This window comes from Paraburkholderia metrosideri (assembly GCF_904848625.1).
Lineage (GTDB): Bacteria > Pseudomonadota > Gammaproteobacteria > Burkholderiales > Burkholderiaceae > Paraburkholderia > Paraburkholderia metrosideri.
This window is the reverse complement of sequence record NZ_CAJHCP010000004.1, coordinates 230,687-346,029: the sequence shown is the minus strand read 5'-3', so window position 1 is coordinate 346,029 and position 115,343 is coordinate 230,687. Positions and strand designations below refer to the sequence as shown.

Annotated in this window: 98 protein-coding genes and 3 pseudogenes (2 of these 101 running past the window's edge); 65 read left to right on the top strand and 36 right to left on the bottom strand. The window is 61.1% G+C overall.

From position 1 onward, the window contains the following. The 11 genes from LMG28727_RS10170 to LMG28727_RS10120 form a co-directional block, all read left to right on the top strand. Positions 1–904: the 3' portion of a 6-hydroxynicotinate reductase gene (locus tag LMG28727_RS10170; RefSeq protein ID WP_201642170.1), read on the top strand. The gene continues 734 nt to the left of window position 1, outside the view; only the last 904 of its 1,638 coding nucleotides appear in the window; its start codon lies beyond the left edge, outside the window; the stop codon is at positions 902–904. A gap of 58 nt (positions 905–962) precedes the next feature. Beyond that, positions 963–1,904, top strand: coding sequence for a UPF0280 family protein (locus LMG28727_RS10165; RefSeq protein WP_201642169.1), 942 nt, complete (start codon positions 963–965; stop codon positions 1,902–1,904). Beyond that, positions 1,880–2,470 (top strand): amino acid synthesis family protein, encoded by a 591-nt coding sequence (locus LMG28727_RS10160; RefSeq protein WP_201642168.1) that lies wholly within the window; start codon positions 1,880–1,882, stop codon positions 2,468–2,470. The genes LMG28727_RS10165 and LMG28727_RS10160 overlap by 25 nt, the downstream gene beginning before the upstream one ends. A gap of 57 nt (positions 2,471–2,527) precedes the next feature. Next, positions 2,528–3,112, top strand: coding sequence for an amino acid synthesis family protein (locus tag LMG28727_RS10155; RefSeq protein ID WP_201642167.1), 585 nt, complete (start codon positions 2,528–2,530; stop codon positions 3,110–3,112). A 155-nt stretch (positions 3,113–3,267) separates the two neighbouring features. Next, positions 3,268–5,229 carry an ABC transporter permease gene (locus LMG28727_RS10150; protein ID WP_201642166.1) on the top strand — a complete coding sequence of 654 codons (1,962 nt, stop codon included), beginning with the start codon at positions 3,268–3,270 and terminating at the stop codon, positions 5,227–5,229. Beyond that, positions 5,226–6,035, top strand: coding sequence for an ABC transporter ATP-binding protein (locus LMG28727_RS10145; protein WP_201642165.1), 810 nt, complete (start codon positions 5,226–5,228; stop codon positions 6,033–6,035). The genes LMG28727_RS10150 and LMG28727_RS10145 overlap by 4 nt, the downstream gene beginning before the upstream one ends. Continuing rightward, positions 6,032–6,745, top strand: a complete 714-nt coding sequence (locus tag LMG28727_RS10140) for an ABC transporter ATP-binding protein (RefSeq protein WP_201642164.1) — start codon at positions 6,032–6,034, stop codon at positions 6,743–6,745. The genes LMG28727_RS10145 and LMG28727_RS10140 overlap by 4 nt, the downstream gene beginning before the upstream one ends. 76 nt (positions 6,746–6,821) lie before the next feature. Then, on the top strand, positions 6,822–8,021 hold the full coding sequence (locus LMG28727_RS10135; protein WP_201642163.1) for an amidohydrolase family protein: 1,200 nt from the start codon (positions 6,822–6,824) through the stop codon (positions 8,019–8,021). 31 nt (positions 8,022–8,052) lie between these two features. After that, complete coding sequence (locus LMG28727_RS10130) at positions 8,053–8,586, top strand: (2Fe-2S)-binding protein (protein WP_201642162.1); 534 nt, start codon at positions 8,053–8,055, stop codon at positions 8,584–8,586. After that, a complete protein-coding gene (locus LMG28727_RS10125; protein ID WP_201642161.1) occupies positions 8,583–12,191 on the top strand; it encodes a molybdopterin cofactor-binding domain-containing protein in 3,609 nt (1,202 codons plus the stop codon). Before LMG28727_RS10130 ends, LMG28727_RS10125 begins: the two co-directional genes overlap by 4 nt. Positions 12,192–12,298: 107 nt before the next feature. Beyond that, a complete protein-coding gene (locus LMG28727_RS10120) occupies positions 12,299–13,507 on the top strand; it encodes an ABC transporter substrate-binding protein (RefSeq protein WP_201642160.1) in 1,209 nt (402 codons plus the stop codon). A gap of 158 nt (positions 13,508–13,665) precedes the next feature. Here the strand turns inward: LMG28727_RS10120 and LMG28727_RS10115 are convergent, their stop codons facing one another. Beyond that, positions 13,666–13,917 carry a hypothetical protein gene (locus LMG28727_RS10115; protein WP_201642159.1) on the bottom strand — a complete coding sequence of 84 codons (252 nt, stop codon included), beginning with the start codon at positions 13,915–13,917 and terminating at the stop codon, positions 13,666–13,668. Positions 13,918–14,240: 323 nt separating this feature from the next. Between LMG28727_RS10115 and LMG28727_RS10110 the strand changes: the two genes are divergently transcribed. Then, complete coding sequence (locus LMG28727_RS10110; RefSeq protein ID WP_201642158.1) at positions 14,241–14,765, top strand: DUF6496 domain-containing protein; 525 nt, start codon at positions 14,241–14,243, stop codon at positions 14,763–14,765. Between the two features lie 144 nt (positions 14,766–14,909). Here LMG28727_RS10110 and LMG28727_RS10105 read toward each other — a convergent pair whose 3' ends face one another. Then, complete coding sequence (locus LMG28727_RS10105) at positions 14,910–16,238, bottom strand: aspartate aminotransferase family protein (protein ID WP_201642157.1); 1,329 nt, start codon at positions 16,236–16,238, stop codon at positions 14,910–14,912. A 182-nt stretch (positions 16,239–16,420) separates the two neighbouring features. Between LMG28727_RS10105 and LMG28727_RS10100 the strand changes: the two genes are divergently transcribed. Next, positions 16,421–17,836, top strand: a complete 1,416-nt coding sequence (locus LMG28727_RS10100; protein ID WP_201642156.1) for an aminotransferase-like domain-containing protein — start codon at positions 16,421–16,423, stop codon at positions 17,834–17,836. A 23-nt stretch (positions 17,837–17,859) separates the two neighbouring features. On the opposite strand, the gene LMG28727_RS10095 is transcribed toward LMG28727_RS10100, so the two are convergent. The 5 genes and pseudogenes from LMG28727_RS10095 to LMG28727_RS34915 all read right to left on the bottom strand — a co-directional run. Then, positions 17,860–18,483, bottom strand: coding sequence for a LysE family translocator (locus LMG28727_RS10095; RefSeq protein WP_201642155.1), 624 nt, complete (start codon positions 18,481–18,483; stop codon positions 17,860–17,862). A 503-nt stretch (positions 18,484–18,986) separates the two neighbouring features. Further along, entirely contained in the window at positions 18,987–19,295 is a 309-nt protein-coding gene (locus LMG28727_RS10090) for a hypothetical protein (RefSeq protein ID WP_201642154.1), read from the bottom strand. Between the two features lie 156 nt (positions 19,296–19,451). Further along, a complete protein-coding gene (locus tag LMG28727_RS10085) occupies positions 19,452–21,893 on the bottom strand; it encodes a hypothetical protein (RefSeq protein WP_201642153.1) in 2,442 nt (813 codons plus the stop codon). 5 nt (positions 21,894–21,898) lie between these two features. After that, on the bottom strand, positions 21,899–22,735 hold the full coding sequence (locus tag LMG28727_RS10080) for a hypothetical protein (RefSeq protein ID WP_201642152.1): 837 nt from the start codon (positions 22,733–22,735) through the stop codon (positions 21,899–21,901). 1,124 nt (positions 22,736–23,859) lie between these two features. Continuing rightward, positions 23,860–24,077 (bottom strand): annotated as a pseudogene (locus tag LMG28727_RS34915) (transposase domain-containing protein); the annotation flags it as partial. A 144-nt stretch (positions 24,078–24,221) separates the two neighbouring features. On the opposite strand from LMG28727_RS34915, the pseudogene LMG28727_RS10070 reads away from it, so the two are divergent. From LMG28727_RS10070 to LMG28727_RS10060, 3 genes and pseudogenes are all read left to right on the top strand, one after another. Then, a pseudogene (locus LMG28727_RS10070) lies at positions 24,222–24,383 on the top strand (IS5/IS1182 family transposase); the annotation flags it as partial. 153 nt (positions 24,384–24,536) lie between these two features. Beyond that, on the top strand, positions 24,537–25,778 hold the full coding sequence (locus tag LMG28727_RS10065) for an MFS transporter (RefSeq protein WP_201642150.1): 1,242 nt from the start codon (positions 24,537–24,539) through the stop codon (positions 25,776–25,778). A 340-nt stretch (positions 25,779–26,118) separates the two neighbouring features. Beyond that, entirely contained in the window at positions 26,119–26,589 is a 471-nt protein-coding gene (locus tag LMG28727_RS10060) for a ribonuclease (protein ID WP_201642149.1), read from the top strand. Between the two features lie 50 nt (positions 26,590–26,639). Here the strand turns inward: LMG28727_RS10060 and LMG28727_RS10055 are convergent, their stop codons facing one another. Further along, a complete protein-coding gene (locus LMG28727_RS10055) occupies positions 26,640–28,475 on the bottom strand; it encodes an ABC transporter ATP-binding protein (protein ID WP_201642148.1) in 1,836 nt (611 codons plus the stop codon). 268 nt (positions 28,476–28,743) lie between these two features. On the opposite strand from LMG28727_RS10055, the gene LMG28727_RS10050 reads away from it, so the two are divergent. Next, entirely contained in the window at positions 28,744–29,052 is a 309-nt protein-coding gene (locus LMG28727_RS10050) for a hypothetical protein (protein ID WP_201642147.1), read from the top strand. Positions 29,053–29,121: 69 nt separating this feature from the next. Here the strand turns inward: LMG28727_RS10050 and LMG28727_RS10045 are convergent, their stop codons facing one another. Then, positions 29,122–30,552, bottom strand: coding sequence for an ATP-binding protein (locus LMG28727_RS10045; RefSeq protein ID WP_201642146.1), 1,431 nt, complete (start codon positions 30,550–30,552; stop codon positions 29,122–29,124). A 13-nt stretch (positions 30,553–30,565) separates the two neighbouring features. Beyond that, positions 30,566–31,279, bottom strand: coding sequence for a response regulator (locus LMG28727_RS10040; RefSeq protein ID WP_201642145.1), 714 nt, complete (start codon positions 31,277–31,279; stop codon positions 30,566–30,568). 188 nt (positions 31,280–31,467) lie between these two features. On the opposite strand from LMG28727_RS10040, the gene LMG28727_RS10035 reads away from it, so the two are divergent. The 7 genes from LMG28727_RS10035 (at position 31,468) to LMG28727_RS10005 (ending at position 38,448) form a co-directional block, all read left to right on the top strand. Further along, on the top strand, positions 31,468–32,697 hold the full coding sequence (locus LMG28727_RS10035) for an ABC transporter substrate-binding protein (protein WP_201642144.1): 1,230 nt from the start codon (positions 31,468–31,470) through the stop codon (positions 32,695–32,697). 11 nt (positions 32,698–32,708) lie between these two features. Then, entirely contained in the window at positions 32,709–33,782 is a 1,074-nt protein-coding gene (locus LMG28727_RS10030) for a FecCD family ABC transporter permease (RefSeq protein WP_201642143.1), read from the top strand. After that, the gene (locus LMG28727_RS10025; RefSeq protein ID WP_201642142.1) at positions 33,779–34,615 is read left to right on the top strand and encodes an ABC transporter ATP-binding protein; all 837 of its coding nucleotides are present in this window, start codon (positions 33,779–33,781) and stop codon (positions 34,613–34,615) included. Before LMG28727_RS10030 ends, LMG28727_RS10025 begins: the two co-directional genes overlap by 4 nt. Before the next feature lie 125 nt (positions 34,616–34,740). Then, the gene (locus tag LMG28727_RS10020) at positions 34,741–35,895 is read left to right on the top strand and encodes a porin (protein ID WP_201642141.1); all 1,155 of its coding nucleotides are present in this window, start codon (positions 34,741–34,743) and stop codon (positions 35,893–35,895) included. Between the two features lie 212 nt (positions 35,896–36,107). Then, complete coding sequence (locus LMG28727_RS10015; RefSeq protein ID WP_201642140.1) at positions 36,108–36,386, top strand: hypothetical protein; 279 nt, start codon at positions 36,108–36,110, stop codon at positions 36,384–36,386. Continuing rightward, complete coding sequence (locus LMG28727_RS10010) at positions 36,383–36,697, top strand: hypothetical protein (RefSeq protein WP_236591692.1); 315 nt, start codon at positions 36,383–36,385, stop codon at positions 36,695–36,697. The genes LMG28727_RS10015 and LMG28727_RS10010 overlap by 4 nt, the downstream gene beginning before the upstream one ends. Positions 36,698–36,744: 47 nt before the next feature. Then, on the top strand, positions 36,745–38,448 hold the full coding sequence (locus LMG28727_RS10005) for a PepSY-associated TM helix domain-containing protein (protein ID WP_236591691.1): 1,704 nt from the start codon (positions 36,745–36,747) through the stop codon (positions 38,446–38,448). Positions 38,449–38,695: 247 nt separating this feature from the next. Here the strand turns inward: LMG28727_RS10005 and LMG28727_RS10000 are convergent, their stop codons facing one another. Beyond that, complete coding sequence (locus LMG28727_RS10000; RefSeq protein WP_201642139.1) at positions 38,696–40,906, bottom strand: TonB-dependent receptor; 2,211 nt, start codon at positions 40,904–40,906, stop codon at positions 38,696–38,698. Positions 40,907–41,246: 340 nt separating this feature from the next. Here LMG28727_RS10000 and LMG28727_RS09995 point away from each other — a divergent pair, with 340 nt between their 5' ends. The 4 genes from LMG28727_RS09995 (at position 41,247) to LMG28727_RS09980 (ending at position 44,693) form a co-directional block, all read left to right on the top strand. Next, a complete protein-coding gene (locus LMG28727_RS09995; protein ID WP_201642389.1) occupies positions 41,247–41,678 on the top strand; it encodes a response regulator in 432 nt (143 codons plus the stop codon). A gap of 534 nt (positions 41,679–42,212) precedes the next feature. Beyond that, on the top strand, positions 42,213–43,247 hold the full coding sequence (locus LMG28727_RS09990) for a MerR family transcriptional regulator (protein WP_201642138.1): 1,035 nt from the start codon (positions 42,213–42,215) through the stop codon (positions 43,245–43,247). Positions 43,248–43,285: 38 nt separating this feature from the next. Beyond that, positions 43,286–43,909, top strand: a complete 624-nt coding sequence (locus tag LMG28727_RS09985; protein ID WP_201642137.1) for an RNA polymerase sigma factor — start codon at positions 43,286–43,288, stop codon at positions 43,907–43,909. 106 nt (positions 43,910–44,015) lie between these two features. Further along, positions 44,016–44,693, top strand: a complete 678-nt coding sequence (locus LMG28727_RS09980; protein WP_201642136.1) for a dihydrofolate reductase family protein — start codon at positions 44,016–44,018, stop codon at positions 44,691–44,693. 68 nt (positions 44,694–44,761) lie between these two features. Here LMG28727_RS09980 and LMG28727_RS09975 read toward each other — a convergent pair whose 3' ends face one another. Then, a complete protein-coding gene (locus tag LMG28727_RS09975) occupies positions 44,762–45,529 on the bottom strand; it encodes a DUF4410 domain-containing protein (RefSeq protein ID WP_201642135.1) in 768 nt (255 codons plus the stop codon). A 737-nt stretch (positions 45,530–46,266) separates the two neighbouring features. Next, positions 46,267–46,857 carry a nuclear transport factor 2 family protein gene (locus LMG28727_RS09970; protein WP_236591690.1) on the bottom strand — a complete coding sequence of 197 codons (591 nt, stop codon included), beginning with the start codon at positions 46,855–46,857 and terminating at the stop codon, positions 46,267–46,269. A 142-nt stretch (positions 46,858–46,999) separates the two neighbouring features. Between LMG28727_RS09970 and LMG28727_RS09965 the strand changes: the two genes are divergently transcribed. Continuing rightward, a complete protein-coding gene (locus LMG28727_RS09965; protein ID WP_201642134.1) occupies positions 47,000–47,950 on the top strand; it encodes a LysR substrate-binding domain-containing protein in 951 nt (316 codons plus the stop codon). Here the strand turns inward: LMG28727_RS09965 and LMG28727_RS09960 are convergent. Beyond that, on the bottom strand, positions 47,944–48,396 hold the full coding sequence (locus LMG28727_RS09960; RefSeq protein ID WP_201642133.1) for a hypothetical protein: 453 nt from the start codon (positions 48,394–48,396) through the stop codon (positions 47,944–47,946). The two genes, LMG28727_RS09965 and LMG28727_RS09960, sit on opposite strands and share 7 nt — an antisense overlap. A 351-nt stretch (positions 48,397–48,747) precedes the next feature. On the opposite strand from LMG28727_RS09960, the gene LMG28727_RS09955 reads away from it, so the two are divergent. Then, positions 48,748–49,173: a phasin family protein gene (locus LMG28727_RS09955; protein WP_201642132.1), complete on the top strand. Its 426-nt coding sequence runs from the start codon at positions 48,748–48,750 to the stop codon at positions 49,171–49,173. Positions 49,174–49,252: 79 nt separating this feature from the next. On the opposite strand, the gene LMG28727_RS09950 is transcribed toward LMG28727_RS09955, so the two are convergent. Then, on the bottom strand, positions 49,253–49,570 hold the full coding sequence (locus LMG28727_RS09950) for a hypothetical protein (protein WP_201642131.1): 318 nt from the start codon (positions 49,568–49,570) through the stop codon (positions 49,253–49,255). A gap of 199 nt (positions 49,571–49,769) precedes the next feature. Here LMG28727_RS09950 and LMG28727_RS09945 point away from each other — a divergent pair, with 199 nt between their 5' ends. Together LMG28727_RS09945 and LMG28727_RS09940 are read left to right on the top strand one after the other, a co-directional pair. Beyond that, positions 49,770–50,219 (top strand): DUF2844 domain-containing protein, encoded by a 450-nt coding sequence (locus LMG28727_RS09945; protein WP_201642387.1) that lies wholly within the window; start codon positions 49,770–49,772, stop codon positions 50,217–50,219. A gap of 11 nt (positions 50,220–50,230) precedes the next feature. After that, entirely contained in the window at positions 50,231–51,529 is a 1,299-nt protein-coding gene (locus LMG28727_RS09940) for a DUF3443 domain-containing protein (protein ID WP_201642130.1), read from the top strand. Positions 51,530–51,970: 441 nt separating this feature from the next. On the opposite strand, the pseudogene LMG28727_RS09935 reads toward LMG28727_RS09940, so the two are convergent. Next, positions 51,971–53,035: pseudogene (locus LMG28727_RS09935) on the bottom strand (zinc-binding metallopeptidase family protein); the annotation flags it as partial. A 399-nt stretch (positions 53,036–53,434) separates the two neighbouring features. On the opposite strand from LMG28727_RS09935, the gene LMG28727_RS09930 reads away from it, so the two are divergent. From LMG28727_RS09930 to LMG28727_RS09920, 3 genes are read left to right on the top strand one after another with little or no spacing between them, the layout of a single operon-like run. Next, positions 53,435–56,920 (top strand): transglutaminase family protein, encoded by a 3,486-nt coding sequence (locus tag LMG28727_RS09930; RefSeq protein ID WP_201642128.1) that lies wholly within the window; start codon positions 53,435–53,437, stop codon positions 56,918–56,920. A 29-nt stretch (positions 56,921–56,949) separates the two neighbouring features. Continuing rightward, a complete protein-coding gene (locus LMG28727_RS09925) occupies positions 56,950–59,652 on the top strand; it encodes a circularly permuted type 2 ATP-grasp protein (RefSeq protein WP_201642127.1) in 2,703 nt (900 codons plus the stop codon). Further along, the gene (locus LMG28727_RS09920) at positions 59,649–60,539 is read left to right on the top strand and encodes a transglutaminase family protein (RefSeq protein ID WP_201642126.1); all 891 of its coding nucleotides are present in this window, start codon (positions 59,649–59,651) and stop codon (positions 60,537–60,539) included. Before LMG28727_RS09925 ends, LMG28727_RS09920 begins: the two co-directional genes overlap by 4 nt. 74 nt (positions 60,540–60,613) lie before the next feature. On the opposite strand, the gene LMG28727_RS09915 is transcribed toward LMG28727_RS09920, so the two are convergent. After that, a complete protein-coding gene (locus LMG28727_RS09915; RefSeq protein ID WP_201642125.1) occupies positions 60,614–62,239 on the bottom strand; it encodes a DUF2957 domain-containing protein in 1,626 nt (541 codons plus the stop codon). Between the two features lie 651 nt (positions 62,240–62,890). On the opposite strand from LMG28727_RS09915, the gene LMG28727_RS09910 reads away from it, so the two are divergent. From LMG28727_RS09910 to LMG28727_RS09885, 6 genes are all read left to right on the top strand, one after another. Then, complete coding sequence (locus LMG28727_RS09910; RefSeq protein WP_201642124.1) at positions 62,891–63,313, top strand: MarR family winged helix-turn-helix transcriptional regulator; 423 nt, start codon at positions 62,891–62,893, stop codon at positions 63,311–63,313. An 81-nt stretch (positions 63,314–63,394) separates the two neighbouring features. Further along, positions 63,395–63,817, top strand: a complete 423-nt coding sequence (locus LMG28727_RS09905; RefSeq protein ID WP_201642123.1) for a MarR family winged helix-turn-helix transcriptional regulator — start codon at positions 63,395–63,397, stop codon at positions 63,815–63,817. A 90-nt stretch (positions 63,818–63,907) separates the two neighbouring features. Then, the gene (locus LMG28727_RS09900; protein WP_201642122.1) at positions 63,908–65,017 is read left to right on the top strand and encodes an HlyD family secretion protein; all 1,110 of its coding nucleotides are present in this window, start codon (positions 63,908–63,910) and stop codon (positions 65,015–65,017) included. 7 nt (positions 65,018–65,024) lie between these two features. After that, positions 65,025–66,596: a DHA2 family efflux MFS transporter permease subunit gene (locus LMG28727_RS09895; protein ID WP_201642121.1), complete on the top strand. Its 1,572-nt coding sequence runs from the start codon at positions 65,025–65,027 to the stop codon at positions 66,594–66,596. A 10-nt stretch (positions 66,597–66,606) separates the two neighbouring features. After that, positions 66,607–68,052 carry an efflux transporter outer membrane subunit gene (locus LMG28727_RS09890; RefSeq protein ID WP_201642120.1) on the top strand — a complete coding sequence of 482 codons (1,446 nt, stop codon included), beginning with the start codon at positions 66,607–66,609 and terminating at the stop codon, positions 68,050–68,052. A gap of 94 nt (positions 68,053–68,146) precedes the next feature. Then, positions 68,147–68,554, top strand: coding sequence for a VOC family protein (locus LMG28727_RS09885; RefSeq protein WP_201642119.1), 408 nt, complete (start codon positions 68,147–68,149; stop codon positions 68,552–68,554). A gap of 196 nt (positions 68,555–68,750) precedes the next feature. On the opposite strand, the gene LMG28727_RS09880 is transcribed toward LMG28727_RS09885, so the two are convergent. Further along, positions 68,751–68,942, bottom strand: a complete 192-nt coding sequence (locus LMG28727_RS09880) for a hypothetical protein (protein ID WP_201642412.1) — start codon at positions 68,940–68,942, stop codon at positions 68,751–68,753. 369 nt (positions 68,943–69,311) lie between these two features. Here LMG28727_RS09880 and LMG28727_RS09875 point away from each other — a divergent pair, with 369 nt between their 5' ends. Then, positions 69,312–69,776: a response regulator gene (locus LMG28727_RS09875; RefSeq protein ID WP_201642118.1), complete on the top strand. Its 465-nt coding sequence runs from the start codon at positions 69,312–69,314 to the stop codon at positions 69,774–69,776. 54 nt (positions 69,777–69,830) lie between these two features. Here the strand turns inward: LMG28727_RS09875 and LMG28727_RS09870 are convergent, their stop codons facing one another. Next, positions 69,831–70,856, bottom strand: coding sequence for an aldo/keto reductase (locus LMG28727_RS09870; RefSeq protein ID WP_201642386.1), 1,026 nt, complete (start codon positions 70,854–70,856; stop codon positions 69,831–69,833). Positions 70,857–71,036: 180 nt separating this feature from the next. Then, positions 71,037–71,933, bottom strand: coding sequence for a LysR family transcriptional regulator (locus LMG28727_RS09865; RefSeq protein ID WP_201642117.1), 897 nt, complete (start codon positions 71,931–71,933; stop codon positions 71,037–71,039). Positions 71,934–72,138: 205 nt separating this feature from the next. Between LMG28727_RS09865 and LMG28727_RS09860 the strand changes: the two genes are divergently transcribed. The 13 genes from LMG28727_RS09860 to LMG28727_RS09800 all read left to right on the top strand — a co-directional run bounded on the left by LMG28727_RS09860 (position 72,139) and on the right by LMG28727_RS09800 (position 87,272). Further along, a complete protein-coding gene (locus LMG28727_RS09860) occupies positions 72,139–72,930 on the top strand; it encodes a carboxymuconolactone decarboxylase family protein (protein WP_201642116.1) in 792 nt (263 codons plus the stop codon). A 227-nt stretch (positions 72,931–73,157) separates the two neighbouring features. Beyond that, the gene (locus LMG28727_RS09855) at positions 73,158–74,435 is read left to right on the top strand and encodes a NupC/NupG family nucleoside CNT transporter (protein WP_201642115.1); all 1,278 of its coding nucleotides are present in this window, start codon (positions 73,158–73,160) and stop codon (positions 74,433–74,435) included. 15 nt (positions 74,436–74,450) lie between these two features. Continuing rightward, positions 74,451–74,840, top strand: coding sequence for a cytidine deaminase (locus tag LMG28727_RS09850; protein ID WP_201642114.1), 390 nt, complete (start codon positions 74,451–74,453; stop codon positions 74,838–74,840). Continuing rightward, positions 74,837–75,808: a nucleoside hydrolase gene (locus LMG28727_RS09845; RefSeq protein ID WP_201642113.1), complete on the top strand. Its 972-nt coding sequence runs from the start codon at positions 74,837–74,839 to the stop codon at positions 75,806–75,808. The genes LMG28727_RS09850 and LMG28727_RS09845 overlap by 4 nt, the downstream gene beginning before the upstream one ends. A gap of 282 nt (positions 75,809–76,090) precedes the next feature. Then, positions 76,091–77,026 (top strand): 2-dehydropantoate 2-reductase, encoded by a 936-nt coding sequence (gene panE / locus LMG28727_RS09840; protein WP_201642112.1) that lies wholly within the window; start codon positions 76,091–76,093, stop codon positions 77,024–77,026. Positions 77,027–77,109: 83 nt separating this feature from the next. Next, positions 77,110–77,409 (top strand): hypothetical protein, encoded by a 300-nt coding sequence (locus LMG28727_RS09835; protein WP_201642111.1) that lies wholly within the window; start codon positions 77,110–77,112, stop codon positions 77,407–77,409. A 780-nt stretch (positions 77,410–78,189) separates the two neighbouring features. Next, a complete protein-coding gene (locus LMG28727_RS09830; protein ID WP_201642110.1) occupies positions 78,190–79,731 on the top strand; it encodes a peptide MFS transporter in 1,542 nt (513 codons plus the stop codon). Positions 79,732–79,995: 264 nt separating this feature from the next. Next, positions 79,996–81,474: a MocR-like pyridoxine biosynthesis transcription factor PdxR gene (gene pdxR, locus LMG28727_RS09825; RefSeq protein WP_201642109.1), complete on the top strand. Its 1,479-nt coding sequence runs from the start codon at positions 79,996–79,998 to the stop codon at positions 81,472–81,474. Positions 81,475–81,977: 503 nt separating this feature from the next. Further along, positions 81,978–82,430, top strand: coding sequence for an HU family DNA-binding protein (locus LMG28727_RS09820; RefSeq protein ID WP_201642108.1), 453 nt, complete (start codon positions 81,978–81,980; stop codon positions 82,428–82,430). Positions 82,431–82,809: 379 nt separating this feature from the next. Then, on the top strand, positions 82,810–84,219 hold the full coding sequence (locus LMG28727_RS09815) for a circularly permuted type 2 ATP-grasp protein (RefSeq protein WP_201642107.1): 1,410 nt from the start codon (positions 82,810–82,812) through the stop codon (positions 84,217–84,219). Positions 84,220–84,398: 179 nt separating this feature from the next. Then, complete coding sequence (locus LMG28727_RS09810; RefSeq protein ID WP_201642106.1) at positions 84,399–85,349, top strand: alpha-E domain-containing protein; 951 nt, start codon at positions 84,399–84,401, stop codon at positions 85,347–85,349. 12 nt (positions 85,350–85,361) lie between these two features. After that, positions 85,362–86,189 (top strand): transglutaminase family protein, encoded by an 828-nt coding sequence (locus LMG28727_RS09805; protein ID WP_201642105.1) that lies wholly within the window; start codon positions 85,362–85,364, stop codon positions 86,187–86,189. A 210-nt stretch (positions 86,190–86,399) separates the two neighbouring features. Beyond that, the gene (locus LMG28727_RS09800) at positions 86,400–87,272 is read left to right on the top strand and encodes a proteasome-type protease (RefSeq protein WP_201642104.1); all 873 of its coding nucleotides are present in this window, start codon (positions 86,400–86,402) and stop codon (positions 87,270–87,272) included. Between the two features lie 212 nt (positions 87,273–87,484). On the opposite strand, the gene LMG28727_RS09795 is transcribed toward LMG28727_RS09800, so the two are convergent. After that, entirely contained in the window at positions 87,485–88,660 is a 1,176-nt protein-coding gene (locus LMG28727_RS09795; protein ID WP_201642103.1) for a porin, read from the bottom strand. 408 nt (positions 88,661–89,068) lie between these two features. Then, entirely contained in the window at positions 89,069–90,442 is a 1,374-nt protein-coding gene (locus tag LMG28727_RS09790; RefSeq protein ID WP_201642102.1) for a YihY/virulence factor BrkB family protein, read from the bottom strand. A 265-nt stretch (positions 90,443–90,707) separates the two neighbouring features. Between LMG28727_RS09790 and LMG28727_RS09785 the strand changes: the two genes are divergently transcribed. Then, complete coding sequence (locus LMG28727_RS09785; protein ID WP_201642101.1) at positions 90,708–91,247, top strand: YbaK/EbsC family protein; 540 nt, start codon at positions 90,708–90,710, stop codon at positions 91,245–91,247. 212 nt (positions 91,248–91,459) lie between these two features. On the opposite strand, the gene LMG28727_RS09780 is transcribed toward LMG28727_RS09785, so the two are convergent. From LMG28727_RS09780 to LMG28727_RS09765, 4 genes are all read right to left on the bottom strand, one after another. Beyond that, complete coding sequence (locus LMG28727_RS09780) at positions 91,460–92,947, bottom strand: SulP family inorganic anion transporter (RefSeq protein WP_201642100.1); 1,488 nt, start codon at positions 92,945–92,947, stop codon at positions 91,460–91,462. Between the two features lie 304 nt (positions 92,948–93,251). Beyond that, the gene (locus tag LMG28727_RS09775) at positions 93,252–93,842 is read right to left on the bottom strand and encodes a BPSL1445 family SYLF domain-containing lipoprotein (RefSeq protein ID WP_201642099.1); all 591 of its coding nucleotides are present in this window, start codon (positions 93,840–93,842) and stop codon (positions 93,252–93,254) included. Further along, the gene (locus LMG28727_RS09770; RefSeq protein WP_201642098.1) at positions 93,818–94,027 is read right to left on the bottom strand and encodes a hypothetical protein; all 210 of its coding nucleotides are present in this window, start codon (positions 94,025–94,027) and stop codon (positions 93,818–93,820) included. The genes LMG28727_RS09775 and LMG28727_RS09770 overlap by 25 nt, the downstream gene beginning before the upstream one ends. Before the next feature lie 97 nt (positions 94,028–94,124). Continuing rightward, positions 94,125–95,519, bottom strand: a complete 1,395-nt coding sequence (locus LMG28727_RS09765; protein ID WP_201642097.1) for an FAD-binding oxidoreductase — start codon at positions 95,517–95,519, stop codon at positions 94,125–94,127. Positions 95,520–95,708: 189 nt separating this feature from the next. Between LMG28727_RS09765 and LMG28727_RS09760 the strand changes: the two genes are divergently transcribed. Then, a complete protein-coding gene (locus LMG28727_RS09760) occupies positions 95,709–95,918 on the top strand; it encodes a hypothetical protein (RefSeq protein WP_201642096.1) in 210 nt (69 codons plus the stop codon). A 13-nt stretch (positions 95,919–95,931) separates the two neighbouring features. Here the strand turns inward: LMG28727_RS09760 and LMG28727_RS09755 are convergent, their stop codons facing one another. The 5 genes from LMG28727_RS09755 to LMG28727_RS09735 all read right to left on the bottom strand — a co-directional run bounded on the left by LMG28727_RS09755 (position 95,932) and on the right by LMG28727_RS09735 (position 103,320). Further along, positions 95,932–96,693 carry a 3-oxoacyl-ACP reductase gene (locus LMG28727_RS09755; RefSeq protein WP_201642095.1) on the bottom strand — a complete coding sequence of 254 codons (762 nt, stop codon included), beginning with the start codon at positions 96,691–96,693 and terminating at the stop codon, positions 95,932–95,934. A 1,034-nt stretch (positions 96,694–97,727) separates the two neighbouring features. After that, positions 97,728–98,882 carry a hypothetical protein gene (locus tag LMG28727_RS09750; protein ID WP_201642094.1) on the bottom strand — a complete coding sequence of 385 codons (1,155 nt, stop codon included), beginning with the start codon at positions 98,880–98,882 and terminating at the stop codon, positions 97,728–97,730. A gap of 12 nt (positions 98,883–98,894) precedes the next feature. Continuing rightward, on the bottom strand, positions 98,895–99,851 hold the full coding sequence (locus LMG28727_RS34520; protein WP_201642093.1) for a hypothetical protein: 957 nt from the start codon (positions 99,849–99,851) through the stop codon (positions 98,895–98,897). Between the two features lie 158 nt (positions 99,852–100,009). Continuing rightward, positions 100,010–100,669 (bottom strand): ligase-associated DNA damage response endonuclease PdeM, encoded by a 660-nt coding sequence (gene pdeM / locus LMG28727_RS09740; RefSeq protein WP_201642092.1) that lies wholly within the window; start codon positions 100,667–100,669, stop codon positions 100,010–100,012. Beyond that, positions 100,666–103,320 carry a ligase-associated DNA damage response DEXH box helicase gene (locus LMG28727_RS09735; protein ID WP_201642091.1) on the bottom strand — a complete coding sequence of 885 codons (2,655 nt, stop codon included), beginning with the start codon at positions 103,318–103,320 and terminating at the stop codon, positions 100,666–100,668. Before LMG28727_RS09735 ends, pdeM begins: the two co-directional genes overlap by 4 nt. 218 nt (positions 103,321–103,538) lie before the next feature. Between LMG28727_RS09735 and LMG28727_RS09730 the strand changes: the two genes are divergently transcribed. The 4 genes from LMG28727_RS09730 (at position 103,539) to LMG28727_RS09715 (ending at position 106,818) form a co-directional block, all read left to right on the top strand. Then, positions 103,539–104,396 (top strand): carbon-nitrogen hydrolase family protein, encoded by an 858-nt coding sequence (locus tag LMG28727_RS09730; protein WP_201642090.1) that lies wholly within the window; start codon positions 103,539–103,541, stop codon positions 104,394–104,396. A 180-nt stretch (positions 104,397–104,576) separates the two neighbouring features. Further along, positions 104,577–104,930: an FKBP-type peptidyl-prolyl cis-trans isomerase gene (locus tag LMG28727_RS09725; protein ID WP_236591716.1), complete on the top strand. Its 354-nt coding sequence runs from the start codon at positions 104,577–104,579 to the stop codon at positions 104,928–104,930. Between the two features lie 114 nt (positions 104,931–105,044). Beyond that, positions 105,045–105,506 carry a DUF488 domain-containing protein gene (locus LMG28727_RS09720; protein WP_201642088.1) on the top strand — a complete coding sequence of 154 codons (462 nt, stop codon included), beginning with the start codon at positions 105,045–105,047 and terminating at the stop codon, positions 105,504–105,506. Positions 105,507–105,744: 238 nt separating this feature from the next. Further along, the gene (locus LMG28727_RS09715; protein WP_201642385.1) at positions 105,745–106,818 is read left to right on the top strand and encodes a DUF6765 family protein; all 1,074 of its coding nucleotides are present in this window, start codon (positions 105,745–105,747) and stop codon (positions 106,816–106,818) included. 81 nt (positions 106,819–106,899) lie between these two features. Here LMG28727_RS09715 and LMG28727_RS34110 read toward each other — a convergent pair whose 3' ends face one another. Then, positions 106,900–107,139, bottom strand: a complete 240-nt coding sequence (locus tag LMG28727_RS34110; RefSeq protein WP_407945837.1) for a hypothetical protein — start codon at positions 107,137–107,139, stop codon at positions 106,900–106,902. Between the two features lie 573 nt (positions 107,140–107,712). Between LMG28727_RS34110 and LMG28727_RS09705 the strand changes: the two genes are divergently transcribed. The 4 genes from LMG28727_RS09705 (at position 107,713) to cls (ending at position 111,000) form a co-directional block, all read left to right on the top strand. Next, entirely contained in the window at positions 107,713–108,051 is a 339-nt protein-coding gene (locus LMG28727_RS09705; RefSeq protein ID WP_201642086.1) for a hypothetical protein, read from the top strand. A 176-nt stretch (positions 108,052–108,227) separates the two neighbouring features. Then, the gene (locus LMG28727_RS09700) at positions 108,228–109,082 is read left to right on the top strand and encodes an H-NS family nucleoid-associated regulatory protein (protein ID WP_201642085.1); all 855 of its coding nucleotides are present in this window, start codon (positions 108,228–108,230) and stop codon (positions 109,080–109,082) included. Between the two features lie 22 nt (positions 109,083–109,104). After that, entirely contained in the window at positions 109,105–109,590 is a 486-nt protein-coding gene (locus LMG28727_RS09695) for a hypothetical protein (protein ID WP_201642084.1), read from the top strand. A gap of 147 nt (positions 109,591–109,737) precedes the next feature. Further along, on the top strand, positions 109,738–111,000 hold the full coding sequence (gene cls / locus LMG28727_RS09690) for a cardiolipin synthase (RefSeq protein ID WP_201642083.1): 1,263 nt from the start codon (positions 109,738–109,740) through the stop codon (positions 110,998–111,000). 79 nt (positions 111,001–111,079) lie between these two features. Here cls and LMG28727_RS09685 read toward each other — a convergent pair whose 3' ends face one another. The 4 genes in view from LMG28727_RS09685 to LMG28727_RS09670 are tightly spaced (at most 7 nt apart) and all read right to left on the bottom strand, a layout consistent with a single transcriptional unit that may run on beyond the window. Further along, positions 111,080–112,036 carry a hypothetical protein gene (locus LMG28727_RS09685; RefSeq protein WP_201642082.1) on the bottom strand — a complete coding sequence of 319 codons (957 nt, stop codon included), beginning with the start codon at positions 112,034–112,036 and terminating at the stop codon, positions 111,080–111,082. Continuing rightward, positions 112,030–112,827, bottom strand: a complete 798-nt coding sequence (locus LMG28727_RS09680) for a MetQ/NlpA family lipoprotein (protein WP_201642081.1) — start codon at positions 112,825–112,827, stop codon at positions 112,030–112,032. Before LMG28727_RS09680 ends, LMG28727_RS09685 begins: the two co-directional genes overlap by 7 nt. Further along, the gene (locus LMG28727_RS09675) at positions 112,824–113,906 is read right to left on the bottom strand and encodes a formylglycine-generating enzyme family protein (RefSeq protein ID WP_201642080.1); all 1,083 of its coding nucleotides are present in this window, start codon (positions 113,904–113,906) and stop codon (positions 112,824–112,826) included. Before LMG28727_RS09675 ends, LMG28727_RS09680 begins: the two co-directional genes overlap by 4 nt. A gap of 7 nt (positions 113,907–113,913) precedes the next feature. Next, a protein-coding gene (locus tag LMG28727_RS09670; protein ID WP_201642079.1) for an arylsulfatase crosses the window boundary here: on the bottom strand, positions 113,914–115,343 show its 3' portion. 517 nt of this gene lie beyond the right edge of the window; the window shows 1,430 of its 1,947 coding nt (coding positions 518–1,947); its start codon lies beyond the right edge, outside the window — the gene reads right to left on this strand; its stop codon occupies positions 113,914–113,916.

Genomic DNA, 115,343 nt, shown 5'->3' with positions numbered 1-115,343 from the left:
CGCGAGTCTCGTGATTCGCGCTGGCGCCGCGCCGGTTGTCGACGGCGTGGAGGAGCAGCGTATGCGTGTGGGCTGCGGCTCCGCGACGATCGGCATCTTCGCGAAGCAATGGTTCGGTCATGCGGACGAAGTGGTCGTGGTCGACGATCACATTACCGGCGTGCTCACCGAACACCAGGCCGGACGATGCCTTGGTATGACACGCTCGGGTCTGAAGATTCGCGGACGCAAATCGACACCGGGCCGTTATTTCCAGGTGGCAAACCCAGGCACAGGTTGGGGCGGCACCGACATTCAGGACCCGCTCGCCATTGTCGAAGGCTTCGATCCTGGCATCGCAAAACCCGGCATGCGTTTGCTGATGGTATCGACTACCGGCGAGCATGCGCAATGGTATGAGCTCGATCAGGATCTGGTGCCACGGATTGCCGACATGCCTGACGCGGTGCGCCGAACGGTCGAACGGATTGGCGAGAACTGTGAGCCGTCGCTAGCTACCGTGCTATTCCTCGGCGGCGCCGGTGGCAGTTTGCGGGCAGGCGCCACGGAAAACCCCGTGCTGCTCACGCGCGCGATCAAGCAGAAACGGGTCAACGTGACGTGCGGCGGTGCGCCGGCCTACGTGTGGCCGGGCGGCGGCATTACGGTGATGGTCGATGTATCGCGTATGCCCGACCATTCTTTCGGCACGGTGCCGACACCCGCGATCGTCGCACCGATCGAATTCACCATGACGTATGACGCGTATCGCGATCTCGGTGGTCATCTCGATGCAGTGCGTTCGCTCGAAAGTGTGCTCGCGAATGGGCCGGAACATTGGGAAGGCGCACCGCTGGCGCGCCGCACGTTGGCGAGTAACCCGGACAACCCATGGCCACCCTCGATGCCGCCGATGCTCGGCTAATCGCGCGAGAAGCCGCCAACGCGACGAACCACTCCACGCACTTACGAACACAAACGCAATGAACCCCACCCGCACCCGACTCGATGCAAGCCGCTGGCACTGGCAGCACGGGCCGATCGATCTGATCCTCAGCGCGGACGGCGACCCTGCCGCGTTGAAGACAGCGTATGACGCGTGCTGGGTGCGTTTTATCGAAGTGCTGCCCGAGTTGGTCGGCGAGTTGAAGGTATTGCGGCGGCCCGTGCAAGCTGAAGCCCGGTTGAACGACAACCCGTTGAACGGCCCGATTGCACGCCGCATGTGGTCCGCCTGTCATCCTCACGGCGCGCGTTATATCACGCCGATGGCAGCGGTCGCAGGCAGCGTCGCCGATGAACTGATCGCGGCTTTCAATCGTGAAGGCATCGAGCGCGCGTACATCAACAACGGCGGCGACATTGCGCTCTATCTGACGCAAGGTCAGCGATACCGCGTCGGCGTGTTCGCCGACCTCGCGCAGTACGCCGGCAAACGCGTTGCCGATGGCGATCATTCGCTCGACGCCAACTTCACGCTCGACGCCGCCGCACCCGTTCGCGGCATCGCGACCAGCGGCTGGCGCGGCCGCAGTTTCAGCCTGGGGATTGCCGACAGCGTGACGGTGCTCGCCTGTACCGCTGCCAGCGCCGACGCCGCCGCGACGATAATCGCCAATGCGGTGGACCTCGATCACCCAGGTATCGTGCGCCGCCCGGCATCGTCGTTGAAAGACGATAGCGATCTCGGCGACATGCTCGTCACGGTTGACGTCCCATCCTTACCGCAACCGCTAGTCGATTTCGCACTGACGCGCGGTGCGCAGACCGCGCAGCGTCTGCAGCAAATTGGCTTGATAGAATGCGCCGCGTTGTTCCTGCAAGGACGGGTTCGCGTCGTCGGCATCGATCATTCTGGCGCGTTGCTGACGCATCGCGCCAATCTAACAACGGAGGCAACGTGTTCGAAATACGCCGCGTGCTGACGCACGTCGAAGATATCTTTCACGAGTTCGGTCCCGCACCCGCAGAGCCGCTAAGACGCGGTGCGATCGCCGCGGTGATGACAAACCCGTTCGCGGGCCGCTACGAAGCGAAAATCGAGCACGCGATGGAAGCCCTCAAGCCGATCGGCTTCGATATGGCGCAGCGGCTGCTGGCGGCGATGGCCGTGCCGCATGCATCGATTGAAAGTTACGGCAAGGGCGCGATTATCGGCTCGCGCGGCGAACTCGAACACGGCGCGTTGTGGCATGTGCCAGGCGGCTATGCAATGCGAGAACTGCTGGAAAAGAACGGCGTGCCGACCAACGCGATCGTGCCGTCGACCAAGAAGGTCGGCGCACCGTCCACCGCGCTGGATGTGCCGCTCACGCATGTCAACGCAAGCTACGTACGCAGTCATTTCGATGCAATCGAAGTGCGCGTGCCCGGCGCACCCGCGGCGGATGAACTCGTGTACATCCTCGTGATGAGCACAGGACAGCGAGTGCACGCACGCGTCGGCGGTCTCGCGAAAGAGGCGATTGTCGGCAACGATGGTTTGCGCTGACGCGTGAGCCTGGAACTCGAGACAGAGCATCGAAAGCATCGAAACCCGGAGAATGACATGGCAATCAAGCTTCGCAAGCTGATCGTGCAGGTGGATGAGACGCGCATTGAAATGGGCCAGACCATCGATCCGCCCACTCGTCGCGCAGTCGCGATTGCGGTGATCGATAATCCGTATGCGGGACGCTATGAAGCGAAACTCGACGCGCTGATCGCAGCCGGTGAAGAGTTAGGCGCGCTGCTCGGCAACCGGTGTGTCGAAGCGTTGGGTATCAAGCCGGGCGATGCGCAAAGCTATGGCAAGGCCGCGATCGTCGGCGAGGCGGGCGAGCTGGAGCATGCCGCCGCGATCCTGCATCCGAAGCTTGGTGCGCCGTTGCGGGTCGCGGTCGAAAAGGGCGCGGCGCTGGTGCCGTCGGCGAAAAAAATGGGTACGCTCGGCACCGCGATCGACGTGCCGCTCGGCCACAAAGATGCCGCCTTCGTGCGCAGTCACTTCGATGCAATCGAAGCGCGCGTGGCGGACGCGCCGCGTGCCAATGAAATCGTCGTGGCGGTCGCTGTGACCGCTTCGGGCCGGCCATTGCCGCGTATCGGCGGCTTGCAGGTGAGCGAGATCAAGGGCGAAGACGGTTTGCGCTGAGCGGCGCGGCGGCTCGATTTGCCGGCTGTGACTGGAATGTGCTGGTGTGCCGTTCACGCGTGCGTGCATGTCGCCGCACGCGCTGCAATATCTGCTGATCGTGTCAGTTGCGCTACGCCGCGCATTCGCGATCGAGCAACCTGCCGAGGGGCGTGATGCTTTCGAATTTGCTGGTACAGCTGGTCAATGGACTCGCCGACGCGTCGACGCTGTTTCTCGTCGCCGCCGGTTTGTCGCTGATCTTTGGCGTGACGCGCATCGTCAACTTTGCGCACGGCTCGTTCTACATGTTCGGCATCTATGTCGCGTACAGCATCGCCAGCCGGTTTGGACACACGGTGGGCGGCTTCTGGCTATCGGTGCTGGCGGCCGCGCTAGTCGTTGCCGTACTGGGTGCGCTGGTTGAGATGATCGTACTGCGGCGTATCTACCAGGCACCTGAGTTGTTTCACCTGTTAGCCACATTCGCGCTGGTACTGATCTTTCGCGACGCCGCGTTGTGGCTGTGGGGCCCGGACGATCTGTTCGGCCCGCGCGCACCGCATCTGGCGGGCGCAGTCGATTTTCTCGGTCATCCTTTGCCGACCTACGACATTACGTTAATCGTGATCGGGCCGGTGGTATTGCTGCTGCTCTGGTATGCGTTGACCCGTACCCGGTGGGGCACGCTGGTGCGTGCCGCGACTCAGGATCGCGAGATGCTCGGCGCGCTTGGTATCAATCAGGCGTGGCTGTTTACCGGCGTGTTTTTCGTCGGCGCATTTCTCGCGGGTCTCGGCGGGGCTTTGCAGGGGCCGCGTATGTCTGCGAATCTGTCGCTCGATCTGGAAACGATCGGCAACGCGTTCGTCGTGGTCGTGGTCGGCGGCATGGGGTCGATTCCGGGCGCGTTCGTCGCCGCGCTGATCATCGCGGAGATCAAGGCGCTGTGCATCGGCATCGGACATGTGACGATATTCGGCGTGGACCTGTCGCTGAGCCGCTTTACGCTGGTCGCTGAATTCGTCGTGATGGCGGTGGTGCTCGTCGTACGGCCCTGGGGGTTGCTTGGCCGCGCCAGCGCCGCAGTGCGCGGCATGGCCGCGCCGGAAACGCCGTTACGTCCCGCTGGAAAGCGCGTGAAGTGGCTGGCCGCGATCGTGTTGCTGGTTCTGGTGCTCGCGCCGCTCGCCGCCGGCGCGTTCCCGTATATGCCCGTACTGCTGGTCGAAATATTAATTGCCGTGCTGTTCGCAACGAGCCTGCATTTCATCATGGGACCGGGCGGCATGCATTCGTTCGGCCATGCCGCTTACTTCGGACTGGGCGCATACGGCGCAGCGCTCTTCCTCAAAGTATTGAATCTGCCGATGGAAGCCGCGTTGCTGCTCGGCCCGCTATTGGCGGTAGGCGGTGCGCTCGTGTTCGGCTGGTTCTGCGTGCGGCTTTCCGGCGTCTACCTCGCGATGCTGACGCTCGCGTTCGCGCAGATCGTCTGGTCGGTGGTGTTCCAGTGGGACGATGTGACGGGAGGCAGTAACGGTTTGCTCGGCTTATGGCCGTCGAACTGGTTGTCTTCGCCGGTGGCGTTCTATTACCTCACGCTGGTTTGCGCCGTGATCGGCGTGTGGCTGCTGCGCAAAATGTTGTTCTCGCCGCTGGGTTATGCGATGCGGGCGTCGCGCGATTCCGTGCTGCGCGCCGAAGCGATCGGTATCGATGTGAAGCGCGTGCAGTGGGCGGCCTTCGTGATTGCATCGCTATTTTGCGGGCTCGCCGGATCGTTATACGCGTTCTCCAAGGGCACGATTTCGCCGGAGGTGATCAGCGTGAGCCGTTCCGTCGACGGCCTCGTGATGGTATTGCTCGGCGGCTTGCAGACACTAAGCGGGCCGATTGTGGGCGCCGCCGTGTTCACCTGGTTGCAGGACACCGTCGCGCGGCAAACCGACTATTGGCAAGCGCTACTGGGCCTGGCGATTCTGCTGCTGGTGATTGCGTTTCCGCAAGGAATCGTCGGCTTTATCCGTGAGCATCTTGGTGACCGGGGCGACCGGGGCGACGACAGTGCCGATCAGCGCGACAGGAACGCAGCGACGCCGTCGCAACGCGCGGCCGCGATCAAGGAGGGGCTATGAGCTTGCTGCGCGTTTCCTCATTGTCCAAATCCTTTGGCGGCCTGAAAGCGGTAGACAACGTTTCTTTCGATCTCGAAGCCGGTCAGTTACTGGCACTGCTCGGTCCAAACGGCGCGGGCAAGTCCACCTGTTTTAACATGGTCAACGGGCAGTTGCCGCCGTCATCCGGCTCGATCCGGCTGAACGATCACGAACTGGTCGGCATGCGTCCGCGCGACATCTGGCGACTCGGCGTGGGACGCACTTTCCAGATTGCTGCAACCTTCAATTCGATGACCGTGCTTGAAAACGTGCAGATGGCGCTGGTGTCGCGCGAACGCAAAACCTTCGGACTATGGAAGCCCGCAGGCGCGCGCTATGCCGATGAAGCGATCGCGCTGCTCGAACAGGTCGGCATGGCGGCCGACGCGAATCGCGCTTGCGGTGTGCTTGCCTATGGCGACGTGAAGCGTGTCGAACTGGCGATTGCACTGGCCAATCGTCCGAAACTGCTGCTCATGGACGAACCCACGGCCGGCATGGCGCCGAAGGAACGCAACGAGTTGATGGCGCTCACCAAACGCCTCGTCACCGAACACAAGATCGGCGTGTTGTTTACCGAGCACAGCATGGACGTGGTATTCGCGTACGCCGATCGCATGATCGTGCTGGCGCGCGGCAAGCTGATCGCCGAAGGTGACGCCGAAACGATCCGCAACGACCCACGCGTGCAGGAAGTGTATTTCGGCACCGGCAAGACCTTTCAGCCGCGTGCGCCGTTGCATGACGCGGCGGGCGGTCATCAAGGACAAGGAGCGCTGCAATGAGCGAGCCGATGCTGAAGGTCTCCGGCCTCAACGCGTTTTATGGCCGCGCGCATATCCTGTTCGACGTCGGCCTCGAGGTCGGGCGTGGCGAGGTGGTTGCACTGATGGGCCGCAACGGCGCGGGCAAATCGACGACGATGAAAGCGGTGATGGGACTGCTGCCGCGCCGTCAGGGCGACGTCACTTTTCGCGGCCAGAACATCACCGCGTTGCCGCCCTACAAAATCTCCCGGATGGGCATGGGCTTCGTGCCCGAAGATCGCCGCGTATTCGCGGATCTGACCGTGATGGAAAACCTCGACACCGGCCGTCAGCCGCCGCGTGAAGGCGCGCCTCAGTGGACGCCGGAAAAGCTGTTCCGGCTCTTTCCGAATCTCGGTGAAATGCCCGCGCGTCCAGGCGGTCAGATGAGTGGCGGCGAGCAGCAGATGCTGACCGTCTCACGCACGTTGATGGGCAATCCGTATCTCGTGTTGCTCGACGAACCCTCTGAAGGCGTCGCGCCTGTGATCGTCGAACAGATGGCCAACATGATTCTCGAACTCAAGCGCGAAGGGCTATCGATTCTGTTATCCGAACAGAACCTGCACTTCGCGGAACTGGTCAGCGACCGCGCGTATGTGCTCGAAAAAGGGCAGATCCGCTTTAGCGGCACGATCGGCGAACTCGCACAGAACGAAACAGTCAGGCGCGCTTATCTGAGCGTGTGATTCCGTTGGCGCGCTGTGCGTGCATCTTTCACGCATGCACAGCGTAGCCGGGCAGTCGTTGCGAAAGGAGAGGCAGATGGCAGCAGAGACGTTGACGGGTTTGTCGGGCAAGGTCGCTATCACGAACATCGGGCTGCTGTTATCGGGCGATATCGACCAGCCGATTCTCGACGCCGATACGCTGGTGATCGACGATGGCGTAATCGTCGCGGTCGGCAAAGAGAAGGATTGCGATCTCGAAGGCGCGCGCACCACGGTCGATTGCAAAGGCACAGCGGTGGCGCCTGGCCTGATCGACTCGCATGTGCATCCGGTGTTCGGCGACTGGACCCCGCGCCAGAATCAGATGGGGTGGATCGAATCGAATCTGAACGGCGGCGTGACGACGATGATCTCCGCCGGCGAAGTGCATCTGCCTGGTCGCCCGAAAGACATACTCGGCGTGAAGGCGCTGGCGATTACCGCGCAACGTTCGTTCGAAGGAATGCGCGGCGCGGGCGTCGGCGGGGGTGTCAAGGTGATGGCGGGGGCGCCGGTCATCGAAAAGGGCATGGTCGAAGAGGACTTCAAGGAGCTGTCCGAAGCGGGCGTGAAGCTGCTCGGCGAGGTCGGACTCGGTAGCGTGAAGGGCGGCGAAGAAGCCGCGCAGATGGTCGCGTGGGCACGCAAGTACGGTATTCAAAGCACGATTCACACGGGCGGCCCGTCGATTCCCGGCTCGGGGCTGATCGACCGGGATGTGGTACTGGCTGCGGACGCCGACGTGATCGGCCATATCAACGGCGGACATACGTCGTTGTCGTATCGTCATGTATGCGACTTGTGCGAGCAATCGAGCCGTGCGCTGGAGATAGTCCACAACGGCAATGAACGGATCGCATTGCTGACCGCGCGTCATGCGATCGAATTGAAGTGTCCGCACCGGATCATTCTCGGCACTGACAGCCCAGCGGGTTCCGGCGTGCAACCACTCGGCATTTTGCGCATGATCGCGCTGATTTCCAGTCTCGCTGACGTGCCGGCTGAAATCGCGTTTTGCTTCGCAACCGGCAACACCGCGCGTCAACGCAACTTGCGTCAGGGGCTGATCGAAACCGGCCGTCCCGCCGACCTCGTGTTCATGGACCGTGCGCAACACACGGCGGCGGACACATTGCTCGAAAGCGTGCAGCTTGGCGATATTCCAGGCGTAGGCATGGTGATGATCGATGGCTTGATTCGCTGCCGACGCAGCCGCAACACGCCCCCGGCCACCGAAGTACCGGTGGTGCTGTGAGCGCGCGGCGTCACGCACGGTGTTCGCTGCGATGACACGCGCGCAGCCACTGGTGCTGAACGTGAATGGCGCGACCCATCTCGTCGACGCCGCCGCAGACACACCGTTGCTGTACCTGCTGCGCAACGACCTCGCACTGAACGGACCGAAATTCGGTTGCGGTTTGGGCGAGTGCGGCGCCTGCACGGTGCTGCTCGACGGTGTGCCGACGCGGGCCTGTGTCACGACCGCGAAGGTCGCATTGGGCCGCGAGATTACGACACTGGAAGGACTCGGCACACGGAACGCGTTACATCCGGTGCAGCGGGCGTTTATCGAAGAACAGGCGGCGCAATGCGGTTACTGTCTGAACGGCATGATCATGACGGCCAAAGCGTTGCTCGATCGCGATCCCCAGCCGAGCGTCGCAACGATCCAGCGGGAGTTGTCGCGCAATCTGTGCCGCTGCGGCACCCATGTCGAGATCATTCGGGCCGTGCAGCGCGCCGCCGAATTGCTGGCCGCGCAAGCGGCCATGCCGGCGGTATCGGCGGCGCCGATCGCGGCTGACGGAGTGCGCAGATGACCGGCCCGGACTTCAGCGTCGATCGACGCGCCCCACCGCCATCGCGCAAGCAGCTGTATGACGCGCAAAGCGTGCTGATTGTTACGCGGCCCCCGCAAGGTCCGGTGAAGGCCGCGATCGGTCAGCCGGGTTCGCGTTCGTCGTTCACACCCACTGAGGCGGATCTGTTCCTCGTGGTGCGCGACGACGGCAGCGTGGTTGCATTCAACGGTCACGTCGATCTGGGAACCGGTATCGGCACGGCGCTCGCGCAAATCGTTGCAGAAGAACTGGATGTGCGTCTGGCGCGAGTATCGATCGTGCTCGGCCATACTGGCGAAGCGCCAAATCAGGGGCCGACGATTGCCAGCGCGACGATTCAGATTTCCGCCGTGCCGTTGCGGCAGGCGGCCGCACAGGCGCGTCAATATTTGCTGACGGAAGCCGCCGCACGTTTGGGGGTGAGCGCAGAGCAACTGGATGTGCTGGACGGCAAGGTTTTTCTGCGTGACGGCGATCCCGCGAAGGGCATTCCCTATGGCGAGCTGGTAAGCGGACGGCGCGTGGAATTAAAACTCTCCGCTGATGCGCCTTTGAAATCTCCCGACACTTACAAGGTCGTGGGCAAAAGCTCGCCGCGCGTCGATATCCCCGCTAAAGCAACCGGCGAACTCGTTTTCGTGCATGACGTGCGCGTCCCCGGCATGTTGCATGGCCGCGTGGTGAGACCGCCGTATGCGGGCGTGGCGCAGGGCGACTTCATGGGCAATAGCCTGCTGCATGTCGACGAAAACTCGGTGAGCGGGTTGCCCGGCATCGTCAAGGTCGTGGTGATCCGCGATTTTGTCGGGATTGTTGCTGAGCGGGAGGAAGTCGCGCAGCAGGCCGTGAAGCGGCTCGACGTGCAGTGGAAAGCGGTTGAAGGTTTGCCGTCGCTGGAAACGAGCGAAGAAGTGGAGGCGGCGTTGCGCGCGAATCCTGCTACACGTCGTGATCTTTTGATCGACGGCGACGTGGATGCGACACTCGCGCAAGATCCCGCCCGCACTTTGGAACGCACCTACGTGTGGCCGTTTCAGATGCATGCGTCGATTGGACCGTCTTGTGCAGTGGCCGATTATCGTGAAGGCGTATTGAAGGTCTGGTCGGGCACGCAGAACCCGCATTCACTGCGCGCGGATCTCGCGTTGCTGATGACGATGGACGAAGCGCAGATCGACATCGTGCGAATGGATGCTGCGGGCTGCTACGGCCGCAATTGCGCGGACGATGTCGCCGCCGACGCCGCGTTGCTGTCTCGCGCAACCGGCGCGCCCGTGCGTGTGCAACTCTCGCGCGAAGACGAACACTCGTGGGAGCCGAAGGGCGCAGCGCAACTGATGGACGTGCGTGGCGCGTTAAGTGCCGAAGGCGAACTGGCGGCGTACGATTTCGCGACGCGTTATCCATCGAACGATGCGCCTACGTTGGCGCTGCTGTTGACCGGCACGATTGCCGCGCAGCCGCAGGTGTTCGAAATGGGCGATCGCACGGCGGTGCCGCCGTACGACTATCGCAGCATGCGCGTGGTGTGCGACGACACGCCGCCGATCGTGCGGGCCGCGTGGCTACGAGGGGTGTCCGCGTTGCCCAATACGTTCGCCCATGAGTCGTTTATCGACGAACTCGCGGCCGAAGCGGGCGTCGATCCGGTCGAATTCCGGCTCAAGCATCTGACCGATCCGCGTGCGATCGATCTGGTGAAAGCCGTCGCTGAAAAGGCTGCTTGGGAGCCGCGCGATCCATCGGCGATACGGGTTCAGGAAGGCGATATCGCGCGTGGCAGAGGCATCGCTTACGCGCGCTATGTGCATAGCAAATTCCCCGGCTTCGGCGCGGCCTGGTCCGCCTGGATCGCCGACGTCGAAGTCAATCGCAAAAGCGGCGAACTCGCGGTGACGCGCGTGGTGGTCGGCCAGGACACCGGCACGATGATCAACCCCGACGGCGTGCGTCATCAGATCCACGGCAACGTGATACAGGCGACCAGCCGCGCGTTGAAAGAACGCGTGACGTTCGGCGAACACGCAGTGACGAGCCAGGAGTGGGGCGCGTATCCGATTCTGACGTTCCGCGAAGTGCCCGTGATCGAAGTGGTGATGATGCCGCGTCACGGCGAGCCGCCGATGGGCGCAGGCGAATCCGCATCGCTGCCGGGCGCAGCGGCGATTGCCAACGCGCTTTACGACGCGACAGGCGTGCGGTTTCGCCGACCGCCGTTCACGCCCGAAACGATCCGCGCCGCGCTTGCCGACGCGCAGGCCGAAGACGCGGCGGCGCGCAGAAAGCAGCGCTGGCGTCTCGGCTTGCTGGGCGCATTCGCCGCGGGCGCCGCGGGCTGGCTCGGTGCGTTGTCGCTTGCACCCCACGCTATCGCGCCCATCGCACCGCCGCTTGCCAGCGCGTTTGCGCCCGAGCTGGTCGCACGTGGCAAGGTGCTCGCATCGCTGGGAAATTGCGCGGTTTGCCACACCGCGCACAACGGTGTGCCGAATGCAGGTGGCAAGCCGCTCGCTACACCATTCGGCACGGTCTATAGCACCAACATCACGCCGGACGGCCAGACGGGAATCGGCAACTGGTCATTAGACGCGTTTATCCGCGCGATGCGGCAGGGGATTAGCCGCGACGGCCACCGGCTGTATCCGGCGTTCCCGTACACATCGTTCAGGAACACGTCGGACGACGACCTCAAAGCACTCTACGCGTACCTGATGTCGCAAACGCCGGTGCGCTCGCGGCCACCGGAAACGAAACTCGCGTTCCCGTTCAGCGTGCGTCCGCTGATGGCTGCATGGAACGGCCTTTTCCTTCGACGCAATACGTTCACTGCGGATGCCACGCAAAGCGCGCAATGGAATCGCGGCGCGTACCTCGTGAACGGCCTCGGCCATTGCAGCGCGTGCCACACGCCGCGCAACGCCTTCGGCGCTGAAAAAACCGGGGCGGCTTTCATGAGCGGCGGCGTGGCGGACGGCTGGGAAGCGCCCGCGTTATCCACGCTGTCGAACGCACCCGTCCCGTGGAGCGAAGACGAACTGTTCGGCTATCTGCGCCACGGTCACGCACCGCTGCACGGCGTCGCGGCTGGGCCGATGGCACCTGTCGTCGGCGATCTGGCGGCACTCCCCGACAGCGATATTCGCGCGATGGCGACCTATCTGGCGTCGCTCAATCCGTTGGAACCGAATGCCGATCCGCAGGCGGTCGCGCGCCAATACGAACAGGCCAGCGCGCTCACCGGCGCGCCGGCGACGCTCGGCGCGCGTCTCTTTGACGGCGCATGCGCCGCCTGTCATCACACCGGCAGCGGTCCGCAACTGTTCGGCGCGCATCCTTCGCTTGCGCTTAACACGAATCTGCACAGCGCGACACCCGATAATCTGATTCGTGTGATTCTCGACGGCATCGGCTCGCCTGCGCGGCCCGAACTGGGTACGATGCCGGCTTATCGCGACAGTTTCAACGACGCCCAGGTGGCCGAACTCGTGTCCTGGCTGCGCCAGCAGTTTGCTGGCGGCAAGCCCGCGTGGCAGGACGTCACGCAGAGCGTCGCCCGAATCCGCGCGACGTCGCCAGCCGATTGAAGCGCCAGCCGTTTTTTCGCCTGATATAAGAGGCAAATAAAGGGCAAAAACGAGCGAAACAACAACCAACCAGCTTTCACGCAATCCTTCTGATAACGGAGAAACGCATGACCACGCGCGCAGGATGGATCTCTCGCCTTACGGTGTCGACGCTGTGCTCGTTTGCCGCCTTGAGCGCGAGCGCACAGCAGACCATCAAGATCGGTGAGATCAATAGCTATAAGGCGCAACCCGCCTTTCTCGGGCCTTACAAGAACGGCTGGAATCTTGCGCTCGAACAGGTCAACGCGGCCGGTGGCGTGCTCGGCAAGCAACTCGAAGTCGTGTCGCGCGACGACAACGGCAACCCCGGCGACACGATTCGCGCCGCGCAGGAATTGATCGCCGGCGAGCAGGTGCAAATGCTGTTCGGCGGATTTCTGTCGAACACGGGTCTCGCGTTGAGCGACTTCGCGAAGCAGAAGAAGATTTTCTTCCTCGCCGCCGAGCCGCTGACCGACAAGATTGTCTGGGCCGATGGCAACAAATACACGTACCGTCTGCGTCCTTCCACCTATATGCAGGTCGCGATGCTGGTGCCGGAAGCGGCCAAGCTGCACAAGAAGCGTTGGGCGCTGGTGTATCCGAACTACGAGTACGGGCAATCGGCGGTCGCGACGTTCAAGAAGCTGCTGACGGCGGCGCAACCTGACGTGCAGTTCGTCGTCGAGCAGGCGACGCCGCTCGGTAAGGTCGACGCGGGTGCGGTGACCCAGGCCATCGCCGATGCGAAGCCGGACGCGATTTTCAACGTGCTGTTCGGCGCGGACCTCGGCAAGTTCGTGCGTGAAGGCAATACGCGCGGCCTGTTCAAAGACACCAGCGTGGTCTCGCTGCTAACGGGCGAGCCGGACTATCTCGATCCGCTGGGCGCTGAAGCGCCGACTGGCTGGATCGTCACAGGCTACCCGTGGTATTCGATCGATACAGCGGCGAACAAGAAGTTCGTCGACGCGTATCAGGCGAAGTATCACGACTACCCGCGCCTCGGTTCGGTGGTCGGCTATTCGGCGCTGATGTCGATTGCGGACGGCATCAAAAAGGCGGGTTCCACCGATTCCGACAAGCTCGCCGCCGCGTTCAAGGGCTTGAATGTGGAGACGCCGTTCGGTCCGATCGTGTATCGCCCGCAGGACAATCAGTCGACGATGGGCGCGTACGTCGGTGTGACGGCAGTGAAGGACGGCAAGGGCGTGATGACGTCGTATCGGTACATTGATGGCGCGAGCGTTCAGCCATCGGATGCCGAAGTCAGGAAGCTGCGGCCAGCGGACTAACCTGGGGTTATCGCCGGCTGAAACGGCGATGCTTCGTGTCTGATCAACGCCTGCGCGCAGTCGATGGCGCAGGCGGATTCAACAGGGGCAAGCGAGCGTCTTTGCCCCACACCGGCTATTCCTGCTATTCCTGCGATGCCTGCCCATGACGCGCAACGCTACTCCTCCGCGTCGTGCTCCATCACAAAGCGCTTCAGATAAGCCAGCACGGCAGCCTCGACAGCGCGATGATCGGCGGTGCTTTTGGACCCCGCATTCTCTTCGTCGCCGAACAACGTGGACGGTGCGTTGTGCACGTCCACTTCCTGGCCTTCGCGAAACACGCGAATTTCGTGAACGTCTTCGGCGTATTCGGCGATCCAGTGCACGCCTTCAATGTGCGCACCTGCACGAACGGTCGGTATCTTCATGGACGTCTCCCGACGGGCTGGACCACGGCGCCAACCCTTGCTGACACCATACGCCGTCCGGGTAATGGGCGCGAGTGGCAGGCGGTGATTTGGCCGAATCGCGTCGTGGTTTCAATCGGTCGACGAATTTATCGCGAATGTTGGTGGATTATTTTGAATTGATGGCGATTCAAGCGGGTTCAGCTGGATTCACGCTGGTCGTCCGTTCGAACCCGGATTCCCAGTATGCATCACGGTCGCGCGCGACATGGACCGGCGCGTGCAAGTCTCGCGGCACAGCCGTTGCTGCATGACACAGGCCACAGCCAAACTGGAGGACTGTCATGCCCGAGCAAAAAACCCTCAAACGTGCCCACGCCGACAAGCGTGCCGGTAAGGCACCGAGCACCCAGGCAGGTGAATTCGTCAAGGAACAGGTCGATAAGGTGCGCGCCGGCAAGCACGGCGTCAGGTCGGCAAAACAGGCGATTGCGATTGGCCTGTCTGAAGCACGCCGCGCGGGCGTTGCCGTGAAATCCCCGAAGAAGGGGGCGACGAGCGAAGCGACCCGCAAGAAGGCGGACAAGGATAACGCCGCTGGACAGCACAAGAGCACGGCCAGAAAGAGCGCGAGCACGGAGTCGACAGCCAAGCGCTCACGCGCGGCGACCAATGCGTTAAAGCGTGAGAGCACGGCGGGCGTTTCCCCGTCGGCGCTGTCGAAGCAGACCAAGGCTGCGGCGGCGAAACGCCCGGCGGCCAGCCGGTCAGCGGCGGCGAAAAAAGCGGCAGCGACGAAGGGTGCTGCGGGACGTTCGGCGGCTGCGAAGAAGGCGGCGCATACGCGGGCTTCGCGTGCGCATCACTAGGTCTGATTGACGCTCGTACGCGGCTTTTTTACGTTCCGTTCACCAGAGAGCCTGCGGGTCTGCCGGCAAGCGGATTCGATGGTTGGAAAACGCCGCGTGTCTGTCGCGGGGAAGGGCCGACGGCTCTTCCCCGCGTCGCATGGGTTACTGCACCGTCGCCAGCACGTCCCCCACCGTTTTGAAGATGTGCGCGATCTGCTCTTCATTGATGATGAGCGGCGGCGAGAACGCCAGAATATCGCCAGTAAATCGCACCAGCACGCCTGCCTCGAAGCATTTGACGAACGCCTCATAAGCCCGTGCGCCCGGTGCGCCGTCGCGCGACTCGAGTTCCACGCCCGCGATCATCCCAAGGTTGCGCACGTCCTTCACGTGCTTCGCGCTGCGCAGCGAATGCGCGGCGGCTTCGAACGTCGGCGCAAGCGTGGCGGCACGCTCGAACAGACCTTCGCGACGATACAGATCCAGCGTCGCCACCGCTGCAGCAGCGGCCGCCGGGTGCGCCGAATACGTATAACCGTGGAACAGCTCGATCGCGCCAGGTGCGCCGCCGTTGACGATGGTGTCGTGAATCGTACGGCTCGCCGCGACCGCGCCCATTGGAATCGACGCGTTGTTGATCGCCTTCGCCAGCGTGATCAGGTCCGGCGTCACGCCGAAGTATTCGCTCGCCGTCGCTTTGCCGACGCGGCCAAAACCCGTAATCACTTCGTCGAAAATCAGCAGGATGCCGTGCTTCGTGCAGATCTCGCGCAGCTTCTGCAGATAACCTTGCGGCGGAATCAGCACACCCGTCGAGCCGGCCACCGGCTCGACGATAACCGCAGCAATCGTCGAGGCATCGTGCAGCGTGACAATGCGTTCGAGATCCTCGGCCAGATGCGCGCCCCACGCCGGCTGGCCCTTCGAGAACGCGTTGTGTTCGAGGTTATGCGTATGCGGCAGATGATCGACCGCCGGCAGCAACGCGCCGGAAAACGTCTTGCGATTCGGTGCGATCCCGCCTACCGAGATACCGCCGAAGCCCACGCCGTGATATCCGCGTTCACGGCCGATCAGGCGCGTGCGCTGCCCCTCGCCGCGCGAACGGTGGTAAGCGAGTGCAATTTTCAGCGCGGTATCGACCGATTCAGAACCCGAGTTCGTGAAGAAGATGCGGTCGAGACCCTCCGGCATCAGCTCGGCGACTTTCGTGGCCGCTTCGAACGCGAGCGGGTGGCCCATCTGGAAGGTCGGCGCGAAGTCGAGCGTCGACAGCTGCTGGGTGATCGCGGCGACGATCTCGTCGCGGCCATGGCCCGCGTTCACGCACCATAGACCCGCACAGCCGTCGAGCACTTCGCGCCCGTCCGTGCTGCGGTAGTACATCCCCTTGGCCGATTCCAGCAGACGCGGCGCCGCCTTGAACTGGCGGTTGGCGGTGAAGGGCATCCAGAATGAGGACAGGTCGTCGATAACGGGGCGCGAAGTCATGGGTATCTCCGGGAAATGGCGCCCCTAGGGAGGTCTGCGGGGCATGGTGAAACTGTAGCGTTCGCGGTTTAATGGCGGCATAAACAGTTGACGTAGTGTGGCGCTAACTGTATTGGTGGATTGCCGTGAACTGTGTCGCTCGATGCGGCTTGCGGCTTTCGCTTCTGACTTCGTGCTAACTCATGATCGAACTGGAACTTGAGCGCGACCGGCGTTCGGCCCCGACGCTTGTCGAGCAGGTCGTGCAAGGCTTTGCGAGCGCCATTGACGCGCAATCGTTGCGCGCGGGCGCGTTGTTGCCGTCGGTGCGGCAACTGGCGCAGAGCCATGAACTGAGCACCTTCACGGTGACCGAGGCGTACAACCGTCTGGTGTCGATGGGTCTCGTGATCGCGCGGCGCGGCTCCGGTTATCGCGTGGCGGCGCGCCCGCAGTCCCTGCGCCCCGTTGCCGCCCATTGGCAGCCGCCGAGCCTCACCGCGACCTGGTTGTTATCCGATGTGTTCGCCGATCATTCGGTGCCGATCAAGGCCGGCGGCGGCTGGCTGCCGAACGAGTGGGTCAACGAGACCGGTTTGCAGCACGCGTTGCGCGCCACCAGCCGGGTGCCGGCGGCGCGGCTTGGCGATTACGGGCATCCGTATGGGTTCGCCCCGCTGCGCGAACGGATCGCCGAACAGCTCGACCGGCGCGGCTTGCCGGTCGACGTCTCGAATGTGCTGCTGACCCAAGGCGCAACCCAGGGGCTCGATCTGATCGTGCGTACCTTGCTGCGCGCGGGCGACGCGGTGATCGTCGAAGATCCCGGTTACTGCAATCTGCTGCAGATTCTCAAGCTCGCCGGACTGGTGGTGCATGGCGTGCCGCGCACGCCGTCGGGTGTCGATACGGAGGTGCTGGAAGCGCTGGTCGCGCAGCACAAGCCGAAGGCGATCTTCGTCAACACGACGCTGCAAAATCCGACGGGGGCGACGTTTGGCATGTCCGCTGCATTCCGTCTGCTGCAAATCGCGGAACGCCAGCGCATGTGGGTGATTGAAGACGACGTGAGCCGCGAACTCGCGCCGTCCGGTGCACCGCTCTTTGCGGCGATGGAAGGCTTGCAGCGCGTGCTGTATGTCGGCGGATTCTCGAAGACGGTGACCCCGGGGTTGCGCTGTGGCTACGTGGTCGCCGAACAGGCGGTGCTGCGCGAATTGGCACGCACGAAGATGGCGGTGGGTTTGACGTCGTCGGAGGCGATCGAGCGGATCGTCGACAAGGTGTTGCTGGAAGGGCGCTATGCGCGTCACGTGGAAGCAGTGAACGAGCGGCTCAAACTGGCGCATGCGACGGTCGAGGAACGGCTCGATTCGCTGGGCCTCGAGGTCTTTCACCGGCCGCGCGCGGGTCTGTTTTTGTGGGTGCGTTTGCCGATCGAGGCGGAGCGGGCCGGCGAAGTCGCGACGGCCGCACTCGCGCATGGCATCTGGCTCGCGCCGGGCTCTTACTTCCGTCCTGACGATGCCCCTAGCGCGTGGTTTCGTTTCAACGCCCCCTATTCGACCGACGACGCGTTGTGGCGCTTTATCGAACGAGTCGGGCAGGGGACGCTATAAATGCGCGAGGGCCGCGCTCGCAATCAGCCGCCGTGGCCCAGCAGTTTCAATGCGATCGGATAGAGCGAAAGCACCAGCAGCAGTGCCATCAGGATATTGAAAATGCGCAGCCGCTTCGGGTCCGACAGCACTTCGCGCATCGCCGTGCCGAAACCCGCCCACAGGCAGATGCACGGAAAGCCGATCACGTAGAACACCAGCGCCATCGCGACGGCGTTCATGCTGTAGCTCTCACTGAGGTGGATGGTCGTGGCGGCGGTCAGCACCATCATCCATGCCTTCGGATTCACCCACTGGAACGCGATGGCCTCATAAAATTTCATCGGCCGGCGCTCGCCCTTTTTTACCTTCAACTCTCCCGACGTGCCGATCTTCCACGCGAGATACAGCAGATAGGCGACGCTCGCGACTTCCAGCACGGTGTACAGCACAGGGAAATGGACAAACGCTTCGCCGAGGCCGATTCCCACCGACAGCATCAACAGCACAACCCCGACGCTGATTCCGGACAGATGCGGCAGCGTGCGGCGAAAGCCGAAGTTGACGCCGGAGGCCAGCAACATCGTATTGTTCGGGCCGGGCGTGACCGAGGTGACGAGCGCGAACAGGATGCCGGCGGGCAGCGCGCTGAGACTGAGGTAAGACATGAGGGCTCCGGGGGGCGGCGATAGAACGGTAGAGTCATTCTAGCGACATGGCCCGGTACAGTACCTGTACGGTTTGGAGGATGGTGTCCGGTACGGAAATACTGTGGCGGATGGAGAGACTCTCGCACAGCCGCACTAGTGAAACGGCCGTGAGAGTGAGACTCGGGATACTTACAAGGCGATTTCTGCCCTTATCGCGGCAGACCGTTCGACAGAACAAACTCTAGAAATTTGCTGTGAGCAGAGTTCTGGGGCACGAACGTGGGATGAACCAACGATTGGGACGACGCCTTTCTGTCCGGAGGACGGCTGCCATCATGTCTGGCAGGAGACCTTTCCCTGGCGAAAGCCGCTGTTTGATCTGCGTGGCTAAAGCAGGGCGTTTCGCTACATAGATCGCTATTCAATCGGACCTGTCTGGCCGTTTCGCATTGGCTACGAGTGTTTTGGTCTCGCAGAAAAGGCGCAAAATTATTTTGGCAGCGACGCGGCTGGTTCGCAGCTCAGCCAGGCCCCATGGCAGACAACGAATTCCTGAAACAAGCGTCGAACGTCGTGAAACCTTGCTTCGCGCATCCGCGCATCAGTTCTTCCTGACTTGCTTCCACCCGATTACGCTGCCACTTGCCCCACGTCGAACCAGTAACTGTGGCCACTAGTCCTTCCTCTCGTGACACAGGGATGTAAATCGCGGCCGCCGCCAATATCACAGCGCACGCCAGATACACGATGCGGCGATTGCGGCGCCTCACCAATTTCACTTCCAGTGGCCATTTCGAGCCCTTTGTCACTTCAAACTGCGCGTTTGCCATTTTCGAAATCTTGGGTGGTTGGAGCGCTTGATTGTTCCACCCAACAATTAGTGGAGAATTAATCAGTTGGCACGGCCTCCTTGTCAAGGCAGTTGAACAACACCCCGTAGTCGTGCAACCGCTCTGAAAACTCACGCCGCTGTTTCGGGATTTCGGTCACTGAGTCGTGAACTCGGTCATGATCCCGGTTACCTGGTCGAGCGCCTCGCGAAGGCTACCCTGCACGGCAAAATCGGATGTTATGGCAAGCCGCCTGGTGTATTCGCGCACCAGATCCTTCAGACTCAGACACGGCTTTCCCCAAACATACGACACGAATGGAACCGTGCTCAGCGCGGCATGGAACTCCAGTTTGATGACGCCAGCGAGGCCCTCGTCCACGTACAGTTCGAATGTGAAGTTAGTCCGGTTGGACTTCAGCACGAGACTATGGTCGGCATGTTTGAATTCCGCTTTGCACGGTTCGATGAGGCTCTCCACAAATTCGAATATTTGGCTCTCAGTCGGAATAGCGGAGTCGTCGCGCAGCTTGTACTTGACACAGTGGAGCGCTGCGGAGAGATAGGGAACGGGCTCGGGCTTATACTTTTCCAAGGACGCGTTTCGTCCTTTCAAAAAATTATAGTGACAATTTGCGGCATGCCCGCCCGTGTAGACAAGCGAAATATATCGTTCTTCGCGTGGTGAATTGATGAGGCCATCGAGTTTCTCGAACATGGATTCCACGAGCTCGAGCGGCGAAACCTTGTTCTTGATACCGACTTGAGTCACAAGTTTGGTGGAGCGGTCTTTCTGTGTGTCGATCAGCTTCCTACTGAGATCCTGAAGACGCCACAAACAGCAGAAGAACCTGTCAATGTCGGGCGTCCACGTCTTGTTCGCCGCGAGCTTGATTGCCCCTTGGGCATCGGCTCCCAGCGAGTCCCAGATAGTTGAATTTTGGAAGACGAGCTTATCGGTTTGCTGGTTCATCGCGTCAACGAAATCACTTTTGACACGGGCGCCCAACTCCGGGTCGACATCGCAGCCAAATGATTCCCAAATCTGGTTGAAGCGGACCCGCGCGATCTTCTGGACATCGGAGTTGTCCGTCTGCAGACCCATTCGCGTGGAGTAGTGGTCGTCCTGCGGTAGATCGTAGCGTTCCAATATCTGCTTGAGCCGGGTAATCCGTGATACCAGCTTTGCGGCAGCTTTGGACCTCTTGCCGATGACCTCCGATGCCATTAGCAGGTGTTCGTTCAGGTAGTAGATGGCGGGGGGAATGCTAGGTCCAGGAGACTTGCCGTACTTTCCTTCCAGGAGCTGGCCATGCAGGAGGTGCCACTGTTCCCACAACTCGACGGTATCGCGTCTCGCGGCGCCGACATCGATCAGTTCTGCCTTGGTGTTCTGATACTCGCGATAGTCTCCAAGGTACGGGTCCTCGTCGATTTCCAAGTTGGCCTGATCGAGAACGCCCTGAATTTTTTCTCTTATTGCGTCTTTGCGTTCGTCCATTTTTTCCGTCAGGCTAAACAGCACACCCGAGCTCTCGTCGGCCTTTTCAAGAAAAAAAGCCTCCACTTTGCGCCGGACCGAAAACATTGCCTCCAGAAGAACATTCTGCGCCAAGCGATACTTCTCGTACCACTCGGCGGCCGGCAAGTCGGGATCGATCAAGAACTGACAGTCCCAGTCATTGTCACCTTTCTCCGGCGTCTCGAGAAAGAACTGCAACGCGCGGCCGCCCTTCAGGTAAAACAGCACGTGCTTATTGAGTCCCGGCGCGGAAAGTAACTTCTCTTCGATTTCCGAGAGGCAGCACGACAACAACTCGTGGTGGCCAATATCCTTCGTGTTGTGGAGCAGATCAGTGAGGCCAACGCTGACAGACCGAATTTCGTTTTGGGTCAATAGCAGCTGACTCCCACGCACTTCGTACGACACGTAATATCGCAGCAACACGAAAGCGTCGATCGAGTTGTTGATTTTGATGATAGTGAAGTGCTTAAGATTCTTTTTGAAGTCGGCAGCTATCTCCGCCAATTTCTCCAGATAGGCATCGTACGATTTGATATCTTTATTTAGCCATTCCGCAACACTGCCAGCCCCTGCCCGTTGCGGGTTTTCGAACAGAACGTCGATAAGTATCTTCCTGGCTTCGCTCAACGCGGCTACGTTGTTGTTGTCCTTAAAGAGCCTTTCTATGGTTTCAAGCGTCTGCAAAGTGAAATTTGACGGAAATGAATCACGATTATTCTCCTTATCCTCTTCTCGTCCGTCACTGATCTTGTTGACAATTCTCACTGCGTCGAGAACCTTGAGTTCAGGGTCAGTGGGCCGCTCCTTTCCCATCAACCGCGCAGGAATCTCGCCGAGCTCGAAGTATTCAGAGAGTTTGTCTTGCGTTGTCTGCATCCGGACCAGCAAATCGTCGTCCTTCTTCAGCGCCTGGCGCACCTTGTGCGAATAGACATTCTCCAGAACCTCAAGTGGATGGCTAACGGCGAATTGCCAGGTAACGAACTTGTCTTCTTTCGCTCTAAAGTAGACCGTGTAGCGATCGGCGATTGATGACAGTTCGGCAATCTTGCTGAAGAAGGCGTCGATTTTCATGAGTGTCACCGAATGCAAAGGTTGTGTAACTTTGCGCCTGCTGGTGTGGTTGAACCTTTGACCCATGACGACACCGACTCATAGGTATCGTTCCAGAACTGCTCGGCAAACTGCGCCCAAAGTCCACCGTCTAGCGAGATTTTCATGTTGGCAATGGCAAAGGACGACTGCGAGACATTGATGCCCTTGGAGTCATCCTTATGGAGGTGAACCTGGGTGAAGGAGATCTTCGTGGTAGCTACCTTCGACGCCAGCTTGTCAGTCCCGTTGCCTTCGAGAAATGAGCACACGAAGAGGTTCTTTTCCGTTTCAACCTTATGTTTTGAGGCCGCGGTGCGCACGAGTTCCACGAGACTTTCACGAATCGCCTCTTTGTCGCTTGCCATCCCGGCCTTGATGAGCTTGGATACGCGGTCGATGAGCGCGTTGTAGTCGGACTTCTCGACCATCTCGCGGTCGATGCTGTCTTCCTCAAAATTCAGTATCGGGCACGAATGCAGTTGTTTCGAGTACTCCTGAAACGTAGTGGAAGTCGTGTCTTTGCTTAGATCGCTCGGGTTGAAACCAGATCTGCGGCGCGCAAGTCCAAGGATGGTGGTAAGGCCATTTGCGGGTGACGCCTTGAAGAGGTTCAATTGCTCTGGACTACCTTTGTGCTGGCTGAGAATTTCGCCATCAGCGATGTCGCGCTGGAGGCCAGACCCGAGCCTCGCTCCGGATACGACGGTGTCCTGCGGAAGCGCCTCCATTGCTCGAAGCACCCTGCCGTGATGTACCGTGCCGTCTTTCCAGGCATTCAATGAAGTAACGAGTTCCGGCGAATACAGAATGGCTTGCGTCATGAAACCTCTCCTCGATAGTTTGATGCAGTTTGGCGATCACCTGACGTGAACGACCGGCCAGCGAAAGCGTTCGGGCCAATCGATTCCTTTCTAGATTCTGCGTGCAACGCACAACGTGCGAAACTGAAATCGCAGACGTGATGAAGCAGTACCTCTCACCGACCATAGTCATGAGAAGAGGCGCAATGCCGATTTATATCGTTGCGTTAATTTGTAAAGATCAACTTATCGCGTCAATTTTTTTTGCCAGATTCTTCATGTGACGCCACGAAGTCAAAAAGTCACGACAAGTCCAGGTTGGAACTAATCATTAAGCATGTTTTTCCCACGGCTCATTCTTTAAATAGTACAAAGTTAGGACGCAAAGTTCCGCGCCACCCAAAGACCAGTAAAGTCTGGGACGTTAAGGCAACGTATCTTTTTTTGCTTATTGAAAAAGCAAAGAATCGTCCTCGCAGCAGAACCTCGTCGACGCTCAATGAGCGTACCTGGCTCCTACGTGATCTCAATCAGCCTATAGAACAGAACGGTCGTCGCTTGCAATGCGAGGCAGAAAGTCAACGCGATTTTGCATTGCTAAACGTTTGGCATCTTCTAATTTTTGCTTCTCGTCGCCACCGTCTCGACGGTGTTTCATCAGATTAGATGTTCGCGGGCAAAGATCAAGGAATTTTTACGTTGTTGAACACGCCTCTGTCGGAAAAATTTGGAAAACCAGGATGTGGGTAATCGCCGCCGGCGTTGAACTCTCTGTCACATGATCTGATGCTTGCAAACATGCTCTACGGGCGGAAAAGAGCAGGGTGAATGGAGGCGTTGCACTGACTTGCAAGCGCACTGCTCAATCGTGCTCGCTGTTAATGAATTGGAAAAGCTGGCGTTAGCGGCGACAGAAAAGTCGGGACCGAAGTGCGGCTAACGGAATAGCAAGTAGAAAACGGCTGCAGAAAGTTCCTGGATGTTCACCCTTCGACTGCTGCGCGTATCGACGCGATTACACCCGAGCGAGCCACGGCTCTCGGAGTCGATCTGGACGACTATCGCCGACGCGAAACGCTGACGGAAATGACAGCCGTCACCATTTCTCAATGAGTCATGGACAGGATCTATCTGGATTGGTCGCGTCACGAATCTGGAGGAGGCGAGCTAGTCTGTTGCAGAGCTTGTCGGCTACGCGCGAAGGCAGGAGTTCGTCGATGCGATTGATTTTATGGTTAGCCAGGTGGGTCAGTACAAGGACTACGTAAGCATGCGGATTGATGCCCTTCAACTTGTCGGTGCCAATTAGCAAATATATCGCGGGAGTGCGTTCGCGCTCGCTGTCGAATCCGGCGAATAGAAATTGGAAATTGCGCGCACTTCCGGATGATGGCGAGCGCGATCCGTCTCGCGATTCAGTTAATGCAAGGCGGTTGAATTTTGGTCCCGTGTAAAAGATTTGAGGAACAGGCGTCATGGATATCGTGTTCATGATCTCGGGCAGCGGATGCGATGCAGGGGACCCTTGTTGACAACGATGAAGCTGCAGGATTTCATCCCAACGCATCACCCACTGCGACCGATCCGGCTGCTCGTGAATACCTCGCTGAAACGCCTCAACGGGCCGTTCAGCTCGATCTATGCAGAGACGGGCCGGGCCTCGCTTTCCGTTGTTGCAAAAAACGCCGGCAAAACCCGAAGTGACCACTTCGACATGACCATGGAAATCGGGGAACGATTGAGATAGTCTGCAGCGTGCGCCGAAAATCAACCGTCGCTGCCGAACGATTTCACGAAAATAGCCAAAGGGGTTCATTTCACGATGTCCGACCAAAGCGGTAGCCAAGCTTCCACGATGCCCGACCGTGCCAGTAGTCAATCTGCACTGCGTCAGGTTGCGTCTTCGAGGTTTTTTCTCGGCGCAACGATTGCCATGTTTCTGTCGGGTCTCGGCACGTCGGCGGCTGCACCCCAGCTGGTTCCGTTTCTCGTGAAGGAGCTCGGCGCGTCGTTGCCGCTGGCGGGATTTTATTATTTGACCAGCCTTGCTGCTCCGGTCGCGGGGTACTTCGTCGGCCGCTACTCCGATCACACCGGCAATCGCCTCAATCTTTTTCGCCTGTGTGCTGTGGCGGGCTTTCTGGGCTGGGCGGGGCTAGCCATATCTACGGCGGTGTGGGTACCGTTCATCCTCGCCGTCGTTCTGCTGGCCGTTTCTGGTGCGACCGCCTCGCAGATTTTTTCGGCTGTCCACGATGAACTCAGCGTCAGGCCGGACGACGCAAATGAAAGTGTGGTGGCCATCATCCGTATGGCGCTGACGGGCGGATGGATCGTCGGTCCTGTGCTGGGAGCGTGGGTAGCGGCAGCCTACGGGCTGCGTCCCATGCTTTGGATGACCGCCATCTGCACGCTTCTGCAGATCGCACCGCTCGGGACGTTGAACCCCACCGTCAAGCCGAAGCCGAAGTCGGCGAAAGGGCCAACGCATCACGCCAGCTTGCGTGCGATGGTTCCGCTGCTGGCCTTCACAGGGCTCTTCGTGCTGGTCTATGCAGGGGAGCCGGTGAAGTACGGATTCCTGCTGATCTACATGGAAGAGCAGCTCAAACTCAGTCCGGCCGTGCGGGGCGCCGTCATCGGGATACAGCCGTTCATCGAACTACTCATCATGCCGTTCAGCATCGGGTTGGGGCGCAGGCTCGGCAACGTGTGGTTGATGTGTATCGCGGCCGCGCTGGGCGTATTGGCCAATCTATGCTTTGCGTTGGGGGCGTCGGCAGCGGGGATGTTCGCTGGACAGATCCTCATGGGCGGTGTGTGGGGCATCTTCATGGTTCTCGGGATCATCGTTGCTCAACGCCTGCTTCCGGACGCGGTCGCGACCGCGTCGGCAATCTTCATGAGCTCGACGGCTCTTGCCTCGGCATTGGGAGGCATCACCGGCGGTTTCGGGGTCGCCTTGCTTGGTCTTCCAGATGTATTCCTGCTGCCAGCACTGTTCGCCGGTATTGCCGTGATCGGCCTGGCAATGGCGGCACGCACCGGGCGTTTCAAGATGTAATGATCCAGGCGGGTCACTTCGCGTTACATCATCCTGTCATCGCTGCCCGGCTGCGGCGCGCGGGAGTTGTGCGCAGCACTGCGCCAGCAATGACTGCCTCAAGCACAGCACCGCAGCACCACAGCACCGCAGCACCACAGCACCGCAGCACCGCAGCACCGCAGCACCACAGCACCACAGCACCACAGCACCACAGCACCACAGCACCGCAGCGTGCGAGCTTGAACCGCTCGCCCGAGTTCCGCTGAATCCAGGCCGAACATTGATTCACTCTGCCATTAGCGATACTCTTGAGTCGGCTGTGCTCGACAAATGCTGGTCAACTGGAGATAACCGTTTCGTGAACCGGACGTGGACTTTCTCCTGCATCCTCATCTTGAGTGCGATCCTCGGCGGATGTGGCAAAAGTGGATCGCAAAACGCTACTCAGGATGCGGGTGCATCTGCGGGCCAGGCGGCGAGTCAGCCTGGGTCGGCCGCGAGCGGCCCATCGGTCGCATCCGGCGCGCAAACGCCGGGCACGCTAGCCGTCGTCACCAAGGCGCAGTTGCCGGCAGAAGCGGCCGACACATTGCGTCTGATCAAGGCGGGCGGCCCATTCCCATTTAGCGAAGACGGTGTCCTGTTCCGCAACAGTGCGGGACTGCTGCCGCAACACCCGCGCGGCTATTACCACGCGTATACCGTCCGTACGCCCGGTGCGGCGGATCGCGGGCAGCGCCGCATCATATGTGGTGCACCGCGCAAGCAGACCGGCGACTGCTACTACACCGACGATTACTACGTCAGCTTCAAACGCATTGCCGAATAAGTCGAGGCAGTGAACAGCGACTGATACCACACGGCCACGTGTGTTGGTGTTCACATCAAATCGGGGCGCGGAGCGGGTGTGCGTCTACCTTGTCGCACAAGCATATCGCGATAGATACCGGGGACCGCAGCCAGTTCGGCTGGCGGGCCCTCCTGAACGATGTGTCCGCGATTCAGCACGACGATGCGATCGAAGCTTTGCACCGTCGAGAGCCGATGCGCAATGGCCACCACGGTCCGGTTTTTCATCAGGCGTTCGAGGGCCGCCTGAATAGCAATTTCTGAGGCGGTGTCGAGCGCGGAAGTCGCCTCGTCGAGCAGAAGAATCGGCGAGTCCTTGAGAATGGCCCTTGCAATCGCGATGCGCTGGCGCTGGCCGCCCGATAACTTCGCGCCGCGATCCCCGGCGACGGTGTTCAGGCCATCGGGCATCGCCATGATGAAGTCGAGGCAGTGCGCGTCTTCGCACGCACGCCGCACGTCGGCGTCGCTCGCGTCCGGACGGCCGTAGCGGATGTTCTCGAGCAATGAGCGGTGCAGCAGCGTCACGTCCTGCGGCACGATCGATATCGCGGCTTGCAAACTCTGCACCGTGACCTGCGATATGTCCTCCCCCGAAATCCGCACGTAGCCCGAACCCGGCTCATAGAAGTGTTGCAGTAGCGCGAGTACCGTCGACTTTCCCGCGCCGGAGGGACCGACCAGGCCCACCCGCTCGCCCGCCTCGATATGCAGGTCCAGACGGTCCAGCACGGGGCGTCGTCCCGGATAAGCGAATGTCACGTTGTCGAAGTCCACCGTCGCGCGCTTCACGTCAAGCGGCGTGGCTTTGGTCAGTTCAGGCATGGAATGCGGAATCAGCAGCGTTTCCGATGCTTCGCCGAGGCGCGCGACGTGTTGGGTCAGATCGACGAACGCAACCGCGATGTCGCGCGAGCCATGCAGGATCGAAAAGCCCAGCGAGCCGATCAGGACGACGTCGCCGGTGGTGGCGCGGCCCTCGCTCCACAGCCACACGGTCCACCCGAGCACGCAGGCCGACAGAATGGACGTGGCGATGGCGTGCAACAGCCGCAGTTTTTCCAGATACAACAAGCTGCGCTTGCGGCTATCTGTTTCGGCCGCGAGGTGGGCGTCGAAGCGCCGGCCTTCCACCAGCATCGCGCAGAAAGCGCGCACCAGCCCCATGTTGCCGATCACATCGACGAGTTCTCCGTCGACCGAGGCCGCCTGTCTGGCAAACGCCTCGTGGCGTGATTTTCCATTGCGCGCCAGCAGAAACAGGCAGAAAGCCAGCACGCCGGAAATGGCGACAAGCGTGAGGCTCATGGGCACGCTGACGGCCGCGACCAGACCGATTGACCCGATCACGGTCAGACTTGGCGGAAGCGTGGTCCACGCGATGGTGTTTTCAACCGTGTACACCGCGTTGGCGGTGGCGGAGATGCGGCTGGAAAGAACGCCAGGTTGTTTGTCTGAGAAAAACGACGGCGCGTGCCCGGCCAGATAGTCGAACATCTCACGCCGTATGTCGCCGGTGACGGCCACGAACGTGCGCGCGGAGATCCATCCGGCGATGCGCCAGAACAGGTTGTCCGCGAAGATCAGTGCGACGAGTATCGTGAACGCCCGGATGACCCCCTCGGGGTGGGCGCGGCCCGTGGGTAAAGCATCGATCAGATTGCGGATGCCGTATTGCGAGGCGAGCGCGCAAGCCACCGCCGCGAACACGCTCAACAAGACCAGGCTGTGCGCTGTCTTATGCCTCGCGACATACCGCCAGATCAGACGAATAGGGCGCCCCGCATACCTCGACAGTACACGCGAACGCCGCCGCCTACGCACGCGGCTGGCCCGGCTGCTACCGCCATCGTCGACCACATCCATGACATTCATCCCAAGTGGGTAAAGTCGGGCGTCCGGGCTGTCTGGCCAGTTTAAAGGGAGGCGTCAGTCGGGGGTGTCCGGCCCTGCGACCACGCAAGCGCCGTGCCGGAGTGTGCATATTCACGCGTCGATCTGAACGCCGCGTTACTTGGGACAGGTGCGGCTTACGCTGGCAGTTGTGCTGGCTGCTATTTCTTGTGTTTTTGCGAACCTGTTTTGGGTACGCCGCATGCTGTGTGTCGCATACATTTCGATTCAGGAGACACCCATGCTTACCGATTATCGTGGCTGGACGATCGACGCGACGCCCGATTTCTTCTTCGGCAGGTACTTTGCCCGAGCGCGTATCGTGCAGGCGTTCGCGGAGGACCGTGAAGAACCGCAGATGCATATCGAGCGCGACATCGAATGGTTCGAGCGTAAAGACGATGCCATTGACCGCGCGATACGCTGGGCGATCAGTTGGATCGACGCGCGGCTCGACAACACGGACTTACACCGGCCAGTGAGTGTCGATCGACCCACGCAACGGCAGGGCGTGCTGATGGCAGACGATTTGACTTCGCTGAGCGACTGAACCTGGCGATAGCCATCTGATGAGAGGCCATCTGATGAGAAGCCACCTGCCGGATGGCGCGCCGAGCGTCTAGCTGTCGCGCTGTAACGTCAGAACCGCGTCGAGTCCGCCGCGTTGCCGGTTCTTCAGGATCAACGTGCCGCCGTGCGCAGCGGCAATGCTTCTCGCAATCGTCAGCCCGAGTCCCGTGCCTGTCGGCTGCCGGGCATCTTGGCGGGCGTCTTCGGCGTGCTTCGTTTCGAGCCTGAAATACGCTTCGAAAACCCGTTCGAGCAGCGCCTCGTCCGCAATGCCCGGGCCGTTGTCGCTAATGACGACGGTGACCGTCTGCCGGGTATCGCTAATCTTGATGACAGCGTCGCCACCATAACGGATCGCGTTGTCGACGAGATTCTGCAAACACCGTTTCAGATTGCGTGGATATCCCGGAAACGGCCGCGCTATTTTTCCGTCGACCGTAACTGGATGTCCCGCCTCGCGCGCATCCTCAGCCAGGCTTTCGAGCATCGAGCCCAGATCGATGTCGTGACGCGCTTCGGTAATTTCAGCACCTTGCACCGCATGAAGCGTCGCGCGCACCATCGCTTCCATCTCATCGAGGTCGCCGCGCAAGCGCTCGCGCCATACCGGATCCGGCAACATTTCCGCGCGCAACCGCAGGCGCGTCAGCGGTGAACGCAAATCGTGCGACACGGCCGTCAGAAAACGTGTGCGTGCCGCGATGCCTTCGGTCAACTGCTCCTGCATCCGGTTGAACGATTGCGCGGCGGTGCGCACCTCCAGCGGCCCGCTCACCGGCAACGGCGATCGATAGATATTGCGGCCCAGTGCTTCCGCGGCTCTCGCGAGCTGTTTCAATGGCCGCACCGCAAAACGCACGGCGACGAGCGCAAGCAGAAACACGGCGGTCAAACGGACGAAATAAATCCGCACCAGATAGTCGAACACCAGCGACCAAGGCTGCGTCTGCATGCCGGCCTGTCCTTCATTGGCCTGCACGTCGAGCCACGGACCATTCGGCACCTTTAACTGCACATGAAAATCGCCGGTCGGCATGCGCGAGTCGAACAGACTGAAGATGCCCTTATGGCGACCGGATTCGTCCCGCAGATGCGCGTCGAGCAGACGCACCTCGACCGGTTCGCCGAGCCGCCGCTCGATCACGCCCGACAGCAGATTGCCGACCGTCCGTTGCGCGACCGAGTCGCGGTTTGGCGCAGCAGGCGGACCGGCCGGCGCGTCGATTGGATGCAGCCGGTAGCGCGCGTCGCCGAGTTGCTCGATGATCGCGTGGCGCGCCGCGTCGTCGGGTGCGTGTTGCAGCAGCCGCGCGGTATCGGCGAGACGGCTCGCAAACAGTCGGGCGGGAATTTCGAGCGTGCGGTTGTCGTGTGTCTCGAACCAGATCGTGCTGGTGAACAACTGGCCGCCGAACATGCCGACCACCAGAATCAGCACGAGCCGTCCGTAGAGGGTGTCGGGCCACAGGCGAAGTTTCATCACAGCGCGCGTTTTACGCTTCGTAGCCGACATCGGAGACCAGCATGTAGCCCTCGTTACGCACCGTGCGAATCAGCGCTGCCTGCCGCGCCTGATCCTTCAGATGCTGGCGCAGCCGGCTGATGCAGACATCGATTGAACGGTCGAGCGGCGTGCGTTCCTTGCCGAACACCTGGTCAAGCAGAAATTCACGCGACAACGGCCGGTTCGGATGATCGAGCAGCGTGCGCAGCGTGCGGTAATCGGAACCGCCCAGCGACACGATCACGCCGTCGGGCGACAACATCTGCTTCATCCGCGTATCGAGCCGCCACCCCGCAAAGCGGATGAACGCGTTCGCGTCCGCGCGCGGCGTGGCCGGCATCGCGCGCGTGCGTTTGAGCACCGCCTTGATTTTGGCGACCAGTTCGCGCGGATCGAACGGCTTGGGCAGATAGTCGTCCGCGCCCATTTCGAGTCCGAGAATGCGGTCGAGCAAGCCGCCGCGTGCGCTCAGGATGATGATCGGCACGCTATGTTCGCGCCGCAGTTCGCGGGTGATGTCGAGGCCGTCCTCGCCGTCGAGCATCAGATCGAGCACGACCAGGTCCACCTGCGACGAACCGATGATCCGCGTCATCTCGGCACCGTTGCCCGCGGTGCTCGCGTCGTACCCCATGTCGCGCAGATAGTCACGCAGCAGCTGGCGGATGTTGGGATCGTCATCGACGATCAATATGTGGTCCATCTTCAAGCTCTTGTTTTTTGCCGCCGGTGCCGGGTGCCGGGTGCCGGGCGGATCGACCAGCGCGTTGGGCGCGGTTCTCCCGCTCCAACACATTCCATTACAAAACAGCGCGTTTTCAACACATCGCCATTACATTGCGCCGCTACAGTGACGGCAAATGCCAATCATTCTCATTAACTAACTATATCATGTCGATTTTCCAGACATCTTCGAGCCGGCCCTCTTTTGCCCGGCTGGCTAGCGCCGTGGCGGCTTGCGCGGTGATCGCGCTGGGCTTCGCGGGTGTCAGCGCCGATGCGTTCGCCGCGACCTCGGCCGGTACAGCGGCAGCGGCCATGCCCGCAGCGGGCACCGTCACCGATCTGGCCGGCCGCACGGTCAGAATTCCGGCGAACCCGCAGCGCATCCTGCTCGGCGAAAGCCGTCTGCTGATGGCGACGTCGCTGCTGGAAGGCAAGCAGCCGCTCGCGCGCATTGTCGGCTGGCAGGGCGATCTGCCGGCGATGGACCCGCAGACCTTCAACGCGTACGCGGAAGAATTCCCCGGCATCAAGCAGATTCCGCTGATCGGCAAGGCGACCGAAGACAGCATCAGCGACGAAAAAGCGCTGAGCCTGAAACCGGATCTGGCGATTTTCAGCCTCGCCGGCCACGGCCCGAGCCGCTATAACGCGCTCGTCAAGCAACTGGAAGCAACCGGCACGACGGTCGTGTTCGTCGACTTCCGTCTGCATCCGATACAGAACACGATTCCGAGCATCAAGCTGCTGGGCGCCGTGATGCATCGCGAGAAAGAAGCCGATGCGTACGCGCAGTTCTATCAGCAGCATCTGGCGCGCGTGGAAAGCGTCGTGCATGCCGTACCGCAGTCGCAACGTCCCAAAGTGTTCGTCGACATGCTCGCGGGCGTGTGGGATGCAGGCTGCTGCCACACCGCGGGCAACGGCAATTTCGGCGAGTTCGTGAACGCTGCGGGCGGCCGCAATATCGCCGCCGGACTCGTGCCTGGCGTGCTCGGCGACATCAGCATGGAACAGGTGATCGCGTCGCAACCGGATGTCTACATTGCCACGGGCAGCCGCACCAAAGCGGGTCTTGCGTCGCTGCGCGTGGGTGCGCAGACGAGCGACGCCGATGCGCGCGCAAGCCTTGGCACGCTGGTGTCGCGGCCGGGTTTCGACACGATCAAGGCGATCCACGATGGCCGCGTGCATGGCATCTCGCACAACTATTACGACTCGCCGTACAACATCGTCGCCATCGAAGCATTCGCGAAGTGGTTTTATCCGCAGCAGTTCAAGGACCTCGACGTGCACGCGACGCAGGCCGAGTTGTATCACCGCTTCCTCGCGGTGCCGCCTGACGGCGCGTACTGGGTCGACAGCCCGGGCAAAGCCGCGCCGCTGGCTGCACGCTAAGAGATTCGCCGATGTCCACGCTTGAACCTTCTGCGTCATTGCCGCATGGTGCGGTGGTCCACGATTACCGGCGGCTCGTCCAACGCCGCGTCGTGTGGCTGCTGGTGGTGGCGTTGCTGATCGTCGGCTCGCTGCTGTTCGATCTGCGCTCCGGACCGTCGGGGCTGCCCATCGCGACGCTGTTGCGCACGGTGTTCGAGCGTGGCTCCGCCGATCCCGCGACCAGTGTGATCGTCTGGCAGATCCGTTTGCCGTATGCGGTGATGGCGCTGATCGTTGGCGCGTCGCTGGGGCTGTCGGGCGCGGAGATGCAGACCATCCTCAATAATCCGCTTGCGAGTCCTTATACGCTGGGGGTGTCGGCGGCGGCTGCGTTTGGCGCTTCGCTAGCGATCGTGCTCGATATCGCGATTCCCGGCGTATCGCAGACGTGGATCGTCTCGGCCAATGCGTTCGTGTTCGCGTTGCTGTCGGCCATGGTGCTGGATGGCGTTGCACGCTGGCGCGGCATGAGCACGGCGGGGGTCGTGTTGATGGGCATCGCGCTGGTGTTCGCGTTTCATGCGCTGGTCGAGCTGATGCAATTCATCGCTTCGGCCGACGCGCTGCAAGGCCTGGTCTTCTGGACGCTCGGTTCGTTGGCGCGCGCCGACTGGACCAAGATCGGCGTATTGAGCGCTGCGCTCGCGATCGCGTTGCCGCTGTCGATGCGTAACGCGTGGACGCTCACCGCGCTGCGCCTCGGCGAAGACCGCGCGGCGAGCTTTGGTATCGACGTGCGCCGCCTGCGTCTCGGGACCTTGTTGCGCGTGTCGGTGCTGTCGGCGTTGGCGGTGTCGTTTGTCGGCACGATTGGTTTTGTCGGGCTGATTGCGCCGCATATCGCGCGCACGCTGTTCGGCGAAGATCATCGCTTCTATTTGCCGGGCAGCACGCTGATCGGCGCGCTGATGCTGTCGCTTGCATCGATTGCGTCGAAGCTGATCATTCCGGGCGTGCTGATTCCGGTCGGCATCGTCACGGCGCTGGTCGGCATTCCACTATTTCTGGGCATCGTGGTGCGCTCACAGGGGCAACTCAATTGAGCGGACTGAATATCCACGATCTGAGCGTGAATTACGGCAAGCGCCCCGTGCTCGTTTCGCTCGACGCCGGTCCGTTGCCGCGCGGACAGATCACCGCATTGCTCGGCCCGAACGGCAGTGGCAAGTCCACGCTGCTGCGCACGCTGGCGGGTCTGACGAAGGCGAGCAACGGATCGTTGTCGCTCGATGGTGAAATGCTGGCGCTTTCCGCGGTCAGTGCGCGTTCGCATAGCGTCGTCTACCTGCCGCAAGCGTTGCCTGCGGGCGTGCGTCTGCAGGTGCTGGAGTCCGTGCTGGTAGCCGCGCGCGCGACGCGTGACGGCGCACAGCAGCCGCGCGGCAAACCGCATTCGAGCGAGATTGAACACGCGCATGCGGTGTTGCAGCGCCTCGGCATTGAAGCGCTCGCCGCGCGTTCACTCGATGAGTTGTCCGGCGGCCAGCGACAGCTGGTCGGCATTGCGCAGGCGCTGATCCGCGACCCGCAGGTGCTGCTGCTCGACGAGCCGTTGTCGGCGCTCGATCTGAACCATCAGTTTCACGTGATGCAGGTATTGCGCGAAGTCACGCGCGAGCGCGGCATCGTGACGGTCGTCGTGCTGCACGACATCAACGTCGCGATGCGTGCGTGCGACCGCGCGATGCTGCTGCATGACGGACGCATCGTGCATTTCGGGCCGCCGCCACAGGTCGTCACGGCGGCGAGCCTCGCCCAGGTTTTCGGTGTTCTCGCGCGGATCGAGCCGTGCTCGCGCGGACACCATCAAGTGCTGATCGACGGTCTCGCCGATCGCACCGGCATCGCCAACCGCATGGGCGCCGTCAGCCCATAACCACGCGGCCAGCCAGCCACTTCTCACGCCGTTTGCCGTACTTCGAGCAGCGCCCTTGCGAAAGGGCGCGGCGTCGTTGCGCGTGGACGGCGGTCCCAATCTACTAACAACAAACCAGGAAGAAGATGAAGAAGGTTCTTGTGATGGCCGCGTGCGCGGCGGGGTATGCCGCGGGCTTCGCACCGATGGCGCACGCGCAGTCGAGTGTGACGCTGTATGGGATTATCGATGCGGGTCTGTCATACACGAATAATCAGGGCGGTCACAGCAACGTGCAGGCGGGCAGCGGCACCGTGACGGGCAGCCACTGGGGCTTTCATGGCCGCGAAGATCTGGGTGGCGGCACGGCTGCGATTTTCCAGCTCGAAAGCGGTTTTAGCGTGACCAACGGCTCGATGCGTCAGGGCGGCCGGCTGTTCGGCTATCAGGCCTATGCGGGCTTGACGAACGACCGCTTCGGCACAGTCACGCTCGGCCGGCAATATGACTCGGTGGTGGACTACCTCGCGCCGCTGAGCTTCACCGGACATCATCCTGGCGGCAACAACCTGTCTGCGCATCCGTTCGATAACGACAATCTGAATAACTCGTTCCGCGTGGACAATTCGGTGAAGTTCGCGAGCAACGATTACAACGGCCTGCGTTTCGGCTCGCTGTATGGCTTCTCGAATCAAGCGGGCGGTTTCTCCGACAACCGTCTGTACAGCTTCGGCGCGTCGTACAACAACGGCCCGTTGAGTCTCGGCGCGGGTTATCTGCAGGCAAATAACGGCGGCAGCACGACCAACACGAACGGCGCCATTACGTTGACCGACCGGACCTTTATCGCAGCCCGTCAGCGCACCTTTGGCGCGGGCGCGAACTATACGGTCGGTGCGGCGACCCTCGGCTTCGTCTGGACGCGTACGCAACTCGGTGGGCTCGACACGATCAACGGCGCGAACAGTCTCGGGATCGCTGCGAATGGGCAGGGTGCGAGCTTCAACAATTACGAAGCGAACGCGAGTTATGCGCTGACGTCGGCGTTGAGTCTGAACGGCGAATACACGTACACGTCGGGTGCCATGTCGACCGACACCGGCGCGCATCATCCGAAGTGGCAGGAAGTGTCGCTGATGGCCGATTACTCGCTGTCCAAGCGGACCGACGTGTATCTGCAAGGCAGCTATCAGCACGTCAGTGCCGACGGGTCGGGTCTGACCGCCGATGTCAGCGGACAAACCGCGTCGTCGACGAATCAGCAGGTGGTGGTGGCTGCGGGGATGCGTCACCGGTTCTGATGCGCGATCCTGTCATGACCGTGGCGCTTCGGAGATTCAGGCCACGGTTGTTTCAGCCGTCGAATCGCTGTCGAATCGCCGCCGTGACGCGGTACGAACGGCGGCTGAGATCGCGCTGCGCCCCAGCCGCACTGCCGAACAGCGTGCTTGCGTGTATGATAATCATTCTCATTAATGCGGCCCCGCCGCCACACACGCTGTCTCGTTGAATCATGGGCAATGTTTTGATCGTCGCGCCGGCTATTGCCGGCGCGTTGCTGTTGTATGTCAGCACGTCCGTGCAACGCTGGCTGCGCGCGCCCTGGCCCGCCAGGCCCGCGCGCGTGGCGGCGCTCGTGTGCATCGCGATATCGCTGGCTTGCGCGGCTCACGCGTTGCAGCCAGCGGCTTCGTTGTCAGTGGTCGTAACGGTACTGATGACGTGTCTGACCGCAGCGCCGTTCATCGGCGCACTGATCGGGCGCAGCCGTTCAACGCGCGCCGCACCATGACACGTGTCGCTACTTCCCGCCGCGCCGCCAGTTCGATCGAGCGCGATCTGCTGATGAAGTTCGTCGCCGGTGTGATCGGCGGCTTCGGTCTGGCGCTTGCAGCGAGCGCGCTGTTTGCGCGTTTGTCACCAGGTGGCCTGACCGCGGCGAGCAAATTTCATGTTGCGATGTGGCTCGTGCCGCCGCTGTGGATTGCGCTCGCTTGTGCGTCATTCATGTTTCGCAGCGGCGCTCGCGCGTTCGGCTGGCTTGCGTTAGCCAATCTGGCCGCGTTCGCGCTGGTTCTGCTTTGTCAGCGCGTGCCGTTCTGAGCGTTTTTCAGGTGCTTTAGCCCTCCATTCTTCGAGCGGCGCGCCGCTTGTTTCATCTTCCGTTCAGCATGCGCAGCGACATTCTTCGCGTTTATAAAACCGTTCATACGTGGACTGGCATCGTTGCCGGTCTGCTGCTTTTTATCGCGTTCTATGCCGGTGCGGTCACGATGTTCAAGGACTCGCTGACCGACTGGACGACGCCGCCAGCCGTTCGCGCCGTGCCATCGGTGCCGCTCGATCACGCGGATGTGCTGATCGAACGCACGCTCAGCGCTTATCCGGCTGCACGCAAGCTGTTCACGCTGGCGCTCGTCGATGCCAACCGCGTGCGGCTGTCCTGGCAGTCCGCGCCTGGGCAGCGCTTTGATGCGTGGCTCGACGACCAGGGACAATTGCACACCGCGCAAAGCCGTCCTTCGGACGCGGCGAGCTTCATCGACCTGATTCACATGACCGGTGGCGTGCCGGGCGGCTATGACATCGGTGTCGGCGTGATGGGCGTGGTGTCGCTGCTGTACGGACTCGCGCTGGTGTCCGGCGTGATCGTGCTGCTGCCGACGCTGGTGAAAGACCTGTTCGCGTTACGTATTGGCAGGAATCTGAAGCGGATGTGGCTCGATGCGCACAACGCGGTCGGCATTCTGAGTTTGCCGTTCCATGTGGTGATGGCGCTCTCGGTCGTCGCGTTCGGCTTGAGCGACTATATCTTCGACGTGCAGGACAAGCTGATCTACCAAGGCACGCTTCAGCCGATGATGGTCGCGCAGAACCCGTACTTCGCGAAGGCGCCTGCTGCGCCGCATGCCGCGTCCGAACCCGCTCCGTCGATGTTGTCGCCTGCTCAATTGCTCGCCAGCGTGCGCGAACGTGCGCCGCGGTTCGAGCCCACGGCACTGCGTTATCGTCGCGCGGGACGGGCGGGTGCAACCGTGTTCATCGCCGGAGACGATGTGCGTTTTCTCGCCCGTGACGGCGGCTTCGCGCTGATGGACCCGTTCAGCGGCAAGTTTCTGAATGCGCAGTTTCTGCCGGATGGCGGCGGTGGCACGAACTGGTCGTCGGCGACGAGCGCGTTCTACGCGCTGCACTTCGGCACGTATGGCGGCGCGCCGGTGCAATGGGGTTATTTCGCGCTCGGACTCGCCGGCGCGTTTCTGTTTTATTCAGGCAACCTGCTTTGGATCGAGAGCCGGCGCAAGGCGATGCGGCGCGATGGGGTGCCGGTTATGCAGCGTCGTTCGACGTTCGTGATGGCGTCGCTGACCGTGGGCGTGACGCTTGGCTGCATCTGCGGGATTTCGTTGACGCTCGCGGCGGGCAAGTTGCTGGCCGGACGCGTGGGCGATCTGCACGCGTGGCATGTCGGGATTTACTACACGACGTTTGTCGCCGCGATCGGGTGGGCGATGTTGCGTGGCGCGGCGCGTGGTTCGGTGGAATTGCTCGCGCTGGCGACGTTGTCGACCGCAGCGATTCCTGTGTTGAGCCTGATCGGTGCGCTGGCGCCGTCGAGCGGATTATGGTTTTCCGCCAATGCCGGAGCCCTTGGTGTCGACATTGGCGCGGCGCTCGGGGCGCTGTGTTTCGCGTGGATGTGGCGCAAGACGTGGCAGCGGGTTGGGTCGGAGCGGGGGGATAGTGTGTGGTCGGTGCGGGGGAAGGACGGCGTGCAGCTTGAAGCGGCGGCGGACGACGAGCCGGAGAGGCTCGATGCGCGAGAGGTGGTGGAGACGCGGGAAGGGCGGTGAGATTTGCGGTTGTGTTGTAAGTGTCACCGCCAACCTGAAGGCTGCAAAGTGAGCCTCGTTGTCCCATATCAGAACCGGTCATAACACGCAGCGACGATCACAAACAAAAACGCTGCCGGGACCGCACGCTATCTTCGCGAGAACGAAAGAACCCGAGGTCCGGGATGAAATCGAGAACCGCGAGCCGTTGTAAAGGTGCCGTACGCTGCTGATGCCGAGGCCATCGCAGGCCTCGGCATCATTAGCATCAGAAGTCCGTCGTGACCGAGAACCAGGCCGTGCGAGGCTCAGCCTGAGTCAGATAGCCGCCGAGGGCCGACGACCAGTACGACCGGTTGGCGAGGTTCGTCACCATCACCTTGAAGCTGGTGTTGTGCTTGAACACGCTGGTCTGATAGCGCGCGCCGACATCGAAGCGCGTCCACGACGGCACCTGCTGCGTATTCGCCTGATCGAGATATTGCGTGCTTGTCCAGAGCGCACGTCCCATGAGCGTCAGGCCCGTGACTTGGGGAATGTCGTACTCGACGTTGGCGTTGAACGTCCACGCCGGCACGCCGATCGGGCGATTGCCATTCTCCGTGCCGCCGTCCGTATCCTGCAGACTCGCATTGATATACGAAGCACCACCGATCAGACGCAGGCCCTTGAGCGGTTCGCCATACATCGAAAACTCGATGCCGCGGTGACGTTGCTCACCGTTAGCCGCGTAAATTCCAGTCGTGCTGTCCGTGAAAGCAACCTGCTGCTTGATCTGGTAAATCGCGAGTGCCGCACCATAGTGATTGGCGTCGTACTTGATACCGGTTTCGTACTGCTTGGCGCGGAACGGCGAGAGGATCGCGCCAATATTGACGGCGGTGCTCGGCGCCGTGCCGCCCTGAACGAGACTTTCGCTCCGGTTAGCGTACACGGACAGATTCGGCTGGATCTTGTAGACCGCACCAAGAATCGGGGTGGTGGCCGACTGGTTATACGCCGAGTTCTGCACCTCGGTGCCGTAGTCGTAGCCATTCTGGACAAGGTTCTGATGGCGGGCGCCAACCGTGAACAGGAAGCGGTCGCCGAAGAAACCCATCGTGTCCGACACGACAAAGCTGCGCATGAGCGCCACGCTCGTCAAACCCGGGTCGGCGAAATCACCCGCGCCGAACGAGGTGGCGGGACGCGGTACCGAGGGCGTGGCGTAGAGGCTGGTAGGGAACTCTGCCGAAAAGTCGGAGAAGTTGTAAGCGTTATAAGCGGCCACGCGATTGAACTGCCAACCGAGGTTCAACGAGTGAGTGACCGGCCCCGTGTCGAACTTGCCGCGCACGCCGGCTTGCGCCGACAGCGAATACTCCTTGTGCATGGTGCCCATGCGATAGCCGAGCGCGCTGCCTTCGTCGTAGGCCACCGTCGAGTAGTCGCCGTTTTCGGTGGTGTGCCGGGTGCCAAGGCCCGCGTAGAAGGTCCAGTTCGGTGCGATGTCGTATTCGCCACGCAGCATGCCGACCGTGTCTTCCATTTCGGAATAGGTCCACGGTTGCGCGTAGTTGTAGCTTGCGGATGGGGTGCCCGGAACTACGTCGCCCGTCACGAAGACACCCGGTCGACCTTCTGAGATGTGTTCTTTCTGATAAAGGAAATCGGCATACAGACGCAGCTTGTCACCGCGATAGTCGAGCGACACGGCGGTCTGCTGATCGTGACGTGTTTCATTGTCCACGGCCGTGTCGCCGCCTTCGACGGTCTGGTTCACGCGAATGCCGAACTGGTCGTTCGAGCCGAAGCGGCGACCCACGTCCACATGCGTGCCGAGCTCGCCCGATGCGCTGCCCTCGACGGTCACCTGAGTGAGCGGCTTGTCGTCGGCAACTTTCGTCTGGACGTTAATGCTGCCCCCAACGTTCGAGCCACCAGGGGCGGCGCCGTTCACGAAAGCGTTTGCGCCCTTGAAGATGTCGACACGTTCGATCGCACCCGTATTGACCATCTGGCGCGGCGTCAGGCCGTACATGCCATTCAGCGCGATGTCGTCCGAATAAACTTCGAAGCCACGAATAATGTACGTCTCGGCAAAGTTGCCGTAGCCCAGAGCAGTGCGGACCGCGGGGTCATTGGCGACGACATCGGCGAGCGTGTGCGCCTGTTGATCCTGAATGAGCTTGGACGTATAGCTCGTCACCGAGAATGGCACGTCAATGAGCTTTTGCTGCCCCAACACGCCGATTTGCGCGCCGCTCGCGACTTGCCCACCGGGCAGCGCGGGCGACAGATCGCCTGGCAGTGTGTCTTTGGTCGCCTGCACCTTGACTGCGGGAAGGGTGCTGTCAGGTGCCGACGTGGTATCGGTCGACTGGGCCAAAGCCAGAGCCGGCATGCTGAACGCGACTGCAATGGCGGCGGCGATCGCGGCGCGATTCACCGCTGTTTGGGCAGGCGCAACCTGCGGTTCGTACAAACGTGAAACTGGCATGAAGTAAAAAATTGGGATGGTCGTCGATCTTCCGTCCCGGGGCGCGTGTGGAATCCGGGCGGCATTTTTCTGGCTGCTCGCGTGTACCGGTCGTGCCTTTCAAGGCCATTCTGTACATGCTTACAACTCCTAGTCGGCGGCCATTATAGTGCAAATGCGAATCATTATTATTAAAAACCACCTCGACACTGATCCCGTTGTCGCTATGCAACAAAGATACGATGGAAGCGCTTCTATCCAAGCTGGAGGAGGGGTTGCTTATTTTTTCCGCCGGGCCGTTGTCCAACTTGGCACGTGGTTTGCTGCGGGAAACAGACGTTTTTATCGCGAGTTGCCCTGCATGTCCCGAACACCGTCTACTTGCAAAAGGTGGAGCGCCCGCGAGGTCCGGTTATTACACGAAGTGCCGCGCGTTCTTGTCGTTGACGACAACGCCGGCGCAGCCGAGGCGCTCGCCATCTACCTGTCTTATGAAGGCGTGGAGGCCCGCGCGGCCAATGGCTGCGCGGAGGCGTTGCGCTGCGTGAAAGACTGGGTGCCTGACGTGGTCGTGCTCGACATCATGATGCCGGAGCGCGACGGTTACGAAACCGCGAGCGCGCTACGCAGTTATCTGCCGACGCACAGCCTGGGGATCGTCGCGTTCACCTCGCTGGATGAGGATCACGTGAAAGAAACCGGTAAGGCGCGTCACAATTTCGATGGTTATTGTCAAAAAGGCACGGCGCCGACGGCATTGCTAGCGTTGATGCGGAATCTTTGGCGCGGTTGACGATCTGGTTTGGCTGCGGAAGGGAGTCGCCATGTCGCATATAGCGTTTCATAGTGACTCGTAAGTTGCGGCGATAACCTTAGTCGCGCCGGCGGTGCTGGCATTTCATGTCGGGCGCGTGGCCCTTCGGCCATGCGCCTTTCACGCGCTCGAAGTTCAGCTAATCCCGGCGTGGGCGCGAGTCCAGAGGTGCGTCGGCTATGCGCCCGGATCTCGATCCGCTACTGCCGCCAACTTTAAAACTCCCCGTGTTCCCACGACGCGGAGAGAGGCGTGTGTCACGCGACTCAGAGCCGTGCGTGACGCCACCATCTTTCCATTCCGCAGGGCCCCCGTTTGCTCCTATCGCACGTCGTCCCGCGAAATGACTGCTCGAATGGCCTCCGCATGCCCTGTGCGACAACGCTGGCGGACATTTTCGAAATCACTGTGCGTCGAGAAGACCGTTTCAATTTCTTGAATGAGTCGATAAACGTTTCGAAACCTCGTTATTTCGCGTATTCTTGAATCGAAAAGAGAACTGCGAGGCGTTTCATGGCGAATTCAAATGGAGATCGTTCTTCGGACAAGCACGGCTACCGAAGCGGCGAGGCGGCGCGTCTGGCAAAAATGCCGGTCACGACGCTGCGAATCTGGGAACGCCGTTACAGCGTGGTCGGGCCGGCCAAGACCGCGTCGGGTCAGCGTCTGTATTCGGAAGACGATGTCAGGCGGCTCACATTGATCAAATTGCTGGTCAGCCGGGGGCATGCAATCGGTGCCATTGCGCGGCTTGACCGCGAGCAGTTGCAAATGCTCGCGTCGCGGAATACGGGCGACGGTGGCGGCTCGCCCCACGCGGCCGACGGCGTGCCGGGCGAGATCAGGATGGCGTTCGTCGGTGGGCAGTTTGCGCAGCATCTGCAGAACGCTGGCGTCGATTTGCAGCAATACGGCGTGACCACGCTGACTACGTTCGGTGGTCTCACCGAAGCCCAACCCGCAAACGGCAACCTCGAGCGTCCCGCGTCGTTTGACGCGTTGCTGATCAGCGTCGACTCGCTGCAGGAAGACGTGGCCACGCAGATCATCGCGCTCGGCGGTGCAGTCCGCGCGAAGGCAATCGCGGTGGTCTACGGCTTTGGTACAGGGCCAGCGGCGGAGATCTTGCGCGCGGCCGGCGTGCGGCTGCATCGCGAGGCCGAAAGCCGCACCGAATTCCGCCAGATGCTCACCGACCTGTGCGAGCGCGTTCATCTTCAGGAGCGTAGCGGCGACGACGTCGTGTGGTCACGCGTGGGCCGCCGCTATGACGACAGCGAACTGGAAGCCATGGCAACCCGTTCGTCGACGATTGTATGTGAATGCCCGCGTCACCTCGTGGAGTTGGTGGAGAAGCTGTCGGCGTTCGAGCGTTATAGCGATACATGCACATCGCGCTCCGCACAGGACGCCGCGTTGCATCGCTATCTCGGCGATGTCAGCAATCGGGCCTGTGCGATGGTCGAAGCGGCGCTCGAACGGGTCGCGCGCGAAGAGGGCTGGTTCCAGTTCTCCGCGCAACAGCCGCCCGAGGCCGCTCACGAGTAGAACGCCGAGTAGCACGCATCGTCACACAGGGAGGCGCCATGCAACAGGATGCTTCGGAGGGCGCGGCCATCGTCGCGCACGGCCTGCATGAGAAGAACGCGTATTTCGCGGGCCTTCTCAGGCGTATCGCAAAGCATGACGCCAGCGCGTTCGAGGCGTTGTACCGGGCCTCTGCCCGGTCGCTGTTCGGGCTTGCATTGCGTGTAACGCGAACCACCGAATCCGCGGAAGAAGTGGTGCAGGACGGCTTCATCAAAATCTGGCGATTTGCCGGCACGTACGATCCCACTCTAGCGTCGCCGTCCACGTGGATGTCGGCCATCGTCAAGAACCAGGCGCTCGATTATTTGCGGCGCAACGCGTATTCCGGGTTTTATGTCGAGGACATCGACGAGCACATCGCACCGGTCGAGGCCGACGACGATTTCTCCCAGCAATTTTCCGTGGATGCCGAACGTCTGTCGTTTTATCTCGGCCGTCTGACACCGGTTCAACGGCAGGCGATCGCGCTCGCCTATTTTCGGGGGCAATCGCAGTCTGAAATTGCGTATGCATTAGATGCCCCGATCGGCACCGTCAAAAGCTGGATCAGTCGTGGGCTCGACTCGTTGCGAAGCATGATCGACAGCCGGCCCGCGCCGCATCCTGGCGGGTCGTGCTGACATGAGTCGTGCCGTTACCGGCTGACTGCGGAACAGCCCTTGCTGCAAGGTGTTTTTATCGAGCTGCGCGTTGATCTGCGCGTCGATCTTACACGGAGGCTTGCGCATGAAACCTTATATCGTCGTTCACATGATGTCCTCACTCGACGGCCGCAGTTTGACCGACGGGTGGAACCTCGACTTCGCCAGCGATCTTTACGAAACCACCGCCGCCACATTTGAGGCCGATGGCTGGATCTGCGGCCGCGTCACGATGCAGGAGATCGCACACGGCACCGATTATCCGAAGGGACTCGCCAAGAGCGCGATCCCCCGCACCGATCATTTCGCCGAGCGCAACGCGTCGCAATATGCGATCTCGATCGATCCGCAAGGACGTGTCGCGTGGAAAAGCAACACGGCGCTCAAATCACACGTGATCGAAGTGCTCACTGAGCAGGTTCCCGACGACTATCTGGCGTATCTGCAATCGATCGGCGTGTCGTATGTGTTCGGCGGCAAGAGCGAGATCGATCTCGACAAGGTGGTGCAGACACTGGCGAAGGAACTCGGCGTGAAGAAGCTGATCGTCGAAGGCGGCTCGCATGTCAGCGGCGCATTCGTCAACGCCGGTCTCGTCGACGAGGTCAGTGTGCTGATCGTGCCGCTGGTGGATGGCCGTAGCGAACATCCATCGTCGTTTGAAGTGGCAATGGAGAAGTGGCGGAAACCGGCTTATCTGAAGCTGACGTCGGTTGAAAAACAGCCACACGATGCCGTGTGGCTACGTTATACGAGTGCCTGAAATCAGGCGCGGTTGGGTGCTGATGATGAGCTTGTTCAACCGCGCTTGTTCCAACCAGCGAGCGCTGCTCAGCCTTTAACGTGTTCCGTCGAAAGCCATCCGCCGTTGACCCCAATCTGCGCGATCTGTTTCGCTACCGCGTCGGCGAGGCGCTTTGCATCCGCCGACACGCCAGCGCGCTTGGTTTCCGACGCAGCGTGCAAGCCCCCGCCCACCGCCGCCGAGGTCGCCACGACGCCCGCCGCTGCACCCACGCCCGCGGTTTCCACCATGCCAGGGGCTTTGCCGCTGTCGGCGTCGGCGGTAAAGCTTTGCACCAGACGCGGTGCGCCGCCCGCCGGTTTATACAGAATCTGCACCGAACTGCTTACCTGGCTCTTGCCTGCACCGAGGCCGATCAACACACGGCGACGACGATTGCCCGAGTCGATCGTATCGAAGCTGCCTTGCACCAGCAGCACGTTCTGATCGGCGGGCGCGGGACCATCTGAGCGAATCGCGTGCAGACCCATCGACTGCAATTGATGCACGATTTCATTGGCGACCTGTTCACGTACCTGGTCCGCGTCGGCAACCTGTTTTTGCGCGGCCGACGAACCTTCAAGCTGCGTTTTCAGTTTCTGCAACATGCCGCCGTCCAGTTTGACCTGGTCAGGATTGGCGTCGAAGGTGTAGACATAAATGTTGTCCGGGCGCACTTGGGGTCGCGCATTCGCTTCGCTGGCATTGGTGATATTGCTGCCGGCGCAACCGGTCAGCAGCGCGCTGCAGCAGACCATTGTCACGCAGACAAAGCGGGCGGCATTTTTTCTGACGAAATTCATTGAATTAAACATGTTCATCCTGAGCTCGGCACGCGGTGCCGGTAAGTTCGAATGCACTCACCGATGATCGGGCAACCGTAGGATCGTTGATCATCGGCGAAGCGATTCGCACGTGAAGCACTCTTGATCTCATGCGTTCTGTTTCTGACGCACCGGCAGCGAAACGAAGTATGGGCGAGTCGCCTGGGGAACTCCATTCAGCAATTATTTCGCGCGATGTCGCGGCAGGAAATGAACGGATGTAGCGAGGAAAACGGGGAGTGTGATTGACCGGCGTCAGAAGGGCGCGGCGTGAAGACGAAAATTAACCTGAGGATGTGGAGCGGGATCGAGCGATATCGAGCATCAGCTCAGTGCGAGCTTGACGATGCATCCGAGGACGAAGACTAGCAGGACGGCGGCGACGATCAGATTTAGCGGATAGCGCATTCTGCACCTGGCACTTACGTTGCGGTGCTCATATCCTAATCACCTGATGGAAGATGAAAAGTCGCCAGTCATCTGTAGTGTGGGAAAGCCAACGCACCGGTTGAACGCTCGCTTCGCAAATTGCCAGGAGCGTTTCAAATCAAACGGCTGTTGGGCCGGATTTACCGTGGCCCTTTTTTGAAGCGGAAATTAAATCCCGATGCAGACAATAAACTGACCACGCATGCCGGTTGACTGCGCCTTTCAACGTCATTTCATTGCAGCAGGGTTCACTGCGCAGAGAGCGCGCAGTTACCCGTCGCTCACGATTCAGCCAGCGCTCAGTTAGCGAGCCATGCCGCGCCCGCAGCCTTCATGTCTTTTTCGAGTTCGCTGCCTTTCGTCGCAAACACCCGTTTCACTGGAAAGCCACTCTTTTCCAGTAGATAAGCGAGCGGCGCATATTCGCGCGGATAACGGTCGACCACCGCGCCGTCGATCTCGACCACACCGCGTGGAAAAGTGAACGAGCCCATGTCGTAAATGCTCTGACGCTTGACGATTTTCCACGCGCCGTTGCGTTTTTCGACGAGATCGTAGAAGCGGTTGTGCGCACTGCCGCCCAGATGCAAGCGGACGTTTTCGGCGACGATCACTGCGTTGGTTTCGACGATCGCCTTGTTGCCGTTGAACGTCACCACGGGTGACGCAATGAAGTGTTTGGTGCGCAAATCGGATTGGCCCATGCGCATCGATGCGTCGATAAACTCGCTGGCCAGTCCTTCAAACCAGGTCACTTCGATTTCACCTTCAGGGTGAAACAGATCGCGCAACGAGTCCCATTGCGCGAGATCTCGGTGGATCCATCCCGTCATCAGATCGGCAATGCTTTGGCGATCTTGCAGATACGTTTGAATGTCAGCGGTTTGCATGATGAGAATCCTTTTGGTTATCGACGCGCAATGGAAGTGTGTTGGACGTGTATTCGCCCCTTCGACCGATAGCTTCGCTCCAAACCGGTCACAACTCAAATAGATTGATATGATTGATCCATCAATGTAAATGATCAATCTCATGGATCTGCGCCATCTCCGTTATTTCGTCGCCGTGGCCGAAACGGGCCATTTCGGCCGTGCCGCCGAACAGCTTCATATTGTGCAACCGGCGTTGAGCATGCAGATTCGCGCGCTCGAAGAAGAGATTGGCGGCGCGCTGTTCATGCGTACGAGCAGGAAGGTCGCGCTGACCGAGGCGGGCGCGTTGCTGCTGGTTGAAGCGCGTCGTACGCTGGCGCAGGCGGAGCGCGCGAAGGCGATTGTGCAGCGCTCGCTGCGTGGCGAGACCGGCAACGTGAAGGTCGGCTTTGCCGGCAACGCGGTGCTGACCGGCACGCTGATGAACGACTTGCGCGCGCTGCAACAGAACTATCCGGCGGTGCAACTGGACCTGGTAGAGATGGCGCCGCATCGGCAGGGGGAGGCGATCCTGGCTGGGGAAATCGATGTCGGTTATTGCCCGAGTCAGGGGCTCGTACTCGACCCGCAACTGCGCGCGGAGAAAATCGGCGCCTGGCCGATGATGGCGGCGCTGGCCGACACTCATGCACTGGCCAGCAAGAAACGCGTGTCGCTGAAAGCGCTCGCGGCGCAGCCGCTGATCGTCTATTCAGCCGGGAACGGCAAAGACACAGGAGAGGACAGCGCCGCGCTGCTGCGTCGGCAGTATGGGTTCGACGTGAACGTGGCGCATCGCGTATCCAGCACGCTCAGCGTGCTGGCGTTGGCCGCAGCCGGGCTGGGCGTCGCGCTGGTGCCCGCGCCGCTCGACCAGGTGACGATCCCGAACCTGACCTATCGGCCCATCGTCGAAAAAGAGTTTCAGGCGGATCTTCTGCTGATCAGCCGCGCAGACGAAACCGACGGTGCGGTGCGCGCGTTTCTCGCGCTCGCGCGCCGTCGTCAGGAGGTCACGCCACCGCAGAGGCGCGGGCGAACCACGCGTGCTCGCGGTACCTCGACTTACTGAGGCTGAACCGGCGGCGCACCATGAGGCGGCTTGTTCGCCGCCGTCAGATCTTCCGCGAGACTGGTGCGCAGCGTCGCGATGGCCTGATCGGGATTAGCCGGTTTCAACTGCTCGCGAGCCAGCGAGTCGTACACGTAGTGGCGCAGCATCGGGTCCTGCGTCTTGCTCAGCACGTCGTGATACACCGCGACGATTTCGCCTTCATGTCCGCTCATCGCATACAGGCGGCGCAGTTGTTCCAGATCGTTGATCACCGCGAAGGCGGGACCGCGCGGGCCCATCATCGGACCTCCAGGACCATGTTGCTCGTGCGCACCGTCGCCATGATCGGGGCCGCCGTGCATCGGCGGTGGGGGCGGAGGTGCGGATACGTCCTGGGCGAACGCAGCCGTCGCGGCCACGCTTAGAAAGGCGGCCACAGCCGCGCTGAAAAGTACTTTTTTCATGATGTCGCTCCCGTCGAGACAACGTCGACGCCACAGTGCGCCGACACATGAGCAACGATAGACGACCTGCCGATTCGTAGGGTTACTGAAGCCGTTGTGTAACTTACCAAACCTTGCACCGGCCATGCCGCTCGTCGTCGGGATCGGCGAAACGCAGCGCGCGAGCCAGGGAGAGTCCGCTGGCGCAATGTTTCCGGATAGCGCATGATTGAACCGATGTGCCGTCCGACCCCAGAACCAGTAAGGCTTTGCGGCGCGCATGGCACACGTCGCGGCCACCTGTCCGAGCCCTGGAAACATCTCACGGCGCTGGACGGGCCGCGAGTATTTAACCGTTAAGGAGGATTTCGCATGGACCGACCTGACGCCGCCAATCCGTTTGGCGATTTCACCAAAATGCTGGAGCAATTCAAGCTCCCCGGCTTCGACGTACCCGCCATCATGGAAGCGCGACGCAAGGACATGGAAGCACTGGTTCAGGCGAATCAGACGGCTTTTCAGGGAATGCAGTCGCTGGCCCAGAAGCAGGCCGATATGTTGCGTTCAACCTTGGGCGAATTGCAGTCCCTCACCGGGCAACTGTCGGCCGGTGGTGTAACGCCTTCGTCGAAAACCGCCGAGCTGATCCAGCAGAGTCTGCATAAGTCGCTCGCCGATATGCAGCAACTCGCGCAAGCCGCTTATCAAACGCAAGCGGAGTCGTATGCGGTGATCGCAAAACGCGTAGAAGAGAATGTGCAGGAGCTGAAGTCGCTTTTGCAGCAGCAGAAAAAGTAGCCACTGCGTTGTGCTCGAATCGACTGATTCGAGCGCAGCGTAATTCGATGCAGTGACACTGCCGCGAATGACCGTCGAGTCATTCGCGGTATTTTTTTGCGCGTACCGAGAGACGATCGTGCGGCTGTTTTTTCTTCACATGAAAGCGGGATTTCTGACGTTTATCGTCAGAAGAAAAGGGTGTTTTTCGTTGGATTTTTAAATATGCGCTTACAAATTGGAATATATGCGGGACAGATGGAATTATTTCTACTGCGTCTTCGCTATCGGGACCGGCGGTTTGCTTTAAACGAATCAATCCGCATAAAAGGCCGTCAGAACGCCACTCCTCGTTGATTACGACCCGATTGCTCCCACCGGTTCGAACGGCATGGCTGCAGTCAAAGGTTTGAATCATTCCGCAAACGATTGCTCCGCACCGTCACGCTCACTAAAGTTTCGCCCCGCCACTCCGTAGACGCATTCACGCAGCCCAACTGACTTCGAATGCCATGCCGGCACTCCCAACCAGTTGTGCGCCCCTGAATTTGCGCTCGCGATTCGTTTGATCGCCAGGGTCGTGAGCGTTTCACGTCGAAGGAAATCTCTTGAAACCGATGCTCCTTACCCGCATTGCTCGCGCAATGCTCGGGGCGGGTTGCGCGTTGTCGTTTGCCGCGCACGCCACGCTTGGCCAGAACGTCAGCACCATCGACAGCGACCAGACGCACCTGCGCGCCGTCGCTCATTCGGCGATGACGCAACGCGCGTATTCGGTGCACCTGATCACGATGCCGTCCGGCACCGCGGTACGGGAGTACGTCGCGCCGGGCGGGATCGTGTTCGGGGTCGCGTGGGACGGCCCGACGCTGCCCGATCTGAAAGCGATGCTGGGCGCCTCGTTCGACACCTACGTTGCCGCCACGGCGACCCGTCGTGGCACACCGCTCGCCGTATCGAACAGCGATCTGGTGATCTTCTCCAGCGGACACCTGCGCGCGTTTTCTGGCCACGCGTATCTGCCGCAAGCGGTACCCGCTGGCGTCGATGTCAGCGTCATCCAATAACGGAGCAGATCATGCGTCATAGCTCTTCGTTCATTACCCTGGTGGGCGCGGCCTTGCTCGCGCTGGTGGTCAGCGCGTGCGGCGGCGGAGGCGGCGGGGGTTCCAGCGGCGCCAGCACGACCGCCAACTCCAGCAGTTCGACCGGCTCGAGTAATTCGAGCACATCGTCGACGGGGTCGACCGTGACGAACACGTCGCCTTCGTCGCAAGTGCTTGCGGCTAACGCGGTACGTGTGACGGTCGACTCCGGCGTGAGTAACGTGCCGAACATGCCGTTCGTCAGCGTCACGCTTTGCGTGCCCGGCACGACCCAATGCCAGACCATCGACCACATGCTGGTGGACACCGGCTCATGGGGCGTGCGGGTGTTCGCCTCGCAATTGCCCGCGTCGATGAACCTGCCGCAGCAGCAGGACGCATCGGGCAATCGGGTGGCCGAATGCATGCAATTTTTCGATGGCTACACGTGGGGTTCGGTGAAGCTCGCCGATCTGCAGATAGCCGGTGAAACCGCAGCATCGCTGCCGATCCAGGTGATCGATCCGGGCTACGCTTCGTTGCCTTCCGATTGTTCGAGCGTGGGCGCGTCGCGTAACACGCCGGCCACGTTGCAGGCCAATGGGATTCTCGGCATCGGCGTGTTCAAGCACGATTGCGGTGCGAACTGTGTTGAACAGGCGCTGGCCGGTACGTACTACGGTTGCAATGGCACCGCCTGTACGTCGATTCCGCTGGATGAAAAATATCAGGTGGCCAATCCGATCCCTTACTTCGCCACCGACAACAACGGCTCGATGCTGAGTCTCCCGACCGTATCGGGTGCGGCGCAGTCGGTCAGCGGGCAACTGGTGTTCGGCATCGGCACGCAGAGCAACAACTCGCTCGGCAGTGCGCAGGTGATCGGCGTCAGTCCATCGAATGGCACGTTCACGACAGTGCAGAACGGTACGACGTATGCGCACAGTATCCTGGACAGCGGTTCGACCGGGCTGTTCTTCCAGACCAGCGCGATGCCTGCGTGCGCCAGTCCGAACGGCGCGTATTACTGTCCGGTCTCGACGGCGCAATTGAGCGCGACGATCGAAGGCGTGAATGGCGTGACGAGCGCGGTGAACTTTACGGTCGGCAACGCGACATCGATCGCGCAGACATATGCGGGCGATTCGGCGCTGCCGTTGCTGGCGGGACCGGCTTTCGTGGCGTCGTCGGTGTTCGATTGGGGACTGCCGTTTTTCTATGGCCGCAACATCTATGCGGCCGTCGAGCAGCAGACGACACCCGGCGGGACAGGGCCGTATGTGGCGTACTGATTGACGGTGCTGGGTTCGTTGTGCCGTTGATGGAGAAAGCCCGCTGCCGGTTGATCCGGCGGCGGGCTTTTTTGCGGGCATCGTCAGTTTGGAAGAGGTAACGCGTTCACGCTACTGACTCTGCGGAACGGGTGCCGTGCCGGTTGCGGGCGGTGTTGGCTTGGCCGGCGCTCCGGCCGGCTCTGTTGCAGATGCCGGCGCAACAACCGGCGGGGCGGGTGGCTGCGGCTGTGCCGCAGCCACGTCTGCCGACGATGGCGCGGCTTGCGCGGCAACCGGCGGGGCTGGCGGCTCTGCAGGCGTCACAGGCGCGTCATTTGCCGTCGCTTGCGCCGGCGGCGGCAAGGGCGCCGGCGAACCAGCCTGCGCAACGCCAGCTGCCTGTGCTGCATGGCCCGGCGGCGCCGTTTCCCCGGCCGGTGTCGCCGCCTCCCTCGGCCGCGATTTGTCGCCCGCCTCCGCAATCACGCGATGCACGAAACGCAGCTTGTCGACCACCGGCGCCGCTAGCGTAAACGGATACCCATCCGCCATCCCGAGACTGCGGTTCAGGCTGTTCAACGCATAGGTGAGCGGAAACCAGCGCTTCATCAAATTCTCGAAGCTGGCGTCTTCAACCGGCGTGCGATCCGTCAACGTCGGCTCGCTCGGATCGTCGGGCAGCAGCGCGACGCCATAGGACGTTGACGTATCCAGCACATCGACGATCAGCATGTAGTGCGCCCATGTTTCCGCCCAGTCTTCCCACGGATGCATCGTGGCATAGGCGCTGATAAACGACGACTGCCAGTCGGCGGGCGCGCCGTCGCGATAGTACGCATTTAGCGCCTCGCCATAGTCGACGCTCTCGTCGCCGAACAGCTTGCGGTACGGTTCGAGCCAGCGCGGATTGTTCTCCACCAGCTGGCTGAAGTAGTAGTGCCCGGTTTCATGCCGGAAATGACCGAGCAGCGTGCGATACGGCTCGCCCATCGCGGTGCGGACCTCCTCGCGGTGCGCATCGTCGGCTTCGGCGATATTGAGCGTGATCAGTCCGTTGTCGTGCCCGGTCATCACATGCGCGCCGTCGCCGCCGTCTTCGAGAAACTCAAAGGCAAGGCCATACTCCGGGTCCGTCTGACGCGATTTCACGTCGAGCCCGAGTTCTGCCAACGTGTAAAGCAGGCGACGCTTCGCCATTTCCAGCCGGTACCAGTACAGACGGTTGTCCGGCGCGCTCAGATTCGGAATCGTGCGGGTCAACTGACAGGCGCGGCATAGTGCGTCGGGCGAATCGGCAGGGATCATCCAGTTGCAAACGTTTTCAACGGCGTAGTTGTGACACTGGCGAAACAGCGCGCCATCGGCGGCGGGATGCAGGCTCCGCCAGTGTCCTTCGCCGGCGTCTTCGAACGCGCTGATTTCCGCGAGTTCGGGTACATAGCCGAGCAATGACTCACAGCGTTCGCAGCGGACGTTTTCATAGAAGACGAGGTGCGAGCAGTGATTGCAGTGGAAGGTTTTCATCGGTCGAGCCCGGGGTGGATGAGTGGCAGTCGTGAGCGAAAAGAACAGCGAGAACGAGACGGATGGGCCGCAATCTTCATGCCGCGTTTGCCAGACGTCACTGGTTTAACGCACATTACGTGCATGATCGTGCACGCGTGCTGCGCCGCTTTGGTGCGCGGCGTCGCGGCAGGCTCGCCGAGGCTTCGCCGCCGCTGCGCAAAAGGCTGGGAAAAGCCGCGTTATTCATTCGACCGGGCGTGCGTCGCATGCGGCACACTTCGCAACAGGCGGTGATTCCGGCAGATAACACCGGTTCACAGCAGTACCGGCAATTCAAGACAGTTCACGCGGTTTTTTTGATCAACGGCATGAAGCTTGCTTTTTGGCGGGCTGCCATCCTTCATCCAGGAGTCCGGTGTGTCCATACGCGTCGCGTTGCATCACGTCACACATTACCGCTACGACAGGCTGGTTGCGCTGTCGCCCCAGGTCGTGCGTCTCAGGCCTGCGCCGCATTGCCGTACTCCGATCCTCTCGTATTCGATGCGAGTCGAGCCGGCCGAACACTTTATCAACTGGCAACAGGACGCATTCGCCAACTACCAGGCACGATTGGTCTTTCCCGAGAAGACGCGCGAGTTCAAGGTCACCGTCGACCTGATCGCCGAAATGGCCGTCTACAACCCGTTCGACTTCTTTCTGGAACCGTCGGCCGAGCAATTCCCGTTCGAGTATTCGGAAGGGCTCGCCGTCGAGCTTGCGCCGTACCGCGTCAAGCGTCCAATGACGCCGCGCTTTGCCGAGTTCGTCGCGAGCATCGACCGGACCCCGATGGTGACCGCCGACTTCCTCGTCGCGCTGAACCAGCGGCTGCAGCGGGAAATCCGCTACCTGATCCGCATGGAGCCTGGCGTGCAGACGCCGGAGGAGACGCTGGTCAGCGCAGCGGGATCGTGCCGCGACTCGGGCTGGCTGCTGGTCGAGACACTGCGGCAACTGGGGTTGGCGGCGCGTTTCGTATCCGGTTATCTGCTGCAACTCGCGCCCGACGTCAAATCGATCGACGGCCCGAGCGGCACCGAAGTCGACTTCACCGACCTCCACGCGTGGTGCGAGGTGTATTTGCCGGGCGCGGGCTGGATCGGCCTCGATCCGACCTCCGGTCTGCTGGCGGGCGAAGGCCATATCCCGGTGGCGTGCACGCCGGAGCCGGGCAGCGCCGCGCCGATTTCCGGCGCGGTCGATGAATCCGAGGTCGAATTCGGCCATGAGATGTCGATCGAACGGGTTCTGGAGACGCCGCGCGTCACCCGGCCATACACGGAAGACGTGTGGGGCGACGTGCTGAAGATGGGCGCACAGGTCGATCAACAACTCGTCGACATGGACGTGCGCCTGACGATGGGTGGCGAGCCGACCTTCGTGTCGGTGCGCGACCGCGACGCCGCCGAGTGGAACACCGACGCACTCGGGCCGACCAAGCGCGGCTATGCAGTCGCGCTGATGGACAAGCTGCGCTCGCGCTACGGCGCGAACGGCTTCCTGCACATCGGCCAGGGCAAGTGGTATCCGGGCGAGCAATTGCCGCGCTGGGCGATGTCGCTGTACTGGCGCGCGGACGGCGAGCCGTGCTGGCACGACCCGTCGCTATTCGCCGACGAGCGCGAGCCTGGCCGCTACACGGCCGCCGACGCGCAACGCTTCCTCGCGCATCTGGCGGGCAAGCTGTCGCTGGAAACCGACACCATTCAGCCCGGCTACGAAGACACCTGGTACTACCTGTGGCGCGAGCGCCGTCTGCCGGTCAATGTCGATCCGTTCGACACGAAGCTCGACGACGAACTGGAGCGCCTGCGCCTGCGCCGCGTGTTCGACGCGGGCTTGAGCGGCGTGACGGGCTACGTGCTGCCGCTCGGACGCGAACGCGACATACCCGGCGAAGCGCCGACGTGGGTTAGCGGCCGCTGGTTCTTCCGCGACGAACGCATGTACCTGATTCCCGGCGATTCGCCGATGGGTTACCGCCTGCCGCTCGATTCGCTGCCGTGGGTGTCGAAGACTGACTACCCGTATCAGCATGCGCACGATCCGTTTGCGCCGCCGGTGCCGTTGCGCGCGGCTGCGCAACTGCGCCTGCAATACGACGGCACGGAAGCCGCCGGCCAGCGCCACGCGATCACGACGGACGACGCGCGCCGTGCCGCCGCATTGTCGCTGTCCGCGGGGGATCTGCTGAGCGGCATGCCGGGCAGCGGGGTGCTGGCTTATGCGCGGCAGCCGGGCGACCAGCCGCCGGCGCGCGGGGTGTCGTCGAAGGAAACGTTGCGCACGGCCATTTGCGTCGAAGCGCGCGACCCGAAGCGCGCGGCCGGTCCGAAGGCCGAAGAGAAGGCGTTCGGCAGCGGCCGCACGCTGTTGCACGTGTTTATGCCGCCGCTGACCGAACTCGACGATTACCTCGACCTGCTCGCCGCGATCGAAGCCACGGCCGCCGATCTGAAAATGCAGGTCGTGCTCGAAGGCTATCCGCCGCCACGCGACGCGCGTCTGAAAGTGTTGCAGGTGACGCCGGACCCGGGCGTGATCGAGGTGAACATTCATCCGGCCTCGAGCTGGGACCAACTGGTCGATCACACCGAGTATCTGTATCAGTCGGCGTCGGAAAGCTATCTGAGCAGCGAAAAGTTCATGACCGATGGTCGGCACACCGGCACGGGCGGTGGCAATCACTTCGTGCTCGGCGGCGCGACACCTGCCGACAGCCCGTTCCTGCGTCGCCCCGACTTGCTCGCGAGCCTGATTGCGTATTGGCACAATCACCCGTCGCTGTCGTATCTGTTTTCGGGGCTGTTCATCGGACCGACCAGCCAGGCGCCCCGGGTCGACGAAGCGCGCAACGACCAGGTGTATGAACTCGAAGTCGCGTTCCGCGAATTGCAACGGCAGATCGACCTGCTGGGCGGCCGCGACAGCGCGAACCTGCCGTCGTGGATGATCGACCGCTCGCTGCGCAACATCCTGATCGACGTGACGGGCAACACGCACCGCGCCGAGTTCTGTATCGACAAGCTGTATTCGCCCGATGGCCCGACCGGCCGTCTCGGTCTGCTCGAATTGCGCGGCTTCGAAATGCCGCCGCATGCACGTATGAGCCTCGTGCAGCAACTGCTGCTGCGCGCACTGGTCGCGCGCTTCTGGCACACGCCCTACACGCAGCGGCTCACGCGCTGGGGCACCGAGCTGCACGACCGCTTCCTGCTCGGCACCTTCGTAAAAATGGATTTCGACGATGTGCTCGGCGAACTGAACCGCGCCGGTTTCGCGTTCGACAGTAGCTGGTTCGCGCCACACTTCGAGTTCCGCTTCCCGCTGGTCGGCGAGACCACGGTGAACGGCGTGTCGCTGACCATCCGCAACGCGCTCGAACCCTGGCATGTGATGGGCGAGGAGGGCTCGCCGGGCGGCACGGTGCGTTATGTGGATTCGTCGGTGGAGCGGCTCGAAGTGCACGTGCTTGGGCTGAACGGGAACCGCCATGTGCTGACGGTCAATGGCGTGCCGGTGCCGTTGCAGCCGACCGGCCGCGTCAGCGAATATGTGGCGGGGGTGCGCTTCAGGGCGTGGGCGCAGCCGTCGGCGCTGCATCCCACGATCGGGGTGGACGCGCCGCTCACCTTTGACCTGGTTGACAATTGGACCGGCCGCTCGGTGGGCGGATGCCAGTATCATGTCGCACATCCGGGCGGGCGCAACTATGAGACCTTCCCGGTGAACGCCTATGAGGCGGAAAGCCGGCGGCGGGCGCGTTTCTTTGCGTCGGGCCATACGCCGGGGCCGCTCACGGTCGATGCGCCGCATCGCAGTCTCGAGTTTCCGTTCACGCTCGATCTGCGTTACTGGTGAAACCCACTTACTCCTAAAACGACACCATCTTGGCTTTTCAATCGACTTTTCCCTTCGAAACGTCCGCGGCCCGCGCGGACGCTTCGTCCCTGTTGCGCCTGTTGCCTGGCTACGAGGGACACTGGGACGAGTTGCGCGACGCGTCCGGCGCGCTGCGCGAACCCTGGCATCAGTTCTTCGAGCGGCTTGGCGAAGATGGCGTGGCCCGGCTCGACGCTCACGTCGCGTCGGTCGCGCAGCAGATCCGCGAAAACGACATCAGCTACAACGTCTACGCGGATAACGGCGAATCGCGTCCGTGGGCGCTCGACCTGCTGCCGTTTCTGATCAGCGAGGACGACTGGGCGCATATCGAGCAGGGCGTCACGCAGCGCGCGCATCTGCTCAATGCGATCGTCGCCGATATTTATGGGCCGCAGACCCTGCTCGAACGTGGGCAGTTGCCGCCCGCGCTGGTGTTCGGCCATCCGGGGTACTTGCGTTCGGTGAAGGGTTACACGCCGCCTGGCGGCCAGTATCTGCAAGTCGTTGCGGTCGACCTCGCGCGTACGCCGGGTGGCGACTGGACCGTCATGCAGCATCGCACCGAGGCACCGTCGGGGCTTGGGTATGCACTGGAAAACCGGCTGATCGTGTCGGGCCTGTTTGCCGATTCGTTCCGCTCGATGCGCGTGAGCCGTCTCGCACCGACCTATTCGCAATTGATCGCGACGCTCGCGCAAGCGGCCCAGGCCACGATGCGGCACGACGACAGCGACGAAGGCACGCGTGCAGATACGTCGGCACATATCGCGTTGCTGACGCCGGGGCCGTATAGCGAAACGTATTTCGAGCACGTGTTTCTGGCGCGTTATCTGGGTGTCACGCTGGTCGAGGGCAAGGACCTCACCGTGCGTGACGACAAGCTGTATCTGAAGACGCTGGCAGGACTGGAACGCGTGCACGTGGTGCTGCGCCGTCTGGACGATGCGTTCTGCGATCCGGTCGAATTGCGCGCCGATTCGAGCATCGGCGTGCCTGGCTTGTTGCAGGTGATGCGCGCGGGCAATGTGATCGTGTCGAACGTGCCGGGCTCGGGTTTCGTCGAATCGCCCGCGTTGCATGGATTCCTTCCGGGCATTGCCGAAACGTTGCTGGGTGAAGTTCTCGTGCTGCCGAGCGTCGCCACCTGGTGGTGCGGCGAAACGGCGGCGCGCGAGCACGCGTTCGCGCGACTGGATGAAGCGTTCATCGTGCCGACCTGGCCGGTCAGCGGGCGCGATGCGCCGCCGGGCATCGAACAGGGCAGGCAGAAGCTGGCGGCGTGGCGCGAGCGGATCGAAGCGATGCCCGACACCTACACGATCCAGCAGCCGCAGCGCTTTTCGTGTACGCCGCGTTATGAGGAGGGCACGGTCGGCCGTCGTCCGAGCGTGCTGCGCGTCTATGCGATTGCCGATGCCAACGGCGGCTGGCATGTCATGCCGGGCGGCTTCACGCGCATGGCGGCGGAACGCCAGACCACGGTATCGATGCAGTACGGCGGCAGTAGCGTCGACACGTGGGTGCTGTCGAGCCAGCCCACCTCGAACTTCACGCTGCTGCCTTCGCCGATGCAACCCGCCGACCTCGCGCGCAAGCATCGTACGGTGTCGAGTCGCGCAGCGGAAAATCTGTTCTGGGCGGGGCGCTATGGCGAACGCGCCGAAAACAACGTGCGTTTGTTGCGGCTGATTCTCGGCTCGCTGGAAGGCAATGACGCCGACGCGATGTTCCCGACGCTCGTCGAACTCGCGACGCAATGCGGGCTGGTGCAGTCCGGCGATATGTTTTCGCCGCATTCCCCGCAGACATTCGAACGCGCGCTGGTCGCGAACCTCAGCGAAAGCGCGGGGATGGCCAGCATCGGTCAGAATCTGAAAAGCCAGGCACGCGCGAATGGCGAAGTGCGCGGACGTCTGTCGAACGATCATTGGCGCACGATTCTCGCCGCACGGAATGACTTTCGCGATGCGATGCAGACGTTGATGCCGGTGGCTTCGGCGGCGGGCGGCGCGTCGCAGTCGCAGTCGCAGTCTCAATCGCAATCGCAAAGCAATGGCAGTAGTAACGGCAGCGGCAACGGCAGCGCGAATGGCCGTGCCGAACGTCACGACCGCTACGACCGCATCACGCTGGTGAACGCGCTCGAACACCTGTCGGTGCAGTTATCGGCGATCAGCGGCGCGCAAGGCGACCGCATGACGCGCGACGAAGCCTGGCGTTTGCTGTTCGTCGGGCGGCACATCGAGCGCGTGTCGTCGATGACCGCGTTTGTGCGCGTCGTCGCCGACAACGGCCAGCTTGCGACGCCCGCGGGCTTCGATCTGCTGCTGCAATTGTTCGATAGTACGCTGACGTATCGCTCGCTGTATCCGGGCCGTTTCGAAGTGCCAGCGTTGCTCGACTTGCTGGTGATCGAGCCGACCAATCCGCGTGGCATTTATGGCGTGTACGAGCGCTTGCGCAAGAAGCTCGACGAGATCGCCGTGGCGGCGGGCAGCGCGCGGCATCGTCCGTTCGCGGAATTGATGCCGCCGGCGGCGTCGTTGCCGTCGCTCGAATCGTTGTGCAGTGTCGACGAAGACGGCGCCTACGAGCGCCTGATCGGCGTGTGCGATCTGATCGGCGGGTTCGTCGGTGCGGCCGCGCATGAAATCAGCGCGCGCTATTTCAGTCACGCAAGCACGGTGGCGTCACAGGTATGGTCATGAAAAACGCGCCGGTCGTCCTGTCGGTCTCGCACCGCACCACTTACCGTTATTCCACCTATGTCGAGACCGCACAGCATCTCGCGACGATCCGCCCGATTGCGTGTTCGTGGCAACGCGTGGTCTCGCATACCGAGCGGATCGAGCCGGAGCCGTCGTATCTGAACAGCCGTATCGACGCATTCGGCAACGACGTGCTGTACTTTGCGCTCGATACGCCGCACGAGCGTCTGCAACTCGTCAGCGAAACCACCGTTGCACTGACGCCGCGCTGGAACGATCTCGATCCCGACGCGACACCCGGATGGGAAGAGGTGGCGGACGCATTACGCTTTCATGTCGGCGGCCAGTTTCGCGCCGAGGTGGAGTTCTGTTTTGCGTCGCCGAATATCGCGTTGCGCGCGTCGCTGCGAGACTACGCGTTGCCGAGCTTTCCGCCGGGGCAGCCGGTGGCCGCTGGCGCGATTGATCTGATGCACCGGATTCACGAAGACTTCGCGTATAAGCCATCGGCCACGATGTTCGATACACCAGCCGAACGCGCTTTCGAATTGAAGAGCGGCGTGTGCCAGGATTTCGCTCAGGTGATGATCGGCTGCTTACGTTCGCTGGGTTTGCCGGCGCGTTATGTGAGCGGCTATCTGCGCAACGATCCGCCGCCGGGGCAGCCGCGCTTGATTGGCGCAGATGCGTCGCACGCGTGGGTGTCGGTATATTGCCCCGAGAGCGGCTGGATCGACCTGGACCCAACCAACGACGTGCTCGCCGATGTCGATCATGTGACGCTCGCTATCGGACGCGATTACAGCGATGTATCGTTGCTGCGCGGAATGATTCTGGGCGGCGGCGCGCATCGTGTGGAAGTCGGGGTGACGGTGCTCGCACTTTGACGTTGGCCTGAGCAGCGAAAAAAGGCTCGCCGGATTGCTCCGGCGAGCCTTTCTGTTTTGCGCTGTCCAGGTGCTTACTCGACGAACGCGCCAATCGCGAGGAATGGATTGACCCGGTAGACGTTGCCCGGATCGTTGGTCAGGTAGGTCGGATTGATACCGTTCATCAGCAACCCGTACACCGGTCCCACCTTGATCATCACGCCGGTGTCGCCCGCCTTGTAGATCGACGTCGTGCCGGACGTCAGGTCCCGATTGGCGGTGACGTTGATGAGCCCCGGTTGCGTCTGCGTGTAGTCGAGCGACAGATTGCTCGCGACCGACGACGTGAACGGATTCAGCAATGCCGCCGTCGGATTCTGGAACAGCGTCGCGTTATAGTTCACGCCCGCATTGAACGACGCGCTGCCGTCGCTGCACGAACCCGCTGCCGCATAGACAAACTGCCCGTTGTCATAAATGGTCGATGGAGCTTGCCCGATCGTGGTCACCGCGCCGCACGCCGACGCGCTGTTGGCGCCGATGTAGCCGCCTGTCAGCGTGGTTTGATCGACGGTCGTCGCGGGCGCCAGCAGCGAGATGCCGAGTTGATCGTCGAGCGCGTTGTTCAGGATGCTCGCAATATCAGTACCGGGATCGGTATGAGCGTAGCCGACGCGGATCATCACCGGCACAAGCTGATTGTTCACCTTGCCGACAATCATGATGCCGTGAGCGAGGCTTGGCGCGAATAGAACCTGTTCGATGCCCACACCAGCAACCGGGTACCCGAGGGTTGGAGAGCTAGCCGGCGTATTGCTGATGAACACGTTATCCGGCGTGCCGTCGGCGTTGGTGCGCAACGTCCACGGCGTGCCGGTGAGTGCGCACGAATAGAGCGTGGAACTGGGCGTACAGGTACCGTCCGCGTTGAGTGTCTCGCTGGTTTGAATGGCGTTCGGCGCCCAACCGGTCAGGGTTATGCCGCCGTCCGTGCTTTGCGGGCCCGAGCCTTCCGGGTTCACCCGGAAGCCCACTTCGTTATAGGCACCGGCCACTTGCGAGAAATCGGTCACCGTCTCGCTGAAGCCGAGGAACGGATAGGAGTCGAAGGTTCGCGAAGGCACTACGCCAATCGGAAAGCCGAGCGAGTCGATACCGTCGAACTGGATCGTCGCTCCTGGAATTCCGCCGCCGACGATCCCCTGGCCGACGAACAGCATCGGCGGATCTTGCGGATTGATCGTCACGCTATAGCTGCCGTCGGCGGTCGCACCGTTTTTCAGCACGATCGCGCAGCGGTTCTGTTCGGCAGTCGGCAACGCGAGTGAGCCGGTGGGATTGTCGTAGTCGCCGGTGATCGTCAGGCCCGTGCGCGTGGTGTTGACCTGGCCCGCTGAGGTCGGCACGGCGGAGTCGACGAAGGTCATCTGGTACTGCTTCGTCGACGAGTCGAATTTCACCTTCACGTATTCGCCGCTGCCCGAACCACCGGTGTAGGTGGTGGAGTAGTCGAGCGTGTCGGGGCAGAGTTTGGCGGCAACCGCTGGTGTGCTGGGCGGCTGACCCTGGGGCGGGCAGGTGTTGCCCGAGCATTGCGGGACGTTGACGGCGGCCGGGTCGTCCGGCTTACCGCCGCCGCAAGCCGCCAGCAACGCAGTTAGCGCGAGCGCGCTGAGTACCGTCGAAGCGGATAATTCTCTTCGCAGTGTGAATCTCATTGTGTGTCTCCTCGATACTGTCTTTCGTTATTAATGCGCGCGGAATAGTTGGACCGCACGGGTGCCACTTTTTCTTTTTTCGCCACGTCTTTTGCTATGTCAATTGCGTGAGTTACCTGATGACGGTGCGCGTGTTGGCTGGCCAGCCGCGAAATAAGTAATTGGAAATGCTCACAGAAAGGCTGCACTGATATAAATAAGGGCTGACTGGCCATAGCGGACAGCCTTAACAGAGCCGATGCACAAGTGGGTATGGGCAATGCAACCGAATAAGGTTTTGTCAGGTAATCCAGTGGGAGATCAATACGGTTGATTCCACATCAATATGGACAATCGTATTGGCATATGCCCATTGCATTACGACTCCCGACGGCGCGACATGGAGCGACATTCACGTCTCCTTTTGATCTGTTTTTAATCTTTTAATGTTGGCGGCTGAACATTAAGCCGCTACTGCAAAATTGTACATAGTGGCATTAATCCAAACTCCGGCTGGACTTCGTTGCGCCTTGCCGTGGGGCTTACGGCGAAAATTCAAACGAACGTATGGATGAAGATCCGCACCTGGCCGCGTGTTGCAATGCGGGATAGGGCGGCTTCGAATTAAAAAGAAACTTGACGGTGTGCGTATGCACATCTAGACTTCTTCGAATGACACGCCCTCTCTCCTACGACGAATGCAACTGTTTCGCGCTACGCCAGGCGGCGCGGCACGTCACGCAAATCTACGAGCGTCATCTCGGCGCGGTGGGTCTGACAGCGGCGCAGTTCACGATTCTCGCCAAGCTCGCACGCACACCGAACCTGCCCATGGTGGACCTCGCCGACGCCATGGTGATGGAGCGCACCACGCTGGTCCGCGCAATGAAACCGTTGCAGCGCGACGGTCTGGTGTCGACTGAAGCGGCTGAACATGACGGTCGTACTTTCCTGTTCAGTCTGACGGAGAAGGGCGAAGCGACTTTCGACGAGGCCGCCATCGCATGGCGGGCAGCGCAGGACGAATTCGAACAGAAGTTCGGGCAAGGGCGCGCTAAAACGCTGCGCGCGGAGTTGTTCAGCATCACAGGTTAGTCAGTGTGCAAGGGCCCGTTTCGACGGGCTTTATTGTGCGCTGTCGTGTGCATACGCACTCACGAATCGGGAATCACGGCAATGGAAGGTCTTTTAGACGACGACTGCTTTGCGATCCGTCAGGCCGCCCGCTACGTATCGCAACTTTACGACCGGCATCTGGCGAATGTCGGGCTGACCATCACGCAGTTTTCGCTGCTCGGCCGGCTCCGGCGCACAGGTCCTATGACGATGAAACAGATGGCCGAAGCGATGCGGATGCAGCGCACCTCGCTGGTTCGCACGATTCAGCCGTTGCGCCGCAATGGCCTCGTATCGAGCGAAGCGCTCGGTGCAGATGGTCGCGCGCTTTCTATCGTCCTCACGGTAGCGGGCGAGGAGCGGCTAAAAGCAGGACGTATGCACTGGTATGCCGCGCAGGCCGAGTTCGAAAACCGTTTCGGCGAGGAGCGAGCGGCGGCATTGCGCGGCGAACTATTTGCGATCACGCGGGATTCGATCTGAAGCCGGATAACGCGAATAAAGAGTTAAAGAAGGTCGGCGCAGTGCGCCATTTTTTTCAACGCAACGAGTGCATACGCACATATCGATACCATGTCCACTACACCTTCGACTATTGCACCGCCCAATGCGGCGCAGACCGCCAAACCGGCACGGCGCATTCCGTGGATGCTGCTCTCGGTCGTCACGGTCCTGATCGTGCTGGCGCTGGCCGTGTCGTACTGGTTCTTCGTCGGCCGCTTCGTTGAAACGACCGACGACGCGTACGTCGGCGGCGATGTCACCGTGATGGCGCCAAAGGTGAACGGCTTTGTCACCGATGTACTCGTGCAGGACAACCAGTTCGTGCACGCGAACCAGGTGCTGATCCGGCTCGATGCACGCGATTACGACGCTCGCCTTGCGCAAGCCAGCGCGGAAGTGCAGAGCGCGCAGGCGGCGGTCACCGAGTTGCAGGCCAAAAAGTCGTTGCAGCTTGCGACGATTAACGAACAGGCGGCCGAGGTTCGCGCGTCGGGCGCCGAATTGACGCGCAGCGCCGCTGATCAGACGCGCTATCGCGAACTGGTGAAGGACGAAGCCGTATCGAGCCAGGTGGTCGAGCGAGCCGACGCCGATCTGACCAAAGCGCACGCGGCGGTAGATCGCAGCGCGGCGGGACTGCTCGCGGCACAGCGGCAGATTGCGGTGCTCGATGCGCAGATCGGCGACGCCGAGGCGCGTATCGCTACCGCGCAGGCCGCCCAGCGCGTCGCGGCACTGAATGTGGAATACACGACGATCCGCTCTCCAATAGACGGTTATGTTGGCAACCGCACCGCGCGTGTCGGGCTACTGGCGAATACCGGCGTCTCACTGCTGACGGTGGTTCCATCCAGCGGATTGTGGATCGACGCGAACTTCAAGGAAGACCAGTTGAAGAAGATGCGCGTCGGCGACGGCGTCGACGTCGATCTCGACGCATCGAGCCGGCAGATTCATGGTGTCGTGGAGAGCCTCGCTCCGGCAACCGGCGCCACCTTCAGCGTATTACCCGCTGAAAACGCGACCGGTAACTTCACGAAGATCGTGCAGCGCGTGCCGGTGCGAGTGCGTCTCGCGGTCCCGAAGGACATGCAAGGCGTGCTGCGGCCGGGCCTCTCGGCGACGGTGAAAGTCCATCTCGATTCCGGCGATGCTGGCAATTCGCCCGCGCACGGATAAGACGATCATGACCCAGATCCTCGACAATCCCGCCGACCAGCCCACGCGCACCAAAGTCTTCGCGTTTGCGCTGATGTGCGTCGGGTTTTTCATGGCGACGCTCGATATCCAGATCGTGGCGTCATCGCTCAGAGACATTGGCGGCGGTTTGTCTGCGAGTCAGGACGAACTCTCCTGGGTGCAGACGTCGTATCTGATTGCGGAAATCATCGTGATTCCGATGTCCGGGTGGCTCACTCGCGTGTTCTCCACGCGCTGGTTATTCACGTTTTCGGCACTCGGCTTCACGATCACGAGCATGCTGTGCGGTCTCGCATGGGACATCAATTCGATGATCCTGTTTCGCGGTTTGCAAGGCGCGCTCGGCGCCGCGATGATTCCGACGGTGTTCACGACAGCGTTTGTCCTGTTCCCTGGGAAACAGCGTTTGATTGCGTCGACCACGATCGGCGCACTGGCGTCACTGGCCCCCACGATCGGTCCTGTGATTGGTGGCTGGATTACCTCGCAATGGTCGTGGCATTGGCTGTTCTATCTGAACCTGGTGCCTGGCATTGCCGTCACGGTTCTGGTGCCGAAGTATGTCCATATCGACCGGGTCGATCTTTCGCTGCTTAAAAAAGGCGACTACCTCGGTATTCTGCTGATGTCCGGCTTTCTCGGCTGCCTTGAGTATGTGCTCGAAGAAGGGCCGCGCAAGAACTGGTTCGGCGACGACGTGATCGTTTTTTGCGCGTGGGTGTCGGCTGTCTGCGGGTTTCTTTTTTTCGTGCATGCGTTCACCGCGAAAGAGCCGATCGTCGATTTGCGCGCGCTGGCAGTCCGCAATTTCGGCATTGGCAGTTTGCTGTCGTTCATTACCGGGATCGGGATCTTCTGCACGGTGTTTCTGACGCCGGTGTTTCTGGCGCGTGTACGTGGCTTCGATTCGTTACAGATCGGCCTCGCATTGCTGTCGGTTGGCTGTTTTCAACTTCTGGCGTTGGCTGCGTATTCGATGCTGGCGCGCGTTGTCGATATGCGCCTGCTCATGGTGTTCGGACTCGCGCTATTCGGCATTGGCTGCTACCTGTATGTGCCATTGACGAGTCAATGGGGCTGGCAACAGTTGCTGATTCCCCAGGCATTGCGCGGCATCGGCCAACAGTTCTGTATTCCGCCCATTGTCACGATGGCGCTCGGCTCGTTGCCGCCGTCGAGGCTGCGTTCCGCAAGCGGTCTGTTCAATCTGATGCGAAATCTTGGCGGCGCGATTGGCATTGCGGTGAGTAGCACGATGCTCAACGATCGCTTGAATTTCCACTATGAACGTCTCGACGAGCATCTGAACGCCGGACGGCCGGTAGTCGAGTCGATTTTGCAAAAGCAGGCCGATTATCTCGCGTCGGTTGGCGGCAACGTGTTGAATGCGGCCAACGCAGGGCTCGGCGAATTGCATGCGGTACTGATGCGTGAAGCGCTTGTACTGACTTTCTCCGATGCCTTTCTCGCCGTAGCGCTTTGCTTCGTGGTGGGTTTGCTCAGTGTGTTGTTCTCCCGTCCATTCGGCAATACTGCACCGCCGCCCGAAGCTCATTGAGGAACCCGACATGAAGCCAATTCTGATGAAAGTACTGGCGAGCGCGGCGTTGCTGACGCTCGCGGCGTGCGCGGTGCAACCCGCCACGCACGCAGATCTGCCGCAAACGGTCAAGACCATTGTACCGGCAGCCTGGAATGTCGACGCGCCACAAGACAGCGTGAGCGCCAACACATGGTGGGAACAGTTCGGCGACCCGGTGATGCATCAACTGGTCGAATCGGTATTGACGGGCAATCTCGATGTGCAGGCGGCCGTTGAACGCGTCAAGCAGGCACAGGACCTGGTGACGCAGAATCGTTCGGCGCTGCTGCCGGAGCTGGACGCCAACGCGACTGCGTCGAATACGCGGCAGAACACGCCGCCGCCGCTCGGCTATGTGCGCCAGGCGGGTGTCGGCCTGACAGCAAGCTGGACGCCCGATGTATTCGGCGGCGAACGTCTTGCCGTTCTCGCGGCTCAGGCGCAAGTGTCGGGACGTGAGGCAGCCTTGAATCAGGTGCGGCTTGCGCTCGCAGCCAATACCGCGGCGGCGTATATCGATCTTCGCTGGGCCCAATCGCAATTGCAGATTCTCAGCGACAACGAACAGATTCGTGCCCGCGCGCTGAAACTCACGCAGGAGCGTCTGCATTACGGGTTGTCGACTCAACTCGACGTCGCGCGTGCGCAGAATCAGCTAGAAGATCTGCAATCGCAGATTCCGCGTATGCAATCGGCTGTGCAGCATCAATTGAGTCTGATTGCCGTGTATTCGGGGCGCACGCCGGAGAGCGTGGATAGCTTACTGCTCGCCAATGCTCGTGATATTCCGGTACCGGCGCAAAGCGCGCCGCAGACATTGCCGTCCGATGCGCTATTGCAGCGCCCCGATGTACGCACCGCCTATGCGACGGTCGAACAACGTGCGGCGGAAGTCGGCGTGTCCAAAGCCCAGCGCTATCCGCAATTCAAGATCAATCTCGCGGATGGCTTGCTTGCTTCGTCGTATCTCGGCATGCCGACGTTGACCGATAACCTCTTTAGCGCCGCATTGAACGCGGCGAGTCCGATCTTCAACGCCGGTCGCATCACCGCGAATATCGACGCGAGCGAAAGCCGCATGCGCGAGTCGCAACTCGGATTGCAGCAGACCATGTTGCAGGCGTTAAAGGAAATCGAGGACAACCGTAGCGATCTCGTGAGCGGTGGGGTCCAGGTGCAACGGCTGGGGGGCGCATTGGACGCATCGAATCATGCGCTGAAGTTGTCGACGGAACTGTACAAGAACGGTGCGTCCAGTTTCCTTGATGTTCTCGCTGCGCAAGAGGCGTTTTTGCGTGACTCGGAGTCACTGAACCAGGCGAAGCGCGAGCATGCGCTAGCGGCGGTCGCGTTGTATCGATCGCTCGGCGGCGGATGGGATGCGCCGGAAGCGGTGGCTTCGGCATCGACTGCTGATGGGCGCTTCCGATAGCAGCTGTTCAGTATCGCGACTGCAATGGAAGCCGAGTCTGATTACGCCGTGATAATGTGAGCACACATCGCTGCCTGCTCGGGAGAAGAACACGATGATTTCACATGTTTTCATCGGCGTGAACGATTTCGATCGCGCCTTTAAATTCTATTCGAACGTGATGAGCGCGCTCGGGCATAAGCTGAAGTTCTGCGAGCCCGATAGACCATGGGCAGGCTGGATGGCAGAGGGCGCGCCTCGTCCTCTGTTTCTTATTGGCAGGCCATACGATTGCAATGCGGCAGAACACGGGAACGGTCAAATGGTGGCGCTGCTGGCACCTGACCGGCGATCGGTTGACAGCACATACGCGAGCGCACTAGCTAACGAGGGTTCGTGCGAAGGGGCACCCGGTCTGCGAACCGAGTACCATCCCGATTATTACGGCGCGTATTTCCGTGATCCAGAAGGGAACAAGCTTTGCGTTTGCTGTCACGATGCTCGCATCGAATCAGTAACGTAATGGCCAGGTGCAACAACCGTCAACAACCGTTAGCCACCGTCGGCAGAAGTTCGACGCGCTAGCTGGCGACGCGGTGACAGTCAATATGACATGGACGGTGTTGCCGGCGGGCACACAGGCACTGCTTTCCGGCACAACTTGTCGATGAGCCGAATCCGTCCACATCATTCAGAACATAAGCGTCGCATTCGCGACATCAAGCCCTTTCCACTGCCGCTGAATAACGCCACTTGCCCGCGTTGGAATCAATGCGGGCATCGTTGACGCTTCGTTGTTCTGCTCTTACGCGATCGGCCTGGACCAGCGCCTGCGCCTGGGCTTGGCGCGAGAGTGCGAACTCGCTTGCTTTATCTGACGTGTGCGCAATGCCTTTTGTTGATGGTCGCATGATGTCTCCAGAAAAGGGATCACCGGGCGCGATCCATGCATGCACTGTATACCTATACAGTGGTATAGGCACGCGTTTTCCGTAGTGAAGTTTGAAACGGGTTAGGCGGTATGGGTTGTTCTGCAACAGCAGAGAGGAGCAGCGGGCCTGAGCGTGCAAATAAGATTGAACGGCGCGCTACAGGTATGCATACACATAACTCAGGCGACGCGGCAACAAACTCCTTGCGGCATCGGAGTTATCCGGCGACTATACGTACCAATCGCCCGAAGAGTCCCCTCTCTATTCCCCCGACGATCATTCCGGTCGCTGCACATATGACAACCGCAGCCGCAGGCCGAATCTATATCAGCTCACCGGAGCGCGACCGTGACAAGGCGAATATCCCTTGATGACGAGCATGAGTTTGCCTTCTGGAAAACCGATCGGGAGGCCGAAGCGACGGCTCCCCGGCGCGTTCTCGTCGCGCACAAGGACAAGGCGATTGGCGAATCGCTCTGTGTTCTGCTGTCCCTCAAAGGCTATGAAGCCGTGTATGCGCAAAATATTGCAGAGGGGCGCCGGTACCTGAAGTGTTGGGCGCCGCAAGCACTGCTGCTGGACACCAGACTGGACTCGGGGTCGGGGTACGACTTCGTGAGGGCAGTAAGAGCGGATGCCTCCTGCGCGAATCTGCTGATTCTCGCGATGAGCAACATCTGGCCGCTTGATTCGGTGACCGCGCTACGAAACGCCGGCTTCGACGGCCATTGTCGGCGACCGTGCTCGCTATGGCGAATCGCCGATCTGCTGGACGAACACTTTAGCGAGGCAACCGGACGCCGCCGTTTTTAGGGCCGGGCGTGCACAGTGCACATCTGCACCGCCCTGAACCACGACGGCCCTTCACTAGCCAGCAGGGCAACCGGTCACCCGTCTACCTTCGACCGGATAATTCGGATCCGTATAGCCCGGCGTCGACGCGTGACCCGCAGGCACCAGACTATCGACAAACTTTTCGTCGTCCGGTCCGAGTTGCAGTGTCAGCGCATCGATATAGCTGTCCCAATGCGCTTCTGTGCGTGGACCGGCAATAGCGGAACTCACGAGCTGGTTCTTCAACACCCAGGCGATAGCAAACGCGATCGAAGTCGTGCCGCGTTCAGCAGCGTGCGCCGCCACTTTCTGCGCAATGGCGAGCGATTCGGGACGCCACTCGGTCTGCTGAATGCGCTTGTCGCCGCGACCCGCACGTGAATCGGCGGGCGGGGCGCCGTCGAGCGCATATTTCCCGGTCAACACACCGCGTGCGAGCGGGCTGTAGGGCACTACACCAATGCCGTAATGTCCGGCAGCCGGCATCAGTTCGACCTCGGCAGTGCGATCAACCATGTTGTAAACCGGTTCGAGCGCAACGGGACGATCGATACCGAGTTGATCGGCGAGACGCACGACTTCCGCCACGCGCCAAGCGCGGAAATTGGACAGGCCGAAATAGCGCACCTTACCCTCGCGGATCAGATCGCCAATCGCACGTAAGCCTTCTTCCAGAGGCGCATCGTTGAGCGAGCGATGGAAGTAGAGAACGTCGATGTAATCGGTGCCCAGGCGCTTCAGGCTGGCGTCGACCGTCTGGCAAATCCATTTGCGCGACTGCCCCTGTTCGTTTGGACGAGCCGTAGCCGATGCGGGATAGCCAAACTTGGTTGCCACGACCCAGTCGTCGCGGCGCTGCGCAATCGCGCGGCCGACGATTTCTTCGGAGCGGCCAGCGTGATACACGTCGGCGGTGTCGACGAAGTTCACACCCTGATCGAACGCCTTGTCGATAATCCGGCGCGCGGTGGCTTCATCGGTTTCTCCGCCGAACATCATCGCGCCCAGGCAGAGGGGCGAAACCTTGAGGGCGCTTCGACCCAGATATCCGTAGTCCATCATGATCTCTCCATGCAGGGGCTGGCCTGCGGTTGCAGAGGCGCTGCCTGCTTGATAGAGGTAGCGCCCGTTCGTCGTTAGAAGGTAGATGATAGAGAGTCGGTATCTAGCGATAAAGCCCTTAAAACCGCAAGCCCTCATGAACTGGCTTCATGAATCGCATTTCAGGTTTCTGGCTCGTCATTGCGATGACAAACGGATTGCGTCGATCACCACCGTCATCGCTCGCGAGAATTCGCGGCGGGTTGCATAGCAGGCGTGCAAGCCTGGAAAGACCGGACACCATTCCTCCAGTACCTTGACGAGCCGCCCGGCTTCGACGTGTTCGTGGGCCAGATCGGCGGGAATATAAGCGAGCCCGTATCCCGACAGCGCAGCCGCCAGCATCTGGTAGGTCCCGTTGAACGCGAGTTGTCCATCGACGCGAACCTGCACCTCGCGGCTGCCCTTTTTGAGCTCCCATGGATAAAAGCCGCCCAACGTCGGCAAGCGCAGATTGATGCACTGATGCCCGGTCAGATCCTGAGGCTTCTTCGGCCGCGCATGTTTTGCCAGATATTGCGGCGCGCCGACAATCGCCATACGCATTTCCGGCGCGAGGCGTACCGCGATCATATCTTTGGCGACCTGATCGCCATGGCGAACGCCGATATCGTAGCGATCCGCGACGATATCGGAGAGGCCATAGTCGGTAGTGATCTCGACCTTGATATCCGGATAGTCGTGCAGGACCTTCGACAATCTGGGCCACAGCACCGTTTCGGTCGCATAGTCGGTCGCGGTAATGCGAATCGTGCCCGCGGGTTTGTCGCGGAACTCGGTGACGGCGGCCAGTTCCGCATCGATTTCTTCAAACCGCGGGGCGATGGTCTGAAGCAGGCGCTCGCCCGCCTCGGTCGGCGCGACGCTGCGCGTGGTCCGGGTCAGCAGTCTTAGCCCGAGACGGGTTTCGAGCGAGCGAATGGTATGGCTCAACGCCGATTGCGATACGCCGAGTTGCGCGGCGGCGCGCGTGAAACTGCGCTCACGCGCGACGGCGATGAGGGCCAGTAAATCGTTATAACTTTCGCGACGCATTAATGAGCCCACTTCATAGGTGTTTGCCGATTCTAGCGCCTAGTCGTACATGATCGGGTGCATTACATTGGGAGGGTCGCCCGACGTGCGGCGCAGTCAGGTCTGCAAGTCTGGCCGCCGTCGATAGGCACGTGCCTCCCACGCAACGACACAAGATGGCACGGTGAATTTCGATGACGTGCGAGCGCCGATCAGGAGCCGACCGATGAAATTACCCGCAGTAGCGATGCTGGCGCTCTCGCTCGGCATCGCCGCCTGTTCGCAGATCGAAAGGAAAACTGATATGGAAGGTCGCTCATCCTCCGTCAACTTAGCCGACGGCATGCATGCCGTTTCACCCGCTCTTGAGCGCTATACCACCGACGTCGTACTGGGTGATCTCTGGAAGCGACCACAACTCTCGGTGCGGGACCGAAGCGTCGTTACGCTGTCGGTATTGATCGCGCGCAATCAGAGCACGGAGTTGCCGTTCTACCTTGATCTCGCACTCGAAAGCGGTCTCAAGCCCAGCGAGATTTCAGAGATCATCACGCACCTCGCGTTCTACTCCGGTTGGGCCAATGCGACTGCGGCCGTGAAGGTAACGAACACCGTATTCGAAAAACGTGGCGTTACAGCGGCGCAGTTTCCGGCGGCGTCCGTTGAACTTCTTCCTCTCGACAAGGCGGCAGAGGCCCAGCGCGAGAGCACAGTGCAACACGACTTCGGTGCGGTCTCGCGGGGCGTCGTTCAGTTCACGCGAGACACGTTGTTCAACGACCTTTGGCTTCGGCCCGGCCTGGCCCCGCGAGACCGTAGTCTCGTGACGGTCAGCGCGCTGGTTGCCAGCGGTCAGGTCGCGCAACTGACCTACCACCTGAACCGGGCAATGGATAACGGATTGACCAAAGCACAGGCCTCGGAAGTCATGACGCAATTGGCGTTCTATACGGGTTGGCCGAATGTTTTTACTGCACTTCCGGTCGTTAAGGACGTGCTTGAAAAGCGGCCCGGTTGAACCGTTATCGTCGGGCGGATAGCGCAGCGCGGTGCCCGAAAGACGGCAAGTCCCACCGTTCAACCCACGCTGCGATAACTCAAACACCTCACCCACACATTCACTACGCATCAACCCTAAAAATTCCCCACTAACCAGAGGCAAAGTCTCGACATAAAGTTTTTTAATTCGCGCCGGTTTCGTTTAGCATCACTGCCACTCACACAAACAAGAAAAGATCACGAGACATGGCACTTATCGCGCGAAACCTTCTGGCTATAGTCGTATTGCTATTCATTGCTTATATCTTCTCCACTAATCGCCGGGCCATCCGCTTACGAACTGTAATCAGTGCGTTGCTTGCGCAAATTGGCATCGGTGCTTTTATTCTTTTCGTCCCGGTGGGCAAGACGATTCTTTCGGCCGCCGCGTCAGGCGTCAACCATGTTCTCGGCTATGGCAATGCCGGTATCGAGTTCCTGTTTGGCGGTCTCGTGCAGTCGAAAATGTTCGAGGTGTTCGGCGACGGCGGTTTCGTGTTTGCAGTGCGTGTGCTGCCGGTCATCATCTTCGTCACTGCGCTGATCTCCGTGCTGTACTACATCGGCATCATGCGCTGGGTCGTGATCGTGCTCGGCACGATATTCCAGAAGCTGCTCGGTGTATCGAAGCTCGAATCGTTTTCGGCGGTCACGACGATCTTCCTCGGTCAAAGCGAAATGCCCGCCGTGGTCAAGCCGTTTGCGCGCGACATGACCGGCGCGGAACTGTTCGCGGTGATGTCGAGCGGCATGGCGGCGGTCGCCGGTTCGGTGCTCGCCGGTTACGCGGGGCTCGGCGTGCCGATGCCGTATCTGCTTGCCGCGTCGTTCATGGCGGTGCCCGGTGGCTTGCTGTTTGCGAAGATCCTTCACCCGACCACCGAGCCGAGCCGTGTGCAACTGGAGAACCTCAGTTTCGACGAGAAGCGTCCCGCCAACGTGATCGAAGCCGCGAGTTCCGGCGCGACCGTCGGCCTGAAAATCGCGGTCATGGTCGGTGCGATGCTGATCGCGTTCGTCGGCCTGATTGCGTTGGTCAACGGCATCGTGGGCGGCATAGGCGGCTGGTTCGGCCATCCGCAACTGTCGATGCAATCGATCCTCGGCACCGTATTCGCGCCGCTTGCCTATCTGATCGGCGTACCGTGGAACGAAGCGGCGATTGCCGGCAACTTCCTCGGTCAGAAGATCATTCTCAACGAGTTCGTCGCGTATGCATCGTTGTCGCCGTATCTGAAAGATGCCGCGAGCGTGACGGCGGCGGGTCTGCAGGCGCTCGATCCGCGTACCATTGCTATCCTGTCGTTTGCGTTGTGCGGCTTTGCGAACTTTGCGTCGATCGCGGTGCTGACGGGCGGCTTTAGCGCCGTCGCGCCGGAACGCCGCGCCGAAGTCGCGCGCTACGGACTGCGTGTCGTGCTCGCCGCGACGCTCTCGAACCTGATGAGCGCCACGATTGCGGGCATGTTCCTGACGCTGAACTGAATCGAGGATCGCTGTATGAAGATGGAACAATTGCTGGAGCGCGCGGGTGTCGCGCGAGAAAAGGCCTATGCGCCTTATTCGAAATTCAAGGTCGGCGCGGCGCTGCTGACTAAAGACGGCACCGTATTCGACGGCTGCAACGTCGAGAATGCGTCGTACGGTTTGTGCAATTGCGCGGAACGCACCGCGTTTTTTAGCGCGATTGCCGCAGGATATCAGCGCGACCAGTTCGCGGCCCTGGCCGTGATCGGCGATACGGATGGCCCGATTGCGCCTTGCGGCGCGTGCCGTCAGGTGATCATCGAACTGGGCGGCCCCGAGCTGCCAATTCGCCTCGGCAATCTGCACGGCGCGACCCGCGACACCACCGCGCGTGAGCAATTACCGGACGCGTTCTATCTATGAGCAAGCACAAGATCATCTACGACACCGACCCCGGTGTGGACGATGCAATGGCGCTCGTGTTTCAGGCGTTGCATCCCGATGTCGAACTGTTGGGGCTGACCAGCGTGTTCGGCAACGCAACGATCGACACGACGACCCGTAACGCGCGCTTTCTGGCCGGACGTTTCGCGGCTGGCGTGCCGGTTGCACGGGGCGCCGCAGCGCCGCTCAAACGCACCGCGCCGGAACCACTCGCATGGATTCACGGCGACAACGGTCTCGGCAATATCGCGCTGGATACAACGGACGAAGCACCGCTCGACCCGCGTCCCGCGCATCGCTTCATCATCGACACGGTGCGCGCGCATCCCGGCGAAGTGACCCTGCTCGCGGTGGGACCGCTCACGAATCTCGCGCTGGCGCTCGCCGACGATCCGCAGATAGCATCGCTCGTCAGGCAGGTGGTGATCATGGGCGGCGCATTCGGCACCGACGGCGTGCTCGGCAACGTGTCGCCCGCAGCGGAAGCGAACATTCTGGGCGACCCCGATGCGGCCGACCTCGTGCTCGGCGCTGCATGGCCGGTCGCGATCGTCGGACTTGATGTCACGCAACCGACCATCATGAGTCGCGAGTATCTGGCGTCGTTGCGCGAGCGCGGCGGCGTGCCCGGCCAGTTCGTGTGGGAAGTGTCGCGGCACTATGAAGCGTTCCATGAGCAGAGCGCGCAATTGCAAGGCATCTATGTGCACGATTCGTCGGCGGTCGCTTATGTGCTCGCGCCGCATCTCTATACGACGCGCAGCGGTCCTGTACGCGTGTTGACTGAAGGGATCGCGGTGGGGCAGACCATCCAGAAGCCGTCGACCATGCCCGTTCCCGCACCGGCCTGGGACGACCGGCCCGACTGCACAGTCTGTATCGGCGTGGATGTGCCAGGCATGCTCGCGCTCTATGAAGACACGATTTGCGGCACGCTTCCGGCATGACGGTTAACGCTTGACGCTGAGTGCGTTGAACAGGTTGTGCTGCTCGTCATGGCGAACAGCACAACGTCTGCGAGTGTCCACACCTGCCGCACGACACCAGCGCCATCATTGATCTGATTTAAGCTTGCTTCTGCAACAGTGCATTGCAGCACACTGAAGCCCGCAATCGTAGCCGGTGCCCGGCGTCAATCTTTGCTACATTTCTGCACACGCACTCCGCTTGCGTCCATAGTCGGCACAAGGACGCGGCACGCGTGACTGAAATCTATCAAGAGGCCAAAGATGCGAATTCTAGTAGTTGGGGCGGGCGCGGTGGGTGGTTACTTCGGCGGACGTCTCGCGGCGGCGGGTGAGGATGTGACTTTTCTCGTGCGCCCAGGCCGTGCGGAAAAGCTGCAACGTGACGGACTCATCATCAAGAGCGCGCGCGGTGATCTCACGCTGCAAGACGTCAAAACCATTGTCGCGGGCGTCAACGCCGAGCCTTTCGATCTGGTGCTGCTGAGTTGCAAGGCCTACAGTCTCGACGACGCAATCGATTCATTCGCGCCGCTGGTCGGCGAATCGACGCTGATCCTGCCGATGCTCAACGGCATGCGCCATATCGACGTACTCAAGGAAAAATTCGGCGCGTCACGCGTGCTGGGCGGTCAATGCGTGATTGCCGCGACGCTCAACGCGCAGCAGCATATCGTGCATCTGAATGAGATGCAGGCCATCACGTTCGGCGAACTGACGGGCGGCACGTCCGAACGGGTTCAGGCAATTGCGGACGCCATGGCCGGTGCGAATTTCGACGTATCGGTCAGCGATAACATTCTGCTGCGCATGTGGGAGAAATGGGTGTTCCTGGCTACGCTGGCGGCCAGCACGTGTCTGATGCGTGGTTCGATCGGCGATATTCTGGCCGCGCCCGACGGCAAGCGCGTGGTAGAAAATCTGCTGGGCGAGTGCCGCGCGGTAGCCGAGCATCAGGGCTTCACGATGGGTCCGGATTTCGACACCCGCGCCACGCAAACGCTGTTCACGCCTACGCCGCTCACCGCGTCCATGCTGCGCGACGTGGAAAACCACTCGCATAGCGAGGCGGATCACATTCTCGGCGATCTGATCTCGCGTGGCGGCGATGCGCAAAAGGGCGAGCATGGCGTGTCTCTGCTACGTATCGCCTATAGTCATCTGAAGACGTATGAAGCGCGGCAGGCCCGTACGTCGTGAGTGACTGAACTGGCCCGGGTCGCCGGGAAGCACGAGTGGCATGGTGAAGGACGCCCATCACAGCCCGCTACCGGAGGTGAAGCATGCCGAGTCCAACCGGATCCGTGCCCGCGCTCAGTGGGGCTTCGGCCACGATCTTCTCGATCGGAATCGTGTTTCTCGGCTACTGGGGCATGTATGAGGAGACGAAGTGGCACGTCAGCGACGTCCTGGTTTTCGTCTTCGCGTTGCTCGGCTTTGCCTGCCTCGGACTCGTGCCGTGGGTCGCCACCGCGCCGGTTGAACCGGACACCAGCGATTCACGGGTTCGTATCGCGCGACATCTGTTTCTCGCGGGTGTGATAGCGATCTGGCTTGCCGTGACGTTGTCGGTGATTCTCTAAACGCGGCAGTATGCGCACTGTAAGCCGGCATTCATGAAAATGAATCCAGTCCGGCTTAACAGATTGATATAAAAGAATTTTTGGTTGAAGAAACAGTGGCTCGCCTAAAGCGCGCAACGTCAAACGGCGGATGAGCGGCCTTCGACTCAGTGAATTCCCTGAGTGACGCCGGCATGCTTCAATCAGCAAAATCTGTCCCGCTTGTGGAAGGGTTCACGCGCGCAAAGCGGATGCACAGCCGCCCGTCGAATCGCACGTTTATCCGGCCACTGTTTACCATTCTGCCCGCAGCGATCCTGCAGGGCGGAGCGTTGTCTGGCACGTTCCATCCGAACGGCGTCGGGCGTAAGGACATGATTATTACCGTCGACACTTCCCTCCGCGGGCGCAGAGCCCGCCGCCGTTTGCTGCGGCTGTTGCCCGCCGTCTTACCCACTGGTTGCCATCGTAGCCGTGCCGCTCGCCAGAGCCCGCTTTGCCGCGATGCTTTATCATGGAGCCCGCTCCGCTGGCCGGAGCATGAGCCCACGTCTGCAGTAGCGCCTGAACCCAATCTGGCGCAGCGTACCGCGAGGCGGGTCTCCCCACCCCATCTTCTGGTTTTTCCGCTGGTCATGGCGAATTAACGCGTGCCCGCGCCACGTCAATGACGATGCGCCAGGCTGCGTCAATGCGCAAGCCTGACGGCGCAATGCTCGCCGACCGTTTTTCCAGATCCCGTAGTTCGCGCCGCGCGGCAAACCCGTGCGTCGCTGTAACCGTTTGACGTAGAGGTACACGATGAATTCATCCCATCCGCCCGGCGCACGCGTGTCGCAGACCCGTTCGTTTTCGACGGTCTTTCTGATCGAGATGTGGGAGCGCTTCGGCTATTACGGCATGGCCGCGCTGCTGGTGCTGTTCATGATCGACAGACAGAACTTCACCGACAGCCACGCCACGCTGACATGGGGCGCGTTTACGGCAATGGTGTACGCATCGCCGTCGATCGGCGGCTGGATCGGCGACAAGGTGCTTGGCGCGCGCCGTACGATGATTTTTGGCGCCACCGTGCTGTCGGCAGGTTATCTGATGCTGGCGCTGCCCAATGACCAGCTCGCGTTCATGTACGCGTCGCTTGGCGTGATCGTGGTCGGCAACGGGCTGTTCAAGGCGAACGCGGCGAACCTCGTGCGCCGCATTTACGAAGGCGACGATGCACGCATCGACAGCGCATTCACGATCTACTACATGGCGGTCAATATCGGCTCGACCGTGTCGATGCTCGCGACGCCGTGGATCAAGGACCATTGGGGCTGGCACGCGGCCTTCGCGGTGTGTTGCGCGGGGATGCTGCTGTCGGTGCTGAACTACTTCATCATGTTCCGCACGCTGGCACACATCGGCTCGGCGCCGGACGCCGAACCGGTGCGCTGGAAGCGTGTCGGCGCAGTAGTGCTGGGCGGTATCGCGCTGGGTGCCGCGACGATGTTCGTGCTGCAGCATAAGGCGATCGCCGTGGCCTGCGTGTACGCGGCCGGCGTCGCGATTCTGGCGATCTTCGGCTACATGCTGGTGAAAGCCGAACGCTCGGAGCGCTCCGGGTTGGCCGCTGCGCTGATCCTGACCGCACAGGTCATCCTTTTCTTCGTGTTCTATCAGCAGATGTCGACCTCGCTCACGCTGTTCGCGCTGCGCAATGTCGATCCGCGTTTCGTGCTGTTCGGGCAGACCTGGTTCACGTGGAGCGCCGCGCAGTTCCAGGCGCTCAATCCGATCTGGATCATGCTGCTGAGCCCGTTGCTTGCGATGCTCTATACGAAGCTCGCGAACAGCGGCAAGGACGTACCGGTGGCGGTGAAATACGCGTTCGGTTTCGCGGTGGTGGCGGCCGGCTTCTTCGTGTATGCGGCCAGCGGCAATTACGCGGTGAACGGACGCGTGTCGTCGTGGTTCATGGTGGGCGGCTATGGCTTGTACTCGCTGGGCGAACTGCTGGTGAGCGGGCTCGGCCTCGCGATGATCGCCCGCTACGTGCCAGCGCGGATGAGCGGCTTCATGATGGGCGCCTACTTCGTGGCGACCGGCGTGTCGCAGTATCTGGGCAGCGTGGTGGCGAATTTTGCGCAGATGCCGGCGGGCAATCTCGACCCGCTCGAATCGTTGCCGCTCTATACGAAGCTGTTCAGCGGGCTGGGTTGGCTGGCGGCGGCGGGCGCGCTAGTGGCGATCCTGCTGTTGCCGCTGATGGGCAAGCTGTCGCGTGAACATCAGCGTTGCAGCACGCAGACGCGTGAGAACGAGCGGCAAAACGCTGCCGTCAACGCCGTAGCGGCCGAATAGTTTTTCCGCGGGTCAGCACAAACCCAATGGCGCGCCTTGTTATGCAAGGCGCGCCATTTTGCATTTCAGCACCCCGGCGGTAGCGTCGATGACTGAGCGGCGTCACGATAGCGCTGCGCTGATGGACATTTTCACGCGTTCGCCCGCATTGAAACGCCGCCGGGTACAAAAGTCCGCCTGGCAGCATGGGCCGGAGTTAAGCTAACGTCTTCAATCTGGCCTTCAGACATTACTCGTTCCCCGGTTGTTGAGGTAGCCACTCGCATGGACATTCATATCGCTGTCGAAGGGCATCACGATCTGTCGGGACAGATTTATCGTCAGTTGCGTGCCGGAATACTCGAAGGACGGCTGGCCGGCGGTACACGTTTGCCGTCAACACGCGACCTCGCCACGCAACTGGGCGTATCTCGCAAGACCACGCTCGACGTCTTCGAGCGCTTGCTGTCCGAAGGTTATCTGAGCACACGTACCGGTTCGGGCACCTTCGTCGCCGACGGGCTGGAGCGTCTGCCGGTAGAGCGCTCATCGCACGCCAAGGCCGCTGATTCGGCGCGCGAACGCACGAGGAAGGCCAGAGATGCCGCCGCACGCGCGCAGCCGCTGTGGGAGCAGATGCCCGAGAATTTCCCGCTGCCGCGCCCGTCGGTGCCCTCACCGCAAGACTTCATGGGCGGCGCGACCGACAAGTCACTGTTCCCCTTCGACGTCTGGCGCCGCTGCGTGAATCACGCGTTGCGCATCCAGGCGCGTGGGACCGGCACATATCGCGAAGTCGCCGGCGAACAGGAATTGCGTCTCGCGATCTCGCGTTATCTTGCGTTCAATCGGGCCGTGACGAGCAATTGGGAAGAGGTCATCGTCACGCAAGGCGCGCAGCACGCGCTCGATCTGATGGCGCGTATCACGCTGCGGCCAGGCGAAATCGCCGCGATTGAAGACCCTGGCTATCCACCGGCACATGCATGCTTTACGGCGACCGGCGCGCGTGTCGTGCCGGTGCCGGTAGACCGGGAAGGCTTGATCGTCAGCAAGCTGCCGGACAAGGCGCGGCTCGTCTACGTGACACCGTCTCACCAGTTTCCGCTCGGCATGCCGATGAGTCTCGAGCGTCGCGTCGAGCTGCTCGAATGGGCGCAAAAGCGCGGCGCGGTCATCATCGAGGATGACTACGACTGCGAATACCGCTTCGAAGGGCGTCCCATGGAGCCACTGAAAAGCCTCGATCGTGCAGGCCTCGTTGCTTACCTGGGAACGTTTTCAAAGACTATTTTTCCGGAGTTGCGGGTGGGTTACGTGGTGCCCCCGGCATCGCTCTACAGCCCGCTTCTCAAGGCACGCCAGATCGCCGACTGTCACGGTTGCACGCTGACGCAAAGCGCGCTCGCGTCGTTCATGCTCAACGGCGACTTCGCCAAACATCTGCGGCGTATGCACAAGATCTACGCGGCGCGTCGAACCATGCTGCTCGACCATCTGCAAGGCGACCTCGCGCCGTGGTTCGAACCGATCGTGCCGACCGCGGGCATCCACCTCGCGGCGCATCTGAAAGCGCCGTTGACGGAGGAGCAGGTGGTGAGCGCGGCGCGCGAAGCGTCGATCGGACTGTACGGGCTGACACCGTTTTATCTGGATACGAAGCCGCAGCCGGGACTGATGTTCGGCTACGGCAGCATCGCGGTCGAGCACATTGATGCGGCGCTCACGAAGCTGGCAGGAATTCTTCCGCGCCTCGTGAAATAACAGGTGGTCGGCTCGTCAATTGCGATGACGGCCGTGGCGCGATGCGTCGCAACCGCTCGCCTCGCGACGCTGCGACCGTGTTTTCTCCGCTGTATGAAGCGCAATTGTGAACGCGGCGGCGCAAGCGTCGAGTCGATCATCAGTCGATCTTGCGCAGGTCGAGCGCCGCTCATCAGCCAACCGGAAGTGAACCCGCAGCGATCTTTAAACGATTAGCCAGCGTCCGGCGAATCCCTTCTGAAGACGAAAAGTATCTTTATTCATGCATCGAAACGATCTGTAACGTGCGTTACGTGTTCGTGTTGCCGACCCCCGCAACGCACGTTTACCCGCTAAAACAAGGATCAAAATGCGTGACGGAGTCAGCGCCGCGCAACAAACCTTCGCGCTGATACACAAAAGAGTCGCGCAAATCGCATTAGCGCTTGTAGAATCCGGCGTTGAAGCGTGCACATACCGTATGCGCTTCGTGCAATTCACTGACCACAACAGGTAGGAGAAACATGCCGACTTCCGCAAAAAAGGTGGCCAAGAAGGCTGCTGCCCCGGTACCGACCAAGAAGGTTGCTGCAAAGAAAGTTCCTGCGAAGAAAGCCGTCGCAGCTAAGAAGGTCGCCGTGAAGGCGTCCAGCGCACCGTCGCCGATCAAGGACACCTTCACGAAGGCCTCGCTGGCTGCTCACGTTGCTGAGAAAGCAGCTGTGGAACCGAAGACCGCCAAGGCTGTTCTGGCCGCGCTCGAAGAAACCATCCTCGGCGCCGTGCACAAGAAGGGCGCTGGCGAATTCACGCTGTCGGGTCTTCTGAAGATCGTCGTGCAAGCTGTTCCGGCGAAGAAGCGCCGCTTCGGCAAAGACCCGTTCTCGGGTGAAGAGCGTTGGTTCCCGGCCAAGCCGGCTAGCGTGCGCATCAAGGCACGTCCGCTGAAGAAGCTGAAAGACGCTGCAGCAGGCTGATCGCTTCATCCGTTAGCGCGATTCGACGAGCTTTCGTTTGATCGTTTATCGGGCGCGTTTGACGTTTGAGCAGGTCCGCAGTGCAAAGTAGTCTGAATCCCCGTGGGTGCAAATCCACGGGGATTTTTTATGCGTATTCACCTGGTGTGGCGTGTTTCGCAGACGCACCGCGATGCTGCGTATGCACCGTACTAGCGCATCATGAGCCGCCGCAGTACGATGGCGGCGAAGCCATGCTGGCCGGGATGCGCTGTTAGCGTGCATGCAACGCAGCTTCACACGCTAAAAGCGCAATGGCATAGCGCTTGCTTGATCGATTGTCGAACACCGAATGCGCAGCGCATTCGCCTTCTATCCGACAACAAGAGCGGGGCGTGACATGCGATGCTATGACGAGATGCGTCATCATGACGATGCCGTGCGGCCACACTACGCGCGCTTTGAGCGATGGTTGGTCACACAGGGCAATGAGGCGATCGCACGCAAGCGTGCGGAAGCCGATCTGCTGTTTCGCCGGGTGGGTATCACTTTCGCGGTGAACGGCGATCTGTCCGGCACCGAGCGGCTGATCCCATTCGATCTGATTCCGCGGATCATTCCACGCGGCGAATGGTCCACGCTGGAAGCCGGCCTGCGCCAGCGGGTGCAGGCACTCAATCTGTTCATCCACGATGTCTATCACGAGCGCAATATCGTGCGCGCAGGCATCGTTCCGGCGGAACAGGTTTATACCAACGCGCAGTACCGGCCTGAAATGCAGGGCGTCAATGTGCCGCTTGGTGTTTACGCGCATATTGCCGGCGTCGACGTGGTGCGTGCCGGCGACGACGGCGATTTCTACGTGCTCGAAGACAATCTGCGGGTGCCGTCGGGCGTCTCCTATATGCTCGAAAACCGCAAGATGATGATGCGGCTGTTCCCCGAGCTGTTCGTGCAGAACCGCATTGCGCCGGTCGCGCATTATCCCGATCTGCTGCTCGATACATTGCGTTCGGTCGCGCCTGAAGGCGTCGACGATCCGGTCGTGGTGGTGCTCACGCCGGGCATGTACAACTCCGCGTATTTCGAGCACACGTTCCTCGCGCAGCAGATGGGCGTGGAACTGGTGGAAGGCAAAGACCTGTTCGTCGACGACAACTACGTGTTCATGCGCACGACGCAGGGGCCGAAGCGCGTCGATGTGATCTACCGGCGCGTGGACGACGACTTTCTCGATCCACTCGCGTTCCGCGCCGACTCGGCGCTCGGCGTGCCGGGTCTGCTCACCGCGTATCGCGCGGGACGCGTGGCGCTGGCCAACGCAATGGGCACCGGTATCGCCGACGACAAATCGATCTATCCGTATGTGCCGGAAATGATCGAGTTTTATCTCGGCGAAAAGCCGATCCTCAATAACGTGCCCACGTTCCAGTGCCGCAAGCCGGACGACCTCGCGTACACGCTCGCGCATCTGTCGGAACTGGTGGTCAAGGAAGTGCACGGTGCGGGCGGCTACGGGATGCTGGTCGGGCCGGCGTCGACGAAAGCCGAAATCGAATCGTTCCGCGAACGTTTGATCGCGCGTCCGGCCGGTTATATCGCGCAGCCTACGCTGGCGCTTTCCGCATGTCCGACCTTCGTCGAGGCGGGTATCGCGCCGCGCCATATCGACCTGCGTCCGTTCGTGCTGTCCGGCAAGACCGTCACGATGGTGGCCGGCGGACTCACGCGCGTCGCGTTGCAGGAGGGCTCGCTCGTCGTCAATTCGTCGCAGGGAGGCGGCACCAAAGATACCTGGATGGTCGACTGACGCGGTTGCCGATGCGCTCGCCAGCGCCGCCCGTTTTCGGGTAGCCAGAGCGCGTTCACAACCCAGCGCGCCGGGGCAGCACGCAGTATGCAGAACGCCGCCGGCGCATACGGATAACCAGCGCGAGCTCTCTTAACCTTGACCCAGAGGCCTCGCGTCATCAGATACGGAACGCCGTCATGCTAAGCCGCACTGCCGATCATCTTTTCTGGATGGCCCGCTACATGGAGCGCGCGGAGAATACCGCCCGCATGCTCGATATCAATCTGAAGGCGCTGCTATTGCCGCAGACGGCCGAACAGGAGGCGCGCGCACAACGTTCGGTGCTGCGCATCTCCGAACTCGAAACCGCGTTCGCGCAGCGCTACGACGAACCGACTCACGAACACGTGCTGCATTTCATGGTCGCGGATTCGACCAATCCGTCGAGCATTCATTCGTGTTTGCAGGCCGCGCGCGAAAATGCCCGTGCCGTGCGCGGCACGTTGACGACCGAATGGTGGGAGACCATCAACGATACGTGGCTCGAATTCAACGAGCGGATCGCGTCGGGGCAGGCGACCCATAACCCGGGTGCGCTGTTCGAGTGGGTGAAGTTCCGCTCGCATCTGTCGCGCGGTGTCACGATCGGCACCGCGTTGCAGGACGACGCGTTCCTGTTCACGCAGCTCGGCACCTACCTCGAACGGGCGGACAACACCGCACGGATTCTCGACGTGCGTTTCGCGGACGTCGAACCGAATTCTCGCGACGCCGCGCGTCAGCTCGAAGACTTCTATTACTGGACCTCGATTCTGAGTTCGGTGTCGGCGCTGGAAATTTATCGCAAGGTGTATCGCGACGTAGTCACGCCGGCACGGGTAGTCGAATTGATGATCCTGAACCAGCAGATGCCGCGTTCGCTGCTGGCGTCGCTCGAAGGGGTCTGCACGAATCTGGCGATGCTGCGCACGTCCGGTTCGAACCAGTGTGAACGTTTCGCCGGCAAGCTGCGCGCCGAGCTTGTGTATTCCGACATCCGGCAGATTTTCGAAGCCGGCCTGCACGCCTATCTGACTCAGTTCCTGGCTCGCGTGTTCGAGCTGGGCAATCTGGTTGCGCGTACCTACCTGATGCTGCCAGTCGCCTGACGGAGTTTTTTTATGTACCTGACGATCCGCCACGACACCTCCTATCGCTATGAAGCGACCGTCCACTATTCGATCCAGCAACTGCGTCTGACGCCCGCCAGCGGCGCCGCGCAGGTGGTGCGGCGCTGGCACATCGACGCGCCGGGCAAGCTCGACGCGACCTTCGATGCCTATGGCAACGTGCTGCACACGCTGGTGATCAACAAGCCGCATAACGAGATCCGGCTGCATGTGTCTGGCGAAGTGGAGACGATTCCGCTGGTCGACGGCTTGCTGCGCGATGCGGTCGGCCCGATCCCGCTCGAACATTTCACCTGCGCGACGCGGCTGACGGAAGCCGATGCGGCGATCCGCGAACTGGCTCAGTCGGTGCCGACGCTCACGAGTTCGGCCAGTCTGATCGAGCTATCCGGGCAGATCGTGCAGCGCGTGAAGTACAACTCCGGCATCACCGAAGTCACCAGCACCGCGGCACAGGCGCTCGAACTGGGCAACGGCGTGTGTCAGGACCATGCGCATCTGATGCTCGCCTGCTGCCGCGTGCGCGGAATTCCGGCGCGTTACGTGAGCGGCTATATCGAACCCGGCGAAGTGTCTCCTCAGGACGCTTCCGTCGCGGCGCCTCACGGTGCGAGCCATGCATGGGTCGACGTGTGGCTCGAAGGCAAGGGCTGGATTTCCGTCGATGTCACCCATGCCGCATTCGCCAGCGAAATTTATTGCCGGCTTGCCGTCGCCCGCGACTATGAAGCTGCCGCGCCGGTGCGTGGCCGGCGCATAGGCGGTCTGGAAGAGGAGCTGAAGGTCTCGGTGACGGTGAGTGCCCAGCAGACGCAGTAGGCGGCTATCTTGGCCGCTCGTGAACGTCTCGTGAGTGACGCATGAGCGGTGCTTACCAGCGCCCTGGCCGGAGCGGTTGCCAGCCGCTCCGGCCAGGGCCGGCACTCATCTCTATTCAGTTTGGGATCGCAAAAGCCGTCATACGGAACAGCGGCGCATGCGCGCCGCATTACAATAGCGCCGTTCAGTGGTTTTTTGCGGGACTCTCCTATGACTTACTGTGTCGGCATGGCCGTCGACGACGGGCTCGTGTTGCTGTCGGACACCCGCACCAATGCGGGCGTCGATCACATCAGCACCGCACGCAAGATGTCGGTGTTCGAGCAGCCGGGCGAACGCATGCTGGTTTTGATGGGCGCCGGCAACCTGTCGCTCACGCAAGCGGTGCTGCACGAGTTGTCCGAGCCCGCCGACCCGTCGCAACCCACGCTGTGGAGCGCGCCTACCATGGCGGACGCGGCACGCGTAATCGGCCGCGCGGTGCGCTGTGTGCATCAGCGTGAAGCGGAGGCGTTGCAGGAATTCGGCGTCGACTTCAATTGCAGCTTCATTCTTGGCGGACAGATTGCGGGCAACCGGCCGCGCCTGTTCATGATCTACTCGGCGGGCAATTTCATCGAGTCGTCGGCGGTGAACCCGTATTTTCAGATCGGCGAGGCCAAGTACGGCAAGCCGATCATCGACCGCGTGCTCACGCCGTCCACGCCGCTCGACGAAGCCGCCAAGTGCGCGCTGATCTCGATGGATTCGACGCTTCGTTCGAACCTGTCGGTGGGATTGCCACTCGATCTGCTGGTGTACGAAAAGGACACGCTTCGCGTGACGCGTTTCGTGTCGATCGATCAGGACAACGCCTACTTCGAGATGATCCACCGGACCTGGGGCGAACGCTTGCGCCAGGTGTTCGGCGAGATTCCCGATCCCGACTGGCAGGTATCGCCGAATGTGCCGGCGTTGCAAAGAGAACGCGCGCTGGTGCTGTATCGCGCGCCGGTGGGCGCCGATGGGATCGAGCATGAGCACGATGTGAAGCCCGCGCAGACGCTGGCGCAGGCCGAGAAGGGCAAGTCGCAGCGGCGGTAGGTGCGGGAGGTCGGGGCGCCCCGGTAAGTCGGGCACCTTCCGCCTGTTCGACAAAAAGGCCGCCTGCAGGTCCGATAACGGGCTTGCAGGCGGCCTTTTTGTTTTGCCGCTGTCCACACGGAAGCAGAACTGCAAGACGAAAAAAAACCAGCCGTCGGCAAAGCCTCTGGCTGGTTTTTTTGACGTTTGCTTCAGCTACGTAGCAAGTCCGATTAGAACTTGTGACGGATACCGACGCTGACCATAACCTGGTTGTCGGTGCTTGCCTGGTTGCCGTACGAACCGATCGAAGCCGTTGCACCCACGAGTGCGCCGGTGGTCGGATCACGCTGTTCGCCGCTGGCGTGCTGCCATGCGCCAACCACATACAGGTCGGTACGCTTGGACAGCGAGTAATCGCCACCCAGCGACACCTGGTTGTAAGTTGCCGATGCGTCGCCAGTGCCCTTCGTGTACGCGTAGCCGATACCCAGCAATGCTGCCGGCGTGATCTGGTAGCCCACGTAGGCGCGGCCGACGTTGAACTTCTGCGTCGTGTCGAATCCCGACGCTGCATCCGGCTTGTATTGCGCGTTGCTGTAGCTCAGGTTGCCCGTGAACGGACCGACCACATACTGCGCCGCCACCGAAGCGATACCAATCGACTTCGCCGTAACGTATGCCGAGTTGATGCCGGCATTATTCGGGAAGTTGGTGTCGAACGTATTGCCCGACGTGCCCGACCACGTGGTGCGCGCGGCGCCCGTGTTCGAATTGTCTGCATGCAGGTAGCCAGCAGCGAGGCTGAACGGACCCGTTGCGAACGTTGCCGCGCCCGACCACGTCTGGTTCGAACCCGTCGAACCGGCGACGCCGCCGAAGCCGTACACGCCTTCAACCTGGAAGCCCGAGAACACCGGCGACACGTACTTGACTGCGTTGATCACGCGGAAGCTGTTGTCGTTATTGTCGACGTCACCCGGCGTAGCGAACGTGCTGCCGAAGTAGTTGTCGCCCGTCAGCGGCTGAACCATGTCGACCAGCGGGTCGTACTGCTTACCAGCCGTGAACGTGCCCCACGAGTCGCCGGTCAAGCCAACGAACGCCTGGCGACCGAACAGCGCGCCGCCTTGCTGGAGCGCGCCGCTGTTGATATCAAAACCGTTTTCCAACTGGAAGATTGCCTTCAGGCCACCGCCGAGGTCTTCCGTACCCTTCAGGCCGAAACGGCTGCCCTGAAGGTTGCCGCCGAACAGTTTCACGACGCTACCGCCTGACGGAGTGGCGTTGTTCACGTACTGGACTGATTCATCGATCAAGCCATACAGGGTAACGCTGCTTTGAGCATGGGCCACGCCGGTGACGCCGAGAAGCGCCAGCGAGAGGGTAGACAGTGCGATTCGTTTCATCTATTTCTCCACGCGATGATTAGTTTCGTTGTTGCGAAAAGGAGAATAGCTCACCGGCCCGATCGGCAAGAACAGGAAAAAAAAGACTGTCTCTAAAAACAGACAATGGACGCAAGGTCTTGTATTTAAAGCGGGTTCCCGATTATTTCGGTTTTAGCAATATTTATTCGTTGACGCGGCATTATTGTTGTTTTGTTGACAGTGATGGTGCAGGCGCCTTGACTTCGGACCTCTACTCGACGTGGATTATGGTTGGCATTTCTAATGGTCGGGCTCGCTGCATAGCAGAATGAAAAAACGGCGGGTGCGGCGGTTGAGTAGCGAGATAGACAACCCGACCCATTATGTGTGCAGCGTGGCCGGACGGGGCTGCGGTACGCCGCCCCGTCTGGCAGATAAGTGGAGTGCTTACGGATTACGGGTGTTTCCGGCGTCGCCGATATTGCGGCGCGCAACCGTGGCTGCGGCAAGGCCGGCGGCTGCGGCGAGCAGCACGGAAGTCCACGGATTGCGCCTGACGTAGCGATCGGCCGCGGCTGCCTTCCGGCTGGTTTCGAGCAGCGTGGCCGCGGCGATCCGGGTGGCTTGCGCCTCGGCAAGCAGGACGCTGCGGCCGACCTTCAGCGCGGTTGCGCGCGTCGTAAGATTTCTTCGCGCCTGAGTGCGAAAAATCGTAGCTGGCGCCGCGGCGGAAAGTGTGCCAGCCAAGCCTCCCGCAGCCGCGCGAGCCGCCGGCGCGGCAGGTGCGCCCGCTGCGCCGGGTCCGGTCGCCGCCGTTGCGGTGTCCCGCTGCGGGCTTCTTCCAGCGCTGGGCGCCGTGTCGGCCGACACCGTCGACGCCGCCAGCACCGACGCCAGCATCGCGCGGCTGCCGGGCGGCGATGCTTCCTGCATGCCCCAGCCGCCGCGCGGATCGTGCATGCGTCCGCGCGCTGCCGAAAATTCCGCGCCGAGCAGCAATACCGCCGCCGAGAAGTACAGCCACATCAGCAGAACGGCGAGCGACCCGGCGGCGCCGAACGAACTGGCCATGCCGGCGTGCGCGAGATAGAGCGCAAACAGTTTCTTGCCCGCTGAAAACAGCACCGCCGCAACGATTCCGCCGACCAGCGCATCGCGCCAGCGCACCGTGGCATCCGGCAGAAATTTGAGCAGGCCGGCAAATGCGAACGCGAGCACCAGCAAGCCGACGCCCAGTTGCATCAGGTTGCCGATGATGACATACGGCGAATTACCCCACAGCCATTGACCGACAAACGTGATGGCGGTGTCGAGCACCAGCGACACGATCAGCAGGAATGCGACGCCGAGCACGAGCCCGAACGAGATCAGGCGCACCCGCACTAGCGCAATCACGCTGGACGTACGTGGGCCCGTATTCGGCCACACCAGATTGAGCGCGCTATTGAGCGACGAGAAAGTGGCCGACGCGCCTATGGCCAGCATGGAGAACGAGATGATCGCGGCAACGCCGCCCGCGTTGCCACTGTGATGAGCGTTTTCGACGATGGTTTGAACGCCCGCCGCCGCCTGATCGCCGAGCAGGCCGTTGATATGGCTATACAGTTCGCCGCGCGCGGCTTCGGCACCGAAGAACCAGCCGGCCACCGCAATCACCATCACGAGTGTCGGCGCGAGCGAAAACGCCGCATAGAACGCAATGCTCGCAGCCATCGCCGCGCATCGGTCTTCGCCGAACTGCCTGAATGCGCCCATGGCCCAGTTGGCCTGGTTGCGGGCCGTCTGCTGGAGGTTTTCGCTGGAAAGGGTGTCCATATCCATGATCGTGTTTCTCGATGTGATGCTGCCGCGAATTGACTGTTTGCGAACCGCTGCCTGCAAGCCGGCAGATCCAGCGGCGCGATTTGCCGGGCAAGTCGCGCCGGCGCAGCCTGCCCTTAGCTTTCGCAAACCTTGTGCCTGTCACTATACAAGTTGGTTCGCGTGCTGCCTGCTTCCCGGCACGCGGCATCGGAAGTGTCCCGCTAGAATGCGGAAGAATCGCTAGATAGCTTGCTCATTCATATCGCTTCTCAACTGGCACACTATGCACTCGCACGAACTCGTACAGCAGCTCGACATCATCGCGGCGGATCAACTAGGCGCGCATTTGCCCGCGCACGTCGTCGAACAATTGCCGCCCGTTGGCGTAACGGTCTTTTCCGTCACCGACGACGCGTCGGACACCGCCGAATTCAGCGCGCGCTATGGCTTTGGCCTCGAAGACTGCGCGAACACGATCGTCGTCCGCTATAAGAAAGAGGGCGCCGAACATTATGCGGCGCTGGTTTCGCTGGGGTCGTTGCGCCTCGATATCAACGGCGCGGTGAAGACTGCGCTGGGCGCACAGCGGCTGTCGTTCGCTAAAAAGGAAGCGGCAGTGGAGCATAGCGGCATGGAATTCGGCGGCATTACCGCGTTCGGGTTGCCTGCCGACTGGCGCATTTTCGTCGATGCCGCCGTGATGGAGCGGTCTCAGATCGTGATGGGGGCTGGGGTGCGGGCGGCCAAACTGCTGCTGGCGCCAGAGGCCCTGCGGCAATGGCCGCGCTGTGAAATCGCCTCTCTGACTCTCCCGCCGCAGTGACGGCGGGCACGCCGTCCGGGTGGATGAACGGTGAGACGCGGTGTGCGTCGATGGTGATCGGGTGCTGCTCTCTACGTCTGCGCCGGCGTTTGCCCAACGCGTGTAGAGTAGTTGTATGCCGGCTGAACGTCGGCGAGCGTGTTTGAACGACCGCTGGCGGGCCGTTTGCAAACTCTCTTGAAGCGGGTTTGCAAACGCCGGCTTGCCAGCCCTCAGGCGAGCCCGATTCCCGCGCGGTGCAACAGGCGCTGATTGCGTTCCGACAGATTTTTCATGCGCAGTTGCTTGCCGGCTTTACGGTAGCGTTCAACCAGCCCCTGCAAGGCCGCCAGCGCGGAATGATCCGCCAGCAGCAAATGACTGCAATCGACCGTGACGCGTTCGGGGTCCTGCGCCGGGTCGAACAGTTCGTGAAAACGCGTGGTCGACGCAAAAAAGAGCGTTCCGCGCGGCACGTAGGTTTTGTCGCCGGAGTGATCTTCTACATGCGCGTGAATTTCGCGGGCATGCTGCCATGCAAAATTCAATGCGGCGATCACGATGCCGCACATCACGGCAATCGCCAGATCGGAAAACACGGTGATGACGGTCACCGCCACGATGACCAGCGCGTCGTTGCGCGGCACCTTGCCCAGCACGCGCAGCGAACCCCACGCAAAAGTCTGCTGCGCGACCACGAACATCACGCCGACCAGCGCGGCGAGCGGAATCCGTTCGATCAGCGGCGACAGGAACAGGATGTACATCAAGATCATCACGCCGCTGACAATGCCCGACAGCCGCGAACGGCCGCCCGAGTTCAGGTTGATCATGGTCTGGCCGATCATCGCGCATCCGCCCATCCCGCCGAACAGACCCGATGCGATATTGGCCGCGCCCAGCGCCAGACATTCGCGATTCGGCTGACCGCGTGTTTCGGTGATCTCGTCGGTCAGGTTGAAGGTGAGCAGCGTTTCGAGCAGACCGACGATCGCCATTAGCACCGCGTAGGGCAGCACGATATGCAGCGTGTCGAGATTCAGCGGCACAGCGGGCAGATTCAGCGCGGGCAAGCCGCCCGCGATGTGCGCCATGTCGCCGAGCGTACGCGTGGGCAGATGCAGCAATTGCGTGAACAGACCGACGCCGACGATTGCAACCAGCGCAGGCGGCGCGGCGCGAGTGACGCGCGGCAGCAGGTAGACGATCGCCATCGTCAACGCGACGAGGCCGCACATCATCAGCAAAGCACTGCCGTGCAGCCATTGTTCGCCTTGCGGCGTGCTCTGTTTGAAGTGCGCGAGTTGCGCGGTCGCGATCACAATCGCGAGCCCGTTGACGAAACCCAGCATCACCGGATGCGGGACCATGCGGATCAGTTTGCCCAGACGCAACGCGCCGAACAGCACCATCAGGATGCCGCTGAGTATCACTGTCGCGAGCAGATATTGCGCGCCGTGCTGGACCACCAGTGCGACGATCACCACGGCCATTGAACCGGCAGCACCCGAAATCATGCCGGGGCGTCCGCCGAATAAAGCGGTGATCGTGCAGATGAAGAACGCGCCGTAAAGGCCCATCAGCGGATTGAGATGGGCGACCAGCGCGAAGGCAATGCATTCGGGCACGAGCGCGAACGACGAGGTCAGTCCCGCGAGGACATTGCTCTTGATACCGGGTAGCCGGGCAAGCCAACCGTGGGAGGGACTAGCGGTGTTCATCTTCGACGAGGTGGGGAGCGTGGGCGAGCGGAGTGCGGGGGGACGCACGGGGTCCGCACGGGTGTGTCCAGCGACCGAAGGTTGACGTTGCGATTCAGCGGCGCGCTGGCAAATTGCAAAAAACGGGGATTTTACAGGAAGGTAACCGGAGTGACCGGCGAGGCGCTCAGGGGCAACGCGCCGAGCCGACGCGATTCAACGCGAAAAAAGGAGTTACGCAACGCGCGGTGGCGCCGGGGTGAAAACGTCACGCCGCCACAGAAGCGGCCGCGTGACGTTCCATATGACCCGGCTTACGCGCCGGTTAGATGACGAGGCGCGATACCTTCGTGCCTTCCAGCGATACGCCAGCCATCAGGCCGCCGTTCGTCAGCACGAATGCTTCGACGGGGCTGGTGGCGGTGGAGGTGTCGACCGCACCGTTCGCGCCGACCTTCAGCACGGCGACCGTTGCGTCCGCGCCGGCTGCCCAGCCCTGGCTGCTCAGGAAGCCGTCGAGTGCCTCCTGCGTCATGAACAGGAAAACCAGCGCCTTCGATTGCGCGCCGATCTGCAAGCCGAACGAGCCTGCCACCGTGCTGTAGAAACCCGTGGTGCGGCCGCCCACGCGCAGCGCACCCTCGCCATATTGTCCGCCGACCCAGAAGCCTGCGGAGATCACGGACGGAAACACCAGCACGCCGCGCGCCTTGGCCACCAGTTCGCGCGAACCGCCGACGTTTTCATACAGGCGTGCGAGTGTCGAATCGACCCCTGCGTTGATCGTGTCGCGCTTCCCGGCATTGGCCGAAGGCGAAGCGCTCGAAGACGGCGACGTTGTCGTGCAACCGGCGAGGCTGAAGCCCATGGAGGCCAAAGCAGCGCTGCCGGTCATGATGAATTGTCGTCTGCGCATGATGGTTTTTCCTTTTCCTTTTGCGTTATAGAAGTTGCTTTTTTCGCTTTGTTGGCTGGTTTTGTTGCCAGCTCCTTAACTGCCTTGTTACCTGTTTCCGTTGCTTTCTTCTCGCGGCTGCGAGCCTGTTTGCCAGTCACTCGCCGGGGGTGTTTTGGGTTGCGCACCTGAGTGCTGAACAGCATTTAGCGTGCCCGACCCCGCCGTCCGCGCAGGGACGGCGCAGCCAGACCCGTCCCCACAAAGAGCCTGCGGGGTTTTCAGCGCAGGTTTTGCTGCCAGCTATGACTGCGTAGCCGGACGAATGTTCTGGTTATGACGGAAAAGGTTGTGCGGGTCGTAGCGGCTTTTTACAGCGACGAGCCGTTCGTAGTTCGTCCCATAGGCTTCGGCGATCCGGCTGGTTTCCTCCTGTGTCATGAAGTTCACGTACACGCTGCCCAGTGCAAACGGTGCAGCGGCGTCGGAGAATGCGCGCGCCCAGGCGATGCAGCGCTCGTCGTCGCTTGCATCGTCCCAGCGGCCGTGTACGTTCATCGCGTACTGCGTGTCGCGGCTGGGGTAGGCGGTTGCGCTGGCTGCCACGCGCTTTGTTTGTCCGCCGATTTGCCCGAAAAATATCTCGCACTGCGCGGACGGCAGCTCGCCGATCGAGTGAAGCAGTGCGTCGATCAGGCCGTCGTCGATGCGGTCGAGATTGTGCGATTTCCAGTAATTACGCGCGCCGGGCGTGAGCAATGGATCGAAAGCCTGCTGCCACATCGCATACGGCATCGGTCCGAGATGTTCGCCGACCGGCGTGCCGAAACCGCGCACCGGTTCCACCACGGACGGCCCATTTTCGACCGGGCCGCTGTAACACATCGCGAACACGATCACCGGTTTGCCATGCACTTCGGGCGGCAGGAACGGCAACGGCGGCGCGAGCCTCAGCACGGCCCATACGCTGAGTTCTTCCGGTGTGCCCGCAGTCGACGCGCGATATTTGACGAGCGCGTCCTTCGCCTGATCGATCGGCAGCACGTAGAGACCGCCATAAACGAGCGGTCCCACCGGATGCAAGCCGAACTCGAATTGCGTGACCACGCCGAAATTTCCGCCGCCGCCGCGAATCGCCCAGAACAGGTCTTCATGCGAATCGGCGCTCGCGTGGAGCAACTCGCCGTCGGCGGTGATGACGTTGGCCGAGATCAGGTTGTCTATCGTCATGCCGTATTTGCGGCTGAGCCAGCCGAAGCCGCCGCCGAGCGTCAGGCCCGCGACGCCCGTCGTCGAATTGATGCCGAGCGGGGTGGCGAGTCCGAATGCTTGTGCTTCGTGGTCGAAATCGTGCAGCGTCGCGCCCGGTTCGACATAAGCGCGCCGCGTGGCCGGTTCGATGCGCACGGATTTCATCGACGATAGATCGAGTACGAGGCCGTCGTCGCACAGCGCGCTGCCGCCGATGTTGTGACCACCGCCGCGAATCGCGAGCGGCAGATCGTGCTCGCGTGCGAACGCGATGCCGCGGCGCACGTCGGCCGCGCCGGCGCAACGCAGGATCATCGCCGGATGACGGTCGATCATCGCGTTCCAGATGCTGCGTGCCGCATCGAAATTCGGGTCGCCGGGCAGCAACAGTGGACCGCGAACTGCCGATTTCAATTCGTCGACAGCGCTACTGGACATTTGAGCCATGGGTCATCTCCTCGAGAAGAAACGGACGACGCTTTCGGCTCGCTTCGCGCTGGTGCCTGTTTCATTCCAGCGGCCAGAAGTGAGATTGAAAGCGTATTGAGAGGTTTATTTGCGTCCAGTAAACGGGGCTGCCTCGCCAAGTCAAACAAAGGTATACCCGCGCCCGCGCTTGATTTCACGCGAGCGCTCGTGTGGCAAGGGTTTGCGGCGCGCATCGGCGTCGAAGGTGCGCCGCGGCGCTGCGGATGGTGGAAATACTTCGGAAAGAGATCGCGCGACGAAGTGTTGGATCTGCGCAATCTGATGGTTGCGCGGCGACACTTTGCGCGGCGCCGCGCGGAGGCGCGGGCCGGTTTTGCTGCTGGTTTAGATGCCGCTTTCGCTATCTTTGCCAGCTGACTCTGCTGGCTTTTCAGCCTTTGACCAGACCGCCATCGACGATCAGGTTCTGCCCGGTCACTGCACGCGACCATGGTGACAGGAAGAACAGCACGGCGTCGGCGAATTCCTCGGGCGTCGTGACGCGCCGCACCGGCGTGGAACTGGCGATCAGGTCGAACACGAATTCGGGGGTGGCCGCGCTGGCGTCGGTGGTGCGTAGCAGGCCACCCGACACCATGTTCACCGTGATGCCGTCGGGACCGAGATCGTGTGCGGCGGTGCGGGTCAGCGACAACAGCGCCGCTTTGGCCGCCGTGTAATCGTGATACGGGACCACCGGGTTCTGAAACAGATTGGTGCCCACGTTGACGATGCGGCCAAACCCTCGCGCGCGCATGCCGGCCGCGGCCGCCTGGATCGTGTTGAGCGCGCCTTTGAGCGAGCCATCGAGTTGCTGCTGGAAATGCGACCATTGGATCGAGTCGATGGTCGGGCGTGCGTCGCCGTCGAAGCGGAAGTCGGCCAGCGCGTTATTCACCACCGACACCACCGGTTGACCGGTCTGCGCTCGTGCTGCATCGAACAGATGCGCGACCGCGGCTGTGTCGGTGATGTCGGCTTGAAGCGGCAATACCCGGTCGCCGAATTCGTCTTTCAACGCGAGAGCCTGCGTTTCGCTCTTGTGATAATTCACGACCACGCTTGCGCCTTCGCGCAGGAGTGCCCGCGTAATTGCCGCGCCCAGCCCGCGGGCGCCGCCCGTTACCAGTACCCATTGTTCTGATAGAAGCATCGGTTTTCCTGTTCTCGATGGAGTTGCGATGTCTCTATTGTCGCCTGAAGTCGGTTGAATTGGGATTGCGTTCACTCTGTGGGGTAACGCACGCAATGAGAACGTGCGCCGTCAGTTTGAGATCGGGTGATGACGTGGTTCATCTACACCCTGTCTGTGTGATTGCGCTCATTGCGCTTCGGCCGTTGTTGATTTGCGTGCGGATAAACACTTATCTCGACGGATTAAAAGCGTTATTGCGGTTGCGCGATCGGCCAGGTACTGCTGAAGAGTTAGTGATTCCGCTACTGGCAATCGGCCGGATTCTGTGGAATGCCTCGCTTATTCAACGTGAAGATAGTTGGGATTCCATATTTAAAGACAAAAATGTCTAGCGGTTTAAAGAGATCGGTAATTAACGATTCTTGACAGTCTGATTCGTCCAACTGTGTGGAAGCCCACCCTCGGCGACGCATTGCGTGGGCTAACGCACGGTCGCGAGGGGGCGCTCCGAATAACTTCAACGTCCATCAAGCCTCGCTGCATCGCTCTACCAACGATATTCGGATGCAGCCAGTCGTTTCTCCCGGATCACGCCAAATCGGGCCGGGATTTTACGCGAGGGAGATGCCGCGCATTACGTTGATTTAGCGTGAGGCGCGGCAATACCGACTGGGCTTTGAATTTCGTTTTTTAACAGTGAACAGAGATTCACTCGTTAACTGGGCCGGTCTTTCTGGGTGCATGGTTAGGAGAATCAAATGAAAAAGCAAAACGGGGACGCGCGGGTTTTGGGAACCCGGCGGGCTGTGTTAGCGGTTGCTGTGAGTCTTTACGCGGCGATTGCGGGTGCTCAGACGAACCCGGCGAAACCTGCCGTGCCGTCGACGGGTTCTTCCAGACTAATGGTTGCACAGGCATCGTCGATTGATTGCGGGCCGTTCGATACGCTCGGTTGCAAACTGGACAACGGTGGAATTCTCGCGCCGAACAACATTGGTATTGCTGCGGCGACGGGGGTGGGAACGAGTGCGTTCAGCGGATCGCAAGGCGGTTCAGGAGATAACGGCGGAAGCGGTGCGAGTGGGGGGAGTGGCGGCTCGGGTTCCGGCTCGGGCTCGACGGGACTTGGGTCTGGAAGCACGGGGAATAGCGGGAAGGGTGGGACGGGGACGGGTAGTGGTGGGGCTGGCAGTGGCGGGACGGGAAGTGGTGGGACTGGCAGCGGTGGGGCTGGCAGTGGTGGGACTGGCAGTGGCGGGGCTGGCAGCGGTGGAACAGGCAGTGGCGGGACTGGCAGCGGTGGCGCCGGAAGCGGCGGAAACGGTGGTGATGGTGGTGGAACCGGTGGAACGGGTACCGGCGGAACCGGTACTGGTGATGGCGGTAGCGGTGATGGTGGTAGTGGGGATGGTGGTGATGGTGGGAGTGGTAGTGGTGATGGCGGCCATGGGCATGGTCACGGTCATGGGCATGGTCACGGTGGCCATGGCGATGGTGGCCACGGTGATGGCGGTCATGGCGATGGCGGCCATGGTGATGGTGGTCATGGAGACGGCGGCCACGGCGACGGCGGTCACGGTGATGGTGGCCACGGCGACGGCGGCCATGGAGACGGCGGCCATGGTGATGGCGGCCATGGAGACGGCGGCCATGGAGACGGCGGTCACGGTGATGGCGGCCACGGCGACGGCGGCCATGGTGATGGTGGCCACGGCGACGGCGGCCATGGTGATGGTGGCCACGGCGACGGCGGCCATGGTGATGGCGGCCATGGAGACGGCGGTCACGGTGATGGCGGCCACGGCGACGGCGGCCATGGTGATGGTGGCCACGGTGATGGCGGTCACGGCGATGGTGGCCACGGTGATGGTGGCCATGGAGACGGCGGCCATGGTGATGGTGGCCACGGTGATGGCGGTCATGGCGATGGTGGCCATGGTGATGGTGGCCATGGTGATGGTGGCCACGGCGACGGCGGCCATGGTGATGGTAGTCACGGTGATGGCGGCCACGGTGATGGTGGCCATGGCGATAGCGGCCATGGTGATGGTGGCCACGGCGACGGTGGTCATGGCGATAGCGGTCCCGGTGATGGCGGTCATGGCGACGGCGGCCATGGTGATAGTGGTCACGGCGACGGCGGCCATGGTGATAGTGGTCACGGCGACGGCGGCCACGGTGATAGCGGCCACGGCGATAGTGGGCACGGCGGCAGTGGCTCAAGCAGTGGCGGCAAAGGTCACGGCGGTGAAGGCCATGGCGAAGGCAACGGCAACGGTGGTAGCGGCCACGGCGGTGAAGGTCACGGCGGAGGCGACTCCAACGGCGGCGGCAATGCTGGTGGCAACGGCAACGGTGGTAGCGGCCACGGCGGCGAAGGCCATGGCGGAGGCGACTCCAACGGCGGCGGCAATGCTGGTGGCAACGGCAACGGTGGTAGCGGCCACGGCGGCGAAGGCCATGGCGGAGGCGACTCCAACGGCGGCGGCAACGCTGGTGGCAACGGCAACGGCAACGGCAACGGCGGCAGCGGCCACGGCGGCGAAGGCCATGGCGGAGGCAGCTCCAACGGCGGCGGCAATGCTGGTGGCAACGGCAACGGTGGTAGCGGCCACGGCGGCGAAGGCCATGGCCGAGGCAGTTCCAACGGCGGCGGCAACGCTGGTGGCAACGGCAACGGCAACGGCAACGGCGGCAGCGGCCACGGCGGCGAAGGCCATGGCGGAGGCGGCTCCAACGGCGGCGGCAACGCTGGTGGCAACGGCAACGGTGGTAGCGGCCACGGCGGCGAAGGCCATGGCGGAGGCAGTTCCAACGGCGGCGGCAACGCTGGCGGCAACGGCAACGGTGGCAGCGGTCACGGCGGCGAAGGCCACGGCGGAGGCAACTCCAACGGCGGCGGCAACGCTGGCGGCAATGGCAACGGCAACGGCGGTAGCGGTCACGGCGGCGAAGGCCACGGCGGAGGCAGCTCCAACGGCGGCGGCAACGCTGGCGGCAATGGCAATGGCAACGGCAACGGCAACGGCGGCAACGGCCACGGCGGCGAAGGCCACGGCGGCGAAGGCCATGGCGGCAGCAACGGCAACGGCGCCGGTGGTGGCCAAGGCCGAGGCGCTGGCGGTGGCTTCGGTGGCTTCGGCGGCGGCCACGGTGGCGGTTACGGCGGTGGCCATGGCGGCGGGGGAAGCCGCTAACAGCGCAACATTGCCACGTGCGAGGAGGCAGCCAACCCGGCGAGCCTCCTCGCCAAACCCAAACCCAAACCCAAACCAAAACCAAAAAACCGCGGACAGGTGCCCACCCGTCCGCGGTTTTTTTCACCCCGCTCGCCTCATCTCAACCCGATCACCCGCTCCTGCACAACCAGAAAAACCTTCTCCCCAGCGACACGTCCTTCGTCACGTGAGCCACCGGTGAAACTTCCAAACGCCGGCAGCACCCCGCAGTCAGTGCCAAACCGGAAACAGGGCACACGCACGGAATCGGTCCGCGTCGCAATCCGATAAACCGGATGCAAGTGACCCGCAAGCGCGTACGCGCCGTTGACCCGCTGCGGGTGATGGCACAACGCCCACGGTCCCATCCGCCAGGGCTCCTTGACGTACTCGATACCCAACGTATCGGGGAGCGCCCCTGCGTGCCGGTCATGGTTGCCTTCCACCAGCACCAGACGCAAATCCGCATGCCTCGCGCGCCAGTCATGCAACGCATCGAGCGTCTCCGCTGCATGAGACTCGCGTGCATGCAGCAGATCACCTAAAAACACGAGCACTACCGGTTCAAACCCGGCGATCAGAATATCGAGGCGCATCAGGTTATCTGCCGTCGATCCAATCGGCACCGGAATGCCGCGCGCACGGAACACGGCGTCCTTGCCAAAATGCGCATCGGCGACAAATAGGCAGCGCTGCACGGGATCAAAACACGCACGCAAACTGGAAAGCACAAGCGGATGCCCAGCAATCTCGATCGCTAACGATGCCGGCTTCATACGCGGGCCGCCTTCTCCAGTTCGGCCAGCATCCGCTCGACACGGTCCGCGAGTTTCTCGGTACTCACTTTCTCGCGCAGACGTCCGACGATCAGCGGAAACGCAAACGGTGTTGGTTTTTTCGGTCGCATCACCACTACGCGGCTCGCGTTCATTCGCTCAAGCGCAATGCGAATGCGCTGTACATCGAGCTCCTGAAGCAGTACTTCCGTATCGGCCTGATTGAGCAGCAGGTTATCGCTATCGTGATGGCGGAAGATCTCATAGAAAAGACCACTCGACGCCTGCAATTGCCGGGCGCTTTTCTGTTGCCCGGGATGCCCCTGAAATACGAGCCCCGAAACCCGCGCAATTTCGCGAAAGCGTCGCATTGAAAGTTCGGAAGAATTGAGGCTCGCGAGAATATCGTGATCCAGTTCATCGAGTCCGAGAAGGCCGCTTTCCAGTTGCCCGGCCCAATCGAATGGTTGGGCGGACAACAGCTCAAAGCCATAGTCATTCATCGAAATGGAAAAAGTACCTGGCTTTTCGCGCGCGACCCGCCACGCGAGCAATGCTCCCAAACCGATATGCGCGGTGCGTCCCGCGAACGGGTAGCAAAAGAAATGATGCCCTTCGCGCGACTTCAGCAGCTCTATCACCAACAATCCTGGCTCCGGCAAGGCGGACCATTTCCTCTGCAATTCAAGCAGCGGTTGCACCGCACGCATCTCCGGTTCGTCGTAGATACCGTTGGCGGCGCGTGCGAGCATCATCAGTGTGGCGTCGGCGAGTTCGGACGACAACGGCATGCGGCTGCCGGCCCATTGCGGCATGGCGCCACGCGATGACGTGGCGCGCCGTACCCAGGCGGTCATATCCTGCACACGGATCAATTCGAGTGCGCGTCCGCCGAAAGTGAAGATATCGCCGGGTTTAAGCCGCGAAATAAACGATTCCTCGATCGCACCAATTCGTCCACCCGAAAGATACGCGACGTTCAACGTGCCGTTCGCGACGATCGTGCCGATGTTGTTGCGATGTCGCCGCACCAGATCTTCGCGCGGAACGCGGTACAGTCCATCGTTTTCGCGCATCACGCGGTGGTAGTCGGGATACGCGCGTAATGCGGTGCCTCCACCTTCGACAAAACCCAGCGCCCAGTCGAACTCTTCCTGCGTCAGATTCCGGTACGCATAAGTGCGACGGATTTCGCGACACAGCTCTTTCGCATCGAAGCCGCCGCCAATCGCGACCGTGACGAGATGTTGCACCAGAACGTCGAAAGGCTTTTCCGGCGTATCGCGTCCTTCTATCTGACGCTGCTCGACCGCTTCGCGAGCGGCGGCGGCCTCGACCAGTTCGAGCGCATGGGTCGGCACAATAGTTATGCGTGACGGACGCCCTGGCGCATGTCCCGAGCGCCCCGCACGTTGCATCAGCCGCGCGACACCTTTCGGCGAACCGATCTGAAACACGCGTTCCACAGGCAGGAAATCGACGCCGAGATCAAGGCTCGAAGTACATACCACCCCTTTCAGCAACCCGCTCTTGAGACCGCGCTCGACCCAGTCGCGCACTTCCTGATCGAGCGAACCATGGTGCAACGCAATCAGTCCAGCCCATTCAGGATGCGCTTCGAGTAGCGCCTGATACCAGACCTCGCATTGCGAGCGGGTATTGGTAAATACGAGCGATGTTTGCGCCTCGCCGATCGCATCGGCCACCGCGCTGACCTGGCGCATGCCCATATGACCGCCCCACGGAAATCGCTCGATGGTGTCGGGAATCAGCGTGTCGACGATCAGCGCTTTAGGCAGCATCCCGTGCACGTTGACGCGCGGTGTGCTGACAGGCGCCAGTAATACGTCGGCGGCGAACGCGAGATTGCCAAGCGTTGCGGACAATCCCCACACCTGCAATTCAGGCCGCCAGTTCACGAGACGCGCGAGCGCGAGTTGCGTTTGCGTGCCGCGCTTATTGCCGAGCAATTCATGCCATTCGTCGACAATTACTAACCGTACATGCGACAGTACTTCACGCGCGTCGGGCCGCGTGAGAATGAGCGTCAGGCTCTCAGGCGTCGTGACAAGAGCGGAGGGCATGCGCCGGTTCTGTCTCGCGCGCTCCGCTGATGACGTGTCACCGGTCCGCAGTCCGACACTCCACGGTACAGCCAGTTCTGCCGCCGAGCTTTGCAATGCGCGAGCGGTATCGGCGGCGAGTGCCCGCATCGGCGTGATCCATAGCACGGTAAGCGGTTCGGGCTGCGCGCGTGGCGCGCGGCTTCGGGCCGAGGTTGGTTCGTTGGTGGAATCGGCGAACGCGGCGAGTGCGCCAAACCACACCGCCCATGTTTTGCCTGCGCCCGTGGTCGCGTGAAGCAAACCGCTCGCGCCACGCGCGATTTCTCGCCAGACGTCGCGTTGAAACTCAAACGGCTGCCAGCGGCGCGCATCGAACCAGGCCTGGAGTCTGTCCGCAAATGGTTGGCTCGCTGCGGTGTCGTCGATGGAAAAGGGCAGGGGCTCGAAGGCAGGCTCACGTGCATCGAACCGCGCCTGCTGTTCACGAGTGCGCGGAATCCGCCGTGGCCGGGGCGCGCGGCGCCGCTCCGCCGCAACGGCAGGTGCGGGAACAGGGTTCTCGTCGGAATCAGCCGGCTCGGTCATCGAAAGTACTCTTTCGCATTGGATCCGCGGATGGTCGAATAGCGCGCGGTGGACGTATCAGGTGGACCGCGAAACCGTACAGGTGGTTCACGACAGTATCGTCATACTTACGAGAGACACGTGGTCCGTGATTAAATGCCGGGGCTTGCTCGCCTATATAAGAAGCAACGGAATCTGCTCACGTACGTTGCAACGGTTCTTTTATCACGGAGTTCGGCTTGAATCACAAACAGATAGCCTTGCCGCAGACGTCTTTGCGAATTGCTGCCGCACAAGCACAACCGGTTCCCGGAGATATCGCGGCAAACATCGCCAGAGCGGTCGAATTGACCGGCGTGGCCGCCGATCACGGCGCGAAACTGGTGGTTTTTCCCGAAAAATTCCTGAGCGGCTATGAGCCGGATCTGATTGCCGGCGACCCCGCGAAATACGCATTCGACGCAAACGATCCACGTTTGCAGCCAATTCGTGAAGTTTGCCGCCGACGTGAAATCGCGGTAATGGTCGGCGCGGCGACGCGCGGATCAGCAGGTCTGCATATTTCGTCGCTGATATTCAACCGGTCCGGCGAACAGATCGAGCCGTATCACAAGCAGTATCTGTATAGCAGCGAGGCGCATATTTATCAGCCGGGTACGCGAGGTCACATGCTGCTGCTCGACGGATGGCGGCTCGCCGCAGGTATCTGTTACGACTCGGGCTTTCCTGAACATGCGCGGCTTGCGGCGGTCAACGGCGCACACGCTTATCTGGTGAGCGCGCTTTTCAGCATGAAAACGGGCTTCCACCAGTCGCGCATCTGGTTCCCCGCGCGAGCTTTCGACAATACGCAGTACGTGCTTCTGTCGAATCACGTCGGCACGACAGGCGGCTGGGCCACATGCGGAGCGAGTGCGATCTGGAGTCCGTATGGCGATGTAGTGGCTCAGGCGAGCCGAGACCGCGACGAAGTGATTACTGCGCCACTCGATCCGGCATTACTGGCCGACGTCCGCGAACGGGAAACCGTGCTCGCCGACTACAACGCGCATGGCGACGCGATACCCGGCGGCTATACGGTACAGAGTCTGGATTGAGTCTCTATTAGTGCGCTGGCAATTCGTCGCCCGTGCTCTTTGTCAATCCGGGCAACCGGTAGTGTCCGACGGAAATATGCAACATACGATCCGTTACAATGGGACGCACCACCCAACTGGAGACTTGCTTTGAAATCTATCGTTGCCTTGCTGGCCGCAGCTGTTCTCTCTTCGACGGCAATGGCCGCTGCACCCACTACCGAGAAATTGCCTTCAGGCGTCATCGTTGAACATCTCACCCGAGGCACGGGCGCACAACCGTCGGCCACCGACGTCGTGAAGGTCAATTATCGCGGCACGCTGCCCAACGGCACCGAGTTCGACAGCTCCGCCAAGCACGGCGGCCCGGCTACGTTCCCGCTGAATCGCGTGATTCCGTGCTGGACCCAAGGCGTGCAAACAATGAAAGTGGGCGGTAAAGCCAAGCTCACGTGCCCGTCGGCAACGGCATACGGTGAGCGTGGCGTCGGCCCGATTCCGCCGAATACCGACCTGACTTTCGAAGTCGAACTGGTCGACATCGTCAAGCAATAACCCGCGCCACTGCGCCAGAATTGGGCCCCGCTCCGGATTTCCGCAGTGGGGCTTTTTATTTCATCGCGCTTTATTGCTTAACGGCTACTGCTCGCAATCTGTCGGAGATTCGTAATGAAACTTGAAGACAATGCCGTGCAGGTTGCCACCATCGGTTTCACAGGCAAGACCGCACAGCGCTTTTTCGATTCGCTGAAGCAGGCGCAGATTCGCACGGTTCTGGACGTGAGGTTGCATAACACCTCGCAGCTTGCGGGTTTCGCGAAAAAGCAGGACCTGCGCTACTTCCTCGAGAATTTGTGCGGCGCGGCGTATCTGGAAATACCCGAACTGACTCCCGAGCCGGATTTGCTCAAACGTTACCAGGGCAAAGTACTGGGATGGGACGAATACGCGGCGGCTTACCTCGAACTAATTGCAAAACGTGGCGTGGAACGGCAACTAAATATCGATCTCTTTCGCTCGGGCTGCCTGCTTTGCAGTGAACATTTACCACACCATTGTCACCGGCGAATCGCGCTGGAGTACCTGAATACTCAATGGAATAGCAGCCTGAATATCACGCATCTCGTTTGATCGTCCTCTATCGGCAACCGGAAAAGTTCAGGGTTGTCACGCAACTGTCAATGCAGTCAATGTCGGTATTGAGGCTTTCCTGTTGCCGCCCCGTCTCTCCGCAAAGCGCAAATGCAGTGTTTTTTTGAAGTCTCGCCGCGCCCGCTCGTCTACTATCTACTCAAGCTTTCTCCCAGATCGCTCTCGCCGCAGGGTCGAGAAGCTCGTCGTCATTCGTCGTGTGTCAGGAACGCCTGCCATGAATATCGACTTTCACTATGGTGTGGTTTATGTCGCAGCCCGCGTTGGTGGAATGACCCCAGCGGACGCCTGTACCGTTGCGCATGCTTGCCAGTACGTCGACGACGCGACGACCCACGGAATACTGCGCTTTAAAGGCGGTGAAACCTTTGAGCGCTTTGCCACTGCGCACAAGTTATTCGATTACTCCAATACAGAGAACGATCAGAACCGGCTCGTCTGGACGCCGTTTCATTTCTTGCCGGCGGCAGAAGGCGACACGCTGGAGGAAATGGCCGTTTGCCGGCCGGATAGCGAGGTTGCGCGCGAAGTGGTGCGACGGGCGATTCGTCAGCGGAACACGGAGACGGGTTTGCATCGACTGGGCGTGACCCTTCACACGTATGTCGATACCTGGGCGCATCAGGGATTCGCGGGGATTGAGAGTCCGTGGAACCGGGTGCATCTGCTGGAGGCTCAGGATTGCACACGCAAAGGCTGGTTCGCGGCATTGAAGGCAGCGACCGGGCATCTGGTGGAGCACATCGAAGAAAATGTGCTGACGCTTGCATTACCCGTCGGTCACGGTGCCGCATTGCATTATCCCGACCAGCCGTGGGCGAATTGGCATTACATCGACGGTCGAAACAACTTTGTCTCAAGACATAACTTGCCTGAGTTCGTGCAGGCGGCCGACATGGCCTGTCGCGCGGTGCGTGGTTATCTGGCCGGCCGTGAAGATTTCGACGCGCAACCGGGCATGCCCGACAATGTGAAAGAGGAACTCAGCCATTTGCTCGACATCAATCGGGACCCCGACGACAACATACGATTACAGCGGTTTTGCGAATGGGTCCAGGCAGGGCGTCTCCCTGGTTTGAAAGAGCCTGTTCCCAATTACGTCGCCAAAGGACCCGGTTCGTGGAAGTGCAACGCCACCGGTTTGCAGCATGACGACGACACCGGCGACCAACCGATATGGACAGACTCTTTCGAGAAAAGCGACTACCGGCTCTTTCATGACGCGGTCAAGCAGCATCGTTTCGTGACGACTCAAGAAATTCTCCCCGCCCGCGGTTTGCGAATTGCGTGAATCCCGCGAAGGAAACGCTGCCAGCCACGCCGCCTGACTACGATTGAGCGACTTTGGCGGCCGCGTTCCATACGGCTACGACTATTGCATTCTTGGTTGTTGCTGACGTTCCGCCGCCTGTTCCTCGGCATGTTTCTTTGCCATGTGGCGGCCCACCAGGCAGCCACCCACTGCGCCGACTACCGCGTGATGCCCGGCATAATGCCCCGCGACTCCGCCGACAACCGCGCCTTTCATACAACCGGCGGCGTTGGCCGTGCCGATCATGGCCGAAGAGAGTGCTACCGCTGCGAGGGCGGCTTTGATGTAACCAGCTTTCATCTGAAAAGTACCGTGCTGTTGGAAGGCGCGAAGGTGATGCCATTCGATGCTTTTTCAATAGCCTTCACCGCCATTGCACTTCCGGGATTCATGTTCCTGTCATTGCCGCCTGCCGGAAACCGACTTTCGAACGGCCATCTACACTAATGATAGCGCCGCCAACTCTGGCGGATCTACTGCCGAATCAATCACTTTCTGTTCGTCGACCTTTCTCCCTGCTCACCGGAGTAGAGCGTATCTGCCTGTTTTCAATCGGCGCCGACCTGATAAAGACGTGCTGCGGGCTACGGTCCGGAGTGTAAAAGAACCGCATTGACACAGGTGAAACAGTGCTGCGAGATCGGTAACGTCTAATTACGGAAGTGCCTCGCCTACCTCTCTACCTGGCGTGAAGAACCGGGTTTGCCATTACGAGTCGTGCTTTTTCAAAGTCCGGCGACTCCAAAAGCGACATTTGCAATGAAAAATGAACTACTGTCCTTTGAAAATTCAAATGCTTGCCTATAGTAGAAGCGACAAATGCTGCCATGCACAGCAGACGCCTTTCGTTGATGCGAGTAACGGGGAGCCAGAATGACACCATCGAATGCAGCGATTTATCAGTCGACGAGCAGTACGCCGGAATCGTTGCGGACACTGGCCGGTTATCTGGAATTGGCACTCGATGAGGGTGAAAGCGTGGTGCTGATGAGAATGGGTATGCAAGTACGCAGCGTTTATGTTGGAGATCCGTCCGGCGATCTGGCGGATCTGAAGGATTCCGGTGTAGTAGAAGCCCGACAGGCAGACGAAATGTTGACATTGACCTGTCTGGGACTTAACCGGATAACGGCGGACGGTCAACAATACCGTTTTGTACGAAGTGTGCGGTACATTGCCGATCGCCAGGCTGTCGTTTTTACGCCGACCTGACCCGCACTACCTGAAATTGGGAAGGCGAAAGAAGAGTTCGAAGAAGAGTCGGCAGCAAGGAAAGGAAGAGAGAGCGGCTAATTGGGAATGAGCCGACGTCTCAAAGGTCATACACACCTGCCTTTCTTCTTTTATTCATGGCATAGTTTGACGATTACCACATAGGGAGGAATCAAATGCCTACATTAGAGCAGATTCAAGCCAAGCTGAAAAAACTTCAGTCGCAAGCCGACGTACTGATTGCCAGAAAAGCGCAAGTCGCGGTCGACCAGATTCGTGAACTGATGCTCAAGCACGGTTTAACTACTGAGGATATCGAAGCCAAAGCAAGGGCAAAACGCGCCGCGCGAGGTCTGAATGGCCATGCCACAAGCAGCAACGCAAAAGCCCTCACGTCGGCTAAACCGGCCAAATACCGCGATCATAAAACGGGTGCTACGTGGACGGGACATGGCCGCGCGCCTGGCTGGATCGCCAATGTAAAGGACCGGACCCGGTTCCTGGTCGACGGCGCGAGCGAATTGAAGTCGGCGGCAAAGGCGGCAGTCACTTCGGTAAAGAGCAGTAAAGGCCAGCCGAAAGGCGCGCAACCTCCCAAGTATCGGAACCCGAAAACGGGCGCTACATGGAGCGGCCGCGGTCCGGCGCCCGCGTGGCTCGCGAGCGTGAAGGATCGCACCAGGTTTCTGATCGATAGTGCGGCGGCAGCGGCGAGTAGTGCCGGCACTCAAGCAAAGAAAGTTTCGGCAAAAGCCGGCAAAGCAAAGTCGGCAGCAACGAGCGGCGCGGTGAGCAAGAAAACCGCAGCGAAGAAAGTCGTCGCTAAAAAGGCGGTCGCGTCCAAAAAGACGGCCGCAAAGAAGGCGACGGCCGCCACTCGCAAAGTAGCGGCAAAGAAGCCGGCTGCGAAGAAGACCGTGGCGACCAAAGCGGCAAGGAAGGCACCGGGCCGCAAGGCCGCCGCTAAAACTGTCGCTACGAGTGCCACGGCCGCAGCGCCGCAAAGCTCGACGGCACAAGCCAGCGCTTAAGCGCAACGGAGCCGTGAAGTAGATGACCAGTACGTTCGATTCATCCCAGCAGGAAGACCAGGTCGTCCTGCTGGACTCTGTTCCTCATCCCACCGTCGATGCGGCCGAACCCTTCATTGTTGCCAGCGACCGCCGGGTCATTCTGGCTTATCCGATTGCGGAAGCAGACTTTGAGCGGTTCGGTCCATTTGATCCCGACGACGATCCCTTTTGCGCGGTGCTGTTTGCCGACACCGTGTTTCATCGGCTGGGGCCACCGGGCGACGGCGATCTCGAGATTCATCCGCTTGCTACGCAAGGGCTGCTTCCTTATTCGGTTCACGAAGTAGTGAACTCGTCATTGACTGCGGAGATCGTCGCAGTTGCATCGGCGGGAATGACTTCGCATCATTTCGTCATTACTTTCCAGGGTTCGACGTTTGAATGCGTGGCGTCTGACGTCACGGTGGTCGGTGTCTACGGCGCCGGCGAAATTGCAATTCGAGAAGCATTCTCGCTGGTCCGGTAATGTCGCCAGTAGCAAAGCGCGGTCCCGCAATGGGCACGCGCAATGCGTGCTGCCTGCGTGGTAAGAGCCGGACCTGAGGTCCGGTACTCTTTCGTCAAACCGCAGCGCGCGCATAGGCGCTCTGCCGATTAGCATCGAGGCCCATGCATGCTGACTATTCCCATCACCGCATTCGTCACGCTCATCATCATTCTGGTGATAGCCAACCTGTCGAGCGGCGAGAAGAAGATCGAACACAAGATCGAGCGGCTCTATTCGAGCGACGATCCTCAATTCCTCCGCTCCATGGGTCTGTTGCTTGGGCCGCCGGTTATCTCCGGCAATCGCTTCGAGATGCTACTGAACGGCGACAGGATTTTTCCGTCGATGCTCGAGGGTATTCGTTCAGCGCATAAAACCATTACGTTTGAAACGTTCATTTACTGGTCCGGTGAAATAGGCGAACAGATTGCGCAGGCACTCGCAGACAAAGCACGAGAGGGCGTTGCCGTGCATGTACTGCTCGACTGGGTCGGTTCGTCAAAAATGGATAAGCACTATTTGAATATATTGCGCGACGCCGGCGCAGAAGTGATTCAGTATCACAAGCCGCATTGGACGGGTCTCGGTCGAATGAACGATCGCACCCACCGCAAACTACTGGTGATAGACGGACAGATCGGTTTTACAGGCGGCGTAGGCATTGCGCCGGAGTGGACCGGCCACGCGCAGGATGAAAAGCATTGGCGCGATACGCATTTTCGGGTGGTGGGCCCGGTGGTGGGACATATGCAAGCAGTGTTTATGGACAACTGGGTGAAGGCGACCGGCAATGTACTGCATGGCCCCGACTATTTCCCTCACATGGAAACGCAAGGCGATGGTCTCGCGCACATGTTCAGCAGTTCGCCGTCGGGCGGCAGCGACGACATGCAGTTGATGTACCTGATGGCGATCACAGCCGCTACCCATAGCATTCATCTTGCGAGCGCGTATTTCGTCCCTGACAAACTGACTATCAATGCCATCGTCGAAGCAGCGAAGCGCGGCGTAAAAGTGCAGATCATCACGCCGGGCAAACGCATCGACACGCACACGGTGCGAGAAGCGTCGCGTGCATGTTGGGGCGATCTGTTGAAGGCCGGCGTCGAAATTTACGAGTATCAGCCGACCATGTTCCACTGCAAACTACTGGTAGTCGACGAATATCTGGTCTCGGTCGGCTCCACCAATTTCGATAGCCGCTCTTTCAAACTGAATGACGAAGCGAATCTGAACATCTATGATCGCGACTTCGCGAAGCAGCAGACAGCCACCTTCGCCGACGACATCATGAAGTCGCAACAGGTGACGCTCGAAGCATGGATGCATCGTCCGCTTACAGAGAAGCTGATCGAAAAGGGTGTTCGGCTACTGGATACGCAGCTTTGAAACAGCAGAGTAGCGCACCCGCATTGTCGAACGCATGAATTGGGTTTCGCGACAATAGCGACCGGCTGAGCGCCGCGGATTAAGGCGCGGTCGTGCCGCTCAGATAAGCTTCGACGTTGGACGCAAACGACGTATCACGATTGTGATGGTCAGCGGCCAGCGGAACCGCGAGCAACGCTTTCGCCCGTTGATAGGCGTTGGCGAAGCCCCGTAGTTCCTGTGTCACCGGGCGGTCGTCCAGTCGACGTCGCAAGAGCGCCTGGTCGATGGAGCGGCCAATCAACGCAATCTGACTGTCGATATAGACGGCAGTGAGCTGACGGCAACGCTCGGAAGCGCCCGCCACGGCCAATAGCGCAGGCACGATGGAGATTGTCAGAAAGCCGCCTGCGGGAATGCGCGCCAACGCAGCCGGCGAATTGAACAGGTCTTGACGCAGCGATTCGAATACCGCTTGCCCCCATATCTCACGTTCTTTCGCGAGTGCATGGCGGCGGCGCGTGACTGCGTGCAGTGCACCGGCATCAACAATACGGGATCCGGAAACGAGCAGCGCCGCGTCGACGTGTTCGCCCTCCTGAATGCAATTGGCGCCGAAATAAGCCCCGCTCTGATTGCGTGCTGCGAGCACCAGATGCTGCAATCTGTCGGGCACGAGCGGATCGAGTGGGACCACTTCGCACGTCACCGGCTTGCCGGCGAAATGAATCGCACAGCGGCCGTCCTCTTCCAAGGCCGGACAACGCCCGACAGAAGGGTAGTCATAACCTTGCGTTGCGATACTGAATGTCTCGCCCGCTTGATACAGCAGCGTATCCGCAATCGAGGCGAATTCGGCGATGTCGGTGTCGTCGAGCACACTTTCATGATGACCCACGCGTAGCCGTTCGCCCTGCCGTTTGCGCGACACGCGTCCAATCGCCAGACAGCCGATAAACCGGTCGCGGTGCATGAAAAGCTCCGCCAATGTCATCGATGGCGGCGAATTGCAGCATTTGCCGCACGCCGAGCACGCGAACGAGAACGCATTCACCATGGTCTGCGCACCGAGTCTTGATAGCGCGTGAGGATGAAATGCGCGACATCGTCCGAGTGATACGCCGATACCAGTTGCGTGACCCAGGTCTGACTGCGGTCGCCGTCACGCACCGTGAGCACGTTAGCAAACGGTGAGCGCGCATCTTCGAGACCGATGCTGTCGCGTGCGGGATAAAGACCCGCGCGCGCTGCCTCGTCGCTATCGATCACCGCAAAGGCCACGCTATTCAACGAGTCGAATAAGCGCGCGCGGGGCAGTTGACGTATCTGCAGGTTCAGACGGTTACTCGTGATGTCGTGAGTCGTCGCGTGCAAGCCCGCACTGTCCTTGAACGTGATGAGCGTGTAGTTTTGCAGCAGGATCAATGCGCGCGCAGCACCTTCGCGGTCGTCGGGAATCGCGATGGTCGCGCCGCGCTGCAACTGGCCGAGGTTTGCCAGTTTGCGCGAGTACAGCGCGACTGGAAACGTGACGGTCGTGGCGACGCCTGTCAGTGCATAGTCGTGCTGCTTGCGCTGCGTGTCGAGACTCGGTGCATCTTCGAAACTCGCGGCGTCGATCTGCTTCGCGGCGAGTGCTGCGTCGATGGTACCGGGTTTGTCGAACACGACGACGTCGAGCGCGAGTCCGTGAGTCGCCGCGACGCGGCGTACTTCATCCATGATTTGCGCCTGGGCGCCTGGCGTTACGCCAACCCTGATGACTTGTGCCTGAACAGCCCGAGCGGGCTGATGGAGCGTTGCAAAAACCATCAACGCTGCCGCCGCCGCGATCAAACGTGGCTTCATGATGCATCCCTCAACACAGTGCGAAAGCCAATATGCGATGCCGGCAGATCCGCTTCCTGCTGTTCCCGCGATGCCGCGCGGTAACGCACGCAGTAATCACGCGCGCAGAGGAACGAGCCACCTTTGATCACCATCAACGTGTCGTGTTTGCGGCTGAGCGGCGCGACTGCGGCGGTGTCGCCATTCGTGTGCGACTGATGCGGACCGCTATAAACGTCTTTGGTCCACTCCCACGCATTTCCGATCATGTCGTAAAGCCTGAAATCATTGGCCGCGTAGCAGCCGACCGGCGAAAGACCCGCGTGGCCATCTTCTTTCGTGTTCAACACGGGAAATACGCCTTGCCAGTAATTCGCACTCGGCTTGCCGTGGTCGTCGCGTGGCGCGGTATCGAGATCCGCACCTTCGTGACCCGCTTTACCCGCGTATTCCCATTCGGCTTCGGTCGGCAGATCGCGACCGAGCCACTGCGCGTAGGCGAACGCGTCGGCTTGCGTGACCATCGTCACCGGCTGGTTCATGATGCCGTCGAGATTGCTGCCAGGGCCGCTCGGGTGATTCCACGCGGCGCCTTTTACCCAACTCCACCACGCCAGATCGCGGGCATCCATTTCTTCGCGTGTCGGCGTGTGGAACACCACGGCGCCGCCTTGACGTTCGGAATCGCTGATATAGCCGGTCGCTTTGACGAAGGCCGCGAATTGCGCGTTCGTCACATCGGTCTGGTCGATCCAGAAGCCGTTGACACGCGTTTTACCGTCGCCAGCGGGGCGCTCGTCTTCGTACCCGAGTTTGCTGCCGAGTATGAAGTCGCCGCCGTGCAGATGCACCATGCCGGCCTTCGGATCGTCTCGCCAACGCGTGGGCAAACCGCCGTAGCGCTCGCATTGCTGTTCGGAGCCGAGGACGGTCAGCGGGCGGCCGTGGTTCAGATCGTCGAACGCACTCGCGTTGCCGCCGCCGAAAACCGCCGAGGCGGCTGTGGCGGCGGTAAAGGCGGTGGCGAACGCGACCGTGGCGATCGCCGCGTAGGCGCCGTACAGCGCGGCGCGGCTTTCAAGCTTGAATCGTACGGTCATCGCTTGCTCAGTAGTAACCCAGCGGACGCAATGGCTCGACTCCGCCAACACTGGTCATATAGCTGTTCCACTGCTGCACGAGGCCGTCGACCACCGACGGATTCTGCGTCGACACGTCTTGCGTTTCACCGCGATCGGCGGTCATGTCGAACAATTGCCAGTGGCCATCCACGGGACCGAGCGGCGGCTCTGTCCACAAGGCTTTCCATTTGCCGTCGGCGCTGCGCAGATAACCGCGACCGTAGGCTTCGTCGCCAAACGAAGCGGTGTGCACAGCCGTCGTGGTCTGGTCGTTCAGCACCGGCAACAGCGACTGCCCCGTGACTGGATACACATAACGATTGTTGTAGACCACCTTACCCTTGTTCTGATCGACGCCAGTGAGCGTATTGATCAGCGGCGGCGCAGCTTGCGTAGGCGGCGAGATCTGCGCGAGCGCAAGGAACGTCGCGGTGTTGTCGGTCACGTGCGTGAAATCGCGCAACGTGGCCTTCTGCGTCGTTTGCCCCGGCAGGTGGACGATCAACGGCACCGAGACGCCGCCTTCACCCGAGTAGCCCTTCGTCAGACGGAATGGCGTCGCGCTCACTTCGGCCCAGCGCAAACCGTATTGCAGGCGCTTGGCATTCTGCAGACCGTTATCCGTGCCGAGCGCCGAATAGACCGGTTCGGCGGCATTGGCGGTATCGGTCGCGGTCGGGTCTGCGCCGGAGTCGATCGGCCAGCCTTCCGCGCCGTTGTCCGACTGGAACATGATGAACGTGTTGTCGTATTCGCCAATGTCTTTCAGATGCTGGATCAGCAGGCCGATGTTGTGGTCGAGGTTCTCGACCATGCCCGCGTAGATTTCCATGTAGCGCGCCTGCGCTTTTTTCTCGGCGGGTGAGAGGCTGTCCCACTTCTTGTTCACATAGCCGGGACCGTAGTCGGTATAGCCTTGCGCGGCGCTGTGCACGGCGCTGATGTACTTCGCTGCTGCGGTGCCGTTGTTCGCAGTGGCGGCGGTCGCGGCCAGCGTTTCCGATGCGCCGCCGTACGGCAGGAAGTCGTTCGGAATAATGCCGAGCGCCTTTTGCCGGGCAATCCGCGCGTCGCGGATAGCGTCGTAACCCGCATCGTATTTGCCGGCGTAGTTGTGCAGATAAGGCTCGGGAACCTGCAGCGGCCAGTGTGGCGACGTGTAGGCCGCGTACGCGAAGAACGGTTTGCCGTCGCCCTTATTGGAATCGATGTACGAGATCAGGCGTTGCGTATAGAAGTCGGTCGAATAGAACACGGCCGGGGTGCCGCCTGTGCCGCCGGGTTGTCCAGGCTGGCCCGGTTGCACGTAGACGCCGTCTTCGGTGTAGTTGTGCGAACCCGCCGGTTCGTGAGCGAAGTGATTGGTCGCGGCGCCCCCGAGCAGCGCGTAGCTATGCTCGAAGCCCCACTGGTCCG

Bases quoted from the DNA above. Each gene is read 5' to 3' on its own strand.
- LMG28727_RS10165 (WP_201642169.1), top strand. From the start codon at position 963: ATGAACCCCACCCGCACCCGACTCGATGCAAGCCGCTGGCACTGGCAG.
- LMG28727_RS10155 (WP_201642167.1), top strand. From the start codon at position 2,528: ATGGCAATCAAGCTTCGCAAGCTGATCGTGCAGGTGGATGAGACGCGC.
- LMG28727_RS10150 (WP_201642166.1), top strand. From the start codon at position 3,268: ATGCTTTCGAATTTGCTGGTACAGCTGGTCAATGGACTCGCCGACGCG.
- LMG28727_RS10145 (WP_201642165.1), top strand. From the start codon at position 5,226: ATGAGCTTGCTGCGCGTTTCCTCATTGTCCAAATCCTTTGGCGGCCTG.
- LMG28727_RS10140 (WP_201642164.1), top strand. From the start codon at position 6,032: ATGAGCGAGCCGATGCTGAAGGTCTCCGGCCTCAACGCGTTTTATGGC.
- LMG28727_RS10135 (WP_201642163.1), top strand. From the start codon at position 6,822: ATGGCAGCAGAGACGTTGACGGGTTTGTCGGGCAAGGTCGCTATCACG.
- LMG28727_RS10130 (WP_201642162.1), top strand. From the start codon at position 8,053: ATGACACGCGCGCAGCCACTGGTGCTGAACGTGAATGGCGCGACCCAT.
- LMG28727_RS10125 (WP_201642161.1), top strand. From the start codon at position 8,583: ATGACCGGCCCGGACTTCAGCGTCGATCGACGCGCCCCACCGCCATCG.
- LMG28727_RS10120 (WP_201642160.1), top strand. From the start codon at position 12,299: ATGACCACGCGCGCAGGATGGATCTCTCGCCTTACGGTGTCGACGCTG.
- LMG28727_RS10115 (WP_201642159.1), bottom strand. From the start codon at position 13,917: ATGAAGATACCGACCGTTCGTGCAGGTGCGCACATTGAAGGCGTGCAC.
- LMG28727_RS10110 (WP_201642158.1), top strand. From the start codon at position 14,241: ATGCCCGAGCAAAAAACCCTCAAACGTGCCCACGCCGACAAGCGTGCC.
- LMG28727_RS10105 (WP_201642157.1), bottom strand. From the start codon at position 16,238: ATGACTTCGCGCCCCGTTATCGACGACCTGTCCTCATTCTGGATGCCC.
- LMG28727_RS10100 (WP_201642156.1), top strand. From the start codon at position 16,421: ATGATCGAACTGGAACTTGAGCGCGACCGGCGTTCGGCCCCGACGCTT.
- LMG28727_RS10095 (WP_201642155.1), bottom strand. From the start codon at position 18,483: ATGTCTTACCTCAGTCTCAGCGCGCTGCCCGCCGGCATCCTGTTCGCG.
- LMG28727_RS10090 (WP_201642154.1), bottom strand. From the start codon at position 19,295: ATGGCAAACGCGCAGTTTGAAGTGACAAAGGGCTCGAAATGGCCACTG.
- LMG28727_RS10085 (WP_201642153.1), bottom strand. From the start codon at position 21,893: ATGAAAATCGACGCCTTCTTCAGCAAGATTGCCGAACTGTCATCAATC.
- LMG28727_RS10080 (WP_201642152.1), bottom strand. From the start codon at position 22,735: ATGACGCAAGCCATTCTGTATTCGCCGGAACTCGTTACTTCATTGAAT.
- LMG28727_RS10065 (WP_201642150.1), top strand. From the start codon at position 24,537: ATGTCCGACCAAAGCGGTAGCCAAGCTTCCACGATGCCCGACCGTGCC.
- LMG28727_RS10055 (WP_201642148.1), bottom strand. From the start codon at position 28,475: ATGGATGTGGTCGACGATGGCGGTAGCAGCCGGGCCAGCCGCGTGCGT.
- LMG28727_RS10050 (WP_201642147.1), top strand. From the start codon at position 28,744: ATGCTTACCGATTATCGTGGCTGGACGATCGACGCGACGCCCGATTTC.
- LMG28727_RS10045 (WP_201642146.1), bottom strand. From the start codon at position 30,552: ATGAAACTTCGCCTGTGGCCCGACACCCTCTACGGACGGCTCGTGCTG.
- LMG28727_RS10040 (WP_201642145.1), bottom strand. From the start codon at position 31,279: ATGGACCACATATTGATCGTCGATGACGATCCCAACATCCGCCAGCTG.
- LMG28727_RS10035 (WP_201642144.1), top strand. From the start codon at position 31,468: ATGTCGATTTTCCAGACATCTTCGAGCCGGCCCTCTTTTGCCCGGCTG.
- LMG28727_RS10030 (WP_201642143.1), top strand. From the start codon at position 32,709: ATGTCCACGCTTGAACCTTCTGCGTCATTGCCGCATGGTGCGGTGGTC.
- LMG28727_RS10020 (WP_201642141.1), top strand. From the start codon at position 34,741: ATGAAGAAGGTTCTTGTGATGGCCGCGTGCGCGGCGGGGTATGCCGCG.
- LMG28727_RS10015 (WP_201642140.1), top strand. From the start codon at position 36,108: ATGGGCAATGTTTTGATCGTCGCGCCGGCTATTGCCGGCGCGTTGCTG.
- LMG28727_RS10010 (WP_236591692.1), top strand. From the start codon at position 36,383: ATGACACGTGTCGCTACTTCCCGCCGCGCCGCCAGTTCGATCGAGCGC.
- LMG28727_RS10000 (WP_201642139.1), bottom strand. From the start codon at position 40,906: ATGCCAGTTTCACGTTTGTACGAACCGCAGGTTGCGCCTGCCCAAACA.
- LMG28727_RS09995 (WP_201642389.1), top strand. From the start codon at position 41,247: ATGTCCCGAACACCGTCTACTTGCAAAAGGTGGAGCGCCCGCGAGGTC.
- LMG28727_RS09990 (WP_201642138.1), top strand. From the start codon at position 42,213: ATGGCGAATTCAAATGGAGATCGTTCTTCGGACAAGCACGGCTACCGA.
- LMG28727_RS09985 (WP_201642137.1), top strand. From the start codon at position 43,286: ATGCAACAGGATGCTTCGGAGGGCGCGGCCATCGTCGCGCACGGCCTG.
- LMG28727_RS09980 (WP_201642136.1), top strand. From the start codon at position 44,016: ATGAAACCTTATATCGTCGTTCACATGATGTCCTCACTCGACGGCCGC.
- LMG28727_RS09975 (WP_201642135.1), bottom strand. From the start codon at position 45,529: ATGTTTAATTCAATGAATTTCGTCAGAAAAAATGCCGCCCGCTTTGTC.
- LMG28727_RS09970 (WP_236591690.1), bottom strand. From the start codon at position 46,857: ATGCAAACCGCTGACATTCAAACGTATCTGCAAGATCGCCAAAGCATT.
- LMG28727_RS09965 (WP_201642134.1), top strand. From the start codon at position 47,000: ATGGATCTGCGCCATCTCCGTTATTTCGTCGCCGTGGCCGAAACGGGC.
- LMG28727_RS09960 (WP_201642133.1), bottom strand. From the start codon at position 48,396: ATGAAAAAAGTACTTTTCAGCGCGGCTGTGGCCGCCTTTCTAAGCGTG.
- LMG28727_RS09955 (WP_201642132.1), top strand. From the start codon at position 48,748: ATGGACCGACCTGACGCCGCCAATCCGTTTGGCGATTTCACCAAAATG.
- LMG28727_RS09950 (WP_201642131.1), bottom strand. From the start codon at position 49,570: ATGATTCAAACCTTTGACTGCAGCCATGCCGTTCGAACCGGTGGGAGC.
- LMG28727_RS09945 (WP_201642387.1), top strand. From the start codon at position 49,770: ATGCTCCTTACCCGCATTGCTCGCGCAATGCTCGGGGCGGGTTGCGCG.
- LMG28727_RS09940 (WP_201642130.1), top strand. From the start codon at position 50,231: ATGCGTCATAGCTCTTCGTTCATTACCCTGGTGGGCGCGGCCTTGCTC.
- LMG28727_RS09920 (WP_201642126.1), top strand. From the start codon at position 59,649: ATGAAAAACGCGCCGGTCGTCCTGTCGGTCTCGCACCGCACCACTTAC.
- LMG28727_RS09915 (WP_201642125.1), bottom strand. From the start codon at position 62,239: ATGAGATTCACACTGCGAAGAGAATTATCCGCTTCGACGGTACTCAGC.
- LMG28727_RS09910 (WP_201642124.1), top strand. From the start codon at position 62,891: ATGACACGCCCTCTCTCCTACGACGAATGCAACTGTTTCGCGCTACGC.
- LMG28727_RS09905 (WP_201642123.1), top strand. From the start codon at position 63,395: ATGGAAGGTCTTTTAGACGACGACTGCTTTGCGATCCGTCAGGCCGCC.
- LMG28727_RS09900 (WP_201642122.1), top strand. From the start codon at position 63,908: ATGTCCACTACACCTTCGACTATTGCACCGCCCAATGCGGCGCAGACC.
- LMG28727_RS09895 (WP_201642121.1), top strand. From the start codon at position 65,025: ATGACCCAGATCCTCGACAATCCCGCCGACCAGCCCACGCGCACCAAA.
- LMG28727_RS09890 (WP_201642120.1), top strand. From the start codon at position 66,607: ATGAAGCCAATTCTGATGAAAGTACTGGCGAGCGCGGCGTTGCTGACG.
- LMG28727_RS09885 (WP_201642119.1), top strand. From the start codon at position 68,147: ATGATTTCACATGTTTTCATCGGCGTGAACGATTTCGATCGCGCCTTT.
- LMG28727_RS09880 (WP_201642412.1), bottom strand. From the start codon at position 68,942: ATGCGACCATCAACAAAAGGCATTGCGCACACGTCAGATAAAGCAAGC.
- LMG28727_RS09870 (WP_201642386.1), bottom strand. From the start codon at position 70,856: ATGGACTACGGATATCTGGGTCGAAGCGCCCTCAAGGTTTCGCCCCTC.
- LMG28727_RS09865 (WP_201642117.1), bottom strand. From the start codon at position 71,933: ATGCGTCGCGAAAGTTATAACGATTTACTGGCCCTCATCGCCGTCGCG.
- LMG28727_RS09860 (WP_201642116.1), top strand. From the start codon at position 72,139: ATGAAATTACCCGCAGTAGCGATGCTGGCGCTCTCGCTCGGCATCGCC.
- LMG28727_RS09855 (WP_201642115.1), top strand. From the start codon at position 73,158: ATGGCACTTATCGCGCGAAACCTTCTGGCTATAGTCGTATTGCTATTC.
- LMG28727_RS09850 (WP_201642114.1), top strand. From the start codon at position 74,451: ATGAAGATGGAACAATTGCTGGAGCGCGCGGGTGTCGCGCGAGAAAAG.
- LMG28727_RS09845 (WP_201642113.1), top strand. From the start codon at position 74,837: ATGAGCAAGCACAAGATCATCTACGACACCGACCCCGGTGTGGACGAT.
- panE (WP_201642112.1), top strand. From the start codon at position 76,091: ATGCGAATTCTAGTAGTTGGGGCGGGCGCGGTGGGTGGTTACTTCGGC.
- LMG28727_RS09835 (WP_201642111.1), top strand. From the start codon at position 77,110: ATGCCGAGTCCAACCGGATCCGTGCCCGCGCTCAGTGGGGCTTCGGCC.
- LMG28727_RS09830 (WP_201642110.1), top strand. From the start codon at position 78,190: ATGAATTCATCCCATCCGCCCGGCGCACGCGTGTCGCAGACCCGTTCG.
- pdxR (WP_201642109.1), top strand. From the start codon at position 79,996: ATGGACATTCATATCGCTGTCGAAGGGCATCACGATCTGTCGGGACAG.
- LMG28727_RS09820 (WP_201642108.1), top strand. From the start codon at position 81,978: ATGCCGACTTCCGCAAAAAAGGTGGCCAAGAAGGCTGCTGCCCCGGTA.
- LMG28727_RS09815 (WP_201642107.1), top strand. From the start codon at position 82,810: ATGCGATGCTATGACGAGATGCGTCATCATGACGATGCCGTGCGGCCA.
- LMG28727_RS09810 (WP_201642106.1), top strand. From the start codon at position 84,399: ATGCTAAGCCGCACTGCCGATCATCTTTTCTGGATGGCCCGCTACATG.
- LMG28727_RS09805 (WP_201642105.1), top strand. From the start codon at position 85,362: ATGTACCTGACGATCCGCCACGACACCTCCTATCGCTATGAAGCGACC.
- LMG28727_RS09800 (WP_201642104.1), top strand. From the start codon at position 86,400: ATGACTTACTGTGTCGGCATGGCCGTCGACGACGGGCTCGTGTTGCTG.
- LMG28727_RS09795 (WP_201642103.1), bottom strand. From the start codon at position 88,660: ATGAAACGAATCGCACTGTCTACCCTCTCGCTGGCGCTTCTCGGCGTC.
- LMG28727_RS09790 (WP_201642102.1), bottom strand. From the start codon at position 90,442: ATGGATATGGACACCCTTTCCAGCGAAAACCTCCAGCAGACGGCCCGC.
- LMG28727_RS09785 (WP_201642101.1), top strand. From the start codon at position 90,708: ATGCACTCGCACGAACTCGTACAGCAGCTCGACATCATCGCGGCGGAT.
- LMG28727_RS09780 (WP_201642100.1), bottom strand. From the start codon at position 92,947: ATGAACACCGCTAGTCCCTCCCACGGTTGGCTTGCCCGGCTACCCGGT.
- LMG28727_RS09775 (WP_201642099.1), bottom strand. From the start codon at position 93,842: ATGCGCAGACGACAATTCATCATGACCGGCAGCGCTGCTTTGGCCTCC.
- LMG28727_RS09770 (WP_201642098.1), bottom strand. From the start codon at position 94,027: ATGCTGTTCAGCACTCAGGTGCGCAACCCAAAACACCCCCGGCGAGTG.
- LMG28727_RS09765 (WP_201642097.1), bottom strand. From the start codon at position 95,519: ATGGCTCAAATGTCCAGTAGCGCTGTCGACGAATTGAAATCGGCAGTT.
- LMG28727_RS09755 (WP_201642095.1), bottom strand. From the start codon at position 96,693: ATGCTTCTATCAGAACAATGGGTACTGGTAACGGGCGGCGCCCGCGGG.
- LMG28727_RS34520 (WP_201642093.1), bottom strand. From the start codon at position 99,851: ATGGCCACCGCCGTAACCGCCACCGTGGCCGCCGCCGAAGCCACCGAA.
- pdeM (WP_201642092.1), bottom strand. From the start codon at position 100,669: ATGAAGCCGGCATCGTTAGCGATCGAGATTGCTGGGCATCCGCTTGTG.
- LMG28727_RS09735 (WP_201642091.1), bottom strand. From the start codon at position 103,320: ATGACCGAGCCGGCTGATTCCGACGAGAACCCTGTTCCCGCACCTGCC.
- LMG28727_RS09725 (WP_236591716.1), top strand. From the start codon at position 104,577: ATGGCCGCTGCACCCACTACCGAGAAATTGCCTTCAGGCGTCATCGTT.
- LMG28727_RS09720 (WP_201642088.1), top strand. From the start codon at position 105,045: ATGAAACTTGAAGACAATGCCGTGCAGGTTGCCACCATCGGTTTCACA.
- LMG28727_RS09715 (WP_201642385.1), top strand. From the start codon at position 105,745: ATGAATATCGACTTTCACTATGGTGTGGTTTATGTCGCAGCCCGCGTT.
- LMG28727_RS34110 (WP_407945837.1), bottom strand. From the start codon at position 107,139: ATGAAAGCTGGTTACATCAAAGCCGCCCTCGCAGCGGTAGCACTCTCT.
- LMG28727_RS09705 (WP_201642086.1), top strand. From the start codon at position 107,713: ATGACACCATCGAATGCAGCGATTTATCAGTCGACGAGCAGTACGCCG.
- LMG28727_RS09700 (WP_201642085.1), top strand. From the start codon at position 108,228: ATGCCTACATTAGAGCAGATTCAAGCCAAGCTGAAAAAACTTCAGTCG.
- LMG28727_RS09695 (WP_201642084.1), top strand. From the start codon at position 109,105: ATGACCAGTACGTTCGATTCATCCCAGCAGGAAGACCAGGTCGTCCTG.
- cls (WP_201642083.1), top strand. From the start codon at position 109,738: ATGCTGACTATTCCCATCACCGCATTCGTCACGCTCATCATCATTCTG.
- LMG28727_RS09685 (WP_201642082.1), bottom strand. From the start codon at position 112,036: ATGGTGAATGCGTTCTCGTTCGCGTGCTCGGCGTGCGGCAAATGCTGC.
- LMG28727_RS09680 (WP_201642081.1), bottom strand. From the start codon at position 112,827: ATGAAGCCACGTTTGATCGCGGCGGCGGCAGCGTTGATGGTTTTTGCA.
- LMG28727_RS09675 (WP_201642080.1), bottom strand. From the start codon at position 113,906: ATGACCGTACGATTCAAGCTTGAAAGCCGCGCCGCGCTGTACGGCGCC.